The 113,582-nt window shown below is 62.2% G+C and carries 102 protein-coding genes, 2 tRNA genes and 1 other RNA gene (2 of these 105 running past the window's edge); 60 read left to right on the top strand and 45 right to left on the bottom strand.

The window, feature by feature from the left end:
• Both amn and LOY54_RS23860 read left to right on the top strand, forming a co-directional pair.
• Positions 1–670: the end of an AMP nucleosidase gene (amn, locus tag LOY54_RS23865; protein ID WP_371128634.1), read on the top strand. The gene continues 836 nt to the left of window position 1, outside the view; 670 of the gene's 1,506 nt are visible here — the last part of the coding sequence; its start codon lies beyond the left edge, outside the window; its stop codon occupies positions 668–670.
• Positions 671–676: 6 nt separating this feature from the next.
• Positions 677–1,306 carry a pseudouridine synthase gene (locus LOY54_RS23860; RefSeq protein ID WP_258608140.1) on the top strand — a complete coding sequence of 210 codons (630 nt, stop codon included), beginning with the start codon at positions 677–679 and terminating at the stop codon, positions 1,304–1,306.
• On the opposite strand, the gene LOY54_RS23855 is transcribed toward LOY54_RS23860, so the two are convergent.
• Both LOY54_RS23855 and LOY54_RS23850 read right to left on the bottom strand, forming a co-directional pair.
• Entirely contained in the window at positions 1,303–1,506 is a 204-nt protein-coding gene (locus LOY54_RS23855) for a DUF2788 domain-containing protein (RefSeq protein ID WP_010222926.1), read from the bottom strand. The genes LOY54_RS23860 and LOY54_RS23855 overlap by 4 nt on opposite strands.
• Before the next feature lie 55 nt (positions 1,507–1,561).
• Positions 1,562–2,038 carry an Lrp/AsnC family transcriptional regulator gene (locus LOY54_RS23850; protein WP_010222927.1) on the bottom strand — a complete coding sequence of 159 codons (477 nt, stop codon included), beginning with the start codon at positions 2,036–2,038 and terminating at the stop codon, positions 1,562–1,564.
• A 406-nt stretch (positions 2,039–2,444) separates the two neighbouring features.
• On the opposite strand from LOY54_RS23850, the gene LOY54_RS23845 reads away from it, so the two are divergent.
• Complete coding sequence (locus LOY54_RS23845; protein ID WP_258608138.1) at positions 2,445–3,194, top strand: DUF6515 family protein; 750 nt, start codon at positions 2,445–2,447, stop codon at positions 3,192–3,194.
• 54 nt (positions 3,195–3,248) lie between these two features.
• Here LOY54_RS23845 and LOY54_RS23840 read toward each other — a convergent pair whose 3' ends face one another.
• Both LOY54_RS23840 and LOY54_RS23835 read right to left on the bottom strand, forming a co-directional pair.
• Positions 3,249–4,121: a cation diffusion facilitator family transporter gene (locus LOY54_RS23840; RefSeq protein ID WP_093379218.1), complete on the bottom strand. Its 873-nt coding sequence runs from the start codon at positions 4,119–4,121 to the stop codon at positions 3,249–3,251.
• Between the two features lie 25 nt (positions 4,122–4,146).
• Entirely contained in the window at positions 4,147–4,566 is a 420-nt protein-coding gene (locus tag LOY54_RS23835) for a polyribonucleotide nucleotidyltransferase (RefSeq protein WP_093379221.1), read from the bottom strand.
• 118 nt (positions 4,567–4,684) lie between these two features.
• Between LOY54_RS23835 and hrpB the strand changes: the two genes are divergently transcribed.
• The gene (hrpB, locus tag LOY54_RS23830; protein WP_258608136.1) at positions 4,685–7,210 is read left to right on the top strand and encodes an ATP-dependent helicase HrpB; all 2,526 of its coding nucleotides are present in this window, start codon (positions 4,685–4,687) and stop codon (positions 7,208–7,210) included.
• Here hrpB and LOY54_RS23825 read toward each other — a convergent pair whose 3' ends face one another.
• The gene (locus tag LOY54_RS23825) at positions 7,211–8,290 is read right to left on the bottom strand and encodes an endonuclease/exonuclease/phosphatase family protein (protein WP_258608134.1); all 1,080 of its coding nucleotides are present in this window, start codon (positions 8,288–8,290) and stop codon (positions 7,211–7,213) included.
• A gap of 11 nt (positions 8,291–8,301) precedes the next feature.
• A complete protein-coding gene (locus tag LOY54_RS23820; RefSeq protein ID WP_045199812.1) occupies positions 8,302–8,970 on the bottom strand; it encodes a membrane protein in 669 nt (222 codons plus the stop codon).
• Between the two features lie 153 nt (positions 8,971–9,123).
• Between LOY54_RS23820 and LOY54_RS23815 the strand changes: the two genes are divergently transcribed.
• The 3 genes from LOY54_RS23815 (at position 9,124) to LOY54_RS23805 (ending at position 11,073) form a co-directional block, all read left to right on the top strand.
• Entirely contained in the window at positions 9,124–9,870 is a 747-nt protein-coding gene (locus tag LOY54_RS23815; RefSeq protein ID WP_258608132.1) for a DUF2076 domain-containing protein, read from the top strand.
• A gap of 101 nt (positions 9,871–9,971) precedes the next feature.
• Positions 9,972–10,451: an NYN domain-containing protein gene (locus LOY54_RS23810; RefSeq protein ID WP_036996945.1), complete on the top strand. Its 480-nt coding sequence runs from the start codon at positions 9,972–9,974 to the stop codon at positions 10,449–10,451.
• A gap of 19 nt (positions 10,452–10,470) precedes the next feature.
• Positions 10,471–11,073, top strand: coding sequence for a PolC-type DNA polymerase III (locus LOY54_RS23805; protein ID WP_045199808.1), 603 nt, complete (start codon positions 10,471–10,473; stop codon positions 11,071–11,073).
• On the opposite strand, the gene LOY54_RS23800 is transcribed toward LOY54_RS23805, so the two are convergent.
• Positions 11,070–11,528: an Lrp/AsnC family transcriptional regulator gene (locus LOY54_RS23800; RefSeq protein WP_045199806.1), complete on the bottom strand. Its 459-nt coding sequence runs from the start codon at positions 11,526–11,528 to the stop codon at positions 11,070–11,072. The two genes, LOY54_RS23805 and LOY54_RS23800, sit on opposite strands and share 4 nt — an antisense overlap.
• A 153-nt stretch (positions 11,529–11,681) precedes the next feature.
• Here LOY54_RS23800 and yedA point away from each other — a divergent pair, with 153 nt between their 5' ends.
• From yedA to LOY54_RS23785, 3 genes are all read left to right on the top strand, one after another.
• Positions 11,682–12,614, top strand: a complete 933-nt coding sequence (gene yedA, locus LOY54_RS23795; RefSeq protein ID WP_258608130.1) for a drug/metabolite exporter YedA — start codon at positions 11,682–11,684, stop codon at positions 12,612–12,614.
• Positions 12,615–12,655: 41 nt separating this feature from the next.
• Positions 12,656–13,564, top strand: a complete 909-nt coding sequence (locus tag LOY54_RS23790; RefSeq protein WP_258608128.1) for a hypothetical protein — start codon at positions 12,656–12,658, stop codon at positions 13,562–13,564.
• Between the two features lie 74 nt (positions 13,565–13,638).
• Complete coding sequence (locus LOY54_RS23785; RefSeq protein ID WP_045200051.1) at positions 13,639–14,970, top strand: DEAD/DEAH box helicase; 1,332 nt, start codon at positions 13,639–13,641, stop codon at positions 14,968–14,970.
• A gap of 11 nt (positions 14,971–14,981) precedes the next feature.
• Here LOY54_RS23785 and LOY54_RS23780 read toward each other — a convergent pair whose 3' ends face one another.
• Both LOY54_RS23780 and LOY54_RS23775 read right to left on the bottom strand, forming a co-directional pair.
• The gene (locus tag LOY54_RS23780; RefSeq protein ID WP_258608127.1) at positions 14,982–16,217 is read right to left on the bottom strand and encodes a TIGR03862 family flavoprotein; all 1,236 of its coding nucleotides are present in this window, start codon (positions 16,215–16,217) and stop codon (positions 14,982–14,984) included.
• A gap of 149 nt (positions 16,218–16,366) precedes the next feature.
• Positions 16,367–17,281 (bottom strand): histone deacetylase, encoded by a 915-nt coding sequence (locus tag LOY54_RS23775; protein WP_258608126.1) that lies wholly within the window; start codon positions 17,279–17,281, stop codon positions 16,367–16,369.
• A 98-nt stretch (positions 17,282–17,379) separates the two neighbouring features.
• Here LOY54_RS23775 and LOY54_RS23770 point away from each other — a divergent pair, with 98 nt between their 5' ends.
• Positions 17,380–17,808, top strand: coding sequence for an EamA family transporter (locus LOY54_RS23770; RefSeq protein ID WP_123565145.1), 429 nt, complete (start codon positions 17,380–17,382; stop codon positions 17,806–17,808).
• Here LOY54_RS23770 and LOY54_RS23765 read toward each other — a convergent pair.
• Positions 17,774–18,622, bottom strand: coding sequence for a phosphatase PAP2 family protein (locus tag LOY54_RS23765; protein ID WP_258608125.1), 849 nt, complete (start codon positions 18,620–18,622; stop codon positions 17,774–17,776). The genes LOY54_RS23770 and LOY54_RS23765 overlap by 35 nt on opposite strands.
• A 3-nt stretch (positions 18,623–18,625) precedes the next feature.
• Positions 18,626–19,318: a histidine phosphatase family protein gene (locus tag LOY54_RS23760; RefSeq protein WP_258608124.1), complete on the bottom strand. Its 693-nt coding sequence runs from the start codon at positions 19,316–19,318 to the stop codon at positions 18,626–18,628.
• 142 nt (positions 19,319–19,460) lie between these two features.
• Between LOY54_RS23760 and LOY54_RS23755 the strand changes: the two genes are divergently transcribed.
• The 3 genes from LOY54_RS23755 (at position 19,461) to LOY54_RS23745 (ending at position 21,567) form a co-directional block, all read left to right on the top strand.
• Complete coding sequence (locus LOY54_RS23755) at positions 19,461–20,030, top strand: GNAT family N-acetyltransferase (protein ID WP_093379253.1); 570 nt, start codon at positions 19,461–19,463, stop codon at positions 20,028–20,030.
• Between the two features lie 77 nt (positions 20,031–20,107).
• Entirely contained in the window at positions 20,108–20,977 is an 870-nt protein-coding gene (tesB, locus tag LOY54_RS23750) for an acyl-CoA thioesterase II (protein ID WP_045199789.1), read from the top strand.
• The gene (locus LOY54_RS23745) at positions 20,974–21,567 is read left to right on the top strand and encodes an HAD family hydrolase (RefSeq protein ID WP_093379258.1); all 594 of its coding nucleotides are present in this window, start codon (positions 20,974–20,976) and stop codon (positions 21,565–21,567) included. Before tesB ends, LOY54_RS23745 begins: the two co-directional genes overlap by 4 nt.
• A gap of 72 nt (positions 21,568–21,639) precedes the next feature.
• Here the strand turns inward: LOY54_RS23745 and LOY54_RS23740 are convergent, their stop codons facing one another.
• The 3 genes from LOY54_RS23740 to LOY54_RS23730 all read right to left on the bottom strand — a co-directional run bounded on the left by LOY54_RS23740 (position 21,640) and on the right by LOY54_RS23730 (position 25,667).
• Entirely contained in the window at positions 21,640–24,111 is a 2,472-nt protein-coding gene (locus LOY54_RS23740; protein ID WP_093379261.1) for a TonB-dependent siderophore receptor, read from the bottom strand.
• A 106-nt stretch (positions 24,112–24,217) separates the two neighbouring features.
• Entirely contained in the window at positions 24,218–25,165 is a 948-nt protein-coding gene (locus LOY54_RS23735) for a FecR domain-containing protein (RefSeq protein WP_258608122.1), read from the bottom strand.
• 1 nt (position 25,166) lies between these two features.
• The gene (locus LOY54_RS23730) at positions 25,167–25,667 is read right to left on the bottom strand and encodes a sigma-70 family RNA polymerase sigma factor (protein ID WP_045199783.1); all 501 of its coding nucleotides are present in this window, start codon (positions 25,665–25,667) and stop codon (positions 25,167–25,169) included.
• Positions 25,668–25,807: 140 nt separating this feature from the next.
• Between LOY54_RS23730 and LOY54_RS23725 the strand changes: the two genes are divergently transcribed.
• On the top strand, positions 25,808–26,818 hold the full coding sequence (locus LOY54_RS23725; RefSeq protein WP_045199781.1) for an NAD(P)-dependent alcohol dehydrogenase: 1,011 nt from the start codon (positions 25,808–25,810) through the stop codon (positions 26,816–26,818).
• 8 nt (positions 26,819–26,826) lie between these two features.
• On the opposite strand, the gene LOY54_RS23720 is transcribed toward LOY54_RS23725, so the two are convergent.
• Positions 26,827–27,711, bottom strand: a complete 885-nt coding sequence (locus LOY54_RS23720; protein ID WP_258608121.1) for a LysR substrate-binding domain-containing protein — start codon at positions 27,709–27,711, stop codon at positions 26,827–26,829.
• 160 nt (positions 27,712–27,871) lie between these two features.
• Between LOY54_RS23720 and LOY54_RS23715 the strand changes: the two genes are divergently transcribed.
• A complete protein-coding gene (locus tag LOY54_RS23715) occupies positions 27,872–30,892 on the top strand; it encodes an FAD-binding and (Fe-S)-binding domain-containing protein (RefSeq protein ID WP_258608119.1) in 3,021 nt (1,006 codons plus the stop codon).
• A 7-nt stretch (positions 30,893–30,899) separates the two neighbouring features.
• On the opposite strand, the gene LOY54_RS23710 is transcribed toward LOY54_RS23715, so the two are convergent.
• The 7 genes from LOY54_RS23710 to LOY54_RS23680 all read right to left on the bottom strand — a co-directional run bounded on the left by LOY54_RS23710 (position 30,900) and on the right by LOY54_RS23680 (position 38,952).
• Positions 30,900–31,310, bottom strand: a complete 411-nt coding sequence (locus tag LOY54_RS23710; RefSeq protein ID WP_052676542.1) for a DUF4952 domain-containing protein — start codon at positions 31,308–31,310, stop codon at positions 30,900–30,902.
• A gap of 26 nt (positions 31,311–31,336) precedes the next feature.
• Positions 31,337–32,116: a class I SAM-dependent methyltransferase gene (locus tag LOY54_RS23705; RefSeq protein WP_045199772.1), complete on the bottom strand. Its 780-nt coding sequence runs from the start codon at positions 32,114–32,116 to the stop codon at positions 31,337–31,339.
• A 217-nt stretch (positions 32,117–32,333) separates the two neighbouring features.
• Positions 32,334–32,725, bottom strand: a transfer-messenger RNA (tmRNA) gene (gene ssrA, locus LOY54_RS23700).
• Positions 32,726–32,829: 104 nt separating this feature from the next.
• Positions 32,830–33,108, bottom strand: a complete 279-nt coding sequence (locus LOY54_RS23695) for a hypothetical protein (protein ID WP_045199770.1) — start codon at positions 33,106–33,108, stop codon at positions 32,830–32,832.
• 74 nt (positions 33,109–33,182) lie between these two features.
• Complete coding sequence (locus tag LOY54_RS23690) at positions 33,183–35,993, bottom strand: FAD-binding and (Fe-S)-binding domain-containing protein (RefSeq protein ID WP_258608118.1); 2,811 nt, start codon at positions 35,991–35,993, stop codon at positions 33,183–33,185.
• A 78-nt stretch (positions 35,994–36,071) separates the two neighbouring features.
• On the bottom strand, positions 36,072–37,217 hold the full coding sequence (lldD, locus tag LOY54_RS23685; RefSeq protein WP_045199765.1) for an FMN-dependent L-lactate dehydrogenase LldD: 1,146 nt from the start codon (positions 37,215–37,217) through the stop codon (positions 36,072–36,074).
• Positions 37,218–37,284: 67 nt separating this feature from the next.
• A complete protein-coding gene (locus tag LOY54_RS23680; protein ID WP_093379286.1) occupies positions 37,285–38,952 on the bottom strand; it encodes a lactate permease LctP family transporter in 1,668 nt (555 codons plus the stop codon).
• Between the two features lie 254 nt (positions 38,953–39,206).
• Between LOY54_RS23680 and LOY54_RS23675 the strand changes: the two genes are divergently transcribed.
• Complete coding sequence (locus tag LOY54_RS23675) at positions 39,207–39,974, top strand: GntR family transcriptional regulator (RefSeq protein ID WP_045199761.1); 768 nt, start codon at positions 39,207–39,209, stop codon at positions 39,972–39,974.
• Positions 39,975–40,042: 68 nt separating this feature from the next.
• On the opposite strand, the gene smpB is transcribed toward LOY54_RS23675, so the two are convergent.
• Positions 40,043–40,525: an SsrA-binding protein SmpB gene (gene smpB, locus LOY54_RS23670; protein WP_028944546.1), complete on the bottom strand. Its 483-nt coding sequence runs from the start codon at positions 40,523–40,525 to the stop codon at positions 40,043–40,045.
• 160 nt (positions 40,526–40,685) lie between these two features.
• Between smpB and LOY54_RS23665 the strand changes: the two genes are divergently transcribed.
• The 3 genes from LOY54_RS23665 to LOY54_RS23655 all read left to right on the top strand — a co-directional run bounded on the left by LOY54_RS23665 (position 40,686) and on the right by LOY54_RS23655 (position 44,136).
• The gene (locus tag LOY54_RS23665; RefSeq protein ID WP_045199756.1) at positions 40,686–41,120 is read left to right on the top strand and encodes a type II toxin-antitoxin system RatA family toxin; all 435 of its coding nucleotides are present in this window, start codon (positions 40,686–40,688) and stop codon (positions 41,118–41,120) included.
• A complete protein-coding gene (locus LOY54_RS23660) occupies positions 41,113–41,430 on the top strand; it encodes an RnfH family protein (RefSeq protein WP_258608116.1) in 318 nt (105 codons plus the stop codon). Before LOY54_RS23665 ends, LOY54_RS23660 begins: the two co-directional genes overlap by 8 nt.
• Positions 41,431–41,601: 171 nt before the next feature.
• Positions 41,602–44,136: a carbohydrate binding domain-containing protein gene (locus LOY54_RS23655; protein WP_258608115.1), complete on the top strand. Its 2,535-nt coding sequence runs from the start codon at positions 41,602–41,604 to the stop codon at positions 44,134–44,136.
• 91 nt (positions 44,137–44,227) lie between these two features.
• On the opposite strand, the gene LOY54_RS23650 is transcribed toward LOY54_RS23655, so the two are convergent.
• The gene (locus LOY54_RS23650) at positions 44,228–44,752 is read right to left on the bottom strand and encodes an outer membrane protein assembly factor BamE (protein ID WP_045199752.1); all 525 of its coding nucleotides are present in this window, start codon (positions 44,750–44,752) and stop codon (positions 44,228–44,230) included.
• A gap of 97 nt (positions 44,753–44,849) precedes the next feature.
• On the opposite strand from LOY54_RS23650, the gene fur reads away from it, so the two are divergent.
• Positions 44,850–45,254, top strand: a complete 405-nt coding sequence (gene fur, locus LOY54_RS23645) for a ferric iron uptake transcriptional regulator (protein WP_045199750.1) — start codon at positions 44,850–44,852, stop codon at positions 45,252–45,254.
• Positions 45,255–45,343: 89 nt separating this feature from the next.
• On the opposite strand, the gene recN is transcribed toward fur, so the two are convergent.
• On the bottom strand, positions 45,344–47,017 hold the full coding sequence (gene recN / locus LOY54_RS23640) for a DNA repair protein RecN (RefSeq protein ID WP_258608113.1): 1,674 nt from the start codon (positions 47,015–47,017) through the stop codon (positions 45,344–45,346).
• Between the two features lie 231 nt (positions 47,018–47,248).
• Here recN and grpE point away from each other — a divergent pair, with 231 nt between their 5' ends.
• The 8 genes from grpE (at position 47,249) to LOY54_RS23600 (ending at position 57,646) form a co-directional block, all read left to right on the top strand.
• A complete protein-coding gene (grpE, locus tag LOY54_RS23635) occupies positions 47,249–47,803 on the top strand; it encodes a nucleotide exchange factor GrpE (RefSeq protein WP_045199745.1) in 555 nt (184 codons plus the stop codon).
• Between the two features lie 101 nt (positions 47,804–47,904).
• Positions 47,905–49,824, top strand: coding sequence for a molecular chaperone DnaK (gene dnaK / locus LOY54_RS23630; RefSeq protein WP_258608111.1), 1,920 nt, complete (start codon positions 47,905–47,907; stop codon positions 49,822–49,824).
• Positions 49,825–50,034: 210 nt separating this feature from the next.
• On the top strand, positions 50,035–51,159 hold the full coding sequence (dnaJ, locus tag LOY54_RS23625; RefSeq protein ID WP_045199742.1) for a molecular chaperone DnaJ: 1,125 nt from the start codon (positions 50,035–50,037) through the stop codon (positions 51,157–51,159).
• A gap of 13 nt (positions 51,160–51,172) precedes the next feature.
• On the top strand, positions 51,173–51,976 hold the full coding sequence (gene dapB / locus LOY54_RS23620) for a 4-hydroxy-tetrahydrodipicolinate reductase (RefSeq protein ID WP_038998653.1): 804 nt from the start codon (positions 51,173–51,175) through the stop codon (positions 51,974–51,976).
• A 302-nt stretch (positions 51,977–52,278) separates the two neighbouring features.
• Entirely contained in the window at positions 52,279–53,415 is a 1,137-nt protein-coding gene (carA, locus tag LOY54_RS23615) for a glutamine-hydrolyzing carbamoyl-phosphate synthase small subunit (RefSeq protein ID WP_045199740.1), read from the top strand.
• A 106-nt stretch (positions 53,416–53,521) separates the two neighbouring features.
• Complete coding sequence (gene carB, locus LOY54_RS23610; RefSeq protein ID WP_045199739.1) at positions 53,522–56,743, top strand: carbamoyl-phosphate synthase large subunit; 3,222 nt, start codon at positions 53,522–53,524, stop codon at positions 56,741–56,743.
• Complete coding sequence (greA, locus tag LOY54_RS23605; RefSeq protein WP_258608109.1) at positions 56,740–57,222, top strand: transcription elongation factor GreA; 483 nt, start codon at positions 56,740–56,742, stop codon at positions 57,220–57,222. Before carB ends, greA begins: the two co-directional genes overlap by 4 nt.
• Before the next feature lie 28 nt (positions 57,223–57,250).
• Complete coding sequence (locus LOY54_RS23600) at positions 57,251–57,646, top strand: hypothetical protein (RefSeq protein ID WP_045199737.1); 396 nt, start codon at positions 57,251–57,253, stop codon at positions 57,644–57,646.
• Between the two features lie 12 nt (positions 57,647–57,658).
• Here LOY54_RS23600 and yhbY read toward each other — a convergent pair whose 3' ends face one another.
• A complete protein-coding gene (yhbY, locus tag LOY54_RS23595) occupies positions 57,659–57,967 on the bottom strand; it encodes a ribosome assembly RNA-binding protein YhbY (protein ID WP_038606752.1) in 309 nt (102 codons plus the stop codon).
• 100 nt (positions 57,968–58,067) lie between these two features.
• Between yhbY and rlmE the strand changes: the two genes are divergently transcribed.
• The 16 genes from rlmE to LOY54_RS23515 all read left to right on the top strand — a co-directional run bounded on the left by rlmE (position 58,068) and on the right by LOY54_RS23515 (position 74,003).
• A complete protein-coding gene (gene rlmE / locus LOY54_RS23590) occupies positions 58,068–58,691 on the top strand; it encodes a 23S rRNA (uridine(2552)-2'-O)-methyltransferase RlmE (RefSeq protein WP_010222974.1) in 624 nt (207 codons plus the stop codon).
• A gap of 213 nt (positions 58,692–58,904) precedes the next feature.
• Positions 58,905–60,803: an ATP-dependent zinc metalloprotease FtsH gene (gene ftsH / locus LOY54_RS23585; protein WP_038998658.1), complete on the top strand. Its 1,899-nt coding sequence runs from the start codon at positions 58,905–58,907 to the stop codon at positions 60,801–60,803.
• An 8-nt stretch (positions 60,804–60,811) separates the two neighbouring features.
• The gene (folP, locus tag LOY54_RS23580; RefSeq protein WP_258608106.1) at positions 60,812–61,663 is read left to right on the top strand and encodes a dihydropteroate synthase; all 852 of its coding nucleotides are present in this window, start codon (positions 60,812–60,814) and stop codon (positions 61,661–61,663) included.
• A 16-nt stretch (positions 61,664–61,679) separates the two neighbouring features.
• Positions 61,680–63,020 (top strand): phosphoglucosamine mutase, encoded by a 1,341-nt coding sequence (gene glmM, locus LOY54_RS23575; protein WP_045199725.1) that lies wholly within the window; start codon positions 61,680–61,682, stop codon positions 63,018–63,020.
• Between the two features lie 66 nt (positions 63,021–63,086).
• On the top strand, positions 63,087–63,842 hold the full coding sequence (gene tpiA, locus LOY54_RS23570; protein ID WP_045199723.1) for a triose-phosphate isomerase: 756 nt from the start codon (positions 63,087–63,089) through the stop codon (positions 63,840–63,842).
• 3 nt (positions 63,843–63,845) lie between these two features.
• Complete coding sequence (gene secG / locus LOY54_RS23565) at positions 63,846–64,232, top strand: preprotein translocase subunit SecG (protein WP_038998663.1); 387 nt, start codon at positions 63,846–63,848, stop codon at positions 64,230–64,232.
• Positions 64,233–64,251: 19 nt separating this feature from the next.
• A tRNA-Leu gene (locus LOY54_RS23560) sits at positions 64,252–64,337 on the top strand.
• 97 nt (positions 64,338–64,434) lie between these two features.
• A tRNA-Met gene (locus tag LOY54_RS23555) sits at positions 64,435–64,511 on the top strand.
• A 129-nt stretch (positions 64,512–64,640) separates the two neighbouring features.
• On the top strand, positions 64,641–65,099 hold the full coding sequence (rimP, locus tag LOY54_RS23550) for a ribosome maturation factor RimP (protein WP_045200046.1): 459 nt from the start codon (positions 64,641–64,643) through the stop codon (positions 65,097–65,099).
• Between the two features lie 59 nt (positions 65,100–65,158).
• The gene (nusA, locus tag LOY54_RS23545) at positions 65,159–66,640 is read left to right on the top strand and encodes a transcription termination factor NusA (RefSeq protein ID WP_010222981.1); all 1,482 of its coding nucleotides are present in this window, start codon (positions 65,159–65,161) and stop codon (positions 66,638–66,640) included.
• A gap of 27 nt (positions 66,641–66,667) precedes the next feature.
• Positions 66,668–69,172 (top strand): translation initiation factor IF-2, encoded by a 2,505-nt coding sequence (gene infB / locus LOY54_RS23540; protein WP_093379303.1) that lies wholly within the window; start codon positions 66,668–66,670, stop codon positions 69,170–69,172.
• A 121-nt stretch (positions 69,173–69,293) separates the two neighbouring features.
• Positions 69,294–69,695, top strand: a complete 402-nt coding sequence (rbfA, locus tag LOY54_RS23535) for a 30S ribosome-binding factor RbfA (protein ID WP_045199718.1) — start codon at positions 69,294–69,296, stop codon at positions 69,693–69,695.
• Positions 69,696–69,698: 3 nt separating this feature from the next.
• Positions 69,699–70,616 carry a tRNA pseudouridine(55) synthase TruB gene (gene truB / locus LOY54_RS23530; RefSeq protein WP_093379306.1) on the top strand — a complete coding sequence of 306 codons (918 nt, stop codon included), beginning with the start codon at positions 69,699–69,701 and terminating at the stop codon, positions 70,614–70,616.
• Positions 70,617–70,769: 153 nt separating this feature from the next.
• A complete protein-coding gene (gene rpsO / locus LOY54_RS23525) occupies positions 70,770–71,039 on the top strand; it encodes a 30S ribosomal protein S15 (protein WP_010222985.1) in 270 nt (89 codons plus the stop codon).
• A gap of 162 nt (positions 71,040–71,201) precedes the next feature.
• The gene (gene pnp / locus LOY54_RS23520; RefSeq protein WP_408980606.1) at positions 71,202–73,394 is read left to right on the top strand and encodes a polyribonucleotide nucleotidyltransferase; all 2,193 of its coding nucleotides are present in this window, start codon (positions 71,202–71,204) and stop codon (positions 73,392–73,394) included.
• Positions 73,395–73,652: 258 nt separating this feature from the next.
• On the top strand, positions 73,653–74,003 hold the full coding sequence (locus LOY54_RS23515) for a BON domain-containing protein (RefSeq protein WP_045199715.1): 351 nt from the start codon (positions 73,653–73,655) through the stop codon (positions 74,001–74,003).
• A 128-nt stretch (positions 74,004–74,131) separates the two neighbouring features.
• Here the strand turns inward: LOY54_RS23515 and LOY54_RS23510 are convergent, their stop codons facing one another.
• The 15 genes from LOY54_RS23510 to dksA all read right to left on the bottom strand — a co-directional run bounded on the left by LOY54_RS23510 (position 74,132) and on the right by dksA (position 94,867).
• A complete protein-coding gene (locus tag LOY54_RS23510; protein ID WP_258608105.1) occupies positions 74,132–77,077 on the bottom strand; it encodes a DUF748 domain-containing protein in 2,946 nt (981 codons plus the stop codon).
• A gap of 91 nt (positions 77,078–77,168) precedes the next feature.
• The gene (locus LOY54_RS23505; RefSeq protein WP_258608104.1) at positions 77,169–78,185 is read right to left on the bottom strand and encodes a class I SAM-dependent rRNA methyltransferase; all 1,017 of its coding nucleotides are present in this window, start codon (positions 78,183–78,185) and stop codon (positions 77,169–77,171) included.
• 79 nt (positions 78,186–78,264) lie between these two features.
• Positions 78,265–79,443, bottom strand: coding sequence for an acetyl-CoA C-acetyltransferase (locus tag LOY54_RS23500; protein ID WP_045199710.1), 1,179 nt, complete (start codon positions 79,441–79,443; stop codon positions 78,265–78,267).
• A gap of 112 nt (positions 79,444–79,555) precedes the next feature.
• Entirely contained in the window at positions 79,556–80,425 is an 870-nt protein-coding gene (locus LOY54_RS23495; RefSeq protein ID WP_258608103.1) for an oxygenase MpaB family protein, read from the bottom strand.
• Between the two features lie 39 nt (positions 80,426–80,464).
• Positions 80,465–82,399 carry an acetate--CoA ligase gene (acs, locus tag LOY54_RS23490; protein WP_258608102.1) on the bottom strand — a complete coding sequence of 645 codons (1,935 nt, stop codon included), beginning with the start codon at positions 82,397–82,399 and terminating at the stop codon, positions 80,465–80,467.
• A 91-nt stretch (positions 82,400–82,490) separates the two neighbouring features.
• Positions 82,491–84,155 carry a glucose-6-phosphate isomerase gene (pgi, locus tag LOY54_RS23485; protein WP_045199707.1) on the bottom strand — a complete coding sequence of 555 codons (1,665 nt, stop codon included), beginning with the start codon at positions 84,153–84,155 and terminating at the stop codon, positions 82,491–82,493.
• Between the two features lie 126 nt (positions 84,156–84,281).
• On the bottom strand, positions 84,282–85,139 hold the full coding sequence (gene panC / locus LOY54_RS23480; protein WP_258608101.1) for a pantoate--beta-alanine ligase: 858 nt from the start codon (positions 85,137–85,139) through the stop codon (positions 84,282–84,284).
• Positions 85,136–85,936, bottom strand: a complete 801-nt coding sequence (panB, locus tag LOY54_RS23475; RefSeq protein ID WP_045199705.1) for a 3-methyl-2-oxobutanoate hydroxymethyltransferase — start codon at positions 85,934–85,936, stop codon at positions 85,136–85,138. The genes panC and panB overlap by 4 nt, the downstream gene beginning before the upstream one ends.
• 252 nt (positions 85,937–86,188) lie before the next feature.
• Positions 86,189–86,665 carry a 2-amino-4-hydroxy-6-hydroxymethyldihydropteridine diphosphokinase gene (gene folK / locus LOY54_RS23470; RefSeq protein ID WP_093379337.1) on the bottom strand — a complete coding sequence of 159 codons (477 nt, stop codon included), beginning with the start codon at positions 86,663–86,665 and terminating at the stop codon, positions 86,189–86,191.
• A gap of 3 nt (positions 86,666–86,668) precedes the next feature.
• Positions 86,669–88,057, bottom strand: coding sequence for a polynucleotide adenylyltransferase PcnB (locus tag LOY54_RS23465; RefSeq protein WP_045199703.1), 1,389 nt, complete (start codon positions 88,055–88,057; stop codon positions 86,669–86,671).
• 707 nt (positions 88,058–88,764) lie between these two features.
• The gene (locus LOY54_RS23460) at positions 88,765–90,201 is read right to left on the bottom strand and encodes a sigma-54 dependent transcriptional regulator (protein WP_258608100.1); all 1,437 of its coding nucleotides are present in this window, start codon (positions 90,199–90,201) and stop codon (positions 88,765–88,767) included.
• A gap of 22 nt (positions 90,202–90,223) precedes the next feature.
• Positions 90,224–93,178, bottom strand: a complete 2,955-nt coding sequence (locus LOY54_RS23455; RefSeq protein WP_176794212.1) for a sensor histidine kinase — start codon at positions 93,176–93,178, stop codon at positions 90,224–90,226.
• Entirely contained in the window at positions 93,162–93,338 is a 177-nt protein-coding gene (locus tag LOY54_RS23450; protein ID WP_003250005.1) for a hypothetical protein, read from the bottom strand. Before LOY54_RS23450 ends, LOY54_RS23455 begins: the two co-directional genes overlap by 17 nt.
• 136 nt (positions 93,339–93,474) lie before the next feature.
• Positions 93,475–94,362 carry a tRNA glutamyl-Q(34) synthetase GluQRS gene (gene gluQRS / locus LOY54_RS23445; RefSeq protein ID WP_045199699.1) on the bottom strand — a complete coding sequence of 296 codons (888 nt, stop codon included), beginning with the start codon at positions 94,360–94,362 and terminating at the stop codon, positions 93,475–93,477.
• A 61-nt stretch (positions 94,363–94,423) separates the two neighbouring features.
• Complete coding sequence (gene dksA, locus LOY54_RS23440; protein ID WP_195885061.1) at positions 94,424–94,867, bottom strand: RNA polymerase-binding protein DksA; 444 nt, start codon at positions 94,865–94,867, stop codon at positions 94,424–94,426.
• Between the two features lie 245 nt (positions 94,868–95,112).
• On the opposite strand from dksA, the gene LOY54_RS23435 reads away from it, so the two are divergent.
• Positions 95,113–96,285, top strand: coding sequence for a pyridoxal phosphate-dependent aminotransferase (locus tag LOY54_RS23435; protein ID WP_045199695.1), 1,173 nt, complete (start codon positions 95,113–95,115; stop codon positions 96,283–96,285).
• Positions 96,285–96,998, top strand: a complete 714-nt coding sequence (gene sfsA, locus LOY54_RS23430; RefSeq protein WP_233674452.1) for a DNA/RNA nuclease SfsA — start codon at positions 96,285–96,287, stop codon at positions 96,996–96,998. Before LOY54_RS23435 ends, sfsA begins: the two co-directional genes overlap by 1 nt.
• Here the strand turns inward: sfsA and LOY54_RS23425 are convergent.
• A complete protein-coding gene (locus LOY54_RS23425) occupies positions 96,988–97,305 on the bottom strand; it encodes a Rieske 2Fe-2S domain-containing protein (protein WP_258608097.1) in 318 nt (105 codons plus the stop codon). The genes sfsA and LOY54_RS23425 overlap by 11 nt on opposite strands.
• A gap of 153 nt (positions 97,306–97,458) precedes the next feature.
• Here LOY54_RS23425 and LOY54_RS23420 point away from each other — a divergent pair, with 153 nt between their 5' ends.
• Genes LOY54_RS23420 through LOY54_RS23405 form a run of 4 tightly spaced genes read left to right on the top strand, consistent with a single transcriptional unit; the run spans position 97,459 to position 101,034 of the window.
• On the top strand, positions 97,459–98,325 hold the full coding sequence (locus LOY54_RS23420; protein WP_258608095.1) for a hemin ABC transporter substrate-binding protein: 867 nt from the start codon (positions 97,459–97,461) through the stop codon (positions 98,323–98,325).
• A gap of 50 nt (positions 98,326–98,375) precedes the next feature.
• Positions 98,376–99,359, top strand: coding sequence for an iron ABC transporter permease (locus LOY54_RS23415; protein ID WP_258610746.1), 984 nt, complete (start codon positions 98,376–98,378; stop codon positions 99,357–99,359).
• Positions 99,359–100,126, top strand: coding sequence for a heme ABC transporter ATP-binding protein (locus LOY54_RS23410; RefSeq protein WP_258608093.1), 768 nt, complete (start codon positions 99,359–99,361; stop codon positions 100,124–100,126). Before LOY54_RS23415 ends, LOY54_RS23410 begins: the two co-directional genes overlap by 1 nt.
• Before the next feature lie 11 nt (positions 100,127–100,137).
• Positions 100,138–101,034, top strand: coding sequence for a ChaN family lipoprotein (locus LOY54_RS23405; protein WP_093379360.1), 897 nt, complete (start codon positions 100,138–100,140; stop codon positions 101,032–101,034).
• 169 nt (positions 101,035–101,203) lie between these two features.
• Here LOY54_RS23405 and LOY54_RS23400 read toward each other — a convergent pair whose 3' ends face one another.
• The 3 genes from LOY54_RS23400 to LOY54_RS23390 all read right to left on the bottom strand — a co-directional run bounded on the left by LOY54_RS23400 (position 101,204) and on the right by LOY54_RS23390 (position 103,666).
• Positions 101,204–101,488, bottom strand: a complete 285-nt coding sequence (locus LOY54_RS23400) for a TfoX/Sxy family protein (protein WP_045199681.1) — start codon at positions 101,486–101,488, stop codon at positions 101,204–101,206.
• A gap of 166 nt (positions 101,489–101,654) precedes the next feature.
• The gene (locus LOY54_RS23395) at positions 101,655–101,999 is read right to left on the bottom strand and encodes a pentapeptide repeat-containing protein (protein ID WP_045199678.1); all 345 of its coding nucleotides are present in this window, start codon (positions 101,997–101,999) and stop codon (positions 101,655–101,657) included.
• A 104-nt stretch (positions 102,000–102,103) separates the two neighbouring features.
• Positions 102,104–103,666, bottom strand: coding sequence for a bifunctional aminoglycoside phosphotransferase/ATP-binding protein (locus LOY54_RS23390; protein WP_045199676.1), 1,563 nt, complete (start codon positions 103,664–103,666; stop codon positions 102,104–102,106).
• Positions 103,667–103,781: 115 nt separating this feature from the next.
• Between LOY54_RS23390 and mrcB the strand changes: the two genes are divergently transcribed.
• The 9 genes from mrcB to msrQ all read left to right on the top strand — a co-directional run.
• Positions 103,782–106,103, top strand: coding sequence for a penicillin-binding protein 1B (mrcB, locus tag LOY54_RS23385; RefSeq protein ID WP_258608092.1), 2,322 nt, complete (start codon positions 103,782–103,784; stop codon positions 106,101–106,103).
• 24 nt (positions 106,104–106,127) lie between these two features.
• Positions 106,128–106,889: a hypothetical protein gene (locus LOY54_RS23380; protein ID WP_093379370.1), complete on the top strand. Its 762-nt coding sequence runs from the start codon at positions 106,128–106,130 to the stop codon at positions 106,887–106,889.
• Entirely contained in the window at positions 106,889–107,218 is a 330-nt protein-coding gene (locus LOY54_RS23375) for a YqcC family protein (RefSeq protein ID WP_045199670.1), read from the top strand. Before LOY54_RS23380 ends, LOY54_RS23375 begins: the two co-directional genes overlap by 1 nt.
• Positions 107,219–107,640: 422 nt before the next feature.
• Positions 107,641–109,365 carry an acetolactate synthase 3 large subunit gene (locus tag LOY54_RS23370; protein ID WP_045200042.1) on the top strand — a complete coding sequence of 575 codons (1,725 nt, stop codon included), beginning with the start codon at positions 107,641–107,643 and terminating at the stop codon, positions 109,363–109,365.
• 2 nt (positions 109,366–109,367) lie between these two features.
• Complete coding sequence (ilvN, locus tag LOY54_RS23365) at positions 109,368–109,859, top strand: acetolactate synthase small subunit (RefSeq protein ID WP_010223016.1); 492 nt, start codon at positions 109,368–109,370, stop codon at positions 109,857–109,859.
• A gap of 50 nt (positions 109,860–109,909) precedes the next feature.
• Positions 109,910–110,926 (top strand): ketol-acid reductoisomerase, encoded by a 1,017-nt coding sequence (gene ilvC, locus LOY54_RS23360; RefSeq protein WP_258608081.1) that lies wholly within the window; start codon positions 109,910–109,912, stop codon positions 110,924–110,926.
• A gap of 146 nt (positions 110,927–111,072) precedes the next feature.
• Positions 111,073–111,930 (top strand): CDP-diacylglycerol--serine O-phosphatidyltransferase, encoded by an 858-nt coding sequence (pssA, locus tag LOY54_RS23355; RefSeq protein WP_010223018.1) that lies wholly within the window; start codon positions 111,073–111,075, stop codon positions 111,928–111,930.
• Positions 111,931–111,993: 63 nt separating this feature from the next.
• A complete protein-coding gene (gene msrP / locus LOY54_RS23350) occupies positions 111,994–113,007 on the top strand; it encodes a protein-methionine-sulfoxide reductase catalytic subunit MsrP (RefSeq protein ID WP_195885053.1) in 1,014 nt (337 codons plus the stop codon).
• Positions 113,007–113,582 carry the 5' portion of a protein-methionine-sulfoxide reductase heme-binding subunit MsrQ gene (gene msrQ, locus LOY54_RS23345; protein WP_045199663.1) on the top strand. It continues 45 nt past the right edge of the window, so only the first 576 of its 621 coding nucleotides appear in the window; the start codon lies at positions 113,007–113,009; its stop codon lies off the right edge, out of view. Before msrP ends, msrQ begins: the two co-directional genes overlap by 1 nt.

Here is a 113,582-nt window from a genome sequence, read left to right as displayed (position 1 = left end):
CTACCACCTGATCGCCGCCGATGGCGACGGCATCACCCTGGTCAACATCGGCGTCGGCCCGTCCAACGCCAAGAACATCACCGACCACCTGGCGGTACTGCGCCCGCATTGCTGGCTGATGATCGGCCACTGTGGCGGCCTGCGCCAATCGCAGACCATCGGCGACTACGTGCTGGCCCACGCCTACATGCGCCGCGACGGGATTCTCGACCGGGTAGTGCCGCCGAACATTCCGATTCCGGCCCTGGCCGAAGTGCAACTGGCCTTGCAGGAAGCGGCGGCGCAGGTGACCGGCGAGCGTGGCGACGAGCTGAAAAAGCGCCTGCGCACCGGCACCGTGCTGACCTACGACGACCGTAACTGGGAGTTGCGCTGGGCGCAGGAACGGCCGTTGATCAACCTGTCGCGGGCGGTGGCGGTAGACATGGAAAGCGGCACCATCGCCGCCCAGGGCTATCGTCTGCGGGTACCCTACGGCACTTTGCTGTGCGTCTCCGACAAACCGCTGCACAGCGAAATTAAACTGCCGGGAGCGGCCAACGCCTTCTACAACCGGGCGGTCAGCCAGCACCTGAAGATCGGCATCGCTGCCCTCGACCTGCTGCGTACCGAGCTCAACTCGCTGCACTCGCGTAAACTGCGCAGTTTTGACGAGCCGCCGTTCCGCTGAGGCCCCATGTCGTTACCCCCACGCTCCAAGCCGCGGCGCCCCGCGGCCAAACCCGCCGGCCCGCGTCGCCACGCCAAGGCGCCGCCGGCCGAGCCGCGGTTGATCCTGTTCAACAAGCCCTTTGACGTGCTGACCCAGTTCAGCGACGGCGAAGGGCGCGCGACCCTCAAGGACTTCATCGCCATCCCCGGCATCTACCCGGCTGGGCGCCTGGACCGTGACAGCGAGGGCCTGCTGCTGTTGACCAACGACGGCCAGTTGCAGGCGCGGATCGCCGACCCCAGGCACAAGCTGGCGAAAACCTATTGGGTACAGGTAGAAGGGGAGCTGAGCGAGGAGCAACTGCAGCGTTTGCGCGATGGCGTCGAGCTCAACGACGGCCCGACTTTGCCGGCCCAGGCCCGTCAGCTCGACGAGCCCGAACTGTGGCCACGCAACCCGCCGGTACGCTTTCGCAAAAGCGTACCGACAAGCTGGCTGGAGCTGGTCATCAAGGAAGGGCGCAACCGTCAGGTGCGGCGCATGACCGCTGCCGTCGGCTTGCCGACCCTGCGCCTGGTGCGCGTGCGGATCGGCGACTGGAGCCTGGATGGCCTCGATCAGGGCCAGTGGCGGGAAGTACCGGCCAAGCTTTAGACGCCTTCGATGAAGCCGATCACCACGCTTTTGATGATGAAGGCGAGGATGCCCAGGCCCAGCACGAAAAACAGGATGAAGGTGCCGAACTTGCCGGCCTTGGATTTTTTCGCCAGGTCCCAGACGATAAAACCCATGAAACCAATCAGGATGGTGACCAGGATGGTCATCATCCATTCTTCGAACAACGCAGGATCCATCGATACTCTCCGGCAGGTTGAGGCGCGCGATTATACGCCGCCGTTGCCAGCCTGACTAACGCAGGTGCGTGAGCGGCAGTTCGGTGCTGGCCAGTACCTGGTTGAGAACAAAGCTGGAGCGCACGCTGGTCACGCCTTCGATACGGGTCAGGTGGCCGAGCAGCAACTGCTGGTAATGGTCCATGTCGGGCACCACGACTTTCAGTTGGTAGTCGGCATCCATTCCGGTCACCAGGCTGCATTCGAGCACCTGCGGCAGGCTGCGGATCGCCGCTTCGAAGGTCTCGAAGCGCTCGGGAGTGTGCCGGTCCATGCCGATCAGCACATAGGCGGTCAGGCTCAGGCCGAGCTTCTTGCGGTCGAGCAGGGCGACCTGGCGGGCAATATAACCGTCGTCTTCCAGTTGCTTGACCCGACGCGAGCAGGGCGAAGGCGACAGGCCGATGCGCTCGGCCAGTTCCTGGTTGGAGATACGCGCGTCGCGCTGCAATTCGGCAAGAATGCTCAGGTCATAACGGTCGAGCTTGCTCATGGGATTGGCCTTTTCTGTTTCGATTGCGTCGAATTATCAATCTGTAGGCAAAAATTGCGCAAGTGATATTTAAATGAGCAATCTTCGCAATCCTCTGCCGCTGCCATCGCCGTATTCTTATCACCAGAATCACTGCCCGGACATCAGTCCAGTGCGGCGGGCCGAATCAGGCCAGCTGCGGCCAGCAACCCCACCAGGTTGTGCTCGGCCCCCGGGCTACACACTGTCCACAAGACGGCGTGAGGTGAGCCGGTGTCACAAGCGCCGAGCACGGACAAAATTCTCAAAGGGAGACCCCAGGGTCTCCCTTTTTTATTACTCAAATTTCATCTGGCGGCCGATAACCCCTGGCAGACGGCCTGATAGAGTAATTACAGGCCCCTTGTTATCGGTCCGAGAGGAAAGTATGAAGTCGCGTGTCTGGGGTATGGCGGGTGTGGGTGTGCTGTGCACGAGTGTCAATCTGCCGCTGCTGGCTGAGGGCCAGGGAGCTTCACCCTTGCTGTCGCGGCCCGATGAAGTGCGCCAGACCCAGGAGCCACGCACCGGCTATTACCAGGATATCCCGCGGCGCAACGACAACCGCTATTACCACGCCGGTGGCAGTGGGCATGGGGATGGCCACGGCAATGGCTGGGGGCCGGAGCCGCAATACCGTCCGGGGCAGACCATCGAACACTTCCCCGAGCAGTACTGGAAGGTGCCCTATCGCGGGCATGACTACTTCTATTCCGGCGGCTACTGGTATCGCCCGCAAGGCCCGCGTTATGTGGTGGTGACTCCGCCCTATGGCGTGCGGGTCAACTACCTGCCCGACTATGCCCAGCAAGTGTGGATAGGCAGTGCGCTGTTCTTTCTGGCGGCAGGGACGTATTACCAGTACCTGGAAGACAGCCGCGAGTATGTGGTGGTCAACCCGCCGGCGGCCAGTACGCCGGCCCGAAGCGGCCCAGGTTATGACGTGATTGCTTATCCCGCGCAGGGCCAGAGCCCGCAGCAGCTTGATCGCGACCGCTACGAATGCCACCGCTGGGCGGTGCAGCAGACCGGTTTTGACCCGGCTGCGGCCAGCTACGCGCCGTCGGCGCAGGTGGCCGATAACTATCGGCGGGCGCAGAGTGCTTGTTTGAGCGGGCGGGGGTATAGCGTCAACTGAACCGGGTGCTGCTGCGCAGCCCCTCGCTGGCAAAGAGCAGCCTTGCCAACTGCCTCACATCACCGGATCTGCATGCACCAGCACTTCAGCCTTGGGGTACTTGCTGTTGATCGCCGCCGCTGCCTGGTCACACAAGGCATGGGCCTGGGTCAGCGGCAGGTCCCCGGGCAACTCCAGGTGCAATTGCACGAACCAGTGGCTACCCGACACCCGCGTACGCAAGTCGTGGGCGCCGCGCACCCCCGGCACACTGCAGGCCAGCGCCAGCATCTGATCGCTGATGTCGCCGGGCAGCTCCTGATCCATCAGGATCGAGCTGCTCTCGCGGGCAATCTGCAGGGCGCTCCAGAGGATGTACAGGGCAATGCCCAGGCCGAAGATTGCATCCAGCTGTGGCCAACCAAAGCGCGCCAGCACCAGGGCAACGAGAATGCTGCCGTTGAGCAGCAGGTCAGAGCGATAGTGCAGTGAATCGGCGCGCACCGCTGTCGAGCCGGTGATGCGGATCACCTTGCCCTGCAGCATCAGCAAGGCAATGGTCAGCACCAGCGACAACAGCATCACCGCAATGCCGATGCCGGTGTCACCCAGAGGCTGCGGATTCTGCAGCCGCTCAACCGCCTGCACGCCGATCAGCACCGCGCTGACACCGATGAACAGCGCCTGGGCCATGCCGGCCATGGCCTCGGCCTTGCCGTGGCCGTAACGGTGGTCGTCATCGGCCGGGCGCAGGGCGTAGTGCACCGCCAGCAGGTTGAGGAACGAGGCGACGCCATCGAGCGCCGAGTCGGTCAACCCGGCCAGCAGGCTGACCGAACCGCTGAGCCACCAGGCCAGCGCCTTGGTCAGGATCAGGATACTGGCCACCGCCAGCGATGCGCGGGTGGCCAGGCGCAGCAGGCGTTGGTGTTCAGCCGAGGGAGTCATGCCTAAAGTGGCTTCCTGTCAGAGTTCAAGCAGCGGGCTTGAGGCCGTACATGGCCAGTTGCTCGACACTGCCCTTGTGCTGGATCAGGCGCGGGTCGTTGAGCGGTAGGCGCTGGCCCAGTTCGCTTTCGAGAATAGCCTGCAGCTTGCTGTTGTCGACCTTGCCGTCGGCGCTGATGGCTTCATTGAGTTTTTCAGGCGCGACCTGGGCAGTGGTGCCGCCGGGCAGGTAGATGGCGCCGGTGGCGAAGTCGATGCCGAAAGCGATCAGGCCCGGGATCACATAGAAAAGAATGCCGATGGCGTCGAGGGCAGCGACCACCGGGTCGATCTTGCCTTCGATCTGGCCGCGCCGGTCGGGGAAGAACAGGGTGCCGCAGGCGGTCAGTTGGCTGAGCAGGGTGGCGATCACGACGCCGCCAATGACACGGGAGGGAATACGCATGGAAGTCTCCGGAATGAAGGCGACAAAGATACAGGCAAAGAGCCTGTATCTACAGCTAAGACCATGATAAGGCAGGCTCGGTTCGCCGTTATACTCGGCGGATTGTTTGAGGGCCACCATGAAATCATTACCGATCGATGCCGTACTGCCAGCCTTGCGCGCTGCCTTGAGCCAGCGCCACGAAGCGGTGCTCGAAGCGCCCCCCGGCGCCGGCAAGACCACCCGCGTACCGCTGGCGCTGCTCGATGAGCCGTGGCTGGCCGGGCAGCGCATCCTCATGCTCGAACCACGGCGCCTGGCGGCGCGGGCGGCGGCCGAACGGCTGGCCAGCGAGTTGGGTGAGCAGGTCGGGCAAACGGTTGGTTACCGCATTCGCCTGGACAGCAAGGTCGGGCCGAACACGCGCATCGAGGTGGTCACCGAAGGGATTCTCACCCGCCGCCTGCAGGCCGATCCGGCGCTGGACGGAGTGGGCCTGCTGATCTTCGACGAATTCCACGAGCGCAGCCTCGATGCTGACCTGGCCCTGGCCCTGAGCCTCAATGGTCGCGAATTGTTGCGTGACGACCCGCCGCTGAAAATCCTGCTGATGTCGGCGACCCTTGAGGGCGAGCGCCTGTCGAGCCTGCTCGACGATGCTCCGGTGGTCAGTAGCGAAGGGCGCATGTACCCGGTGGATATTCGCTGGAGCCGGCCGTTTCAGGCGGGCGAGTTCATTGAGCCGCGGGTGGTCGATACGGTGCTGCAGGCCATCAGCGACGAGTCGGGCAGCGTGCTGGTGTTCCTGCCGGGGCAGGCGGAGATTCGCCGCGTGCATCAGTCACTGCAGGAGGCCCTGGGCGAGCGCCGCGATATCCTCCTGTGCCCGCTGCATGGTGAGCTCGACCTCAATGCCCAGCGCGCCGCCATCGACACCCCAGCCGCCGGCTTGCGCAAGGTGGTGCTGGCGACCAACATCGCCGAGACCAGCCTGACCATCGACGGCGTGCGCGTGGTGGTCGATGCGGGCCTGGCGCGGGTGCCGCGCTTTGATCCTGGCAGCGGCATGACCCGCCTGGACACCCAGCGCATCTCCCGCGCCAGCGCCACCCAGCGTGCTGGCCGCGCTGGGCGCCTGGAGCCCGGCGTGTGTTATCGCTTGTGGTCCGAAGCCCAGCACGAGCAACTGGCGGCCTATGGCGCGGCCGAAATTCTCCAGGCTGACCTGGCTGGATTGGCCCTGCAACTGTCGCGCTGGGGCGTTACCCCCGAACAACTGCGCTGGCTCGATCAGCCACCTGCGGCCGCCTATGGCCAGGCGCTGGAGCTGTTGCAGCGCCTGGGTGCGTTCAAGGCCGACAGCCCGGACAGCCTCAGCGCCCACGGCCAGGCCATGGCCGAACTGCCGGCGCATCCGCGCATCGCCCACCTGCTGTTGCGCGGCCAGGACCTGGGCCTGGCCGACATGGCCTGCAACGTCGCCGCCTTGCTCGGTGAACGCGACATTCTGCGCGGCGGCGGTGCCGACCTGCATAGCCGCCTGGCCCTGCTCAGCGGCGAAGCCCGCGCGGCCAAAGGCGCGCAGGGCGGTGTGCAGCGCGCCCGGCAACTGGCCCGCCAGTACCGCGGTTACCTGCGCGGCAAAGCCACTGCAGCCGTCGCCGACCCCGAGCATTCGCGCTGGCTCGGCGCCCTGCTGGCGCTGGCCTATCCCGACCGCGTTGCGCAGCAGCGGCGTGCCGGCGGTGCGGAATATCGCCTGGCCAACGGTCGCGCTGCGTTGTTTGGCGAAGCCGATGCCTTGATGAAACATTCGTGGCTGGTGATCGCCGATCTGGGCAGCCGTCAGGGCCAGCGCGAGGAGCGCATTTACCTGGCCGCCGATTTCGACCCGGCGCTGTTCGACGGGGTGCTGGCCGAACAGGTGCGCAGCCTGGATATCCTCGACTGGGACGAACGCGAGAACGTTTTGCGTGCCGAGCGTCAGCGCAAGGTCGGCGAGCTGGTGCTCAGCCGCGAGCCTTTGACCGGCCTGGATGAAGACGCCCGCGCCAAGGCACTGCTGGAACTGGTGCGGCGCAAGGGTCTGGAGTTGCTGTCGTGGACGCCCGAGCTGCGCCAGTGGCAGGCACGGGTGGCGCTGTTGCGCCAGCTCGACCTGGCAAGCCGTGGTGAAAGCGAGTGGCCGGACCTGGGGGATGCCGCGCTGCTGGCGAACCTGTCCGAGTGGTTGCAACCCTACCTGGGCAAGGTCACCCGCCTGAGCCATTTTGCCCAGCTCGACCTCGCGTCGATCTTGCGCAACCTGCTGCCCTGGCCGCTGCCCCAGCGCCTGGATGAGCAGGCGCCGGTGCACCTGAGTGTGCCCTCGGGTTCGAACATTCGCCTGGACTACAGCGAAACCCCGCCGATTCTCGCCGTGCGTCTGCAGGAGCTGTTCGGCCTGGCCGAAACTCCGCGCATCGCCCAGGGCCGTCAGCAAGTCCTGCTGCATTTGCTGTCGCCCGCGCGCAGGCCGGTACAGGTGACTCAGGACCTGGCCAACTTCTGGCGCAGTACCTATGCCGAAGTGAAGAAAGACCTCAAAGGGCGCTACCCCAAGCACTATTGGCCGGATGACCCGTTGGTGGCCGAAGCCACGGCGCGGGCCAAGCCGCGCAAGTAGTCACGGCTGCGCCGGCAACAGCAGGCGCGCCGTCACTGGCAGGTGATCGGAAATCTCCAGGGTGTCCTGCTGAATTACCCGTGCCCCCAGACGCTGCAGTTTGGGGCTGTGGAACAGGTAGTCGAGGGTGCGGTCCGGGCCTTGCAGGTTGCGGTCGTTGGGGTAGTGGGTCAGCCAGGCCGCGCGGTCGGCGCCGCTGGCTTCGGCGTTGCTGGGGATCATCGGGTATTTGTCCCAGAGCAGATGCAGGTCGCTGTCGGCACCGTACTGGCCGCGCAGTTCGGCCGGCAGGCGGCGGTACTGGCCGAGCGGCAGCAGGTTGAAGTCGCCGCCGATCAACCACGGTGTGCCTTGGCTTTCCAGCTTGTCGAGCAGGTGCGTCACCTGTTGCACCTGCTGGCGCTGGATATCGCTGCCGGCTTCGAAGGTCGCCAGGTGGGTGTTGAGCACCGCCAGCTGGCCGCCATCGCGCAGCGGCAGGTAGCTGGCAACAATCGCTTGCTGAGGTTGCAGCAAGCGCCGCCAGGCATTGCTGGCGTCGACTGGCAGTTGCAGGCGCTCGGCCTGTTTGATCGGGTAGCGGCTCAGGGTCGCCAGGCTGCGGCCGCCGCTGCCGAAGATGTGCCAGTCGGGGACAAAATCGGCTTTCCAGTCGTAGGCCTGCACCGCGCAGGGGTAAATATCCACCAGCCGTTCGCGCAGCAGTGCCAGTTGGTCTTGGTAGCCGCTGGCCTTGGCGTTGTTGTCCAGTTCCTGGAGCAGGACGATGTCCGGCTGCTCGGCGCGGATTACCCGCGCCACTTCATCAAGGTTGAAGGCGAGGTCTTCAGGGGTAGGGCGGGTATCGTCGCCGCGGCCCTGGTCGTACCAGAATACGTAGCGCTTGCCGGCCAGGTACTGCACGTTCCAGGTCATCACCTTGAGCACCTGGCCGGGTACCAGCGCCGCCGTGCTGGCCCGGCAACTGACCGCCAGGCTCTCGCGCGGTTCAGGTTGCCAGCTCAGCTGGCTGGCCAGCAGCCACAGCAGGGCGATCACAACAAGCAGGGTCAGCAGGGCGTTGCGCAGTAGTCGGGTCATCGGCTAACCAGTCAGGACAGCGGTGGCTCTGTCGCCGGTTCGCTGACCAGCATGTACAGGCGGAACATCACTACGGTGCTGAACAGCTGCAAAAAGCCGTTGCCGCTATCCAGAGCCAGTTGCGCCAGCGGCGACGGCTCGGGCACCAGCATCATGCTCAGGCCGTCGATCAGCCACAGCACTGCCATTACCCCGAGGACGCAACTGAAGATGCGCCAGAAGTTGCCGGTGGTCATCTGGAAACTGGTACGCATGGCTTCGATCGGTGGCTGGCCGCGCAATACCAGGGCGTATTCGGCAAACACCAGGTGGATCATCACCCAGATACCAGGAATGATGAACAGCGCGGCGCCGGCCATGATCAGCAACGAGCTGAGCATCACCATCAGCGCAAACGACGGCCACAGGCGCAAGGCCATGGCCAGCAGGTTGCGCTTGAGCGGGGCGTAGCCGTTGCTGCGGCTGTCGAGGTAGAGGATCAGCGCGGCGCTGTACAGCGGGTAGAACAGCAGGCTGACCAGCATGCCGTAGCCTGGCGAGGCGTCCTTGCCCAGTTGCTGGTACAGCAATTGGGCGCACAGGGCTTCGAGCACCACCAGCGGCAGGCACAACTGGGCAATGCTCAGCAGGTGACGGCGGAAGAAATACAGGGAGTCGCGCAGAACACTAAGCGGATTCATCGGTCGATATCGCATTGAATAAAAGCAGGGCGTCACTTTAGCCCAGGCGCTGGCCAACCTGAAGAAAGTTTAATCCCGGCTTGTGTTGAATCTGGCGCCTCGGCACCCCATTTTACCGGTACCCGTTTTTCCGCTTTTGCAGTGAGGTTGCCCATGAACAGTGAAGAACAAACCCTGATCGACGGCCTGTTCGGTCGGCTCAAGCAGGCCGAAGATCCGGCCGTGCCGCGTGATGCCCAGGCCCAGGCGCGCATTGGCGAGCACCTGCAGCAGCAACCGGCGGCGCCTTACTACATGGCCCAGGCGATCCTGGTGCAGGAAGCGGCGCTCAAGCGCCTGGATGAACAGAACAAGCAACTGCAGGCCGAGCTCAAACAGGCCAAGGCCCAGGTGGCCGCTACCGCGCCGAGCAGCAGTGGCGGCTTCTTGTCGAGCATCTTCGGCAGCGGCACCCGCGACCCGCAGCCGGTGCAAAACCAGGCGGCGGCCAGCGCTCCTGCCAGTGGTGGCGGCTGGCGCGAACCTTCGCGCCCCTCGTTCAACCCGCCGGCCCAGCAGCAGGGCTTCAACGCAGCTCCCGCCCAGGCCCCGGCCCGCGGCGGTGCCAGCAGCTTCCTTGGTGGCGCGCTGCAAACTGCTGCAGGCGTGGCCGGCGGGGTGATGCTGGCCCAGGGCATCAGCAGCCTGTTCAACCATCACTCGCAGCCTGAAGAGGTGGTCGAAGTGATGAAGGAAGAACCAGCACCCGCCAGCGATAGCGGCGGCTGGGGCAGCAACGACGAGCAGCGCCTGACCGCTGACAACGGCGGCTATGGCAACGACCAGGGCGGCTTCATCGACACCGACTACGGCAGCGATGATGGCGGCTTCTTCGGCGGCGACGACGACAGCTTCGTCTGACCGCGCTTACCCGCATGGCCCACGGGCTGGCATACTGGGCGCCGAAACGGCCCCGGTGTGCGGCGGCCGGCAACAGCGCCGTGGCGCCATGAGGAAAAGCGGTGAAGAAGATCGCGGTATTCGCCGATGTGCAAAACCTCTACTACACCGTGCGCCAGGCCTACGGTTGCCACTTCAACTACGCGGCGCTGTGGGCCGATATCAGCCAGCACGGGCAGATCGTCGAGGCGGTGGCTTACGCCATCGACCGCGGCGACAGCAAGCAGCAGCAGTTTCAACAGATCCTGCGCAACCTCGGTTTCACGGTCAAACTCAAACCCTACATCCAGCGCAGCGACGGCTCGGCCAAGGGCGACTGGGACGTGGGCATCACCCTCGATGTGATCGATGCCGCCGCGCGGGTCGATGAGGTGGTGCTGGCCTCCGGCGACGGCGATTTCGACCTGCTGCTGGAACGGGTCATCAGCCGTCACGGCATTCAGGCCGTTGCCTATGGCGTGCCGGGGCTGACCGCCAATTCACTGATTCGCGCTGCTAGCCGATATGTGCCCATCGAGGGCAGCCTGCTGCTCAAGCATTAAGATTTTTGAGGTTGTCGTTTTGGAACGTATCGCTGTCATCGACTTTGAAACCACTGGCATTTCACCCGGCGCCGGTTGCCGCGCCACCGAAGTGGCGGTGGTCATGCTGGAACGCGGGCGCATCGTCGAGCGCTACCAAAGCCTGATGAATGCCGGGGTACCGGTACCGGCGTTTGTCGCCGGCCTGACCGGTATCACCACCGCCATGCTGCGCAGCGCGCCGCCAATTGCCCGGGTGATGAACGAAGTAGCCGAGTTCGTTGGCGATACGCCGATGCTCGCCCACAACGCCTCGTTCGACCAGAAGTTCTGGGACTACGAACTGGCGCAGATCGGCCGTAGCCGCAGCCAGCGTTTCGCCTGTTCGATGTTGCTGGCGCGGCGCCTGATGCCCTCGGCGCCAAACCACAAGCTGGGCACCCTGACCCGCTGGGCCGGCCTGCCTGACACCGGCACCGCGCACCGGGCCATGGCCGATGCCGAAATGGCCGCCAACCTCGCCCAGCACCTGGCCGGACAATTGCGTCAGCAGGGCGTCAACGGCGTTTCCCACCAATTGTTCTGCAGCCTGCAGAAAGTCCCTGCGGCGAAGATCGGCGAAGCGCTGAAAACCTATCGCTAGGCCTTCTTGCCGTTGTGCTCCAGGTGGCCCAGCGGCAAACGCCGCTCCACGGCGCTGGAGAGAATGATCGAGGTCTTGCTGAAGCCGAACCGGGCGACCCGGTTGATCAGCTCTTCGAGTTCCGGCATCGAACCCACTGCCGCTTGCATGATCACGCAGGGGTCGCCGGTCACCCGGTGGCACTCGGTCAGTTGCGGAATCTGCGTGAGTTCTTCGTAGGTTTGCTGGTTGCCATGGCTGGCCAGGCGCAGTTCGATCACGCACTGGATCGGCAGGCCGATCTTCTCCAGGTCGACCTTGGCCTGGTAGCCGGTAATCACCCCGCTGGCCTCAAGCTTGGCCACCCGTTCGGCCACCGCCGGAGCGGAGAGATTGACCTTGCGCGCGAGCTCGGCGAAGGAGGCGCGGCCGTTGTCCAGCAGGGCGCTGAGGAGCATGCGATCGTATTTGTCCATGGGTTTCCAGGGGCGGGTTGTTGATTCCAAGGCGCAAGGCCAAAAGATCCGTTGTTTCAAAAGTGTACGGTTCGTTTAAACAGGTTTTGTAACTTATGTTTACTGCGCTGCCTTTCTAAACTAACTGCCCGACACCCATAATTCGAGCCCCCCATGCCTGCCTCCCGTCGCTTCCCGTTAGTCTTGATCGGCGCCTTTCTCGCCTTGTACCTGGTCTGGGGCTCGACTTACCTGGTGATTCGCATCGGCGTCGAATCCTGGCCGCCGTTGCTGATGGCCGGGGTGCGTTTCGTCATTGCCGGTTCTTTGCTCTATGGCTTTTTGCGTTGGCGCGGCGTGCCGGCCCCAACCTGGCCGCAATGGCGGGCGGCGGGCGTCATCGGTGTATTGCTGCTCAGCTGCGGCAACGGCGGCGTGACTCTGGCCGAGCACGCGGGCGTGGCCTCGGGCGTGGCAGCGCTGGCGGTGGCCACAGTGCCGCTGTTCACCTTGATGTTCGGCCTGCTCTGGGGCCATCGCAACACCCGTCTGGAATGGGCCGGGATTGTCCTCGGCCTGGTCGGCATCGCCTTGCTCAACCTCGGCTCCAACCTGCAGGCCAGCCCGGTCGGCGCTGCGCTGATCCTGTTTGCCGCCGCCTCCTGGGCCTTCGGTTCGGTCTGGAGCAAAAGCCTGCCGCTGCCCGCCGGGCCGATGGCCAGCGCCGCAGAAATGCTTGTCGGTGGCGTGGTCTTGCTGCTCGGCAGCGCCCTGAGTGGCGAACGCATGACCCAGATGCCTACCGCCGCTGGCTGGGGGGCGCTGGCCTATCTGGTGTTCTTCGGTTCGATCCTGGCCTTCAGCGCCTACATGTACCTGCTCAAGCATGTGCGCCCGGCCGCGGCCACCAGTTATGCCTACGTCAACCCGGCGGTGGCGGTGTTGCTGGGGATTGTTTTTGCCGGCGAGCAAATTGGTTTCGAGGAATGCGTGGCAATGGCGGTTATCATTGGCGCCGTTGTGCTGATCGGTGTGCCGCAGTGGCGCCGGCCGGCAGTGGAAAAAGCCAAAACTGTTGGCGAAGTGGAAGGTGAACTGTGTAAATGAAAGGACGTTTTGCCAGGAAGGCAGTGAAGATTTTTGCTTGTGTGGCCTTGCTCGTAATGGGCGTGGTCATGCTGTATGACGGTAAGCAAACCTTCATGACCCTGTATTTCCAGGAACCCATCTCTCTGGAAAACAGTTTCGAAATCGAGGCCGCCTATTTGCAGGCCGTGCGCCAAGCCATGGCCCCTTGGCAGATTCCGGCAGGCAAGCTCGAACTGCGCCTTGAGCCCGGCAACCGGCAAGCGCTGCAGGTGCGTTTTGCCAAGGATGCCCTGGACGCCGGGCAGCGTCAGCAACTGCGGGTGCTGTTCGAGTCATTCGAGCCTGCGCGGGAAGAGGTTCGGCCCACAGGCCGGCTGCTGGTCGACATGCGTCAGGCGCGTCAGGTGGGCCTGGGTGTTTACGATTTTGGCCCGGCGCCCGCTGAAGTCGTCGCGCTTGGCGAGATGTCGCTGGCGCTGCATTTCAGCTTTCCTTCGCAAATCGATGTGCAACTGCGGCGCAACGAGCAGGCGACTGCGCAAAAGCCGCAGGCCGATATGATCTGCGAGGCCGGCGCCAGGCTGAATGGCGCCTTACCCTTCGAGGTGACCGAGTTCGATGTCAGTGGCGCCGACCTGCGCGGCGAGATGAAACTGCGCATGCCCAGCGGTTTACAGCTGCGGGCGCCGGCGCAATTGTCGTTCGATGAACAGCGATTGCTCGAACGCCTGGAAATGGGCGACATGCGGGTGCGGATCCAGCGCCCGGAGACTGTCGACCGGTTGGTGTTCGAGTTCGGCAAAATTGGCACTGTCAGGGATCAGCCTTACCTGTTTTTCATCCGCAGCGATCCCGAAGCATTCGCGGCATGTCGTGCGATTGCCTACCAGAGCGGCAGGCCGTTTTCGTTCTACCTGGGTGAAGGGCTCGATCGCCTGCTCAAGGTACGCTTTGCACCGCAAGGCTGATAGCGATGGCGGCACGCGCCGGGCCTGAACAAGGTAAACTGCCGCCATTGCTGAATTCCCCTGACGGTATTGCCATGACTTTCGCCAAACTCGGCCTGATCGAACCCTTGCTGCGCGCGCTCGAGCGCCTGGACTACAACACCCCGACGCCGGTCCAGGCCCAGGCCATTCCTGCCGTACTGGCCGGCCGCGACCTGATGGCCGCCGCCCAGACCGGCACCGGCAAGACCGCAGGTTTTGCCTTGCCGCTGCTGCAGCGCCTGACCCTGGAAGGGGCCAAGGTCGCCAGCAACTCGGTGCGCGCCCTGGTGCTGGTGCCGACCCGTGAACTGGCCGAACAGGTTCACGCCAACATTCGTGAGTACGCCGAGCACCTGCCGCTGAGCACCTATGCGGTGTACGGCGGGGTCAGCATCAACCCGCAGATGATGAAGCTGCGCAAGGGCATCGACTTGCTGGTGGCCACCCCGGGCCGGCTGCTCGACCTGTTCCGCCAGAACGCAGTCAAGTTCAACCAGTTGCAGGCGCTGGTGCTCGATGAAGCAGACCGCATGCTCGACCTGGGTTTTGCCGAAGAGCTGCGCGCGGTGTACGCCGCCCTGCCGGCACGCCGGCAAACCCTGCTGTTCTCGGCGACGTTCTCTGACGAGATCCGCCAACTGGCCGCGCAGACCCTCAATGACCCGCTGAGCATCGAAGTCAGCCCGCGCAATGTCACCGCCAGTACGGTCAAACAGTGGATCGTGCCGGTGGACAAGAAGCGCAAGCCGGAGCTGTTCAGCCACCTGATGCGCAAGCAGCGCTGGAAGCAGGTGCTGGTGTTCGCCAAGACCCGCAATGGCGTTGACCAGTTGGTCGAGCGCCTGCGTGGCCAGGGCGTCAATGCCGACGGCATTCATGGCGACAAGCCCCAGGCAACCCGCCAGCGTGCCCTGGACAGCTTCAAGGCCCGCGAGATCCAGATCCTGGTCGCCACCGATGTGGCGGCGCGCGGGCTGGATATCGACGACCTGCCGCTGGTGGTCAACTTCGACCTGCCGATCGTCGCCGAGGACTACATTCACCGCATCGGTCGTACCGGGCGCAAAGGCAATAGCGGTGAGGCGATATCGCTGGTGTGCGCTGACGAAGTGCAGCTGCTGTCGGCGATTGAAACCCTGACCCGCAAGACCTTGCCACGCCACGAAGAGCCGGATTTCATTCCGGACCACAAGGTGCCGATGACCGATGCCAGCGGCCAGGTGCTGAAGAAGCCGAAAAAGCCGAAGAAGCCCAAGGAAAGCAGCAGCAAGCGCAGCCTCGGGCGCTGGATGGACAGCGCTGAAGCGCCAGCGGCAGCGCCGCAGGCCAAGCCGGTACGCAAGGTGCCGGCCTTCAATACCGGGCCGCGCAAGCGCAAGCCTTGACCCGCGATTATTCAGCCGTTAAGCCACTCCAGCAGCCCCAACCCGGCCTTGCGCCCACTGGCAAAACAGGCAGTCAACAGATAGCCGCCGGTTGGCGCTTCCCAGTCGAGCATTTCACCGGCACAGAACACGCCGGGCACCTGCTTGAGCATCAAGCGCTGATCCAGTGCTTCGAAGGTTACTCCGCCGGCGCTGCTGATCGCTTCGTCCAGCGGGCGAGGGCGCACCAGGGTGATCGGCAAGGCCTTGATCGCCCGCGCCAGCAAGGCCGGGTCAGCAAAGGTCGGTTGATCGGTCTGCTCTCGCAACAACGCCGCCTTGACCCCGTCCAGCCCCAGTTGACTGTGCAGGTGCTTGGCCATTGAGCGCGAACCCCGCGGCTTGGCCAGGGCCTGCTGGATTTTATCCACAGGCCGGTTGGGCAGCAGGTCAACCAGCACCCTGGCGCTGCCATCGCGGTTGATCGCTTCGCGGATCTGCGCCGACCAGGCGTACACCAGGCTGCCTTCCAGGCCTTGGGCAGTGAGCACGCATTCGCCCAGGCGCGGCGCCTGGCCGGCAAGGCTCAGGGCGATGTTCTTCAGCGGCGCGCCGGCAAACTTGTCCTTGAGCAGCGCGCTCCAGCCTTCGACCTCGAAGCCGCTGTTGGCCGCCTGCAATGGCGCGATCTGCACGCCTTGCGCTTGCAGCCAGGGCAGCCAGGCCGCATCGGAGCCCAGGCGTGCCCAGCTGCCGCCGCCCAGCGCCAGCACGGTGGCGGTCGGCTTGAGTGTCAGCTCGCCCTGTGGATAAGCGATTCGCAAACTGCCATCGGCATTCCAGCCCAACCAGCGATGGCGGGTGTGGATAACGACCCCGGCATCGCGCAGGCGCTTGAGCCAGGCGCGCAAAAGTGGCGCAGCTTTCATGTCGCGGGGGAACACCCGGCCGGAACTGCCGACGAAGGTTTCGATGCCCAGGTCGTGAATCCACTGGCGCAGCACATCGGCATCGAAGCCTTCGAGCAGGCGGGCAACGTCTTGCGTGCGCTCGGCATAACGGGCGATGAATGCCGGGTAAGGCTCGGAGTGGGTGATGTTCATGCCACCGACCCCGGCCAGGAGAAACTTGCGCCCCACCGAGGGCATGGCGTCGTACAGCTCGACGGCGACCCCGGCCTGGCTCAGCACTTCGGCGGCCATCAACCCGGCCGGCCCGCCTCCGATAATGGCAACGTGTGGGCGGTCGGTGGTGCGAGTGTCGGTCATGGTCGGCTGCAAGCTGGAAAAAAGAGCCGGCATTCTACCTTAGCGCGGCGCCCGGAATCACTGATCAAAAAACGTACAGTGGCCTCAAGGCCCTGTGGTTAAAGGCCTTGAGGGGCTTTCCCGCAGGTTATCCACAGGCGGTTCCACAGTCATTGTGAGTAACCCAGCACACGGCTGGCGCTGTGGTGCAGTATGCCGTGGCGGCGGGCCAGGGCCTCGCGGTCCTTGCTGTAGCCACCGCCAATCACCCCAACCACCGGAATGTCCCGGCCCAGGCAGTGGCGCAGCACGCTTTGGTCACGGGCGGCGACGCCTTCATCGGTCAGTTGCAGATAACCCAGGGCGTCGTCCTTGTGCACATCGACCCCGGCGTCGTACAGCACCAGGTCCGGGCGGTACAGCGGCAACAGGTAGTTGAGCGCGTCATCGACCACCTTCAGGTACGCCTGGTCGCCCATGCCGCGCGGTAGAGGGATGTCCCAGTCGCTTTCGGCCTTGCGCGCGGGGAAGTTCTGCTCGCAATGCAGCGATACGGTGATCGCGTCCGGGGTGTCATGGAGGATGCGCGCGGTACCGTCGCCCTGGTGCACGTCGCAATCGAAGATCAGCACCTTGTGCACCCGCCCGGCGGCGAGCAGGTAATGGCTGATCACCGCCAGGTCATTGAAGATGCAAAAGCCGGCCGGGTGATCGTAATGGGCGTGATGGGTGCCACCGGCCAGGTGACAGGCGATGCCATGCTCCAGCGCTTGCTCGGCTGCCAGCAGCGAGCCGCCGACCGCGCGCACGGTGCGCCGCGCCAGGGCTTCGCTCCAGGGCAAGCCAAGGCGGCGCTGGTCTTCGCGCGACAGCTCGCCGTTCATGTAGCGCTCGATATAGGTGCGGTCATGGGCCAGGGCGAGGATGTCTTTGGGGCAAACCTCGGGGCGTAGCAACGCCGCGTCGGTGGTCAGGCCGCTGGCGACCAGGTGATCGCGCAACAGGCGGAACTTGTCCATCGGAAAGCGGTGCTCGGCGGGAAACTCCGGGCTGTAGTCGTCGTGGTAGATCAGCGGCAGCGGCATGGCAGGGTCTTGAGCGAGACAGAAGCTGATCTTGCCAGTTACCAAGGCCGTTACGCCAGCTTCTACAATGAGTAGCAATCCCTTGCACAGGCGTACTTATGGTGTTGGCTTCATGGACTTTCTGGGCGGTGTTATCCGCCGTGTTCGCCGCGTTGACCGCGATCTTCGCCAAGGTCGGCATCAGCGGCATCAACTCCGACTTCGCCACCTTGCTGCGTACGGTGGTGGTGCTGATCAGCCTGGCGCTGATTCTGTATGCCACCGGCCAGTACCAGTCGCTGAGTTCGATCCCGGCCCGCAGCTATCTGTTTCTGGTGTTGTCGGGGCTGGCCACCGGCGCCTCGTGGATCTGTTACTTCCGAGCCCTGCAGCTGGGCCAGGCGTCACAGGTGGCGCCTGTGGATAAACTTAGCGTGGTGCTGGTGGCGGTACTTGGCGTAACCCTGTTGGGCGAGCGGCTTGACTTGCGCCAGTGGGCCGGCATCAGCCTGGTCACTCTGGGCGTAGTGATGCTGGCGTGGCGTTGATCAACGCCGGCGTGCGTGCCCTGGTCGCCACCCGCGCGGGAGCCTGTAATGCCAGCCGGCCGTAAAAGAACAGTGCTGTCAGCCAGGCCGTCAGCCAGACGAAAATCCCTGCCCAGAAGGTGTGCGACATATAGTGCCAGCCCTGCAGCACGCGGGTGGTGCCAAACACCAGCCCGAGCAACAACACCGCCACCAGCAGTTTGCGCGCATGCGCCCAGCGATGGCGTCGGGCAACGAAGTACAGCGCCAGCAAGGTAAAGCCGCTGGAGGCGTGGCCACCCGGCCAGCAACGCCCGGCACCGGCCTTGTCCAGCCAGCTGAAGTTCTCGAACCATTCCTGGCGCAGCTCGCTGCCACCGTACAGGGTGGTCTCCACCGGGCAGTACACGCTGGTGTGGCTTTTCAGGTAATGGATGACCGTGGTGCTCAGGGCAAAGGCCACCACCACGAACAGCAAGTCGCGTCGGTAGCGGGTGGTCAAGCGCAGCACCGCAGCGATACGCCAGGTGTTCAACATGCGGCTGGCAGTGGACTGTGGATAAGCGGCAAAGCGTGGCCAGATAAACGACAACAGCGAGCCGATGACTGCCAGCTCGCCGGTCCAGTTCGGCAAGATGCGCGGCCACTTGTGGGTCGCTTTCTCGAACCATTGGTTGTGCAGCAGCGGGAACTGGCCGCTGGCCGGGTCGAGCAGCAGGTTGCTGATCAGCCGGTCGAGGCTGGTGAGGTCGAACAGCAAAAAAACCACGGCAGCCAGCAGCAGCGGCAAACCCAGGTTGGTCAGATAGAAGTCGCGGCGAGAGGGGCCCGGCATGCTTTACATTCCTGCGCTGGCGACAAGTTTGCGCCATTCATTGGCGTTCATCTGCCCGAGAATCCGCGCCTTGCCGTTGCTGCCCATGGACACGAACAAGGCACTGGCATAGGCGCTGGAGCGTTCACCACCGGGCACATTCAACTGCCGCTCAAGATGATCGATGCAACCACTGTGGGTGACCAGCACCAGGTTATGGTCGGCGCGCTTGTGCTTGAAGGCGGCATCGGCAAAACCCTTGTCGCATTGCTTGAGCCAGTCCTCGCTGGCGATCGCCTTGCCGAACATGAAGTGCGCAGTTTGCTGGGTGCGCACCTCCGGGCTGCTCAGCACCTGAGCGTTGTTCAGGCCCAGGCGCTGGATGCCGTTACCGACGTCGCTGGCCGCCTGGCTACCTTCGAGGGTAATGCCGCTGGGGTCGCCCAGGCAGCGGTTGTGCGAACGGTCGCAACGTTCGGCATGGCGGATCAGGACGATGACCGCGCCCTTGGCCCATTCGCTGTAAACACCACTGTTGTGCATCTGATTGTCGCTGCCCAGGTCCACGATCGGTGTCCTCGATGTCCACCACAGTGCAAGGATGACCAGGGCGAGCAGGAGGCCCAGCCCGGTCAGCGGTTGGCGCCAGGGAGCGCCGCGTCGTCGCTGGGTGGCAGTGCTGGCGTTAAGCGCAGGCGTCAGGTGGGAAGATGACATAGGACCACTTCAGGCAGGTTCAAGAGTGAACGCACTGTAGAAACGGTCAGGTTCAGAACCAGTGAAAGGGATGTGAAAAATAGCTTGGAGCCGAGGTAGTTACCTACGCTATAAACAGCAGGCTGTGGATAAGGAGCCGAGCATGACCCCGATATTGCAACTGGAAAGCGCACGGTTGCTGTTGCGCCAATGGCAGGATGACGACCTCAGGGAGTTCGCCGCGATGTGCGCCGACCCGCAGGTCATGCGTTACTTTCCTGCACCCTTGACCCGGGTCGAGAGCGCTGCACTGATCGGCCGGATTCGCGGCCACTTCAATGAATACGGCTTTGGCCTGTGGGCCCTGGAGCGCAAGGACACCGGCGCCTTTATCGGCATGACCGGCCTGCTCAACGTGAGTTTTGCCGCCGATTTTACCCCGGCGGTGGAGATCGGCTGGCGCCTGGCCCGGCGCCACTGGGGGCTGGGTTTTGCCAGTGAAGCGGCCTGGACCAGCCTGCGCTGCGCCTTCGCTCAACTGGGCCTGGAGCAGGTGGTGTCGTTCACCACCGAGAGCAACCTGCCATCGCAAAAAGTCATGCAGGCCATCGGCATGCAGCAGGACCTGGCCGGCAGCTTCGAACACCCCAGGCTAGAGCCTGGCGACCCTTTGCGAGCGCACGTGTTGTACCGCATCGACCGTGCCCAGTGGCAGGCCACCCTGCGCGGCTGAATTGCACAACATACGGGCCGGCAATGACAAACCCTGTATTATTTGCCGCAGTTGCGCATTGCCTTGGAGAATCTTGAATGAGCCACGTGTTGGACGATCTGGTTGACCTGTTGAGCCTGGAATCGATCGAGGAAAACCTGTTCCGCGGGCGAAGCCAGGACCTGGGCTTTCGTCAGTTGTACGGTGGGCAGGTACTGGGCCAGTCGCTGTCGGCGGCCAGCCAGACGGTCGAGGAGGCGCGCCACGTGCACTCGCTGCACGGCTACTTCCTGCGCCCGGGCGACGCCAGCATGCCGGTGGTCTATTCGGTCGACCGCGTACGCGATGGTGGCAGTTTCAGCACCCGGCGGGTGACGGCGATCCAGAAGGGCAAGACCATCTTCACCTGCAGCGCCTCGTTCCAGTACGACGAGGAAGGCTTCGAGCACCAGAGCCAGATGCCCAAGGTGGTCGGCCCGGAGAACCTGCCGTCGGAAGTCGAGCTGGCCAAGCGCATGGCCGATCGCCTGCCTGAAGCCATTCGCGACAAGATGCTCTGCGCCAAGCCGATCGAAATGCGTCCGGTAACTGCCGAGGATCCGTTCAACCCCAAGCCCGGCGAGCCGGTCAAGTACGTCTGGTTCCGTGCTGACGGCAACCTGCCGGACGTGCCGGCGCTGCACAAGTACATGCTCGCTTATGCCTCGGATTTTGGCCTGTTGACCACCTCGCTGCTGCCCCATGGCAAATCGGTGTGGCACAAGGACATGCAGATCGCCAGCCTCGACCACGCGCTGTGGTTCCACGGCAACCTGCGCGCCGACCAGTGGCTGCTGTACGCCATGGACAGCCCGTGGGCCGGCAATGCCCGTGGTTTTGCCCGCGGCAACATCTACAACCAGGCCGGGCAACTGGTGGCTTCGTCGTGCCAGGAAGGCCTGATTCGTCATCGCCAGGACTGGCAATGAGCCTGCAGCAGATTCGCCACTGGGTGTTCGACATGGACGGCACCCTGACCGTTGCCGTGCATGATTTTGCCGCGATCAAGGTGGCGCTGGAGATTCCCCAGACCCACGACATCCTCACCCACCTGGCAGCCCTGCCGGCCGATGAAGCCGCAGCCAAGCACGCCTGGTTGCTGGAGCATGAACGTGAGCTGGCGATTGGTTCACGCCCGGCTACCGGTGCCGTGGAGCTGGTCCGCGAGCTGGCGGCGCGCGGTTGCCAGCTGGGTATCCTTACCCGCAATGCCCGGGAGCTTGCGCATATCACCCTTGAGGCAATCGGCCTGGCCGACTGCTTTGCCGTCGAGCACGTGGTCGGGCGTGATGAAGCACCGCCCAAGCCACACCCTGGCGGCTTGCTGAAGCTGGCCGACGCCTGGGCGGTGGCGCCGAGCGAGATGGTCATGGTCGGCGACTACCGCTTTGACCTGGACTGCGGCCGGGCGGCGGGGGCGCGGACGATTCTGGTGAACCTGCCGGATAACCCCTGGCCAGAGCTGGCCGACTGGCATGCAGCGGATTGCCGGGCGTTGCAGGTGATGCTCGACAATTGAGTTGAATTCATCGCGGGTCCAGCCCGCTCCTGCATTCGGTGTGCAGGAGCGGGCTTGCCCCGCGATGGGGCCTCAGAACTCCCAGCGCGTGGTCAGCATCACATTGCGCGGATCACCGTAGTAGGTGGTGTCGAAGTTGCCCAGCCCGGTCAGGTAGCGCTTGTCGAACACGTTGTTGGCATTGACCGTGAAGCTCAGCTGCTCGTTGTATTGGTAACGGGTCATCAGATCGACCAGGGTATAGCCGCCTTGCTTGATGAAGCTGTAATCCTCGATCGAGCGGTTGTAGATCTTGCCGTAGAACGCGCTCTGCCAGTTGATTCCACCCCCCACTGTCACCTTGTCCAGCACCCCCGGCAGGCGGTAGGTGGTGAACAGCCGCACCAGGTGTTCAGGTTTGCTGGTGCTCATCGGGAAGCCATAGATACGCTGCTCGTCGGCATCGCGTGAACGCGCGTAGGTATAGCCGGCCGAGAGGTTCCAGCCTTCCTGCAGCTCACCAGCCACTTCCAGCTCGATGCCCTGTGTGGTGGCGCCACTGGTCGCCTTGTAGATGCCCTCATTGGTCGCAGGGTTGGTGCCGATCGACTCGGCAACGTTGTCCTGCTCGATGCGAAACAGCGCCAGGCTGGCGTTGAGCTTGCCGTCGAAGTAGGCCGCTTTCAGGCCGGTTTCGTAGCTGTCGCCTTCGACCGGGTCGAGGGTGGCACCGTTGCTGTCTTTGTTGCTCTGTGGCTGGTAGATCGAGGTGTAGCTGGCGTACACCGAGTAGGTGTCGTTCAGGTCATAGACCACTCCGGCGTAGGGCGTGACCACGCCGTGTTGCTTGTAGCTGGCCTGGCTGTCGGCAAAGTTTGGGTTCAGGCCGTCGTAGTCGTAATTGTCGCTGTACTTGAAGGTGCTGACCCGGGTGCCGAGGATGACTGAAAAGTCATCGGTCGGGTGCAGGCGGGTGGCGATGTAGGCGCCGTTCTGGCTCTTCTTCTGTTCGTACTTGCCGTTTTTCGGGAAGTCCGGCACGCCGATGTGACCGTCCCAGTCAAAGATGCTGCCGGGCACCGTGCCAAATTCGCCGGTGTCCCAGGTGGCGCCGGTCTGGCGCGAATGGTTGGTGTCAAGGCCGACGACCAGGTCGTGCTGGCGGCCGAACAGGGTGAACGGGCCGGAGATATTCAGGTCGGCACTGTTCTGCACCCGGTGGCCTTCCCAGCGGCCCCAGAAAAAGTACATGCCGTCACCATTGCGATCCGGCGCGCCACCGCTGGCCGAGGCCAGGCGGGTGTCGTGATCGCTCTGCAACTGGTTGACGCTGAGCTTGAGCGACCAGTCGTTGGCCAGCGCCTGTTCCAGCGAGGCGAAGTAGGTGCGGTTCTGGAAGTCGCGGCGGCTCCAGTCGGCGCCCGGGTTGAACGAGCGGGAGAAGTCAGTGCGACCGCCGTCGGTGTAGTACACCGGGTTGCCGGTCCAGGAGCTGCCGCGCGGGGTGGTGGTCTGCTGATCGATACCGACGGTCAGCAGGGTATCCGGGGTGATGTCGGCCTCGAGGATGCCGTAGTACACCTCTTTGTTCTGCTGGTAATGGTCCTGGTAGCCCTTCTTGTCCTGCTGGGCGCTGACGAAACGCCCACGCACGCTACCGCTGCTGTTGATCGGGCCTGAGACATCGACTTCGCCGCGGTAGTTGTCCCAGCTGCCGGCACTGCCGGTGAGCGAGCCCTGGAACTGCGCGGTCGGTTTCTTGCGGATCAGGTTGACCGTGGCCGACGGGTCGCCGGAGCCGGTCATCAGGCCGGTGGCGCCCTTGAGCACCTCCACACGGTCATAGATCGACATGTCGACATGCGCGGTACCTTCGCCGTACACCCCGTCATACACGGTGTTGACGCCGTCGTACTGGTAGTTGGTGATCACCAGGCCGCGGCTGGTGAACTCGGTGCGGTCGCTGTCATAGGTTTGCGCCGAGACGCCGGGGGTATTGCGCAGCACATCGGAAATACTCTGGGCGCCCTGATCGTCCATCTGCTGGCGGGTAACCACGGTGATGGTTTGTGGCGTCTCGCGGATCGACAACGGCAGCTTGGTCGCAGTGCGGGTCGCTGCGGTAGTGTAGGAATGCGTACCCTCGGTGGTTTCACCCAGGCCTTGAGCATTGATGCTGGTGGCGCCCAGTTCCATCGCCGCGCCAGTATTGGCGGGCACCAGCACGTAGCCGCCGTTGGACTGACGCTGGGCCTGCAGGCCGGTGCCGCTGAGCAGGCGCGCCAGGCCTTCCTCGACCGAGTAGGTGCCGTGCAGGCCGGCCGACTGCTGGCCTTGAGTCTGGCGCGCATCGAACGACAGGGTGATGTTGGCGCGGGTGGCGAACAGGCTCAGGGTAGTGCCCAGCGGGCCCGGGGCGATCTGGAACTGGGTGCTGGCGCTTTGCGCCATAGCCTGGGCCGGCAGCAGCGCGAGCAGCGGCAACGGTGCCAGGGTCAGGCCGAACAGCGCCAGGTGGACAGCGCGAACCAGCGGGCGAGGGGCGCGCGGACAAGTCGGGGTCATGCAGGATTTCCTTCGATTGGCTGGGCAGAGGGGCGGTCGAAATTTGCCGCTTTAACTGCGTAGCCGAATGAGAATGAAAATCGGCAACCCTTTGTACGAAATTTCTTCAGACAGCTTCGATGCTGACCCAGTAGCGAGTCATGTAACGCACCCTGACCGGCAACGACACGCCGAGGTTTTCCAGAATCGTGTCGGTGTCGTCGATGCGAAACGCACCTGACAGGCGCAGGTCAGCGATGCCCTCGGCGCAGCGCAGCACGCCGGGGCGGTAGCGGCGCAGTTCGCTGATGAAATCGGCCAGGCGCCATTCGATCACGGTCAGCATGCCCTGGGTCCAGGCGCCGGTGCCGGGCAGGGCGGTGCTGGCGGCAGCAATCTGCGTGCGGTTGAAGCTGACGCTTTGCCCGGCCTCCAGGCGCAGCATCAGCAGCGGCTGGTCGAGCGGGCGCACCTGCACCGCATGTTCGAGCACGCTGACCCGGCTCAGGCCATTGTCACTACGCACGTTGAAGCGCGTGCCGAGGGCGCGCACCTGGCCTTCGGCGGTTTCGACCATGAACGGGCGCGCCGCGCTGTCAGGGGCGGTTTGCACCATGATCTCACCACTGTACAGGCGCAGCAGGCGTTGCTGGCTGTCGTAGCGGATATCCACGGCACTGTCGGTGTTCAGTTCAAGCTGGCTGCCATCGTCCAGGCGCACCTGGCGGCGCTGGCCCTTGCCGGTGCGCAGTTCGGCCATCCACGCCTGGCCCGGTGTACTTTGCTGTACCGCCCAGCCGGTTGCGCCAACGGCCATGAGCAGCGCCAGGGTCTTGAGCACGGCGCGGCGCCGGGCGCGCACGCCGGCAAGCGTCGGCAGGGCGACATCAGCGGGCAGCCGGCCCAGTTGGCGCTGCAGCTTTTCGACCCGCGCCCAGGCCTGGGCATGGGCCTGGTTCTTGCCCAACCAGTCTTGCCAGGCCTGCAACTGCGCAGCGCTGGGCGGCGCGGCGTTGAGCTGCACGTACCAGGTGGCGGCAGCTTCGAGGGTGCGATAGTCCAGCGGCTGGGCCATGTCAGTCGTCCGTGAGCAGCAGGCAGTGGGTCATGGCGCGGATCAGGTGTTTTTTCACCGTGGTCACCGATATCCCCAGGCGTTCGGCGGTAGCCACATAGCTCAGGCCTTCGAGTTGCACGGCCAGGAAGATAGAGCGCGTGCGCTCGCCCAGGCCATCGAGCATCTGGTCCACCGCCAGCAGGGTTTCGAGGATCAGCAAGCGGCTTTCCGGTGATTCGGCGACCCGCTCCGGGCGCAGCGCCAGTTCGTCCAGATAGGCCTGTTCAAGCGCCTTGCGGCGAAACTTGTCGATCATCAGCGCATGGGCGATGGCGCCCAGGTAGCTGCGCGGCTCGCGAATGGTGTCTGCATTGCGTGCATTCAATACCCGGATAAAGGTGTCCTGGGCAAGGTCGGCGGCATCGGCGGCATTGCCCAGGCGGGTACGCAGCCAGTTTTTCAACCAACCGTTATGTTCGCTGTAGAGCGCGTGCAGGGCAGCATGATCGGGAGCGGGCATGGCGGGGCAATATCGAGTAATTGATAATTAGTCGCATTATTGTGGTTTGCTGGCGCACTATGCAAGCGCTCGTGCTTGACCTGGGGCAGGGTCGGGCGAAGACTGGTCAGCTATTTGCCGAATCGACTCAGGAGGTTTCCATGACCAGCAGGGCCATTATCGTCCAGACCGGCGGTGGTTACGACAAGGTGCAGGTAGGCACCCGCGAGGCAGCCGCCCCGCAAGCCGGCGAAATCAGCGTGCGCCTGCATGCCAACTCGCTCAACTATCACGACTTTGCCGTGGTCAGCGGTATGTGGGGGCCGACTGCGCCGCGTATTCCCATGGCCGATGGCGCTGGCGTGGTGACCGCAGTGGGCACTGGCGTCAACGAGTTCGCTGTCGGTGATTCGGTGGTCAGTACGTTTTTCCCGGACTGGCTGGACGGCCAACCGTTGGTCGAAGGTTTCGCCAGCGTTCCGGGCGACGGCATCGATGGTTACGCCCGCGAACAGGTCACCGCTCGCGCGACGTCCTTTACTCATGCGCCCAAGGGCTACAGCCACGCGCAAGCGGCGACCCTGACTACCGCCGGCCTGACTGCCTGGCGTGCGCTGATGGCCGACGACTCGCTCAAGCCGGGCGATACCGTGCTGGTGCAAGGCACCGGTGGCGTGTCGATTTTCGCCCTGCAGTTCGCCAAGCTGGCGGGCGCCACGGTGATCGCCACGTCCTCCAGCGACGACAAGCTCGAACGCCTCAAGGCCCTGGGCGCCGACCACCTGATCAACTACCGCAAAACCCCGGCTTGGGGCGAGAAAGTACGCCAGCTCACCGCCAACCGCGGTGTCGATCACGTGATCGAGGTCGGTGGCCCGGCGACCCTGGAGCAGTCGATGATCGCCGCGCGTATCGGCGGGCATGTGTCGCTGATCGGCATTCTTACCGGCGTGGCGGGCAACCTGCCGCTGGTCCAGGCGCTGGTGCGGCAGATCCGCCTGCAGGGTGTGCTGGTTGGCAGCCGCGCCCAGCAGCAGGCGATGGTCCGCGCCATCGATGCCAATGGCCTGCGCCCGGTGATCGACAAGACCTTCGAGCTGGAACAGATCGTCGAGGCCTTCCGTTACCAGGAAAGCAACCAGCACTTCGGCAAGATCTGCCTGAGCATCTGAGCCCGGCGTCAGATCTGCCCCAGCAACCAGCCGCGAAATGCCGCCAATGACGGCAGCGACTGGTTGCGCGGCGGGTAGATCAGGTAATAGCTGCGCTGGCTGGCAAACGGCGCGCCGATGCTGACCAGCTCCCCGCTGGCCAGCTCGTCGGCCACCAGGATGCGCGGCACCAGGCCGATGCCGATGCCGGCGCGCACCGCCTGGATCAGGTGCGAGGTCAGCTCGAAGCTTGGCCCCAGGCGCATGCTGCGGTGCGCCAGGCCATGATGGGAAAACCACTCGCCCCAGGCGTTGGGGTTGTTGGCCACGTTGAGCAGTAATTGCTCAGGCAGGCGCGGCGGCGACCAGTCGGCCTGGCTGGCGGCAGTCTCCGGCGACAGAATCACCAGCAACTCTTCGGCATGCAGGCGATGACAGACCAGCCCGGGCACATCGGCATTGCCGACGACGATGGCGGCGTCGATGCCGCTGGTTTCGAAATCGATGGCTTCGATGCGCGAATTGATGTGCACCAGCATGCCCGGGTGCAATTTGTAGAATTCATGCAGGCGCGGCAGTAGCCACTTGGAACCGAAGGTCGGCAGGGTGGCCAGGCGCAGGCTGCCTTCGCCGGACTGATAGGCCATGGCCTGCAAGGTGGCGCTGCGAATGCGCCCAAGGGCTTCGCTCATCTCCCGTTGATACAGCCGGCCGACATCGGTCAGGCGCACCTGGCGGCCTTCGCGGCGGAACAGGGTCAGGCCCAGTTGCTGCTCCAGCGCCTGCACCTGGCGGCTCACCGCGCTTTGGGTCAGCGACAGCTCGGTGGCGGCGCGGGTATAGCTTTCATGCCGGGCGGCGGCTTCGAACGCCAGCAGCAATGACATGGACGGTGTGAGATGGCGGTAATTCATTCGTAAAAGTCATCGATAGCGGCAGAAATATCCAGTTGTCCGCAGCGTCGCGCTCCGGGATCATTGGCATATCAAGTGTCTTGAGGCTGACCTAATTATGCTCAGCCAGCAAGTGTTCCGATATTCCCGTGATTAGCCAAATTAAAGAGGCCATCCTTTGATGATCGCCCAGTTGCCGACCAGCGCCCCCGCTGGCGACTATGCCGATTTTCTCGCCGCCCTGCGCGCCAGCGGTTTCCGTGGCCAGTTCAGCGCCGACTACGCTACCCGTACGGTGCTCGCCACCGACAACTCGATCTACCAGCGCCTGCCGCAAGCGGCGGTGTTTCCGCTGGATGCCGAGGACGTCGCCCGCGTTGCTACGCTGATGGCCGAACCGCGCTTTCGCCAGATCAAGCTCACCCCGCGCGGCGGTGGCACCGGCACCAACGGCCAGTCGCTGACCGACGGCATCGTCGTCGACCTGTCGCGGCACATGAACAACATTCTCGAGATCAACGTCGAGGAGCGTTGGGTGCGGGTGCAGGCCGGGGTGGTCAAGGACCAGCTCAACGCAGCGCTCAAGCCCCACGGGCTGTTCTTCGCCCCGGAGCTGTCGACCTCCAACCGCGCCACCGTCGGCGGCATGATCAACACCGATGCCAGCGGCCAGGGCAGTTGCACCTACGGCAAGACCCGCGACCACGTGCTCGAACTGCACAGTGTGCTGCTCGGCGGCGAGCGCCTGCACAGCCTGCCGATTGATGATCAGGCGCTGGAGCAGGCTTGTGCACAAGAAGGCCGCAGCGGTGAGGTGTACCGCATGGCCCGGCAGATTCAGGAAACCCAGGCCGAACTGATCGAGACCATCTTCCCCAAGCTCAACCGCTGCCTGACCGGCTACGACCTCGCGCACCTGCGCGACGAGCAGGGCCGCTTCAACCTCAACAGCGTGCTGTGCGGTGCCGAAGGCTCGCTGGGTTACCTGGTCGAGGCCAAGCTCAATGTGCTGCCGATTCCGAAATACGCCGTGCTGGTCAACGTACGCTACAGCAGCTTCATGGATGCCCTGCGCGATGCCAATGCGCTGATGGCGCACAAGCCACTGTCGATCGAGACGGTGGACTCCAAGGTGCTGATGCTGGCGATGAAGGACATCGTCTGGCACAGCGTCGCCGAGTACTTCCCTGCCGAAGCCGAGCGCCCGACCCTGGGCATCAACCTGGTGGAGTTCTGTGGTGATGATCCGGCCGAAGTGAACGCGCGGGTGCAAGCTTTCGTCGCCCACCTGCAGGCCGATACCGGCGTCGAGCGCCTGGGTCACACCCTGGCTGAAGGCGCCGAAGCGGTGACCCGCGTCTACACCATGCGCAAGCGCTCGGTGGGCCTGCTTGGCAACGTTGAAGGCGAAGTGCGCCCGCAGCCGTTCGTGGAAGACACCGCCGTACCGCCCGAGCAACTGGCCGACTACATTGCCGATTTCCGTGCCTTGCTCGACAGCTACGGCCTGGCCTACGGCATGTTCGGCCACGTCGATGCCGGCGTGCTCCACGTGCGCCCGGCGCTGGACATGAAAGATCCGGCCCAGGCGGCGCTGGTCAAGCCGATTTCCGATGCCGTGGCGGCGCTGACCCATCGCTACGGCGGCCTGCTCTGGGGCGAACATGGCAAGGGCCTGCGTTCGGAATACGTGCCGGATTTCTTCGGTGCCCTGTACCCGGCGCTGCAATCGCTCAAGGGCGCCTTCGACCCCTACAATCAGCTCAACCCCGGCAAGATCTGCACCCCGCCGGACAGCGAACAGGGTCTGATAAAGGTCAACGAAGCACCGATGCGCGGCGACTTTGACCGGCAGATTGATGAGCGGGTGTGGCAGAGCTTTGGCAGCGCCGTGCACTGCAACGGCAACGGCGCCTGCTACAACTTCGACCCCAACGACGCCATGTGCCCATCGTGGAAAGCCACCCGCGAACGCCAGCATTCGCCCAAGGGCCGTGCCTCGCTGATCCGCGAATGGTTGCGCCTGCAGGGTGCGGCCAGCATCGATGTGCTGGCGGCGGCAAAGAACAAGACCTCCTGGCTCAAGGAGCTGCCCCAGCGCCTGCGCAACAACCAGGCCCGCTCCCGTGGCGAGGCTGACTTTTCCCACGAAGTCTACGAAGCCATGGCCGGCTGCCTGGCGTGCAAATCCTGCGCGGGGCAGTGTCCGATCAAGGTCAACGTGCCGGAGTTTCGTTCACGCTTTCTGGAGCTGTACCACGGCCGCTATCAGCGTCCGCTGCGTGACTACCTGATCGGTTCGCTGGAGTTCAGCATCCCTTACATGGCTTATGCGCCAGGCTTGTACAACGCGGTGATGGGTTCGAAGTGGGTCAGCCGCCTGCTTAAGCGCCATGTCGGCATGCTCGACAGCCCGCTGATCAGCCGCTACAACCTGCAGAACACCCTGACCCGCTGCAACGTGCGTACAGCCAGCGTGCCGGCGCTGCGCGAACTGACCCCGGCCCAGCGCGAGCGCAGCATCGTACTGGTTCAGGATGCCTTCACCCGCTACTTCGAAACACCGTTGCTGGCGTCGTTCATCGAACTGGCCCACCGTCTGGGTCACAAGGTGTTCCTCGCGCCTTACAGTGCCAACGGCAAACCCTTGCATGTCCAGGGCTTCCTCGCAGCCTTTGGCAAAGCGGCGATTCGTAACGCCACCCAGCTCAAGGCCCTGGCCGATTGCGGTGTGCCGCTGGTCGGCCTCGATCCGGCCATGACCCTGGTGTACCGCCAGGAGTACCAGAAGGTCGAAGGTCTGAGCGATTGCCCGAAGGTGCTGCTGCCGCAGGAATGGTTGATCGACGTGCTGCCTGAACAGGCTGCGGGCGCCAGCGAAACCTTCCGCCTGCTGGCCCACTGCACCGAAAAAACCAACGTGCCGGCCAGCACCCGTCAGTGGGAACAGGTATTCGCCCGCCTGGGGCTGAAGCTCGTTACTGAGGCTACCGGCTGCTGCGGCATGTCGGGTACCTATGGCCACGAAGCGCGCAATCAGGGCACCTCGCGGACCATCTTCGAGCAATCCTGGGCCGGCAAGCTGGATAAACCGGGGGAAGCATTGGCCACCGGTTATTCCTGCCGCAGCCAGGTCAAGCGCATGGCTGAGCGCCAGTTGCGTCATCCGCTGGAGGTGCTGCTGCAGTACGCCAAGGGCTGATGGCCGCTCAGGGCTCGAGGGTATCGACGCTGACGGTGATGTAGAAGAACTCGATCTGTGCCCACTGCGAGCGCTGGTTGGCCAGCGTCTCTTCGGAGGCCATGAGGACTTGGTAATTGATGCCGCTGTGTGGGTCGCGGTGGAAGTGGCGCAGCGAGTCCCACATGCAGCAGAAAAACTGCAGGCGGCCCATGCCATAAGTTTGCTGCAGGTGGGCCTCGGCCACCGCTGCTTCGGCGCCCCTGACCTTGTAGGTCGCGATCAAGGGCGCCGTCTGCCCTTCGATGTCCTGATGGCAGCCCTGGTACTGGATGCCCTTGGGGTACGCGCCCAATGTGCCGAGGAAGTCCTCGCACTTAGGTGCGGCCTGCAGCGACCCGCACAGCAGGAGCAGGGTCAGGATAATCAATGGGCGCAATGGTTTCGTCCTTGAAGTACGCCGGATCAGGCAAAGCTGATGTTGGTGCGCTGCTTGCCGTAAACAACCCGGGCGGCGGACATCAGTTGATGCGGGATTTCGACGAACGGGATATCCGAGTTGGTGATGGCGATGTCCACAAGTTGCAGCATCATCGAGTTCTTTTTGACCAGGATGACATCCGACCAGTCAGTGTTGGTCACGGCCACAGGCACGAAGTCGGAACGCTTGAGGAAGCTGCTGAGGGCTTCCAGTACACCCAGGTTCTGCTTGGTGCCTTGCAGGCTATGGCAGCAATCGTTGAGAAGCATGAAGCCATCATCGGCCAGCAGGTCCTGGTAGTACATCATGTCGCGCAGGATGTACTCGTATTGATGGTTGGCATCAATGTAGATCAGGTCGAATTTCTCGATACCGGTTCTTGGCTGGATCTCAGGAATGGCGTCGATCGTCTCGGCGCGAATGAGGGTGACGTTGGGCTTGTCGGCGAATTTGCCCTGGCATTCTTCATACAGGTTGTCCCAGGTGGCCATGTCATAAAGCGAGCCGCCATAGTAGTAATCATAGCTATCTACAGGGTCAACCCAAGGTGGCAGCTGGTCGAACGGGCTGTAGGCTTCGGTGGCCGAGGGGCTCCAGCTGTCGATCAAGACCATCTGTTCAGGGCTGAGGGCGTTATAGAGGTTCAGCGCATTTTGCCCGCGCAGGACGCCAAGCTCGGCGATGACCGGCTTTTTATTGCAGGCGTCAAACACTGCCTTGAGAACGTGGTAGAAGGTCTCGCGGTGGGTCATACAGACTTTCATGCCTGCTCCTGTTCTGTGGTGGTTGCGGCCCCCCGGAGTCGACAAGGATACGAGACGGGGCGGTCCTTCCAGGTGTTTATCGACCGCTGCGCCAATAGGATGAGCACGGTTTTGTCCGCAGCGTGTCGATGGCCGACAGGCGGGTTCAGTCAGGGTTCTGCGGGCAACAAAAAAGGCATCGGCGCAAGCGCCAGATGCCTTTTTCGTTTTGCGTATTTGGTGGAACCGGGGGGATTTGAACCCCCGTCCGCCAGTGATCCGCTGTCGGTACTACATGCTTAGCCGTGTCTATTGAGTTAATCCGCAGCCGCCCGACGGGCAGGGTGCTTTGGACGAGTTGTGTAAGTTTTAGCCGCTTCGTCCACAACGTACTGCACGGCGATCCTGTTCTGTATGACAATCACTTCGGGTTTACAGGCATCCCCTAGTGATTGCTGGAGCCGAAGCTACCAGGAGAGCGGGCTCGGCTGCTTACGCAGCGAGAGCGTAACCCTCGTAGTTTTCGTCATTGGCAACTATAGAAAGTTGCAACAGTGGATTTACGAGTTCTGTTACCAACTCGGCATGCACCTAGAGTTTCACTACCGGCGTCGAATCCTAATCGGCCCCATGTGTTGCGCTCTAGCTGTAAGCGTTTTTCAACGCTCGAGGTTCAGTATACGCCATCGGTCGGGCGACGTCGACTGCTGGTCTGACATCGCCCGGCAGACGGGTTATTGGCCGTTGCTGCCTTTCTCGGTTTTCTCCAGGCGCTCCAGAGTCTTGCTGGTAATAGCAATGCAGTCTTTCGTGTTACCCGCTGCCTGGGCAGCCTTGGCGTCCTTGACATGCTCGGCCACGGCGTTGTCCATACCTTCGGAGGTAGCTCCGGCGGTAGCCGTGGCATCTTCAATCTTCTGCAGGTTTAGGGCGCACAGGTCTTCTTCCGCAAACACAGGGGAGGCAAGCAGTGCGGCGGCAATGAACAGTCCGGAAATCGCAGTACGCTTCATGTGAATCTCCTTGGCTGGGAAGGCCTCGGGAAAGGGGGGCCTAATTTGATGGACTGCGCCGCTCTCACAAAGGTTCAGATAGCCCGTGCCCGGGTTACCCGGTCCACCAGGTACACCAGCCCGTGATAATCGATCCCGCCATGGTTCGACAGGCCGATCTCGCAGGTGCGGCTGGTGGAGATGCCTTCGCTGCAGTACTGCACCGCCTCCTTGAGGCTGCGCAGCGAATGGGCATTGAGCTGCGGGGTGGTAAAGCCCTTGTCACCGGCAAAACCGCAGCAATGGATGCCTTCGGGAATCACCACCTGCTTGCTGCAACGCCGCGCCAGGTCGATCAGCGCCTGGCTTTCACCCAGGTGCTGGGTGCTGCAGGTCACGTGTACGGCGATCGGCTCGTCCTGGGGGGTGAACTCCAGCTTGTCGACCAGGTGGGTGCGGATGAAGCGCACCGGGTCATACAGGTCCAGGCGCGTTTCGGCGAGGTCCTGGACCAGGCGCAAGGTGCACGGGCTGGTATCGCAGTAGATCGGGTCAAGGCCGCCGCGGCTGGCGTGCAGCAGGGCGTTGATCAGCTCCTGGCGCTTGTGCTCGGCCTGCTCGGCATAGCCCTTGGAAGCAAACGGCTGGCCACAGCACAGGTTGTCCTGGTTGTCCGGGAATACCACTTGATAGCCGGCCTTTTCCAGCAGGGCGCGGGTCTTGTCCAGCAACGAGGTTTGCTCGCGATCCGCCGCCGCCGGACCCATCACCCTTGAAACGCAGGCGGCCAGGTAGACGACTCGGGGCCGCGCATCGTTGCTGGCCGGGCTGAGTTGCACCGCTTTTAGCGGTTGTGGCATGGCCGGCGTCCACTGTGGTACTCGGCCGTGGCTGAGCTTACTGAGGCTGGCGCTCAGGCGACTCAGGCGCGGCGCGCCAAGCAGGCGACGGGCGCCGTTGGCGGCTTGCAAGGTAAGGCGCGCGCCACTGAGGGCGGTATGGAAATTGTCAGCCAGCCAATCGGCAGTCTTCACGTGTTCGGCAGCCTGGCCGCGCAGCTTTTTCACCAGCTCACCGGTATTGATACCCACCGGGCAGCGTTGGGCGCACAGGCCGGTGGCGGCGCAGGTGTCGATGCCTTGGTACTGGTAGTTGCGTTCCAGCTCGCGGGTATCGCTGCCAGCGCGTTTTTTCGCCTGGATATCGCGCCACATGACGATGCGCTGGCGCGGGCTCAGGGTCAGCCCCTTGGACGGGCAGACCGGCTCGCAGAAGCCGCATTCGATGCACTTGTCGACGATCTCGTCAGCCGCCGGTAGCGGCTTGAGGTTTTTCAGATGGATTTGCGGGTCTTCGCTGAGCACCACGTCCGGGTTGAGAATGCCATTGGGGTCGAGCAGGCGCTTGAGCTGCCACATCAACTGGTAGGCATCGCTGCCCCATTCCAGCTCGACAAAGGGCGCCATGTTGCGCCCGGTGCCGTGTTCGGCCTTGAGCGAGCCGCCGAATTCGACCGCCACCAGTTGCGCCACGTCGTCCATGAAGGCCTGGTAACGCGCGACCTCTTCGGCGCTGTTGAAGCCCTGGGTGAAGACGAAGTGCAGGTTGCCTTCCAGGGCATGGCCGAACAGGATCGCCTCGTCATAGTGATGTTTGTCGAACAGCGCAATCAGGCGATTGACGCCGATGGCCAGTTGCTCGACCGGGAAGGTCACGTCTTCGATGATCACCGTGGTGCCGGTCTTGCGCACCGCGCCAACGGCGGGGAAGGTGTCCTTGCGGATGGCCCAGAGCTTGGCGTTCTCCTTGGCGTCTTCGGTAAAGTCGACCTGCTTTTCCACCGGGAAGCTGGCCAGCGAGGCCATGATCTGCGCCAGTTGCTCGTGCAGCAGCGCCTGGGTTGCTGCGCGGGATTCGATCAAAAGTGCGCAGGCGCCATCGGACAGTTGCTGGACGAAGGCCGGCATCCCGGGCTTGTCCTGCACCGAGCGCAGGCTGCGTCGGTCGAGCAGTTCCACCGCCGATACCGGTTGGCTTTTGAGTACGGTAACGGCGTTGCAGCAGGTTTCTACATCCGGGAAGACGATCAGTGCCGAGGCTTTGTTCGGGTGATCGATCACCGTGTCGTAGGTCACGGCACTGATAAAGCCCAGGGTGCCCTCGGAGCCGACCAGCAGGTGGCTGAGGATATCCAGCGGCTGGTCATAGTCGATCAGGGCATTGAGCGACAGGCCGGTGGTGTTCTTCAGGCGGTACTTGTGGCGAATTCTGGCGGCTAGCTCAGTGTTGGCGCGGGTGTCCCGGGCCAGGCGCGCGAGCTTATCGAGCAGGTCGGCGTGGCTCTGTTCGAAGGCGGCGACGCTGGCCGGGTCTTCGCTGTCCAGGCGCGTGCCGTCGGCCAGCACCAGGCGCATGCCGGCCAGGGTGTGATAGGTGTTCTGCGCGGTGCCGCAGCACATGCCGCTGGCATTGTTGGCGACGATACCGCCAATCTTGCAGGCGTTGATCGAGGCAGGGTCCGGGCCGATCTTGCGCCCGAACGGGGCCAGCCAGGCATTGGCCTGGGCGCCGATCACGCCCGGTTGCAGACGGATCTGCTGGCCCTGGTGGCGAATCTCGCGGCCGTTCCAGTTATCGCCGAGCACGATCAGCACCGAATCGCTGATGGCCTGGCCGGACAGGCTGGTGCCGGCGGCGCGGAAGGTGACCGGCACGCGCTCGCGCTGGGCCAGCTTGAGCAGGGCGACCACTTCATCTTCGGATTCGACCCGTATCACCAGTTTGGGAATCAGCCGGTAGAAGCTGGCATCGGTGCCGAAAGCCAGGGTCGACAGCGGATCGTCGAAACGGCGCTCGGCGGGTATCAGGCGTGCTACCGAGTCGAGAAACGCGGCGGGCAGACTCATGCAATCTCCTCGCGGGGCCGTGGCGTCTGGTGCGCCGCGTACCCCGGTCAATCAGGCGGTGATTCGAAGGCGCGGCTATCAGGCACCCAGTTCGCGGACCAGCGAGTCGCGGGTGATTTCGCTGATCGATTTGGCGCCTGTCAGCACCATGGCCACGCGCATTTCTTTTTCGAACAGCTCCAGCAGGTTCTTCACCCCGGCTTCACCGGCGGTGGCCAGGGCGTAGAGGAATGCGCGGCCGATCAACACGGTGTCAGCGCCCAGGGCGATCATGCGCACCACGTCCAGGCCGCTGCGGATGCCGGAGTCGGCGAGAATCTTCAGATCGCCTTTGACCGCGTCGGCAATCGCCGGCAGGGCGCGGGCACTCGACAGCACGCCATCGAGCTGGCGGCCGCCGTGGTTGGAGACGACGATGCCGTCGGCGCCGAACTTCACGGCGTCCTTGGCATCTTGCGGGTCGAGGATGCCCTTGATCACCATCGGGCCTTCCCAGAATTCGCGGATCCACTCAAGGTCTTTCCAGGAAATCGACGGGTCGAAATTGGCGCCCAGCCAGCCGATGTAATCGGCCAGCCCCGTGGGGCTGCCGCGGTAGGCGGAGATGTTGCCCAAGTCATGGGGTTTGCCCAGCAGGCCGACATCCACGGCCCACTGCGGGTGGGTCATGGCCTGCCAGACGCGGCGCAGCGGCGCGTTCGGGCCGCTCATGCCGGAGTGCGCATCGCGGTAGCGGGCGCCGGGCACCGGCATGTCCACGGTGAACACCAGGGTGGTAACGCCAGCGGCCTTGGCGCGCTCCAGGGCGTTGCGCATGAAGCCGCGATCCTTGAGCACGTAGAGCTGGAACCACATCGGCCGGTCAATGGCCGGCGCCACTTCTTCGATCGGGCACACCGACACCGTCGACAGGGTGAACGGAATGCCTTTGGCCGCTGCCGCCCGCGCCGCCTGGACTTCGCCGCGGCGTGCGTACATGCCGGTCAGGCCGACCGGGGCCAGGGCCACCGGCATGCTCAGGGTTTCGTTGAACAGCTGGGTCTCGAGGCTCAGCTCGGACATGTTCTTCAATACGCGCTGGCGCAGGGCGATGCCGGCCAGGTCTTCGACGTTGTGGCGCAGCGTGTGCTCGGCGTAGGCACCGCCGTCGGCGTAGTGGAACAGGAATGGCGGCAGCTTGCGTTGGGCTGCTGCGCGGTAATCGGTAGCGGCAGAAATGATCATGGGGTCTCGCAGCGTTGGGTGAAGGGGAGCTGCCGGGCGCACCACAACGCGCCCGGCCCCTGACACTTTAGTGAACCAGCATGCCGGTCAGCCAATAAGCCTGGATCAAGGTGATCAGGCCAACGATAGTGGCGAAGAACAAGCTGTGCTTGAGTGTGAAGCGGAACAGGTCCGACTCTTTGCCGACCAGGCCGGTAGCGGCGCAGGCCACGGCGATCGACTGCGGCGAAATCATTTTGCCGGTCACGCCGCCGCTGGTGTTGGCGGCCACCAGCAGGGTGTCGTTGACCCCGATCTGGTGCGCGGTGGTGGCCTGCAGCGAGCTGAACAGGGCGTTCGACGAAGTATCGGAACCGGTCAGGAACACGCCCAGCCAGCCGAGGAACGGCGAGAAGAACGGGAACGCCGCGCCAGTGCCGGCCAGTACCAGGGCCATGGTCGACGACATGCCCGAGTAGTTGGTGACGAAGGCAAAGGCCAGGACCATGCCGATCGACAGGATCGGCCAGCGCAGTTCGAAGAAGGTCTCTTTCAAAGTGGTCAGACCAGTTTTGAAATTGATCTTCAGCACCAGCATCGAGATCAGCGCCGAGAAGAAAATCGCGGTACCGGTGGCAGAAATCGGGTCGAGCTTGAACACCGCCGGGATCGCCGTCGGGGTGGCGACGATCGGTGCGGTCTTGATCACCAGTTGGTCAAGGTGCGGGATGGCGAAGTTGAATACCCAGCTGTACATCGAGCCACCGGCGGCGAAAGCGGCCTTGAACGGCTTGAGGGTCCAGATGGTGACCAGCACGGTGAGGATCAGGAACGGCGACCAGGCTTTGAAGATCTCGCCGAAGCTGTACGGCGAAGGCTGGCTGCCACCGCTCTGTACCACAGCGGCGCCAACACTACCGGGGGCGGCGGCGAACGAACGCTTGGGCTGCCAGACCTTGAGGAACAGGGTCAGGGAAATCAGGCTGGCCAGGGCCGAGGTGATGTCCGGCAGTTCCGGGCCAATGAAGTTCGAAGTGAAGTACTGGGTCACGGCAAAGCTCAGGCCGGCCACCAGGGCGGCTGGCCAGGTCTCTTTGACGCCGCGCAGGCCGTCCATCATGAACACCAGCCAGAACGGTACAAACAGCGACAGCAAGGGCAGCTGGCGGCCGGTCATGGCGCCGATCTTGAACGCATCGATACCGGTGACCTGGCCGGCCACGATGATCGGGATGCCCAGGGCGCCGAAGGCCACAGGCGCGGTGTTGGCGATCAGGCACAGGCCGGCGGCGTACAGCGGGTTGAAGCCCAGGCCCACGAGCAGGGCGGCGGTGATCGCCACCGGGGCGCCGAAGCCTGCCGCACCTTCAAGGAAGGCGCCGAAGCAGAAACCGATCAACAGCACCTGCAGGCGCTGGTCGTCGGTAATCGACAGCACCGAGCTGCGGATCACTTCGAACTGGCCGCTCTTGACCGTCAGCTTGTACAGGAACACTGCGGCGACAATGATCCAGGCAATCGGCCACAGGCCATAGGCAAAGCCGTATCCGGCGGCGGCAAGGGCCATGTCGGCAGGCATCTGGAAAGCAAAGATCGCCACCAGGATCGACAGGCCCAGCGTGATGCTGCCAGCCACGTGACCCTTGAGGCGGAACACCGCCAGCGCGAGGAAAAAGAACACGATCGGGATGACTGCCGCGAGCGCGGACAGGCCAAGACTACCAAGCGGACTGTAAAGCTGTTGCCAGGTTTGCATATGGGGTGGCCCCTAATTGTTGTTGGTCAGGCACTGGCATTGGATAATTGGTAAGACCAATTTACAATGTCGAGGCGCTAGGTTAAAAGCCTCGAAGTGGCTGTGTCAATTTGTCCCAGGAAACTTTTCTTGGGATGGTTGAAGGGGAGCGGGCCTGAACGGCAGGGAAATTTGCTAACTGATTAGTGTCGGCGGGTCGCGGATGCGCCAGAATAGACAGCCCCGAACGCACTCGGGATTGTGGAGAGCATGTGATGGTTTTTGATCAGGTCCGCCAACGCCGTTTGTCCGACGATATCGTCGAACGGCTGGAAGGGATGATTCTTGAGGGCACCTTGACGGCCGGTCAGCGCCTGCCCGCCGAGCGTGCGCTGGCCGAGCAGTTCGGCGTGTCACGACCGTCGTTGCGCGAAGCGATCCAGAAGCTGGTGGCCAAGGGCTTGTTGGTCAGCCGCCAGGGCGGTGGTAACTATGTGGCCGAATCGCTCGGCTCGACCTTCAGTGACCCGCTGCTGCAGTTGCTCGAAAGCAACCCTGAAGCGCAGCGCGACTTGCTGGAATTCCGGCATACTCTGGAGGCATCCTGTGCCTATTATGCAGCGATCCGTGCCACTGAGCCTGACCGCCTGCGGCTCAAGGCAGCCTTCGACACCTTGCAGGATTGCTACGCCCGCGCTGATGAAGTTGACCGGGCCGAAGAGGGCGCGGCCGATGCGCGTTTTCATCTGGCAATCGCCGAAGCCAGTCATAACGCGGTGTTGTTGCACACCATTCGCGGCCTGTTCGACCTGCTCAAGCGCAACGTGGTGACCAACATCGGCGGCATGTACAAACAGCGCAGCGAAACCCGCGACATGCTCATCAGCCAGCACCGCGAGCTGTACCTGGCGATTGTCGAAGGGCGTGCCGAAGATGCACGCGAAGTCTCTAGCCGGCACATCACCTATGTGCAGGAAGTGCTCGATGAAGTGCGCCAGGAGGTTCAGCGGGTGGCACGGGCGGAGCGGCGCAGCGGGCGCTAGCAATCGTGGGGCAAACTCGCCCCTGTAGGAGCGGGCTTGCCCCGCGATGAGGGCGCTTCAGGCTGGAATCAGTCTTCTTTGCCCTTGTTGCGCACCGCGCGCTGCAACTCGCGGTCGGAATCGCGCTCGCGCTGGGTATCGCGCTTGTCGTATTCCTTCTTGCCCTTGCCCAGTGCGATTTCGCACTTGATCAAGTGCTTGCTCCAATAGATCGACAAGGCCACGCAGGTGTAGCCCTTCTGCTGGACAGCCGCATGCAGGCGTTCCAGCTCTCGACGGTTGAGCAGCAGTTTGCGGGTACGTGTCGGGTCGGCGATGACGTGAGTACTGGCGGCTGTCAGCGGCGTGATGTGGCTGCCCATCAGCCAGGCCTCACCATCCTTGAGCACCACGTAACTGTCGGTCAGGTGCGCCTTGCCGGCACGCAGACTTTTTACTTCCCAACCGGACAGGACCAATCCGGCCTCGAACTTGTGCTCGATGAAGTAATCGTGACGCGCCTTTTTATTCTGCGCGATAGTCCCTGTCGGATGTTTCTTTTGTTTAGCCATAGGGGCGGCATTATAGGCAGTCGCCGCGCTGTCGGCTATGGGTAGCGGTGCGCTTGAGCCATTGCCGTGAATCCCGGACAATGCGCGCACTTGATGCGCTCAATGGCGCCCATCGGCATTCGGGTTGCGTTTGCCGCTCAGCTTTGGAATCGACCCCTGGATGACTACCCATATTCAACGTTCGGCCCTGCTGCCATATCCCGCCCAGGCCCTGTACGACCTGGTCAATGATGTCGCGCGCTACCCGGAGTTCCTGCCCTGGTGTTCGTCCAGCACCGTGATCGAAGAAAGCGACACGCACATGCGCGCACGCCTTGAGGTAGCCAAGGGCGGGATGAGCCAGCAGTTTGTAACCAGCAATGTGCTGGTGCCGGGCCAGTCCATCGAAATGAACCTTGAAGAAGGGCCATTTTCCCAGCTGCATGGTGTCTGGGTGTTCAAGCCGTTGGGCGAGAAAGCCTGCAAGATCAGCCTCGACCTGTCGTTCGATTACGCCGGGCCATTGGTGCGTGCCACCTTGGGGCCGTTGTTCAACCAGGCCGCCAACACTCTTGTCGATGCTTTCTGCCAGCGTGCCAAGCAGCTCCATGTCTGAAGCCTTGCTGACCGTCGAGGTGGTGTATGCCGTGGCTGAGCGGCAGGTGCTGCTCAGTGTTGAGGTGCCGGCGGGTGCGACTATCAATGAAGCAGTAAAACTGTCGGGGATCGCCGCGTATTTTCCCGAGGCCGATATTCAGGCCTGCCCGGTCGGGGTCTTTGGCCGGGTGATCGCCAATCCTGAAGCGCACAAGGTTGAGGCGGGTGATCGCATTGAGCTTTATCGGCCCTTGCTGGCGGACCCGAAAGAGGTGCGCAAGCAGCGCGCAGCCAAGGTTGCTCGGGTATTCAAGAAGGCCAAGCGTTAAGCAATCCTGCGCTAAAGTATTTCGACTGGGTGTTCAGTTTACGCCCTTCTGAGGTCGAGTTGACCTAGCATTTTTACCAGTAGTCGGTGATTTCTTATTGAGGTTAGCTGTGACGTGAAAGGCTGAAGGTATGGCCTTGAGTAGTCACATACACTTGAATGGGACTTCACCATGGCCGCATCAATAAAGCTTGAACCAGTCATCGAACTTGTCGGGGCTGAAGGTACAACCTATTACCCGATGAAGTATCAGCAGGGTAATGCCGCGACGGTCAAAGTCTGTTATGACGGATTTGAAGTAAGTGACACAATCAATGTGTATTGGCAAACCGTTGAGGATGAGTACGAGCGAATCGAGCCTTGGGTGGAGCATGAGAGCTGCGCCTTGTTCCAGGTATCCTATGATCTTCTTGCGTTGCGCATTACCGGCAAGGTGCGTATTTATTGTGAAGTCGTTCGCGAAGAAGAGCGCTTCACTTCGCCGGTGGTCGAGTACCGACTTGAGTTGCGCCGTGAAGATTATCCCCCGACCACAGTACTGGAAATGACCGCAGACGGGAGGCTCGACCTGTCGCGGTTGTGTGGTAAAAATCCGCATGTTTACATCGCGCCATGGCCTTATATCAAAGAAGGTCAGGAGGTGGTCGCGCTGACGCTGCTGGGGGCCAATGCACGCTTCAGCTGGTTTGAGGGAGATCTGATTACTACAGCTGATGTGAGTAATGGCTGGCGGCGCGAGTTGCCGTTGGATAAGTTGCAGCAGTTTGGTCATGATCGGCCGGTACACATGGACTTTATCATTCGACTTAATCCAGACTTGTCGGGCGCTCAGCATTTTCCATTTGTAAACTTTACTGTGTTGACTGAGCCGCACTTGACGCTGTTACCGCCTGCTGTGCCAGAGTCGACGGACTGCGGCTCCGGGCATTATGTTCTTAATCCGGTTAATGCCGTACAGGGTGCAAGTCTGCAGGTAACCTATGAAAACATGTGCTGCAATGACCGGGTGTGCGCCACCTGGCAGGGGACGCCGGGGGCGGGGACACCAGAGCTAGAGTGCCAGATTGTCGGTGATTCGCAGGTTGTCAATTTTCGGATTCCCCCTCAAGCAATAAGCGCAAACTTCAACGGTAAGGTCTTCGCTGGCTACACAGTCTGGCGTGAAGGTGGAGCTTGGGAGGCGCCGCCGCTGGAGGTCCGGGTACTCGATATTGATGTTTTGCCGACCCCGCGCGTGGAGCAGGCTACGGAGCAGCGGCTGGACCTGAATACGTTCTCCGGCGATGCAGATGTAGTCGTTGAGCTCTGGGACTTTGCCGAGGTTGGCCAGGCCTGCTGGTTGACTGTGACGGGACAGCTTGAGAATGGCGATGAATCTATCTCCGAAGTGCTGGAGGGTGTGCCATTGACGGCGGAATGGCTAGCGAATGGCGTCGGTACACTACTGACGCGAGATAAGCTTGAGCAACTGGCGGATCACAGTGATTTACAGCTGCACTTCGCGGTCAATTTTGATGGAAAAGTCGACAGGTCCACTGCCAGGGAATTTCCTCTGCTGTCACTGCAAGTTGTACAGGCCGATTTGCAGCTACCTGCGCCGCAGATTGTGCAAGCGGTTGACAACACTCTGACGGTGTACAACGGTCGGGATGGCGTGACGTTGCGGGTTCGCTACGAGCGGATGAGCTCGCATCACAGTATCCAGCCGTGCTGGCGGCGCGGGGACGGAAGTTGTTTGCCGATCACTGCCAAGCTTGGCAATCCTGGATCGGGTTACGTCGACTTTTTTGTGCCGCGTGAAGCGGTGATCATGGCCAGCGGTAAGACGGTGAAGATTAACTATACGGTCACTTATCGTGGCGGCCAAAAGACGCAAGTTTCCTCAGCTTTCAATTTGATTGTTACAGAGCCTGTGCTCCTTCCAAGGCCATTTGTACCGCAGGCGACGCTAGGTACTCTGGATTTGCGTAATTTCTCGGGTAATGCTGATATCTCGGTCGAGAAGTGGTGGTTTATTTTGCCTGGGCAACGAGTCTGGTTGCACGGCCACGGTACGCGTTTGGACGGTAGTGCTTATAGTTTTAGTGTTTTTCAAGCACACTCAGTAACTACTGGCGAGGTCAGTCAAGGGCTTAAGGCTCTGCTGCGACGAGAAAATCTGATTGTGTTGAAGCATGGCAGCACTCTGACATTTACCTGTAAAGTCACTACTGATGGAAGTGCGCAGGAGAGCGCAGCGATAGCGTTTCCATTGCTTGTATTGTCAGTGCGTATGCCATTTGATGAGGTGACGGACTTTGAAAATGGAAACTGGAATGGCTGGGAATGGGGAGGTGCTGGAGATCGGAGTGATCTGAGCGTCCAATATGTCGGTGGCAGCCGGGCACTGGTGAATATCACTACTACCGAACAATCGGCTGGAGTCTTTTTAGCGAAAACATTTAACGGCTTGGAAGTGGGTAGACGATATACTTTTAGTATGGATGCTTATCAATATAACAGTCTAGATCCAGCTCCGCAGCTTTCGGCTGCTGTAAACGGGGTAAGTGTGATTCCGAGAACTGTTATTATGGGTCAGCATTGGCGAAAATTGTCGGGAAGCTTCACTGCGACTCAATCAGCAATGCGCATTGGCCTTTACTGTCATCTGGCACAACGTCACGCAAACGATTTCGCGGTGGATAACTTGCGCTTATCCAGTCTTTAGTAGTTTTGGGTGGCGGTGCGGCCTAAATGTCATCAAAGTAAGCATCACGAGAGAGCTGATCGCGGTGCCATCAGCTCTCTCGATACCGTCATCACTGCGGCGAAGTATCCAGCGGCTCGGGCACCGGCACCGGGATAACCTCGATGGTATCGACGTCTTTCTGGATGGTGTCTTCCAGCGAGCCTGGCTTGGCAGGTTTTTCCTGCGCAGCGGGTTCGGTGCTGCCGGTCGGGCTGACAGTCGTATCGCCGCTGCCACCGAGGATTTCCTGGTCGCGGCTGACACCTGGCATGAAGTCGCCGGACAGGCTGCTGAGCTGATCGTTCTCGTTGAAGAAGATGCTCATGCGCTCCTGTTGGCGCTCACCGCCGCCAGGCTGCAGGCTGTACAGGTAATCCCAGCGATTGGTGTGGAACGTATCCTGGATCAGCGGGTTGCCCATGATAAACCGTACTTGCCGACGGGTCATTCCGGGGCGCAATTGGTCTATCATGTCTTGCGTGACGACATTGCCCTGCTGGATGTCGATTTTGTAAACCCCGGGGAACGAGCAACCGGCGAGTGCGAGCAGTCCCACGAAGGTGAGGCTGGTTAGCAAGAGCTTGGTGTTTTGCATCGGTGGGCGACTTCCACTATCTTGGCTGGACAACGTAAACCCCGATCATACCCGTATTCAGAGAAGCTGCGAAGCAGCATCGGCGAGAAAGCTGACCATGGTTGAAAATAGCGAACTGCGCAAAGCCGGTCTCAAGGTGACACTGCCTCGAGTGAAAATTCTACAGATGCTCGACTCTACCGAGCAGCGTCACATGAGTGCTGAGGATGTCTACAAAGCGCTGATGGAGGCAGGCGAGGACGTCGGTCTGGCCACGGTTTACCGTGTTCTGACCCAGTTCGAAGCCGCAGGCCTGGTCGTGCGCCACAACTTCGATGGCGGCCACGCCGTGTTCGAGCTGGCTGACGGTGGTCACCACGATCACATGGTCAACGTCGATTCCGGCGAAGTCATCGAGTTCTTCGACAGTGAAATCGAGAAGCGCCAGAAGCAAATCGTGGAAGAGCACGGTTTCGAGCTGGTGGACCACAATCTGGTCCTGTACGTACGCAAGAAAAAGTAAGCAATTATTACATTGCTGCATATGTACTGAAGGCGACCCTGGGGTCGCCTTCGTGCTTTCTGGCTGGCAGCTTTTTATAGCTGCGCGTTTCAGGCCTTGCTGGTGACCACCATCTTGCGGGCGTGGGCCAGGGATTCCTTGGTCAGGTCGATGCCGCCGAGCATGCGTGCAACCTCTTCAACGCGCTCGCGCTTGCCCAGGTTGGCCACTGCGGTGTGGGTGGCATCGCTGTCGCGCACCTTGTGCACGAACAGGTGATGATGGCCCTGGGCAGCCACTTGCGGCAAGTGAGTGACGGTCAGCACCTGGCCGCGCTCGCCCAGGCGGCGCAGCAGCTGGCCGACGATCTCTGCCGTTGGCCCGCCGATGCCGACGTCGACTTCGTCGAACACCAGGGTCGGGATGCGCGAGGTCTGTGCAGTAATCACCTGGATCGCCAGGCTGATCCGCGACAGCTCGCCACCGGAAGCCACCTTGGCCAGGGCCTTGAGCGGCTGCCCGGGGTTGGCGCTGACCAGCAGCTCGACCTGCTCCAGGCCCTGGGGTTGCAGTTCGTCGCTGCTGTTGGGCCGCAGCTCGATGCTGAAACGCCCGCCTGGCATGCCCAGGCGCTGGATTTCCTGCTCCACCGCACGGGCCAGCTGGCTGGCGGCTTGCTGGCGCAGGGCGCTCAGTTCGCCGGCCTTGTCCTGGTAGTGGCGGGCATAGGCGGCCAGTTCTTCACTCAGGCGCTCGATCGATTCGTCGTTGGCGTTGAGGTTCTCCAGCTCCTCCATCAGGCGCAGTTGCAGGCCAGCCAGCTCGGTGGGGTGCACCCGGTGTTTGCGGGCGAGGGTATAGATGGTGTCGAGGCGCTCTTCGAGCTGCTGCAGGCGCGCCGGGTCGGCGTCGAAGTTGTCGAGGAAGCGGTTCAGCTCGCCAACTGCTTCTTCTACCTGGATCTGCGCACTGGCAATCATGCTGGCCGCCTCGCCCAGGGCCTTGGGCGCGTTGTGCACGGCGGTCAGGCGGTTGAGGCTGGCGGTCAGGGCATTGAGCACGTTGCCCGAGTCGTTCTCGCTGCAGTGGTCGATGACCTGGCGGCAGATGCCGAACAGTGCTTCGGCGTTGGTCAGGTTCTTGTGTTCCTGCTCCAGCAGTTCCAGCTCGTTCTCGCCCAGGCCAAGGTTGTCGAGTTCTTCGAGCTGATAGCTGAGCAGCTGGTGCTGCGCGCGCTGCTCATCGCCGGAATTGGACAGCCGCTCCAGCTCCTGGCGGGTCTGGCGCCAGCGCTGGGCGGCAAGCTGGACCTGGCGGGCGAGGTCGGTGGCACCGGCGTATTCATCGAGCAGGCGCCGATGCGTGTCGGTTTTCAGCAGTGACTGGTGTTCGTGCTGGCTGTGGATGTCGATCAGCAGCTCGCCCAGGGCCTTGAGGTCGCCGAGCGGGCAGGGCGTGCCGTTGATATAGCCACGGCTACGGCCTTCGGCGGTGATCACCCGGCGCAGGATGCAAGGGCCGTCGCTGTCGAGGTCGCGTTCGGCGAGCCAAATGCGCGCCTCGGGGATGTCGACCAGGTCGAAGGTGGCAAGGATGTCGGCCTTGTCGGCCCCTGGGCGCACCACGCCACTGTCGGCGCGATCGCCCAGGGTCAGGCCCAGGGCGTCGAGCATGATCGATTTGCCGGCCCCGGTTTCACCGGTGATGACGCTCATCCCGCGGGCGAGCTCGAGGTCCAGGTGTTCGACGATGGCGTAGTTGTGTACGGACAGGTGCACCAGCATTGGGGCGGCTCCCAGGCGTTAGGTCTGGTTATTTATACAGTGTTTTTAAATCCACTGACAATGCTGATGTTTAGTTCAATTTGGTAATCGCGGCGCGGTTCTGATTGCGCTGGGTTATGAGCGAATGTGTACAAGCTGTGTTGCCGGCCCTTGAACCTGGGTTTTGCGACCCCATATAGCCGGCAGACGCGCGAGTAATGCTCGCAGACCTTATTCGAGAGGAGAGATTTTATGGCTGACGAACAGCTGGATGAACAGAATCTGAACGCCGAAGCGACTGGCGACCAAGAGCTGAGCGCCCGCGTGCAGGTGCTCGAAGAGCAGCTGGCGGCGGCCCAGGATCAATCCCTGCGCACCGCCGCCGACCTGCAGAACGTGCGCCGCCGCGCCGAGCAGGACGTAGAAAAGGCGCACAAGTTCGCCCTGGAAAAATTCGCCGGTGACCTGCTGCCGGTCATCGACAGCCTCGAGCGCGGCCTGGAACTGTCCAGCCCCGACGACGAGAGCATTCGCCCGATGCGCGAAGGTATCGAGCTGACCCTGAAGATGTTCCACGACACCCTCAAGCGCTACAACCTCGAGGCCATCGACCCGCACGGCGAACCGTTCAATGCCGAGCACCATCAGGCGATGGCCATGCAGGAAAGCGCCGAGGTCGAGCCCAACAGCGTGCTCAAGGTGTTCCAGAAGGGCTACCAGCTCAACGGTCGCCTGCTGCGCCCGGCCATGGTCGTGGTCAGCAAGGCCCCGGCAGCGGTTTCGCCGTCGATTGACGAGCAGGCTTGAAATCGTTTTCGGCGCCCCCATCTAGGTGTCAAGCATTCAAGTATTACCGCAGTTAGCCACCACTGCTGCGGCAACCAAATTCAAGTTTCGGGAGAGTTAACATGGGTAAAATCATCGGTATCGACCTGGGGACCACCAACTCCTGTGTCTCCATTCTGGAAAACGGCAACGTCAAGGTCATCGAGAACGCCGAAGGCGCTCGTACCACGCCGTCGATCATCGCCTACGCCAACGACGGCGAAATCCTGGTTGGCCAGTCGGCCAAGCGCCAGGCGGTCACCAACCCGCACAACACCCTGTACGCGGTAAAACGTCTGATCGGTCGTCGCTTCGAAGAAGAAGTGGTGCAGAAAGACATCCAGATGGTTCCGTACAAAATTGTCAAAGCTGACAACAACGACGCCTGGGTTGAAGTGAACGGCCAGAAAATGGCGCCGCCACAAATCTCGGCTGAAATCCTGAAAAAAATGAAGAAGACCGCCGAAGACTACCTCGGCGAGCCAGTGACCGAAGCGGTGATCACCGTTCCGGCCTACTTCAACGACAGCCAGCGCCAGGCCACCAAAGACGCCGGCCGTATCGCCGGTCTGGACGTCAAGCGGATCATCAACGAGCCGACCGCGGCTGCGCTGGCCTATGGCATGGACAAGGCCAAGGGCGATCACACCGTGATCGTTTATGACCTGGGTGGCGGTACCTTCGACGTTTCGGTAATCGAAATCGCCGAAGTCGATGGCGAGCACCAGTTCGAAGTTCTGGCCACCAACGGCGACACTTTCCTCGGTGGTGAAGACTTCGACATCCGCCTGATCGACTACCTCGTCGACGAGTTCAAGAAAGAAAGCGGCATGAACCTCAAGGGTGACCCGCTGGCCATGCAGCGTCTGAAAGAAGCCGCTGAAAAGGCCAAGATCGAGCTGTCTTCGAGCCAGATGACCGACGTCAACCTGCCGTACATCACTGCAGACGCCACCGGTCCTAAGCACCTGAACGTGAAGATCTCCCGCGCCAAGCTGGAATCGCTGGTAGAAGACCTGGTTCAGCGCACCATCGAGCCATGCCGCATCGCCATGAAAGACGCCGGTATCGACGTCAGCAAGATCGACGACGTGATCCTGGTCGGCGGTCAGACCCGTATGCCGCTGGTGCAAAAAGCGGTTACCGACTTCTTCGGCAAAGAAGCGCGTAAAGACGTCAACCCGGACGAAGCGGTTGCCATGGGTGCTGCCATCCAGGGTGCGGTACTGGCCGGTGACGTCAAGGACGTATTGCTGCTGGACGTCAGCCCGCTGACCCTGGGTATCGAAACCATGGGCGGCGTGATGACCGCGCTGATCGAGAAGAACACCACTATTCCGACCAAGAAGTCGCAAGTGTTCTCGACTGCCGATGACAACCAGGGCGCCGTGACCATTCACGTGCTGCAAGGTGAGCGTAAGCAGGCTGCACAGAACAAGTCCCTGGGCAAGTTCGACCTGGCCGACATTCCACCTGCTCCACGTGGTGTGCCACAAATCGAAGTGACCTTCGACATCGACGCCAACGGCATCCTGCACGTCGGCGCCAAAGACAAGGCCACTGGCAAGACCCAGTCGATCGTGATCAAGGCCAACTCCGGTCTGTCTGATGAAGAAATTCAGCAGATGATCCGCGACGCTGAAGCGAACTCGGAAGAAGACCGCAAGTTCGAAGAGCTGGCCGCTGCCCGTAACCAGGGTGATGCACTGGTTCACTCGACTCGCAAGATGGTCGTTGACGCTGGTGACAAGGTCACTGCCGACGAGAAAACCGCGATCGAAGCGGCTGTGGTTGCCCTGGAAGCCGCCATCAAGGGCGACGACAAGGCTGCCATCGACGCTAAAGTCGAAGAGCTGTCGAAGGTCTCGGCTCCGGTTGCCCAGAAGATGTACGCCGAGCAGTCGGCTGAACAGCCTCAGGGTGGCGCTCAGCAAGCTGAGGCGGAAGCCAAGCACGACGACGTCGTCGATGCCGAGTTTGAAGAAGTCAAAGACAACAAGTAATTGCTACAGGTTGTCGGCCAGTTGACTGTTTATTGATGGTTGGCTGGTAGGATGTCGCCGCGCGGGGGCTTGCTCCCGCGTTGGCGTGTCTGCAATACCCGAATTTTTACAGCATCTGTCAGCTGCCCGTGGGGCAGGTAAGGCGGGTGCTGGCGGCACAGCGCGGAATGCGCAGAGGTTTGCCGAGCGTCCTCAAGAGTGCAAAGACTTATGGCAAAGCGTGACTATTACGAAGTTCTGGGAGTTGAGCGCGGCTCCAGTGAAGCGGACTTGAAGAAGGCCTATCGCCGCCTGGCGATGAAGCATCACCCGGACCGTAATCCTGATGACAAGGACTCGGAAGAGAAATTCAAGGAAGCCAACGAGGCTTACGAAGTGCTCTCCGATGCCAGCAAGCGTGCGGCCTATGACCAGTATGGTCATGCCGGCGTGGATCCGAGCATGGGTGGCGGCGGTGCCGGTTTCGGCGGCGCGAACTTCTCGGATATCTTCGGCGATGTGTTCAGCGATTTCTTCGGCGGTGGCCGTGGTGGTTCGCGCGGTGGCGCCCAGCGTGGCAGCGACCTGCGCTACACCCTGGAACTGAACCTGGAAGAAGCCGTGCGCGGCACCACGGTCAATATCCGTGTGCCGACGCTGGTCAACTGCAAGCCGTGCGACGGTTCCGGGGCCAAGAAAGGCTCGTCGCCGTCGACCTGCCCGACCTGTGGCGGTATCGGCCAGGTGCGCATGCAGCAGGGCTTCTTCTCGGTCCAGCAGACCTGCCCGCGCTGCCACGGCCAGGGCAAGATCATCACCGATCCGTGCGATTCGTGCCACGGCGAAGGGCGCATCGAAGAGTACAAGACGCTGTCGGTCAAGGTCCCGGCTGGCGTTGATACCGGCGACCGTATTCGTCTGTCCGGTGAAGGTGAAGCCGGTTCGCACGGCGGCCCGACTGGCGACCTGTACGTTGTCATCAACGTGCGTGAGCACCCGATTTTCCAGCGCGACGGCAAGCACCTGTACTGTGAAGTGCCGATCAGCTACACCGACGCTGCCCTGGGTGGCGAGCTGGAAGTGCCGACCCTCGATGGCCGGGTCAAGCTGAAGATCCCGGAAGGCACCCAGACCGGCAAGCAGTTCCGTCTGCGCGGCAAAGGTGTGGCACCGGTTCGCGGTGGTGGTGCCGGTGACCTGATGTGCCGGGTTGCGGTGGAAACCCCGGTCAACCTCAGCCGTCGCCAGCGTGAGCTGCTCGAAGAGCTGCGTGATTCGCTGGAAGGCGACAGTTCCCACTCGCCGAAAGCCAATGGCTGGTTCGAAGGCGTGAAACGCTTCTTCGGCGATCTGTAAGAAGGAATAGGGCATGCGACGTATAGCGGTAATGGGCGCTGCAGGGCGCATGGGCAAGACCCTGATCGAAGCGGTGCAGCAAACCCCGGGTGCCGGGCTGACCGCAGCGATCGATCGCCCGGACAGTTCGCTGGTCGGCGCTGATGCCGGTGAACTGGCGGCGCTGGGCCGAATCGGTGTGTTGCTGTCGGACGACCTGGCCAAGGTTGCCGACGAGTTCGACGTGCTGATCGACTTCACTCACCCCTCGGTGACCCTGAAGAACCTGGCGTTCTGCCGCAAGGCAGGCAAGGCGATGATCATCGGCACCACCGGTTTCTCGGTCGAAGAAAAGCAACTGCTGGCCGAGGCGGGCAAGGACATTCCTATCGTCTTCGCCGCCAACTTCAGCGTTGGCGTCAACCTCAGCCTCAAGTTGCTGGACATGGCGGCGCGGGTGCTGGGCGATGACGTCGATATCGAGATCATCGAGGCGCACCACCGGCACAAGGTCGATGCGCCGTCGGGTACCGCGCTGCGCATGGGTGAAGTGGTTGCCAATGCCCTGGGCCGTGACCTGCAGGAAGTGGCGGTGTATGGCCGTGAAGGCCAGACCGGCGCCCGTGATCGCAAGACCATCGGTTTTGCCACTGTGCGCGCTGGCGATGTGGTTGGTGACCACACCGTGCTGTTCGCTGCCGAAGGTGAGCGCCTGGAGATCACCCACAAGGCCTCCAGTCGCATGACCTTCGCCAAGGGTGCGGTACGTGCCGCGCTGTGGCTGGACGGGCGCGAGCCTGGCTTGTACGACATGCAGGACGTGCTCGACCTGCGTTGACCTGCGCTGTATCCCCTGTGGGAGCGGGCTTGACCCGCGATTGCGGTTTGTCTGTCACGCCGCAATCGCGGGTCAAGCCCGCTCCCACAAGACCCTCCCAGTGCGCCCTGTCGCATTCCTGCGCCTTTCAGGCACATCAGTGGTAGACCAAAAAAGCGTTTTTCTGTAAGCTACAGCTTTAGTGTGTCCACTAAAAGCGCGCAGATAATTCGACGAAGAAAGCGGGGTGACGTGTCTATACGTCATTCCGCTTTTTTGCAACCTGCGATCGCCCCTTCAGGCTTGATTTACGGGAGGTCTTCTTGACTAAGCCAGCCATACTCGCCCTTGCCGATGGCAGCATTTTTCGCGGTGAAGCCATTGGAGCCGACGGACAAACCGTTGGTGAGGTGGTGTTTAACACCGCAATGACCGGCTATCAGGAAATCCTGACTGACCCTTCCTATGCGCAGCAAATCGTTACCCTGACTTACCCGCACATCGGCAACACCGGCACCACGCCGGAAGACGCCGAGTCCGACCGCGTCTGGTCGGCGGGCCTGGTGATTCGCGACCTGCCTCTGATCGCGAGCAACTGGCGCAACAAGCAATCCCTGCCTGATTACCTCAAGGCCAACAACGTAGTGGCGATTGCAGGTATCGACACCCGTCGCCTGACCCGCATCCTGCGTGAGAAGGGCGCGCAGAACGGCTGCATCCTCGCCGGCGACAACATCAGCGAAGAGGCTGCAATCGCCGCCGCTCGCGGTTTTCCGGGCCTGAAGGGCATGGACCTGGCGAAAGTCGTCAGCACCAAGAGCAGCTACGAATGGCGCTCCAGCGTCTGGGAGCTGAAGACCGACAGCCACGCCACAATCGAGGCGTCCGAGCTGCCTTACCACGTGGTTGCCTACGACTTCGGCGTCAAGCTGAACATCCTGCGCATGCTGGTTGCCCGCGGTTGCCGCCTGACCGTAGTGCCGGCGCAAACCCCGGCCAGCGAAGTTCTGGCACTCAACCCTGATGGCGTGTTCCTGTCCAACGGCCCTGGCGATCCGGAGCCTTGCGACTACGCGATCCAGGCGATCAAGGACATCCTCGAAACCGAGATCCCGGTATTCGGCATCTGCCTGGGCCACCAGTTGCTGGCCCTGGCCTCCGGTGCCAAGACCGTGAAAATGGGTCATGGTCACCACGGCGCCAACCACCCGGTCCAGGACCTGGACACCGGCGTGGTCATGATCACCAGCCAGAACCACGGCTTTGCGGTTGACGAAGCGACCCTGCCGGGCAACGTGCGCGCCATCCACAAGTCGCTGTTCGACGGTACCCTGCAGGGTATCGAGCGCACCGACAAGAGCGCGTTCAGCTTCCAGGGCCACCCTGAAGCCAGCCCGGGCCCGACCGACGTCGCGCCACTGTTCGACCGTTTCATCGATGCCATGGCCAAGCGCCGCTGAGCATCTGGCGAGAAGGCCCTGGACCGGTGCAAGCCGCGTTCAGGTGCCGCCCCCAAGATTGTTCAATGCGGCTTGCCGACTGACCTGCGGAATTGAGTGACAACCCATGCCAAAACGTACAGACATCAAAAGCATCCTGATTCTCGGCGCTGGCCCGATCGTGATCGGCCAGGCCTGCGAATTCGACTACTCCGGCGCCCAGGCTTGTAAAGCCCTGCGCGAAGAGGGTTACCGCGTCATCCTGGTGAACTCCAACCCGGCCACCATCATGACCGACCCGGCCATGGCCGACGCCACCTACATCGAGCCGATCAAGTGGCAGACCGTTGCCAAGATCATCGAGAAGGAGCGTCCTGACGCGCTGCTGCCGACCATGGGTGGCCAGACTGCCCTGAACTGCGCCCTGGACCTGGAGCGCGAAGGCGTTCTGGAAAAGTTCGGCGTAGAGATGATCGGCGCCAACGCCGACACCATCGACAAGGCTGAAGACCGTTCGCGCTTCGACACCGCCATGAAGGCCATTGGCCTTGAGTGCCCGCGCTCCGGCATCGCCCACAGCATGGAAGAGGCCAACGCGGTGCTCGAGAAGCTCGGCTTCCCGTGCATCATCCGTCCGTCCTTCACCATGGGCGGCACCGGTGGCGGCATCGCCTACAACCGTGAAGAATTCGAAGAAATCTGCGCCCGTGGTCTGGACCTGTCGCCAACCAAAGAGCTGCTGATCGACGAATCGCTGATCGGCTGGAAAGAGTACGAGATGGAAGTGGTCCGCGACAAAAAGGACAACTGCATCATCGTCTGCTCGATCGAGAACTTCGACCCGATGGGCGTGCACACCGGTGACTCGATCACCGTGGCGCCAGCACAGACCCTGACCGACAAGGAATACCAGATCATGCGCAACGCCTCGCTGGCGGTGCTGCGTGAAATCGGTGTCGAGACCGGCGGTTCCAACGTGCAGTTCGGTATCTGCCCGGACACCGGCCGCATGGTCGTGATCGAGATGAACCCGCGGGTTTCCCGTTCCTCGGCGCTGGCCTCGAAAGCCACCGGCTTCCCGATCGCCAAGATCGCCGCCAAGCTGGCCGTCGGTTACACCCTCGACGAGCTGCAGAACGACATCACCGGCGGCCGTACCCCGGCGTCCTTCGAGCCGTCGATCGACTACGTCGTCACCAAGCTGCCGCGTTTCGCCTTCGAGAAATTCCCGAAAGCCGACGCCCGCCTGACCACCCAGATGAAATCCGTGGGTGAAGTCATGGCCATCGGCCGGACCTTCCAGGAATCGCTGCAGAAAGCCCTGCGCGGCCTGGAAGTTGGCGTTTGCGGCCTGGACCCGAAAGTCGACCTGGCCAGCCCTGACGCTGCCAGCATCCTCAAGCGCGAGCTGACCGTGCCGGGCGCCGAGCGCATCTGGTACGTCGCCGACGCCATGCGTTCGGGCATGACCTGCGACGAAATCTTCGCCCTGACCGGTATCGATCACTGGTTCCTGGTGCAGATGGAAGACCTGATCAAGGAAGAAGAGAAGGTCAAGACCCTGGCCCTGTCGGCGATCGACAAGGACCTGATGCTGCGTCTGAAGCGAAAGGGCTTCTCTGACCAGCGTCTGGCCAAGCTGCTGGGTATCACCGACAAGAACCTGCGTCGTCACCGCCACAAGCTGGAAGTGTTCCCGGTCTACAAACGCGTCGACACCTGCGCCGCCGAGTTCGCCACCGACACCGCCTACCTGTACTCGACCTATGAGGAAGAGTGCGAGGCCAAGCCGTCGACCCGTGACAAGATCATGATCCTCGGTGGCGGTCCTAACCGTATCGGCCAGGGTATCGAGTTCGACTACTGCTGCGTGCACGCGGCACTGGCCCTGCGTGAAGACGGTTACGAGACCATCATGGTCAACTGCAACCCGGAAACCGTCTCCACCGACTACGACACTTCCGACCGCCTGTACTTCGAGCCGCTGACCCTGGAAGACGTGCTGGAAGTGGTTCGCGTCGAGAAGCCCAAAGGCGTGATCGTCCATTACGGCGGCCAGACCCCGCTGAAACTGGCCCGCGCCCTGGAAGAAGCCGGCGTGCCGATCATCGGTACCAGCCCGGACGCCATCGACCGCGCCGAAGACCGCGAGCGTTTCCAGCAGATGGTTCAGCGCCTGAACCTGCTGCAGCCGCCAAACGCCACCGTGCGCAGCGAAGACGAAGCGATTCGTGCTGCCGGCGTGATCGGTTACCCGCTGGTGGTTCGCCCGTCCTACGTACTGGGCGGCCGCGCCATGGAGATCGTCTACGAGCTGGACGAGCTCAAGCGCTACCTGCGTGAAGCGGTGCAGGTGTCCAACGACAGCCCGGTGCTGCTCGACCACTTCCTCAACTGCGCCATCGAGATGGACGTGGATGCGGTCTGCGACGGCACCGATGTGGTGATCGGCGCGATCATGCAGCACATCGAACAAGCCGGCGTTCACTCCGGTGACTCGGCGTGCTCGCTGCCACCGTACTCGCTGCCGGCCCATGTGCAGGACGAAGTCCGCGAACAGGTCAAGAAAATGGCCCTGGAGCTGGGCGTTGTCGGCCTGATGAACGTGCAGCTGGCCCTGCAGGGCGACAAGATCTACGTGATCGAAGTCAACCCGCGCGCCTCGCGTACCGTACCGTTCGTCTCCAAGTGCATCGGCACCTCGCTGGCGATGATTGCCGCGCGCGTCATGGCTGGTAAATCGCTGAAGGAAATCGGCTTCACCAAGGAAATCATTCCTAACTTCTACAGCGTCAAGGAAGCGGTGTTCCCGTTCGCCAAGTTCCCGGGTGTTGACCCGATCCTCGGCCCTGAGATGAAATCCACCGGTGAAGTCATGGGTGTCGGCGACAGCTTCGGTGAAGCCTTCGCCAAGGCCCAGATGGGTGCCAGCGAAGTGCTGCCGACTGGCGGTACCGCGTTCATCAGCGTGCGTGACGACGACAAGCCACAAGTGGCCGGCGTTGCCCGCGACCTGATCGCCCTGGGCTTCGAAGTGGTTGCCACCGTCGGTACCGCCAAGGTCATCGAAGCGGCTGGCCTGAAAGTGCGTCGCGTGAACAAGGTGACCGAAGGTCGTCCGCACGTGGTCGACATGATCAAGAACGACGAAGTGTCGCTGATCATCAACACCACCGAAGGTCGTCAGTCGATCGCCGACTCCTACTCGATTCGTCGCAATGCGTTGCAGCACAAGATCTACTGCACCACCACCATTGCGGCCGGTGAAGCCATCTGCGAAGCGCTGAAATTTGGTCCGGAAAAGACCGTTCGCCGCTTGCAGGATCTGCATGCAGGACTCAAAGCATGAGCATTACCAAGTACCCGATGACCGTCCAGGGCGCTCGCGCCCTGGAGGAAGAGCACCTGTTCCTGAGCAAGACCGAGCGTCCGCGCCTGAGCCAGGCCATTGGTGAGGCCCGTGAGCTGGGCGACCTCAAGGAAAACGCCGAGTACCACGCTGCCCGTGAAGAGCAGGGTATGGTCGAGGCGCGTATCCGCGATATCGAAGGCCGTCTGCAGAACTCGGTGGTGATCGACGTCACCACCATTGCCCATACCGGCAAAGTGATTTTCGGCACCACCGTAGTGTTGGCCAACACCGAAACCGACGAAGAGGTGAGCTACCAGATCGTTGGCGAGGACGAGGCGGACGTCAAGAACGGCAAGCTCTCGGTCGGTGCGCCGATCGCCCGCGCCATCATCGGCAAGGAAGAGGGCGATACCGTGGTGATCAAGACGCCAAGCGGTACGGTCGAGTACGAGATTGTCGAAGTCAAACACATCTGACCGACGCCGCGGCTTTGCCGCGGCCGCGGTGATCTGGCAACTGACCCAGGTGTTCTGGGTTGGCGGCCTGTGGATGTTGCATTTCGGTTTGCTGCCGGCGTTGGGCAAGATTGGCCTGGCGCCGCTGCTGATCGAGGATATCGGCAGCCTGATGGCATCGTTGCTGGTCGCGTTTGCGGCGTTTTGCGCAGGCGTGCAGGCATTGGTGCTGATGCAGGCGCAGGGCCTGGCCAGTCTGTGGCGGGATATGCGGGGGCAATTGCTGTCGATGGCGATGCTGGCGTGCGTGGTGTATTTCGCCTTGCGCGTGGGCATGCCGGAGGAGTTGCGCTGGCAGCTGTTCTGCTACCTGGTGCTGGGCCTGACCGGCTTGTTGCTGGTCATGCAGCCCGTGCCGGGCAGGGCGCGCAAGGCGCGCCACTGACCGCGGCGAACATCACTTGTAACGGTGGATGTTCGACAGCTGTTTGTTCGGCTGTGGATTGCGGCGATAGATCAGCGCCTTCTTGCCGATGGTCTGTACCAGTTCGGCGCGGCCGGCCTTGCACAGCGCGGCGATTGCGGCGGCACGTTCTTCGCGGTCTTCGGAGCGAATTTCGACCTTGATCAGCTCGTGATCGGCCAGGGCGCGTTCGAGTTCGGCGATAACCCCTTCAGTCAGCCCATTGCCTGCCACAATCAGAACTGGTTTCAGATCGTGGCCAATGGATTTGTACTGTTTCTTCTGCTCGTTATTGAGCGGCATAATCTGACCCTTTGTCTGATTCTGTAAAAATGGCGGCCATTTTACCCGAGGGCCCGTGGATCCGCCCAGTTAATCACGACCCTTATCATCGAGGTGCCCAATGGCGCGTTCCAAGACAAGCCTTGGCTGGCTGAAAGAACACTTCAACGATCCTTACGTTAAAAAAGCGCAAAAGGATGGTTATCGCTCGCGTGCGAGCTATAAATTGCTGGAAATCCAGGAAAAGTACCGGATTATCCGCCCCGGCATGAGTGTCGTCGACCTCGGCGCGGCGCCCGGTGGCTGGTCGCAGGTGACCAGTCGTCTGATCGGTGGTCAGGGCCGTTTGATCGCCTCCGATATCCTCGAAATGGACAGCATTCCCGACGTTACCTTCATCCAGGGCGACTTTACCCAGGATGAAGTGCTGGCGCAGATTCTCGAAGCAGTGGGTAATTCACACGTAGACCTTGTGATTTCCGATATGGCCCCCAATATGAGTGGTACGCCTGCCGTGGATATTCCCAAGGCCATGTTTCTCTGTGAGCTGGCCCTTGATCTGGCGACCCGGGTACTCAAACCGGGTGGTGATTTTTTGATCAAAATTTTCCAGGGCGAAGGGTTTGACGTATACCTCAAGGACGCTCGTCAGAAATTCGACAAGGTCCAGATGCTCAAGCCTGATTCTTCGCGGGACCGCTCCCGCGAGCAGTACTTGCTGGCGCGGGGGTATCGCGGCGAGTAGGGGCGTCAGGCCGGCGGCTTCCAGGGTGTCCGATAGTTTTTTCCAATCGGCTCTCCTGCCTGACCTGGATGTACTTCGTGTAGTCTAGGTTTCACAAAGGGTTACAGACGGCGCCTGCAGATGTGTAGGTTATGTAGTAAGTTAAGCCGGTGAATATCATGCGAGGCACGGCTGCGCCGTCAGCCGGCTTCAGAGGGTAGCTAATTGAACGATATGGCAAAGAACTTGATCCTGTGGTTGATCATCGCGGCTGTCCTGGTGACGGTGATGAACAACTTCTCCAGCCCGAATGAGCCGCAGACCCTCAACTATTCCGACTTCATTCAGCAGGTCAAGGATGGCAAGGTCGAGCGCGTTGCGGTCGACGGCTACGTCATTACCGGTAAACGCACCGATGGCGACAGCTTCAAGACCATCCGTCCGGCCATTCAGGACAACGGCCTGATCGGTGATCTGGTCGACAACCACGTCGTGGTTGAAGGCAAGCAGCCAGAGCAACAGAGCATCTGGACCCAGCTGCTGGTCGCCAGCTTCCCGATCCTGGTCATCATTGCCGTATTCATGTTCTTCATGCGCCAGATGCAGGGCGGCGCCGGTGGCAAGGGCGGGCCGATGAGCTTCGGCAAGAGCAAGGCGCGCCTGCTCTCCGAAGACCAGGTAAAAACTACCCTGGCCGACGTTGCCGGTTGCGACGAAGCTAAAGAAGAAGTCGGCGAGCTGGTTGAGTTCCTGCGCGATCCGGGCAAATTCCAGCGCCTGGGCGGTCGTATTCCGCGCGGCGTGCTGATGGTCGGCCCGCCAGGTACCGGTAAAACCCTGCTGGCCAAGGCCATTGCCGGCGAAGCCAAGGTGCCGTTCTTCACCATCTCCGGTTCCGACTTCGTCGAGATGTTCGTCGGTGTCGGTGCCAGCCGTGTTCGCGACATGTTCGAGCAGGCCAAGAAACACGCACCGTGCATCATCTTCATCGACGAAATCGACGCCGTCGGTCGCCATCGTGGCGCCGGCATGGGTGGCGGTCACGACGAACGCGAGCAGACCCTCAACCAGTTGCTGGTAGAGATGGACGGCTTCGAAATGAACGACGGCATCATCGTCATCGCCGCGACCAACCGTCCAGACGTACTCGACCCGGCGCTGCTGCGTCCAGGCCGTTTCGACCGTCAGGTTGTCGTTGGCCTGCCGGATATCCGCGGTCGTGAGCAGATCCTCAAGGTGCACATGCGCAAGGTGCCGATTGGTGACAACGTCAATCCAGCCGTTATTGCCCGTGGTACCCCGGGCTTCTCCGGTGCCGACCTCGCCAACCTGGTCAACGAAGCCTCGTTGTTCGCTGCCCGTGGCGGCAAGCGCGTGGTCGAGATGAAAGAGTTCGAGCTGGCCAAAGACAAGATCATGATGGGCGCCGAGCGCAAGACCATGGTCATGTCCGAGAAAGAGAAGCAGAACACTGCTTATCACGAAGCTGGCCATGCCATTGTCGGTCGCGTCGTACCCGAGCACGATCCGGTCTATAAGGTGTCGATCATCCCTCGCGGCCGGGCACTGGGTGTAACCATGTTCCTGCCTGAGGAAGACCGTTACAGCCTGTCCAAGCGCGCGCTGATCAGCCAGATCTGCTCGCTGTACGGCGGCCGTATCGCCGAAGAAATGACCCTGGGCTTCGATGGCGTCACCACCGGTGCCTCCAACGACATCATGCGGGCCAGCCAGATTGCCCGCAACATGGTCACCAAGTGGGGGCTGTCGGAAAAACTGGGTCCTTTGATGTATGCCGAAGAAGAGGGCGAGGTGTTCCTCGGTCGCAGCGCCGGTTCCCAGCACGCCAGCGTCTCCGGTGAAACCGCCAAGCTGATCGACTCCGAAGTACGCAGCATCATTGACCAGTGCTATGCCACGGCCAAGCAGATCCTCACCGAGAACCGCGACAAGCTCGACGCCATGGCCGACGCGCTGATGAAGTACGAGACCATCGATGCCGATCAGATCGACGACATCATGGCCGGTCGCGAGCCACGCGAGCCGCGTGACTGGGAAGGTGGATCAGGCACTCCAGATGCCTCGGCTCCACGCCCAGAGTCGCCGATCGGCGGTCCAGCGGCGCAAGTCTAAGGGCATATATGACCTCACAGCAGTACCCGACCCGGTTGCCTTGCGGCAACCGGGTTCTTGATTTGTCCCGTACCCATGTCATGGGTATCCTCAATATCACCCCCGATTCCTTCTCCGATGGCGGTCGCTTCACCCAGCGTGATGCGGCCTTGCGCCACGCCGAGGCGATGGTGGCTGCCGGCGCAACCCTGGTTGATGTCGGTGGTGAGTCCACTCGCCCAGGCGCTCGCGCGGTGTCGGCACTGGAAGAGCTGGAGCGTGTCGCGCCTATCGTCGAAGCGATCAATCGCGAACTCGATGTGATCATCTCGGTCGATACCTCGACGCCAGCCGTAATCCGCGAGTCGGCCAGGCTTGGTGCCGGGTTGATCAACGATGTGCGCTCGCTCAGTCGTGATGGCGCCCTGGATGCTGCGGCAGCCACTGGTTTGCCGGTGTGCCTGATGCACATGCGCGGTGAGCCCGGCGACATGCAGGACGATCCTCAATACCAGGATGTCACCGCCGAGGTGGCGAGCTATCTTGAAGAGCGAATGGCTGCGTGTGCGGCCGTGGGCATCGAGGCCGAACGGATCATCCTTGATCCGGGTTTCGGCTTTGCCAAGACCCTCGAGCACAACCTCAGCCTGTTCAAGCACATGGACGCGCTCTACCGCTTGGGGCGTCCGTTGCTGGTGGGCGTTTCACGCAAGAGCATGATCGGCCTGGCCCTGGGCCGTCCGGTCGGTGAGCGGCTCTATGGCAGCCTGGCCCTGGCTGCGCTGGCGATGACCAAGGGTGCGAGCATACTGCGCGTTCACGATGTCGCCGAAACCGCCGATGTAGTGCGGATGATTGCTGCGGTGCAAGCCGCCGAATAAGAGTGATGGAGCATCTATGAGCAGAAAATATTTTGGTACCGACGGTATTCGTGGCCGTGTCGGCGAATACCCCATCACCCCTGACTTCATGCTCAAGCTCGGTTGGGCGGCAGGCATGGCCTTTCGCAAGCAGGGTGCCTGCCGGGTGCTGGTGGGTAAAGACACGCGCATTTCCGGCTACATGTTCGAGTCGGCTCTGGAAGCAGGCCTTTCCGCCGCCGGCGCCGATGTGATGCTGCTGGGGCCGATGCCGACCCCGGCCATCGCCTACCTGACCCGCACCTTCCATGCCGAAGCGGGCATCGTCATCAGTGCCTCGCACAACCCCCATGACGACAACGGCATCAAGTTCTTCTCCGGCCAAGGCACCAAGCTGCCGGATGAAGTCGAGCTGATGATCGAAGAGTTGCTCGACCAGCCGATGACCGTGGTCGAATCGAGCAAGCTGGGCAAGGTCTCGCGCATCAACGATGCGGCCGGTCGCTACATCGAGTTCTGCAAGAGCAGCGTGCCGAGCAGCACCGATTTCGCCGGCCTCAAGCTGGTGGTCGACTGCGCCCACGGCGCTACCTACAAGGTTGCGCCCAGCGTGTTCCGCGAGCTGGGTGCCGATGTCACCGTGCTATCGGCGCAGCCTGACGGCCTGAACATCAACGAGAACTGCGGCTCGACGCATATCGAGTCGCTGCAGGCGGCGGTGCTGGTTGGTCATGCCGATCTGGGTATTGCCTTCGATGGCGACGGCGATCGGGTGCTGATGGTGGACCACACGGGCACCATCGTCGATGGTGACGAACTGCTGTTCATCATCGCCCGTGACCTGCACGAGCGCGGCAAGCTGCAGGGCGGGGTGGTGGGTACCCTGATGAGTAATCTGGGCCTGGAACTGGCCCTGAAGGACCTGGATATCCCGTTCGTGCGCGCCAAGGTCGGTGACCGCTACGTGATGGCCGAGCTGCTGGAGCGCGATTGGGTGATCGGTGGCGAGAACTCCGGGCACGTGGTGTGCTGCAACCACACCACCACCGGTGATGCGATCATCGCCGCGCTGCAGGTGCTGATGGCCCTCAAACGCCGTGAGGAAACCCTCGCCCAGGCTCGCCAGGCCCTGCGCAAATGCCCGCAGGTGCTGATCAATGTGCGCTTCGGTGCGAGCAAGGTCGACCCGCTTGAGCATCCGGCCGTTCAGGAAGCCAGTGCCAAGGTTACCGAGGCCCTGGCCGGTCGTGGCCGTGTGCTGCTGCGCAAGTCCGGGACAGAGCCTTTGGTGCGGGTAATGGTCGAAGGCGAGGACGAAAGTCAGGTGCGCGGCCACGCCGAAGCCCTGGCAAAACTGGTAAGTGAAGTTTGCGTTTGAAATAGGCTTGCCAGAGGTGATCGGGTTGGGTAACATCTGCGCCCTCTTTGACCGACGAGGTACAGCATGCGTCGCCCTATGGTAGCTGGTAACTGGAAGATGCACGGTACCCGCGCCAGCGTCGCTGAGCTGATCAAGGGCTTGAGTAATCTCGCCCTGCCGAGCGGTGTCGAGGTCGCGGTGTTTCCCCCCGCCCTGTACATCAATCAGGTAATTGATGGCGTACAAGGCAAGGCGATCGCCGTCGGCGCTCAGAATTCTGCGGTACAGCCTGAGCAAGGCGCACTGACCGGTGAGATTGCACCGAGTCAACTGGCCGAGGCAGGTTGCGAGCTGGTACTGATTGGGCACTCCGAACGCCGCCAGATCATTGGCGAGAACGACGAAGTCCTTAATCGCAAGTTCGCTGCGGCACAGGCTTGCGGTTTGAAGCCGGTGCTCTGTGTAGGGGAAACCCTCGAAGAGCGCGAAGCGGGTAAAACGCTTGAGATTGTCGGGCGTCAGCTGGACAGCGTCATCGAAGCGTTCGGTGTCGAAGTCTTCGCCAGTGCGGTGATTGCCTATGAGCCTGTATGGGCCATCGGTACAGGGCTGACGGCCTCGCCACAGCAGGCTCAGGATGTGCATAAAGCCATTCGCGAGCAGCTGGCGGCAAAGAACCCGGAAGTCGCGGCGAATGTGCGGCTTCTATACGGCGGCAGCGTGAAGGCGGCCAATGCGGCTGAACTGTTCGGCATGCCGGATATCGATGGGGGCCTGATTGGTGGGGCTTCCCTGAACGCAGACGAATTCGGTGCAATTTGTCGCGCCGCAGGAAACTGAAAAATGCTGGAAACAGTGATCGTTGTTTTGCATCTGTTGGGCGCGCTGGGTTTGGTAGTGCTGGTGTTGCTGCAACAGGGTAAAGGTGCGGAAGCGGGTGCATCTTTCGGCGCAGGTGCTTCAAATACTGTGTTCGGAAGCCAAGGTTCTGCTACCTTTCTGAGTAAGTTTACTGCTATACTAGCTGCCTCTTTCTTCTTAACTGCTCTTGGGTTAGGATACTTTGCTAAGGAGAAAGCTCACGAGCTGACTCAAGTAGGGTTGCCAGATCCAGCAGTCTTGGAAGTGAAGCAGCAAAAGCCGGCAACAGATGATGTACCGGTGCTCCAGGAGCAGAAGAGCGAAGCCACTAACACTGGCGATGTTCCTCCCGCTCAAGAGCAGAAGTAACGGGTTTCAAAGTAGTATTGCCGAGGTGGTGGAATTGGTAGACACGCAACCTTGAGGTGGTTGTGCCCATAGGGTGTAGGGGTTCGAGTCCCCTTCTCGGTACCAATTGAAACAAGACAGCCCGCTACAGCGGGCTTTCTTGTAGGTGGAGGTTAGATTGACCCTGTCGGGGTTCGGTCGTATACTTTCGCCCCAGCTTTGTCGCGGGGTGGAGCAGTCTGGTAGCTCGTCGGGCTCATAACCCGAAGGTCGTTGGTTCAAATCCAGCCCCCGCAACCAGTTTCAGCGGAGCCCCTTTTGCAGGGGCTTTTTCTTGGCTGAACAGTCATAACGCCGGTATTCAACGGCGTATCAGGGATGGGCGCTTTGCCCATTTTTTATTTGCATAGCATGCACGAGGGGGTTCAGGTGTCGAGCAAGCTAGAACAGTTGCAGGCCTTGTTGGCCCCGGTGGTCGAGGCTCTTGGCTATCAATGCTGGGGGATCGAATTCATCTCTCAAGGCAAACATTCGGTACTGCGTATCTATATCGATAAAGAGGATGGAATCCTGGTTGATGACTGCGCGATTGTCAGTCGTCAAATCAGCGGTGTTCTCGATGTCGAAGATCCGATCAGTTCCGAGTACACCCTTGAAGTGTCCTCTCCTGGCATGGAACGCCCACTGTTCACCTTGGAACAGTTCGCTTCGCATGCCGGTGAACAAGTGAAGATCAAGCTGCGTACGCCCTTTGAAGGTCGTCGTAACTTTCAGGGCCTTCTCCGTGGCGTGGAGGAGCAGGATGTTGTGGTCCAGGTGGATAACAACGAATTCCTGTTGCCGATCGACTCGATCGACAAGGCCAACATTATTCCCAGTTTTGACTGAGACGTGCCGGATCCCGCGGACCGCGCGGATCCAATGGCTTGCGAAAGGCGAGGCGTACGATGAGCAAAGAAGTACTGCTGGTTGTTGAGTCGGTATCCAACGAAAAGGGCGTACCGGCCGGCGTAATTTTTGAAGCGCTGGAAGTGGCCCTGGCCACTGCAACCAAAAAACGTTTTGACGACGAAGTCGACCTGCGTGTGGAAATCAACCGCCACACCGGTAGCTACGAAACCTTCCGTCGCTGGACTGTCGTCGAAGAAAAGGATCTGGACGATCCGGCGATCGAAGTGTGGCCAGCGAAGATTCAGGACACCCATCCTGAAGCCAAGGTCGGTGACGTGATCGAAGAGAAGATCGAGTCGATCGAGTTCGGCCGCATTGCCGCCCAGACCGCCAAGCAAGTCATCGTCCAGAAGGTCCGTGAAGCCGAGCGCGCTCAAGTGGTAGATGCCTACCGCGAGCGTCTGGGCGAGATCATCTCCGGCACCGTCAAGAAGGTCACCCGTGACAACGTCATCGTTGACCTGGGCAACAACGCCGAAGCGTTGCTGGCCCGTGAAGACATCATCTCCCGCGAGACTTTCCGTGTCGGTGTGCGCCTGCGTGCACTGCTCAAGGAAATCCGCACCGAGAACCGCGGCCCGCAGTTGATCCTGTCGCGTACCGCGCCACAGATGCTGATCGAACTGTTCCGCATCGAAGTGCCGGAAATCGCCGAGGGCCTGATCGAAGTCATGGCCGCGTCCCGTGATCCGGGTTCGCGCGCCAAGATCGCCGTGCGCTCCAAGGACAAACGCATCGACCCGCAAGGTGCCTGTATCGGCATGCGCGGTTCGCGTGTCCAGGCGGTGTCCGGTGAACTGGGTGGCGAGCGTGTGGACATCGTCCTCTGGGACGACAACCCTGCACAGTTCGTCATCAACGCCATGTCGCCGGCTGAAGTCGCGGCGATCATCGTCGATGAAGACGCCCACGCCATGGACATCGCCGTGGGTGCCGACAACCTGGCCCAGGCGATTGGCCGTGGTGGCCAGAACGTGCGCCTGGCCAGTCAGTTGACCGGCTGGACCCTGAACGTGATGACCGAATCGGACATCCAGGCCAAGCAGCAAGCTGAAACCGGTGACATCCTGCGCAACTTCATCGACGAGCTGGAAGTCGACGAAGAGCTGGCACAGGTGCTGGTCGATGAAGGCTTCACCAGCCTGGAAGAGATTGCCTACGTACCGCTGGAAGAAATGCTCAACATCGACGGCTTTGACGAAGACATCGTCAACGAGCTTCGTGCTCGCGCCAAGGATCGCCTGTTGACCAAAGCCATCGCTACTGAGGAAAAGCTGGCAGACGCCCATCCGGCCGAAGACCTGCTCTCGCTTGAGGGTATGGACAAGGATTTGGCGATGGAACTGGCGGTGCGCGGCGTAGTTACCCGCGAAGACCTGGCCGAGCAGTCGATTGATGACCTGCTCGACATCGACGGCATCGACCAAGAGCGTGCCGGCAAGTTGATCATGGCCGCCCGAGCCCACTGGTTCGAGTAATTAGGCGCGGCCTGAGGAGAGAAGTGCATGACGCAAGTCACGGTGAAAGAATTGGCCCAAGAGGTCGCTGCACCGGTAGAGCGCCTGCTGCAGCAGATGCGTGAGGCAGGTCTGCCGCACACCGACGCCGGTCAGGTAGTGACCGACAATGAGAAGCAGGCATTGCTGGCTCATTTGAAGAGCAGCCACAAGGCAAAAGTGGAAGAGCCGCGCAAGATCACCTTGCAGCGCAAAACCACCAGCACCCTGCGTGTCGCCGGTAGCAAGAGCATCAGCGTAGAAGTACGCAAGAAGAAAGTATTCGTTCAGCGCAGCCCGGAAGAAATCCAGGCCGAGCAGAAGCGCGAGCTGGAAGAGCGCCGTGCAGCGGAAAACGCTGCCCGCGAAAAGGCCGATGCCGACGCACGTCAGCGTGCCGAGGAAGAGTCCCGTCGCCAGCCAGCCGCTGCCAACGCCGCACCGGCTGCTGCCGCTGCGCCGGCTCCAGCGCCTGTAATCGAAGCCGCAGCCGCCGATGCTCCGGCACCGGTTGCCGAGCGCAAGAAAGACGACGTGCGTCGCAGCGACAAGTCGCGTGACGACGAGCGTCGTGGCGGCGAGCGCCGTAACGAAGCGCCGCGTGTTTCGGTCAAGGTCAAGGAAAAGGAAAAGGCGCCTACCCCGCGTGCCGCTCCGCGTACCACCGACGAAGAAAGCGATGGCTTCCGTCGTGGTGGCCGTGGCAAGGGCAAGCCGAAGAAGCGCAACGCCCACGGTTTCCAGAACCCGACCGGTCCGGTTATCCGCGACGTGCAGATCGGCGAGACCATCACGGTTTCCGACCTGGCCAACCAGATGTCCGTCAAGGGCGCTGAAGTGGTCAAGTTCATGTTCAAACTGGGCACTCCGGTGACCATCAACCAGGTGCTCGACCAGGAGACAGCTCAGCTGATCGCCGAAGAGCTGGGCCACAAGGTCACCCTGGTCAGCGATACCGCCCTGGAAGATTCCCTGGCCGAGTCGTTGAAGTTCGAAGGCGAGACCTTCTCCCGTGCACCAGTCGTGACCGTAATGGGCCACGTTGACCACGGTAAGACCTCGCTGCTCGACTACATCCGTCGTGCCAAGGTTGCTGCTGGCGAAGCCGGTGGTATTACCCAGCACATCGGTGCGTACCACGTGGAAACCGACCGCGGCATGGTCACCTTCCTCGACACCCCTGGCCACGCCGCGTTTACCGCCATGCGTGCCCGTGGTGCCAAGGCGACCGACATCGTGATCCTGGTGGTTGCGGCGGACGACGGCGTGATGCCGCAAACCCGTGAAGCGGTCCAGCACGCCAAGGCTGCCGGTGTTCCGCTGGTGGTTGCGGTGAACAAGATCGACAAGCCAGGTGCCGACCTCGATCGTATCCGTAACGAACTGGCCGTCGAAGGCGTCACTTCCGAGGACTGGGGTGGAGATACCCCGTTCGTCAAGGTGTCGGCGAAGATGGGTACCGGTGTCGACGAACTGCTCGAAGCGGTCCTGCTGCAAGCCGAGATCCTCGAACTCAAGGCCACTCCATCGGCCCCGGGTCGTGGTGTGGTGGTTGAATCGCGTCTGGACAAGGGCCGCGGCCCGGTGGCTACCGTGCTGGTTCAGGACGGTACCCTGCGTCAGGGCGACATGGTCCTGTGCGGTTCGAACTACGGTCGCGTACGGGCTATGCTCGACGAGAACGGCAAGCCTGTTAAGGAAGCCGGCCCGTCGATCCCGGTCGAGATCCTCGGCCTGGATGGCACCCCGGACGCCGGTGACGAGCTGTCGGTAGTGGCTGACGAGAAGAAAGCCCGTGAAGTTGCCCTGTTCCGTCAAGGCAAGTTCCGCGAGGTCAAACTGGCTCGCGCTCACGCCGGCAAACTCGAGAACATCTTCGAGAACATGGGCCAGGAAGAGAAGAAGACCCTCAACATCGTGCTCAAGTCCGATGTTCGTGGTTCTCTCGAGGCCCTGCAGGGCTCCCTGAGCGGCCTGGGCAACGACGAAGTACAGGTTCGCGTGATTGGCGGCGGTGTCGGTGGTATCACCGAGAGCGATGCCAACCTGGCCCTGGCGTCCAATGCAGTACTGTTCGGCTTCAACGTGCGTGCCGATGCCGGCGCGCGCAAGATCGTCGAGCAGGAAGGTCTGGATATGCGTTACTACAACGTGATCTACGACATCATTGAAGACGTCAAGAAAGCCCTGACCGGCATGCTCGGCAGCGATGTTCGCGAGAACATCCTGGGTATCGCCGAAGTGCGTGACGTGTTCCGTTCGCCGAAGTTCGGCGCCATCGCCGGCTGCATGGTCGTCGAGGGTGTGGTCTACCGCAACCGTCCGATCCGCGTACTGCGCGAGGACGTGGTGATCTTCGAAGGCGAGTTGGAATCGCTGCGTCGCTTCAAGGACGATGCGTCCGAAGTACGTGCCGGCATGGAATGCGGTATCGGCGTCAAGAGCTACAACGACGTCAAGGTCGGCGACAAGATCGAAGTCTTCGAGAAAGTCCAAGTGGCTCGTACGCTCTAAGCCGCGAGCATGGGAACCGCCAATCGCCCGCCCCAGGGCGCCGCTTGGCGGCTCTGAACGCAACGCCCGGTCCGGCTCTAGCCTGGCCGGGCGTTTGCCGCTTTAGTTACAGGTAGCAAAAATGGCAAAAGAATATAGCCGTACCCAACGCATCGGCGATCAGATCCAGCGCGAGCTGGCCCAGTTGATCCGTCGTGAAGTCAAGGACCCGCGCGTCGGCGTGGTCACCATTACCGCTGTGGATGTCAGCCGCGATGTCGGCCATGCCAAGGTGTTCATCACCTCCATGGGCCAGGAAGGGGCGGAAGACATCAAGCAGACCCTCAAGGTGCTCAACGGCGCGGCCAGTTTCCTGCGCGTGCACCTGGGCAAGGAAATGCAACTGCGCAGCGTGCCGCAACTGCATTTCCACTATGACGAAAGCATCAGTCGCGGTGCCCACCTGTCGGCGCTGATCGAGCGTGCCGTCGCCGAAGACAAGCTGCACCAGGCTGCCGACACGCCCCTGGACACCAAGGAGTAAGCGGTGGCTCAGGTCAAGCGTATCCGTCGTAACGTCAGCGGCATCATCCTGCTCGACAAGCCGTTGGGGTTCACCTCCAACGCTGCCCTGCAGAAGGTCCGCTGGCTGCTCAATGCCGAAAAGGCCGGGCACACCGGCAGCCTCGATCCACTGGCCAGCGGCGTGCTGCCGCTGTGCTTCGGTGAGGCGACCAAGTTCTCGCAATACCTGCTCGATTCCGACAAGGGCTACGAGACGGTCATGCAACTGGGTCAGACCACCACCACGGGCGACGCCGAAGGTGAAGTGCTGAAAACCCGTGAGGTGACCGTTGGTCGCGCCGATATCGAAGCGGTTTTGCCACAATTTCGTGGTCAAATCAGTCAGATACCGCCGATGTACTCGGCCCTCAAGCGTGACGGCCAGCCGCTGTACAAGCTTGCCCGTGCAGGTGAAGTAGTGGAGCGCGAGGCGCGTTCTGTTACTATTAACCGCTTGGAATTGCTCGAGTGCGAAGGCACCCGTGTCCGGTTGTCGGTCGGCTGCAGCAAAGGCACCTACATCCGCACCCTGGTCGAGGACATCGGCGAGGTGCTCGGTTGCGGCGCCTATGTCGCTGAACTGCGCCGTACGCACGCCGGTCCTTTCGAGCTGGCCCAGACCGTGACCCTCGAAGAACTCGAAGCGGTCCACGCCGAAGGTGGCAACGAAGCGGTCGATCGTTTCCTGATGCCATCGGACAGCGGTCTGCTGGACTGGCCACTGTTGCAGTTCTCCGAGCACAGTGCGTTCTACTGGCTCAATGGTCAGCCGGTCAGAGCCCCCGACGCGCCGAAGTTCGGCATGGTCCGGGTACAGGATCACAACGGTCGCTTCATCGGCATCGGTGAAGTGAGCGAAGACGGGCGCATCGCGCCGCGTCGCTTGATTCGGTCAGAATGATCGAAACCTTCAGTGTCAGGCTAAAGCCTGGCACTGGTGGTAAAGAGGATGGCTGTTAATAGGCACGGTCACGCCTCACTTTATGAATACAGGGAGCAGTCCCTGGCCTATTGGAAGCCGTTTGTTCGGTTTCCCTTGATTTGGAGAAGCCAGATGGCACTCAGCGTTGAAGAAAAAGCAAAGATCGTTGGCGAATACCAGCAAGCCGCCGGTGACACCGGTAGCCCGGAAGTACAGGTTGCTCTGCTGACCGCCAACATCAACAAGCTGCAAGGCCACTTCAAGGCCAACGGCAAAGACCACCACTCCCGTCGTGGTCTGATCCGCATGGTTAACCAGCGTCGCAAGCTGCTGGACTACCTGAAAGGCAAGGACACCACCCGTTACAGCGCCCTGATCGGTCGTCTGGGTCTGCGTCGCTAATAGCGGCCTGGCCAGTGGTGTGCACGGCGTGCTGCAGTCACCGCACGGAGCCTTTGGCCCCCGTGTCGGTGAGCACGCCTTGCCTATCTATGAGGTTGGCTGTCTGTCTCGCCTGAGCGGTTTACCGCGAGGGCAGGGCAGGCTCCCAACCTCTAGTTTTATCTGGACTGCCAACAGGGCCGATTCCCTGTTCTGCCCAAGAATTCGCAAGAACCCGTTCCCCCAGAGCCACTGAAAAAGGTAGGAAACCGTGAACCCGGTAATCAAGAAATTCCAGTTCGGTCAATCGACCGTTACCCTCGAGACGGGCCGTATTGCTCGTCAAGCGTCCGGCGCCGTATTGGTCACCGTCGACAACGATGTCACCGTACTGGTGACCGTGGTCGGTGCCAAACAGGCCGATCCAGGCAAAGGCTTCTTCCCCTGTCCGTTCACTATCAGGAAAAGACCTACGCCGCCGGCAAGATCCCTGGTGGTTTCTTCAAGCGTGAAGGCCGTCCTTCCGAGAAAGAGACCCTGACCTCGCGTCTGATCGACCGTCCGATCCGTCCGCTGTTCCCGGAAGGCTTCATGAACGAAGTGCAGGTTGTCTGCACCGTCGTTTCCACCAGCAAGAAGACCGATCCGGACATCGCTGCGATGATCGGTACCTCGGCGGCCCTGGCCATCTCCGGCATTCCGTTTGAAGGCCCGATCGGCGCCGCTCGCGTTGCTTTCCACGAAAGCACCGGCTACCTGCTGAACCCGACCTACGAGCAACTGGCTGCCTCGAGCCTGGACATGGTCGTTGCCGGTACCTCCGACGCCGTACTGATGGTTGAATCGGAAGCCAAAGAGCTGACCGAAGACCAGATGCTGGGCGCCGTACTGTTCGCCCACGACGAATTCCAGGCTGTGATCCAGGCTGTCAAAGAGCTGGCCGCCGAAGCTGCCAAGCCGACCTGGGACTGGACTGCCAAGGCCGAGAACACCCCTCTGCTGAGCGCCATCCGTGGCGAATTCGGTGCTGCGGTTTCCGACGCCTACACCATCACCGTCAAGGCTGACCGTTACGCTCGCCTGGGCGAACTGCGCGAGCAAGTGATCGCCAAGTTCTCCGGTGAAGAAGGCCAACCTTCGGCTTCCGAAGTCAAAGAAATCTTCGGCGAAATCGAATACCGCACCGTTCGCGAAAACATCGTCAACGGCAAGCCACGTATCGACGGCCGCGACACCAAGACCGTACGTCCGCTGAACATCGAAGTCGGCGTACTGCCAAAGACCCACGGTTCGGCGCTGTTCACCCGTGGCGAAACCCAGGCCCTGGTCGTTGCGACCCTGGGTACTGCCCGTGACGCCCAGCTGCTGGATACCCTCGAAGGCGAGAAGAAAGACCCCTTCATGCTGCACTACAACTTCCCGCCGTTCTCGGTCGGCGAGTGTGGTCGCATGGGCGGTGCTGGCCGTCGCGAAATCGGTCACGGCCGTCTGGCTCGCCGTTCGGTCCAGGCCATGCTGCCTGCTGCCGACGTGTTCCCGTACACCATCCGCGTTGTTTCGGAAATCACCGAATCCAACGGTTCCAGCTCGATGGCTTCGGTCTGTGGTGCATCCCTGGCACTGATGGACGCTGGTGTGCCGATGAAGGCGCCGGTTGCCGGTATCGCCATGGGCCTGGTTAAAGAAGGCGAGAAATTCGCCATTCTGACCGACATCCTCGGTGACGAAGACCACCTGGGCGACATGGACTTCAAAGTGGCCGGTACCGCCAAAGGTGTTACCGCGCTGCAGATGGACATCAAGATCAACGGCATCACCGAAGAGATCATGGAAATCGCCCTGGGCCAGGCCCTGGAAGCGCGCCTGAACATCCTCGGCCAGATGAACCAGATCATTGGTCAGTCCCGTAGCGAACTGTCGGAAAACGCTCCGACCATGATCGCCATGAAGATCGACACCGACAAGATCCGTGACGTCATCGGTAAAGGCGGCGCGACCATCCGTGCCATCTGCGAAGAAACCAAGGCTTCGATCGACATCGAAGACGACGGTTCGATCAAGATCTTCGGTGAGACCAAAGACGCCGCTGAAGCTGCTCGCCAGCGCGTTCTGAGCATCACTGCCGAGGCCGAGATCGGCAAGATCTACGTCGGTAAGGTTGAGCGCATCGTCGACTTCGGTGCCTTCGTCAACATCCTGCCTGGCAAGGACGGTCTGGTTCACATCTCGATGCTGAGCGATGCTCGCGTCGAGAAAGTGACCGACATCCTCAAAGAAGGCCAGGAAGTTGAAGTACTGGTACTGGACGTGGACAACCGCGGCCGTATCAAGCTGTCGATCAAGGACGTTGCCGCTGCCAAGGCATCGGGCGTCTAAGACCGCCGCTTAAGAAAAAGGACCCTTCGGGGTCCTTTTTTTATGCCTGCAGAAATTGTCTTGCGGACTTGCATCTTGCATGCAGGATTTTGCCACTGCTTGCAAAATGCACGATCCAGTTTTTTGCATTATTAGATAAGTTGCTGTTTTATAAGGATAAAATTATTCACAAAAGCTGGCACAGGCCCTGCAATAGTATTCATACCCCTGCTGCCAGGACTTACGGCGCAGACTTTTCGAAAAACAGGAGTGTCTCGTATGAAGAAGTTCGCTATTGCTGCCGCTACTGCCACCGCCCTGACCCTGACCCTGGCTAACGCGGCGTTTGCCCAACAGCCTTCCCAGGCTCCGCTGACCGTTGCTGCTGGTGAAGTTACCAAAGCAAAAGAAGCGACCTCCGACACCTGGATCACCACCAAGGTCAAAGCTGACCTGATGACCGAGAAAGGCATTCCGGGTACCGACATCAAGGTCGAAACCAACAAAGGCGTGGTCTCCCTGTCTTCCGAGGTTGCCGTGACCGATTCGCAGAAAGACATGGCGGTCGCTATCGCCAAAAAGATCAAAGGCGTTCAAGCCGTCTCGGCTGATGGCCTGAAAAGCAACTAAGGCGTTTGTCCCGACTCGCTGACCCTTACAGGTTCATGCGAAAGACCAAAAGGACTTGGTCACTCAAAGCCCCGGCACTGGTTGCCGGGGCTTCTTTTTTGGGGGAAAGGAGGGGGAGGAGGTGGTGGTTATTCCGCGTCCAGATGCAGCGGCGAGATCACTCGGCCATCCGCCTCGGCCTGGCCCAGGCTGGCATCGACGAAGTACACCCGGTCATCCGCCAGCTGGCCTTTATCTACCAGGTAGTCCTTGATACTGCTGGCCCGGGCCTGACCCAACTGACGCAGCAGCAGGGCGCTTTCGCCCCAGGACTTGAGCACGGCATCGCGCAACTGGGTGGTGCGCTGTTCGCGATCGAGTTGTTCCCACTCCGCTGGAGGCTGTTTCTTCATGCGGGTACGGTAGATGCCTTCAAGCATCGCCGGCTTGTCGCCATCCGGCACCTTCAGCTCGGAGGCCTGGGCTGGCACCTTGTCGCCGCGGCGCTGGAGGATCTTGTAGTAGGTATTCTGGTACTCACGCTCCAGGCGCTGCTGGGCAATCAACGGTCCGTCGCTGCTCTGGGCGCTGGTGCCTTCGATCTCCAGGCGCAAGGCAGGGCGCTCTTTGAGCGCTGTCGCCAGCTTGTCCAGGGCGCTTTGCGCATCCGGGCCCAGGTCGCTGGAGCCAGCGGCAAAGGCGACGTTGCCCAGGTCCTGGGAATCGCCGCCGCTGACCAGCCCGCCGATGAACTTGAAGGGCGCCTGGGCCGCGCGCAGCACCAGGTTGCGCAGGGTCTGCCAGACAATCGGCATGACGCTGAACTGCGGGTCATTGAGGTCGCCAGTCACCGGTAGCTCGATGGAGATCTTGCCGTCGGTGTCCTTGAGCAAGGCCACTGCCAGGCGAATCGGCAGGTCCACCGCATCCGGGCTGTCGACCTTCTCACCCAGCTGCAGTTGCTCGACCACGACCTTGTTCTCGGCCTTGAGCTTGCCTTGGGTGATCACGTAGTGCAGGTCGATGTTCAGCCGGCCCTTGCGGATGCGAAAGCCGGCGAACTTGCCCGAGTAAGGCGTCAGCGTGGTCAGCTCGACGCGTTTGAAGCTGGTGGCGATGTCCAGGGCGGCCATCGGGTCGAAGGGGTTCAGCGAGCCTTTGATGGTCACCGGTGCATAGCGATCGACCTTGCCCTTGATATCGACCTTGGCCGGTTTTGGCTGACGGTTGTCGATGGTGCCGATCTGGCCGTTGAGCTGCTGGATGGCGGTGGCGAAGTTCGGGGTCAGGCTGAAGTCGGCAAAGTTGGCCGAACCGTCATTGATATCGATTTCACCGATACGGATGCCCAGTGGTTTTTCCGCAGGCGCCTTGGCTTTGGCCGGCGCCTTGGACTGCGCGGTAGCCGGTTGCGGGATCAGCAGGTCATCGACGTTGGTGGTGCGGTCTTCGTTGATCATGAAGCGCGCGTAGGGCTGCTTGAGGGTCACTTTGCCGATGCTCAGGGCGTCACCGTGGCGGTACGACAGACCGTCGAGGTTCAGCTGCTGCCATTTGACGAAGTCGCGATCCTTGATGGTGTCCAGAGTGTGCAGCTGGTTGACCTGAGCCTTGCCGTCAATGCTGAAGGCCAGCGGCTCGGTGCTCTTGAGGTCGACGTTGAGGTCGCTGCCGAGCATGCCGCTGCGCAGTTCCAGGCGGATGTACGGGCTGATGTAGGCCTGGGCGACACGCAGGTCGATGTCCTGGGTGTTGACCTTGAGCTTGGCGCTCACCGGCGCCAGGTTGACCTCACCGGCCGCCTGCAGCTTGCCTTGCTTGCCGACACCGGTGTCGAGCTTGAGGGTGAAGGGCGACTGGTTGAGGCTGTCGAAATTCTGCAGGTCGAGGTTCAGCGGGCCGACCTCGAGGGCGACCGGTTGTTTCTGCGAGCGGTCGGCCAGGTGTACCTGGTAATTGCGCAGTTGCACGTCTTTGAGCAGCACTTGCCATGGCTTGCCCGGTGCCTCGGCGGCGGCCTTTTCCTTGGCATCCGGCTCGGCGGCGGCAGGTTCGGCTTTCTCTTTGGCCGTGGCTTTGGCCGGCTGGCTGGCGAACAGCTTCTGCCAGTCGAGCTGGCCATCGGACTCTACCGCCGCCCAGGTTTCGAGCTTTTCGCTGCGGATCTTGCCAACGGTGACCAGTTGCTTGGCCAGGTCAATCGAGGTTTCGCTGACATCCAGGCGCGCCAGGCGCGCCAGGCGTGCCAGCGGGCGGCCATCCGGTGCCTTGATGGCAAAGGGGGCAATGCTCACCGAGGTGTTGTCCAGCAGCAGCTCGGTTTCTTTGGACAGATTCAGCTTGTAGTGGGTATCGAGGCTGACCACACCTTCTTCCAGCACCAGCGGCACGGCATCGCGCACATAAGGCCAGAAGGCTTTCATCTTGCCGTCGGTGACCTTCAGGGTGCCTTCGGAGGCGATTGGTACCAGGCTGAAGTTACCGGCCCAGTCGATGCGCCCGCCTGCCGGGCCATTGGCGACCAGGGTCATTTCGGTACTGTCTTCAGGCAGGGTGCTGAGGTTCTTCAGTTCCAGGTTCATCGAGTCGTAGAGAAACTCGATCGGCTCGCTCGGGCGCAGGTCCTGGAAGTGCAGGTAGCCTTCGCTGAGTTTGATACTGCCGATGCGCAGCGGGAACGGATCGCCGGCAGGTTCTTGCGGTTTGGGCTCGCTCGGCGGCAGCTTGAACAGTTGCGTCAGGTTGAGGCTGCCGTCCTTGGCGAACAGCAGCTCGGTACGCGCCTTGTCCAGCTCGACACTGTCCAGGTGCAGGGCACCGCTCCACAGGCTGTTGATTTGCAGGTTGGCGTACAGGCGTTCGAAGCCGACCTGCTCTTTGCCCGGCTCGCCAATCTGCAGGCCCCAGAGGGTCAGTTCGAGGCTGAACGGGTTGAGCTCGATCCGCTGCAGGTGCGCCGGCACCGTGGCGTAACTGGCCAGTTGCTGGTTGGCGATACGCAGGGCAACCCCTGGGAGAATCAGAAAGCCTAGCAGGCTGTACAAGGCCACTGCGGCCAGCATGGCGCCGAGGGCGCGTTTCAATCCTTTGGGCATGTGTGGCGTCGTCTGTCTCGAACGGGAGTGCTTGGAGTATGGCACGTAAAAACGGTTCCGAAGCTACTCCGAAAATTAACGAAATTTTGTTTCAGAGCTGAAGAATCAAGGTCTTCAGTGGCGGCTGGCCATCCTGCGACGGAAAGTCGCCGGCAGGTTTGAGCACTTGCCAGTCGCGTACCGGGCGCCCGGCTTTCTCGGCGCAGCGCAGCACTTGCTCGCGCCAGTCGTCGAGGCTGACCTTGGCCAGGTTGTTACAGCAAATCAGTACGCCATCGTCGGCGGTGCTCAACAGGGCCGGCTTGAGCAGGCTCTGGTAGTCGCGCAGCAGGTCGACGGTGCCGAAGGCGCTCTTGGCCCAGGCCGGCGGGTCGAGGAACACCAGGTCGAACTGGCGCTGCTCCAGGCGCAGATACGGCGGCAGCTTGTGGCCGCGACGCTGGCTGACCGGCAAGCCGGCGAACTGGCGGATCGCCGGAAAGTAATCGGACTGGATAAAGCTCATCGGCAACAGTTGCGGGTTGAGTGCGCCGTTCTCCTTGCCGACCGCCAGGTTGCCTTCGGCGAAGTCCAGGTTGCACACCTCGCGCGCGCCGCCCGCTGCGGCGCTGAGGCCGACGCCGCAGGTATAGGCAAAGAGGTTGAGCACGCTTTTGCCGGCACTGTGCTGCTTGACCCAGCCACGGGCATTGCGCAGGTCGAGGAACAGTAGCGGATCCTGCCCGGCATGGCGGCCACGTACCCGGTAGTTCAGGCCCCATTCGTGACCGACATGATCGGCCAGCGCCGCTTCACTGGCCTGGTACACCGGGTCGCGACGGTCGATGCGGCTATTGCCCTGGGAACGGTCGTTGTAGACCAACAGCAGTTCCAGGCCCAGGTGCGCCTGCACCGCCGCGTGCAGCTCCAGCAAGGCGCCGGTCTCAAGGCTTTGGTGGAAGCTTTGCACCAGCAACTGCGGGCCGTAGCGGTCGATGGTCAGGCCGCTGGCGCCTTCCTGGCTGCCGTGGAACAGGCGATAGCAGTCGGTGCCCTGGGCATGCAGTTCGGCGAGAAGGCCCTGGCGGGCGTCGAGGGCGGCGCGCAGCGCCTGATTCAAGAGGGACATGCACGTGGCCTTGGTTTGCGGACGTGCAGTTTATCAGTTCAGGCCAGGGGAGGGGCCGTTGCAGCCCCTCCCGCAGTGATCAGCGCTCGATCGCCAGGGCCACGCCCTGACCACCGCCGATGCACAGGGTCGCCAGGCCTTTGCTGACGTCACGCTTGATCATTTCGTGCAGCAAAGTTACCAGCACCCGGCAACCCGAGGCGCCAATCGGGTGCCCCAGGGCAATCGCGCCGCCATTGACGTTGACCTTGCTGGCGTCCCAGCCCAGCTCCTTGCCTACCGACAGGGCCTGGGCGGCAAAGGCTTCGTTGGCCTCGATCAGATCAAGGTCGCTCAACTGCCAGCCGGCCTTGTCCAGGCAGCGGCGGGTGGCGCTGACCGGGCCGATGCCCATGATCGCCGGATCAACCCCGGCGTTGGCGTAGGCCTTGATCCGCGCCAGGATCGGCAGGCCCAGCTGTTGCGCCTTGGCCGCACTCATCAGCAGTACCGCTGCCGCACCGTCGTTGAGCGACGAGGCGTTACCGGCTGTTACCGTGCCGTCTTTCTTGAACGCCGGCTTGAGCTTGCCCAGCGACTCGGCGGTAGTGCCGGCGCGGGGTTGCTCGTCGGTGGCGAAGGCCACCGGCTCGCCCTTGCGCTGCGGAATCAGGATCGGGGTGATTTCGTCGACGAAGCGCCGGGCTTCGATGGCAGCGGCGGCTTTTTGCTGCGAGGCGGCGGCGAAGGCGTCCTGTTCTTCCCGGCTGATGCCGTATTTTTCCACCAGGTTCTCGGCGGTGATGCCCATGTGGTAGTCGTTGAACGCATCCCACAGGCCATCGCTGATCATGCTGTCGATCAGTGTGCTGTGGCCCATGCGCAGGCCGGTACGGGCACCCGGCATGACGTAGTTGGCCAGGCTCATGTTCTCCTGGCCGCCGGCGATGATCACCTCGGCATCGCCGCAGCGAATTGCCTGGGCTGCCAGGTGCAGGGCCTTGAGGCCCGAGCCGCAGACCTTGTTCAGGGTCATGGCCGGTACCGCGTGGGGCAGGCCGGCCTTGATCGCGGCCTGACGCGCCGGGTTCTGCCCGGCACCGGCGGTCAGTACCTGGCCGAGGATGACTTCATCGACCAGTTCGGCATCGATGCCGGTCTGGGTCAACAACTGGCGGATCACCGCAGCGCCGAGGTCGACGGCAGGAATGTTGGCCAGCGCCCCCTGGTAGCTCCCGACAGCAGTACGGGTGGCGGCAACGATTACGACATCTTGCATGGCGCGGGTCCTCACTCTTATTGGATTTGGCGTCAGAACGGTTCAGGCCCCAGGGCCTGGATAGACCGGCATGGTGGCATAGATGAGCGGGCGAGGGCTATTGGCGTACCGCTCAGGCGATTCCCATACGCCGCCGGGCGCGATGGGCCGAGCCGTCGCGCATGGCCCAGCGCAGCACCGGAGCAGTGCTGTGGATGCCCAGGCGAATCAATCGGCGTTGCAGCGGGTTCTGGCCCAGCTCGAGCATCGCGCTGGCCCATTCCGGCAGCAGGTCGATACCGGCGCGCAGCATCAAGGCGCCGACCGGTTGCGCCAGGCGGCTGGGCGCCGGCGCGTCGAGCAGCACCTGCACCACTTCATGGCTGCGCGCGTCGCACAGCAGTTGCGGGCGCATGGCCTGCAGGTAGTCGGCAATTTGCTGGCGTGAGCGCGGCACGTTGCGCGCGCCCAGGCGCTCGGCGATCAGGGCGATCTCGGCGTAGTAGGCGTCCTGTTCGGTGACCGGCATCTGCGGGTTGCGGTAGCGCATGTGGGCGGCAAGAAAGCGGCTGACCTCGGCCACATGCACCCAGGTCAGCAGGTCCGGGTCGCTGGCGGCATAGGGCCGGCCATCGGCAGCGCTGCCGACCACCTGCAGGTGAATGGTGCGCACTTTTTCGATCAGCCAGTTGGCATCCCGGCTCGAACCAAAGGTGGTGCCGGAGATGAACTGGCTGGTGCGGCGCAAGCGGCCGAGCAGGTCCTGGCGAAAGTTGGAATGATCCCATACGCCAGCCAGCGCCAGCGGGTGCAGCAACTGCAGGAGCAGGGCACTGATGCCGCCGATCAGCATGCTCGGGAAGTCGCCGTGCACACGCCAGCTGAGGCTGTCCGGGCCGAACAGGCCGGGGTCGCCCTTGGGGTTTTCCAGGTCGAGCTGACCCAGGGACAAGCCGGTCAGGCTCATCACCTGGGTTTCGATACGGCGGCGAATCGCTTCCATGGTTACCTTGTGTTCAAGGCAGCCGATCAGCGCTGCCGCTTAAGTGTTCAGGCGTTTGTCGATCAGGCCCTGGACCACGCTCGGGTCGGCCAGGGTCGAGGTATCGCCGAGGCTGTCGAGCTCGTTGCAGGCGATCTTGCGCAGGATGCGCCGCATGATCTTGCCCGAACGGGTCTTGGGCAGTGCCGGCGCCCACTGGATCAGCTCGGGTTTGGCGAAGCTGCCAATCTCTTTGCTGACCAGGGCCAGCAGCTGCTGCTTGAGGCTGTCGTCCGGGGTCACACCGTTCATGGGCGTGACAAAGGCATAGATACCTTGGCCCTTGAGATCGTGAGGGTACCCGACAACGGCCGCTTCGGCGATGCTGTCGTGCAGTACCAGGGCGCTTTCCACCTCGGCGGTGCCGATCCGGTGCCCGGAGACGTTGATCACGTCATCGATGCGCCCGGTTATCCACAGGTCGCCGTCTGCGTCGCGGCGCGCACCGTCGCCGGTGAAGTAATAGCCCGGCAGCGGCTTGAAGTAGGTATCGATCATCCGCTGCGGATCGCCGTACACGCCGCGGATCTGCCCAGGCCAGCTGGCCTTGATCGCCAGCATGCCGCTGCCGGGGCCTTCGATCAGCTTGCCTTTTTCGTCCAGCAACACCGGTTGCACGCCGAACAGCGGCTGGGTGGCGCACCCGGGCTTGATTCGCCGGGTGCCCACCAGCGGGCTGATCATGATGCCGCCGGTTTCGGTCTGCCACCAGGTGTCGACGATCGGGCAGCGTTTTTCGCCTACGGCCTCGAAGTACCATTCCCAGGCTTCCGGGTTGATTGGCTCTCCGACGCTGCCGAGCAGGCGCAGGCTCTTGCGCGAGGTGCCCGCCAACGGGCCCTGGCCTTCGCGCATCAGCGCGCGCAGGGCGGTGGGCGCGGTGTAGAAGATATTGACCTGGTGCTTGTCGACCACCTGCCAGAAGCGCGAGGCATCGGGGTAGTTGGGCACGCCTTCGAACATCAGGGTAATTGCACCGTTGGCCAGCGGCCCGTAGACGATATAGCTGTGGCCGGTCACCCAGCCGACATCGGCGGTGCACCAGAACACCTCGCCCTCGCGGTAATCGAACACGGTCTTGAAGGTCAGCGCCGCCTGCAGCAGGTAGCCGGCGGTGGTGTGCAGTACGCCCTTGGGTTTGCCAGTGCTGCCGGAGGTATAGAGAATGAACAGCGGGTCTTCGGCGTCCATCGGCTCGGGTGGGCAGTCATCACTGACCTGCTTGATCGCTTCGTGGTACCAGAGATCGCGGCCTTCGCGCCAGTCGATCTTGCCGCCAGTACGCTTGATCACCACCACCGTACTGACATCCGGGCAACTGAGCAGGGCCTTGTCGACGTTGTGCTTCAGCGCCACGCTCTTGCCGCCGCGCACGCCTTCATCGGCGGTGATCAGCGTGCGACAGTCGGCGTCGAGAATCCGGTCACGCAGGGCATCCGGCGAGAAGCCACCGAACACCACCGAGTGAATGGCGCCAATGCGGCTGCAGGCGAGCATGGCGTAGGCCGCCTCCGGGACCATGGGCATGTAGATGCACACCCGGTCGCCTTTTTTCACCCCGCGCTGCTTGAGTACGTTGGCCAGGCGGCAGACCTGTTGGTGCAGTTCGCGGTAGGTGATGACGCTGGAGTCGGCAGGGTTGTCGCCTTCGCGAATGATCGCCGGTCGATCGCCCCGGGTGGCCAGGTGACGATCGATGCAGTTGTAGCTGACATTGAGTTGCGCGCCCTTGAACCAGGCGGCCTGGCCGGTCTTCATGTCGCTCTGCTGGACCTGGCTCCAGGGCTTGATCCAGTCCAGGGCCTTGGCCTGTTCGCACCAGAAGGTATCCGGGTCGTCGATGGACTGGCGGTACAGGCGCTGGTAGTCGGCCTGGCTCAGTTGCGCCGCTCTGCTGACGGCATCGGCTTGGGGAAAGTCGCTGATATCGAACATGGCGGGGTCCTGTTCTGACGGATTGTTTTTGTCAGGACAGTGTAGCCGCTGCCCCCGGCCGTGTTCGTTCGGCCAGGGGCAGCGCGGGCGGTCAACCGCGGTGACGGCTGCGGAAGAAGTTGATCAGGCCCTGGGTCGAGGCATCTTCGGCAGGCTCTTCAATGCCGCCGGTCAGGCGCTGGTAGACGCCCTTGCCGAGCTCCTTGCCCAGCTCCACGCCCCACTGGTCGAAGGCGTTGATACCCCAGATGACGCTTTGCACGAATACCTTGTGCTCGTACATCGCCACCAGTGCGCCAAGACGCCGTGGGCTGATGCGCTCGACCACCAGGGTATTGCTCGGGCGGTTGCCCGGAATCACCTTGTGCGGTGCCAGCTTCTGGATCTCGGCTTCGGCCATGCCTTTGTCACGCAGCTCGGCTTCGGCTTCGCTGCGGGTCTTGCCCAGCATCAGTGCCTGGCTCTGCGACAGGCAGTTGGCGTACAGCCACTGGTGATGGTCGGCGACCGGGTTGAAGCTGACCACCGGGACGATGAAGTCGGCCGGAATCAGCTGGGTGCCCTGGTGCAGCAACTGGTGGTAGGCATGCTGGCCGTTGCAACCCACGCCGCCCCAGATGACCGGGCCGGTGTCGTGGTTGACCGGCGTGCCGTCCTGGCGGACGCTCTTGCCGTTGGATTCCATGTCCAGTTGTTGCAGGTGCTTGGTGATGTTACGCAGGTAGTGGTCGTACGGCAGGATCGCGTGGCTTTGCGCGCCCCAGAAGTTGCCGTACCACACGCCGAGCAAGGCCAGCAGCACCGGCATGTTCTGTTCGAACGGCGCGTTCTGGAAGTGCTGGTCCATGGTGTAGGCACCGGACAGCAGTTCCTTGAAGTTGGCGGTACCGATGGCCAGCGCAATCGGCAAGCCGATGGCTGACCACAGCGAGTAACGCCCGCCGACCCAGTCCCACATCGGGAAAATGTTTTCTTCACGGATGCCGAAGGCCACGGCGGCGGCCTTGTTGCTGGAAACAGCGATGAAATGCTTATACAGCTCGGCTTCCGAGCCCCCCTGGGCCAGGTACCAGGCGCGGGCGGCCTGGGCGTTCTTCAGGGTTTCGAGGGTGTTGAACGACTTGGACGAAACGATGAACAGCGTGGTTTCGGCGCGCAGCTTGGCCGACAGCTCGTGGAACTCGCTGCCGTCGATGTTCGCCAGGTAATGGCAGCGCACGCCGCGCTGGGCGTAAGGCAGCAGGGCTTCGGAGACCAGCTCGGGGCCGAGGAACGAGCCACCGATGCCGATGTTGACCACGTCGGTGATCGGCTTCTCGCTGTAGCCGCGCCACAGGCCATCATGGATGCGGCCAACCAGCTCGGTCACCTGGTTGAGGACCTTGTGCACCTCGGGCATCACGTTGACGCCGTTGACGCTCAGCTTGTCGCCCACCGGGCGGCGCAGGGCGGTATGCAGGGCCGGGCGGCCTTCGGAGGCGTTAAGGATTTCGCCGGCGAACAGGCCCTTGATGGCCTCTTGCAGACCGACCTCGTTGGCCAGGCCCACCAGCAGCTCGCGGGTCTGGGCGTTGATCAGGTTTTTCGAGTAGTCGAGGAACAGCCCGCAGGTGCTCAGGGAGAATTCTTCGAAGCGCTTTGGCTCGGCAGTGAATGCGTCGCGCATGCTGAAGTCCTGCATGGCTTCGCGGTGTTGCTGGAGCGCCTGCCAGGCGGGCAGGGCGGTAACATCATGAGGGGTGCGGTAATACGCCATCGCTGCAGGTTTCCTTATTGCGTGAACTGCCTTGGACACTGAAAACAGCGCCCCGTTTGCAGGCTGATGCCAATTATAGGCATGCAGCCTGCGTTACAGGGAGAGGCAGCTCAGCGGGCGACCGGGTTACTTGTCGTCAAGGTTCAGGTGCAGGTTGTCGATCAGGCGGGTAGCGCCGAGGAAGGCGGCTACCAGGATCACCAGATCGCGGTCTTCAGGCGTCGCCGGGCGCAGGCTCAGGGCCTGGCGGACTTCCAGGTAGTCCGGGCGAAAGCCTGCTGCAGCCAGTTGCTGCTGGCCGTTGGCGATAAGCGCCGGGTAGTCCCGTTCGCCTTGCTCGATGGCGGCGGCCATCTGGCTCAGCAGGCGATACAGCGCTGGCGCCGTGGCGCGCTGCTCGTCGCTCAGGTAACCGTTGCGCGACGACAGCGCCAGGCCGTCTTCGGCGCGCACGGTCGGCTCGCCGATGATCTGGATCGGCATGTTCAGGTCGCGCACCAGCGCGCGGATTACCGCCAGTTGCTGGAAGTCTTTCTGGCCAAATACCGCCAGGTCCGGCTGGACCATGTTGAACAGCTTGCTGACCACCGTCGCCACGCCTTCAAAGTGGCCCGGACGGCTGGCACCACAGAGCCCGTCTGACAGCTGCGGGACGCTGACCCGGGTCTGCCCGGCCATGCCGTCGGGGTACATTTCTTCGACAGTGGGGGCGAACAGCAGGTGGCAGCCGGCCTGGAGCAGTTTCTCCTGGTCGGCGGCGAGGGTCCGCGGGTACTTGTCGAGGTCTTCGCTGGGGCCGAACTGCAGCGGGTTGACGAAGATGCTGGCGACGACGAAATCGACCCGTTGCGCGGCCTTGGTCACCAGCGCGGCATGGCCGCTGTGCAGGTTGCCCATGGTCGGCACGAAGCCGATGCGTTTGCCCTCACTGCGCGCCCGCGCCACGGCGGCGCGCAGTTCGAGGACGGTCTTGACTGTATTCATGCACTGAACCCGTGTTCGCTGGCGGGGAAGCTGACTTCCTTGACGGCGGTTACATAAGCCTTGAGCGCACCTTGAATGTCGCTCTGGCCGGCCATGAAGTTCTTCACGAACTTCGGTACCCGGCCGGTCAGCGACAAGCCGAGCATGTCGTGCAGCACCAGGACCTGGCCGTCGGTGGCGCTACCGGCACCAATACCGATGACCGGAATGCTCACCGCCTGGGTGATTTCGGCGGCAAGTTCGGTCGGCACGCACTCGAGCAGCAACATGGCCGCGCCGGCTTGCTCCAGGGCGATGGCGTCGGCACGCATCTGCCGGGCCTGGTTTTCCTGGCGGCCCTGGACCTTGTAGCCACCGAGGATGTTCACGGTTTGCGGGGTCAGGCCCATGTGCGCGCACACCGGCACGCCACGTTCGGCCAGCAGGCGGATGGTCTCCGCCAGCCAGGCGGCGCCTTCGACCTTGACCATGTGCGCGCCGGCTTGCATCAGCGCGCCGCTGTTGGCGAACGCCTGCTCGGTGGTGGCGCAGGCCATGAACGGCAGGTCGGCAAGAATCAGCGCACCTTCGTTGCCGCGTTTGACGCAGGCAGTGTGATAGGCCATCTCGGCATTGGTTACTGGCAAGGTGCTGTCATGGCCCTGGAGGACCATGCCCAGGGAGTCACCCACCAGCAATACTTCCACGCCGGCACGGCTGGCGGCCTGGGCAAAGGTCGCGTCGTAGCAGGTCAGCATGGTTATTTTCTCACCCTTGGCCTTAAGGCTCTGCAGGGTGGTCAGGGTTACTTCTGGCATGAAAAGGAATCCTCGTTCAGGCGCTGTGAAAAACGACTGCGTACAACGCGTGTATTCATCTTCTGGAACAGCACATCATCGATCGTGGTGTTTGAATTACGACCTGTTCCAGGCCTATATACGCCTTTTTGCGACGCTCGGGGCGCCACGGGACGCCTATAGTCGTGAGCGAGGGGGCTGAAGTCAATTACCCTGTTACCGCATTGTTACTAATGCGCTGTTACGGGCGTTACCGGCTGGGGGAGCGCCCGGCTACAGGCGCTCGAGGCCGACGAACGGGCAATCTGCCAGTAATTGGGACAGGGGCCTTTGATCGGCCAGGCAGAAGTCTTCGGGTACCAGCTCGGCCAGCGGGTAGAGGACGAACGGTCGCGCCTGCATGTGGTAATGCGGCACTTTCAGGCGTGGCACATCGATGACCTGGTCGCCGTACAGCAGGATATCCAGGTCGAGGGTGCGTGGGCCCCAGCGCTCTTTGCGCTCGCGGCCCTGATCGGCCTCGATGGCCTGCAGCGCATCGAGCAGCTCAAGCGGCGCGAGGGCGGTATCCAGCGCTGCCACGGCGTTGGTGTAGCGCGGCTGCCCGGGCGATAGCGATTCGCTGCTGTAGAAAGCCGAAACCCCGGCCAGGGCGCTTTCATGCAACTGCCCCAGCGCCTCGACGGCGCTGCGCAATTGCTGCTCGGGATCGGCCAGGTTGCTGCCCAGGCCAATGAAGGCGCGGACCATCGGTTACTCGCCTGCAGCGCCGTCGGCGCGCTTGCGCTTGCTCGGGCTGCGCTTGCGTTTGCGCGGGCCGGCACCGGCGCCTTCGTCACGGCTGCCGAGCTCACGAATCATGTCGCGGCGCTCGCTGTCGTTGCAGTCCTGGTAGTCGGTCCACCATTGGCCGAGGCCATCGGTTTCTTCGCCCGCGCTTTCACGCAGCAGCAGGAAGTCGTAACCGGCGCGGAAACGCGGGTTGTCGAGCAACAGGTCGGCACGCTTGCCGCTGCGCCGTGGCAGGCGCTCCTGCATGTCCCAGATCTCGCGGATCGGCATGGTGAAGCGCTTGGGGATCGCAATGCGCTGGCATTGTTCGGCGATCAGCTCGTGGGCGGCTTCGTTCATCGCCGGGATCGGTGGCATGCCACGGCTCTGCAGGCGCAGGGCGCGACCCGGCAGGGCTGGCCAGAGCATCGCGGCGAACAGGAAGGCCGGAGTCACCGGCTTGCCCTGCTTGACGCGCAGGTCGGTGTTGATCAAAGCCTGGCTGATCAGGGTGTGGGTGTAGGTCGGGTGTTCTTCGAGCGCTTCGGCACTGGCCGGGAACAGCGGGTTGAACAACTCCAGGTCGACGAGCATTTCAAAGGTGTCGGCAGCCTGCCCGGAGAGGAACAGCTTGAGCGATTCTTCGAACAGGCGCGCCGCCGGGATCTCGCGCAGCATCGGTGCCAGTTGGCGAATCGGCTGCACGGTGTGCTTCTCGATACCGAAGTTGAGCTTGGCGGCGAAACGCACAGCACGCAGCATGCGCACCGGGTCTTCCTGGTAGCGCTGGGTCGGGTCGCCGATCAGGCGAATCAGGCGGTTGCGGATGTCGTGTACGCCGTTGGCGTAGTCGAGGATGCGCTCGCTGACCGGATCGTAATACAGGGCGTTGATGGTGAAGTCGCGGCGTTGGGCGTCTTCTTCCAGGGTGCCGTAGACGTTGTCGCGCAAAATTCGCCCACTCTCGTTACGCGACGAGGTGTGGCTGTTCTCTTCTTCGCTTTCCGGGTGGTTGGCGCGGAAGGTGGCGACTTCGATGATTTCACGGCCGAAATGGATGTGAACCAGCTTGAAACGGCGACCAATGATACGGGCGTTACGAAATTCGCCGCGGACCTGTTCAGGGGTGGCGCTGGTGGCGACGTCGAAGTCCTTGGGGGTGATGCCCAGGAGCTGGTCGCGTACGCAGCCACCCACCAGGTAGGCCTGGTAGCCAGCGTTTTGCAGGCGCTCGACGATGTTCACCGCGTGGCGGCTGAACTGGCCACGTTGCAGCGAATGTTGACCACTATTGATCACTTCGGGCGTGGTGCGGATATGGTGCTGGCCACGCACGGTAGGACGGAATGACTGGAACAGCTTCTTCAGCATGGGATGCACTGTTTGAAGGAATGTTCGGCCAAAAACGAAGAATGGCCGCATGATGGGCGGGGATTCTAGCATTTACTCGGTGGATGGTGTAGGCGGTCGCGTCGGACGACGCGCGGGCAGGCTGGGGCGGCAGAAACTACAAGGGGAGCCGAAGCTCCCCAAGAAGTAGTTGCGTGCTCTTATTGTTTTTTTGCCGGGCTTCTTGTTTTTGTTGAGTGCCCTGCCCACAAAAAAAGCTTGTGGGCGGTCTCCCTAACCGGGATCAAGAGCAAACGGATTGCTTTGGTCGCTGAGGTTGCAATGATCATGCGATCCAACCAGTTCAGGCCCTGCTTGAGTGCAGTTTTTATTGTTCTCTGCCTGGTTGTGGGGCAAGCCCCAAATACAACTCCTCTCCAAAAGAATCAGTTAGCTGCGCCTCCGCCGTCTTGTTCTTATTGTGCGTGAGCCGATTCGTCTTATTTTTATTGTCTTTTGCAGTGCTTGTTATTGTTCTTGTACCAAACATATAGCAGGTGCCGTGCCAACTTTTGCAAAGCCCAGTAAAACAAGGGCTTGGAGCGGTTTTGCGGGGTTCGCGGGGCGAAAAAAAACCGGGGCTTCGTTACCGTAAGCCCCGGTTTTTGTTACGACTTCGTGCTGCGGTAACAGTTTGTCGCAAGGTGACAGTGTTACCGCCGCCCACCGTCGAAAACTGCTGAAACGCCTCAGCCTTCGCTGGTGGCCCCGCTCTTGCGCCGCGGGATACCCAGGCGCTGACGACGTTCCCACAGGCACTTGCGACTGACTCCGAGTTTGCGTGCAAGCTCGGTCTCGGTCATGTGGTCCTGGTGCTCGAGGACGAAATGCTGGAAGTAGTCCTCCAGCGACAGGTCTTCAGTCGGCTCGTGGCTGGTGTTGCTGGCATTGCTGCCGGTACCCGGCAGGCCGGCAAACGGATCGTCGTCTTCCAGGTCGCTCAGTTCGATGTCGATGCCCAGCAGGTCGGCGGAAATTTCCGGGCTCTCGCAGAGGATTACCGCACGCTCCACGGCGTTTTCCAGCTCGCGCACGTTACCTGGCCAGGAGTAATGCCGGATCGCCTGCTCGGCGTCGTGGCCAAAGCGCAGGTCGTTACGCCCCACGCGCGCACTCTGGCGGGCGAGGAAGGCATTGGCGATCTCGTTGACGTCGGCGCCCCGCTCGCGCAGGGCGGGCAACTTGAGGGCGATGACGTGCAGGCGGTAGTAAAGGTCTTCGCGGAACTGGCCGACCTTGGCCAGGTTCTTGAGGTCGCGGTGGGTCGCGGCAATCAGGCGCACATCGACCTTTTGCGATTGCACCGAGCCGACCCGGCGAATCTCGCCTTCCTGCAGCACGCGCAACAGGCGGGCCTGGGCTTCGAGCGGCAGTTCGCCGATTTCGTCGAGGAACAGCGTACCGCCATCGGCGGCTTCGACCAGGCCGGCACGACCGGCGCTGGCACCGGTAAAGGCGCCTTTCTCGTGGCCGAACAGTTCCGATTCGATCAGGGTCTCGGGAATCGCCGCGCAGTTCACCGAGATCATCGGCGCCTTGGCGCGCCGCGAGAGGTTGTGCAGGGCGCGGGCCACCAGCTCTTTACCGGTACCCGACTCGCCCTGGATCAATACATTGGAATCGGTTGGCGCAACCTTGCGGATCTTGCCGTACAGGTCCTGCATCGGCGGGCAGGAACCGATGATGCCGATCTCGCCGTTGGCTGCAGTACTGGCCGCCTTGTCGCCGGGCACCGCCTTGCCGTTGCCGCGCTCGGCCGGGGCGGCCGGCGCGTTCTGCCGGTCACGCAGGATGCGCGCCACGGCCTGGAGCATTTCGTCGTGATCGAACGGCTTGGCGATGTAGTCCACCGCGCCCATTTTCATCGAGTCGACGGCAGAGCGCAGGCTGGCGTAGCTGGTCATGATCAGCACCGGCGTGCCCTGGCCGAGCTTGATCAGTTCGGTGCCCGGTGCGCCGGGCAGGCGCAGGTCGCTGACAATCAGGTCGAAGGTCGCAATGCTGAAGCGTTCCTGGGCTTCCTGCACCGAGCCGGCCTCGCTGACCTGGTACTGGTTGCGCTCGAGCAATCGGCGCAACGCCGAGCGGATGATGGTTTCGTCTTCGACGATCAGAATATGCGGCATTGATTCAATTCTCTCGACGGTCTCAGTTCACAGCGGACGTCGCTACGACATGGCGCGGCAGGGTCACTCGGATCCGGGTGCCGCGTTGGCTCTGGCTATCGGCCGGGCTGTCGATGGTGATTTGTCCATAATGCTCTTCCACGATGGAATAGACCAGAGCAAGCCCCAGTCCGGTGCCTTCGCCCGGGTCCTTGGTGGTGAAGAAGGGTTCGAACAGACGATCCATGATGTTTTTCGGGATGCCGCTGCCTTCGTCCTCGACGATCAGGTCGACGGTATGCTCGCTGGCTTCGCTCTTGACCCGCACGGCACTGCCGGGCGGGGAGGCGTCGCGGGCGTTGGACAGCAGGTTGATCAGCACCTGGGCCAGGCGTTGCGGGTCGCCCTCGACCCAGTGGTCCGGGTCGCACAGGTTGAAGAACTGTACTTCGAAATTGCGCCGGTTCAAGGCCAGCAGACCGATGGCGTCCTGGGCCACTTCGGCCAGGCACACCGGCTCGTCGCTGTGCTGGTGGCTGCCGGCATGGGCAAAGCTCATCAGCGACTGGACGATGCGCGAGATGCGTTTGGTCTGCTCCAGGATCTGGCTGCTCAGCTCGGTGATCTCGCCGTCCTCTTCGCGCTCTTCGCGCAGGTTCTGCGCAAGGCAGGCGATACCGGTGACCGGGTTGCCGATCTCGTGGGCCACCCCGGCAGCCAGGCGGCCGATGCTGGCCAGGCGCTCGGAGTGCACCAGCTTGTCTTCCAGGGCCTGGGTCTCGGTGAGGTCTTCAACCAGCAGCACCAGGCCGCTGTTACCCGGTGCCAGTGGCTCGTCGATGGCCGCCTTGTGCAGGTTCAGCCAGCGGGTCTGGCCATCGAGGCCCAGGCGTTGTTTGTGCAAGTGTTCGTCGGGCACGTTGATGAAGCCCAAAAGCAGGCCGCGCCAGGGGTCGGCAATGGTGGTCAGGCGCGAGCCGACCACGCGCTTGGCGGGGATGCCGGTGAGCTCTTCCATGGCCTTGTTCCACATCAGGATCTCCTGGTCCTTGGCCAGCGAGCAGACGCCCATCGGCAACTCCTGCAGGGTCTGGCGGTGGTAACGGCGCAGGGCATCGAGCTCGGCGGCAAGGCCGGTCAGGCGCGAGTGGTAGTCTTCCAGGCGGCTTTCGATGAAGTGGATGTCTTCGGTCACGTAGTTTTCGTTACCGGACTTGTAGGGCAGGAAGGTCTCGACCATGTCCTGGGCCACACTCGGGCCCATCAGCCCCGACAGGTTGGCCTCGATGCGGTCGCGCAGGCGGCGCAGGGCATACGGGCGGCGCTCGTCGAACGGCAGGTAGAGGTCGCGCAGGGCTTGTTCCACTTCCTTCTGCGCAGCCTTGGCACCTAGCGGCTTGGCCAGTTGCGTGGCGAATTCCTGCGGCGAGGCGGCGTGCAGCTCACGGCGCTGCGGGCGGCGCACGTTATCCACCGCGCAGGCCTCGGCGGCGCTGACTTCTTCACTGCTGGCATTGGTGAACAGCGAGATCAGGGTAAACAGCAGTACGTTGGCGGCCAGCGAGGCGATCGCAGCCATGTGCCAGCTGGTGTCGTCGAGCACATAGATCATGTTCAGCAGCGGGATGTAGAAGCCTTGCAGGTTGCCCACCAGCGGCAACAGCATGGTCACCATCCACACCAGGATCCCCGCCAGCAGGCCGGCAATGAAGCCGCGGCGGTTGGCGGTCGGCCAGTACAGCACCGAGAGCACGCCCGGCAGGAACTGCAAGGTGGCGACGAAGGCGACGATGCCGAGGTTGGCCAGGTCCTGCTGGCTGCCCAGGGTCAGGTAGAAGCCGAAACCGGCGGCGATGATGGCGACGATCAGCGCCCGCCGGGTCCATTTCAGCCAGCGGTAGATGTTGCCCTCGGCCGGTGGCTGGTACAGCGGCAGCACCAGGTGGTTGAGGGCCATGCCCGAAAGCGCCAGGGTGGTGACGATGATCAGCCCGCTGGAGGCCGAGAGCCCACCGATATAGGCCAATAGCGCCAGTGCCTGGTTGTTGGCGGCGATGCCCAGGCCCAGGGTGAAGTATTCCGGGCTGGTGCTGGCGCCCATTTTCAGGCCGGCCCAGAGAATCAATGGCACCGCCAGGCTCATCAGCAGCAGGAACAGCGGCAGGCCCCAACTGGCGCTGACCAGCGAGCGTGGGTTGAGGTTTTCGGTAAAGGCCATGTGGTACATGTGCGGCATGACGATGGCCGAGGCGAAGAACACCAGCAGCAGGGTGCGCCATGGGCCTTCCTGCAAGGGGGTGTGCAGGGCGGCGAGGGCGGTCTGGTTCTGCAGCAGCCAGACTTCCAGCTCATGCGGGCCGCCAAACACGCCGTACAGCGCATACAGGCCAATGCCGCCGAGGGCCAGCAGCTTGATCACCGATTCGAAGGCAATGGCGAACACCAGGCCCTCGTGTTTCTCCCGGGTAGCGATGTGCCGCGAACCGAAGAAAATGGTGAACAGGGTGATCAATGCGCAAAAGGCAAAGGCGACCCGCGCCTTGACCGGTTCGCCGGTCAGAATGCTGATCGAGTCGGCCACCGCCTGGATCTGCAGGGCCAGCAGCGGCAGCACGCCGATCAACATGAAGATGGTGGTCAGCGCCCCGGCCCAGGTACTGCGAAAGCGGAAGGCGATCAGGTCGGCCAGCGACGACAATTGGTAAGTACGGGTGATCTTCAGGATCGGGTACAGCAGCACCGGTGCCAGCAGAAAGGCCCCGGACACCCCCAGGTAACAGGCGAGAAAGCCGTAGCCGTATTGGTAGGCCAGGCCCACCGAGCCATAAAAGGCCCAGGCACTGGCATAGACGCCCAGCGACAGGGTGTAGGTCAGCGGGTGGCGGATGATCGAGCGCGGGATCATCCCGCGTTCGCTGACCCAGGCCACGCCGAACAGCACCAGCAGGTAGGCGGCGCTGATCAGGATCATCTGGGTCAGGCTAAAGCTCATCGGCATCACGTTGGCTCTGCAGGATAAAGGTCACGACGATCAGGATCAGCCAGAGCAGGTAAGGGCGATACCAGGCTCCGGTTGGCTCGATCCACCAGTCCATGATGGCCGGGGAGAACAGGTAGATCCCCACGACCAGAAGCAGGACCAAACGATAGATATACATGCTGGCCTCAAAGGTTAGGGCGCTGCGGCTTGGACTTATTATTGGCGCAAATGGCTGCGGCGATGGTAACGGGCTTGTGGGTTTTTGCCAAAGAATTGAATTTACTGGGCTTTCTGTGGGGTCGGGCCCACAGGGATCAGTGCAGGTCGGCCTCGGGCACGCTCAGGCGCCGGGGCAGGGCGTCAGGGTTCCAGTGCAATGCGGCATGCGCCAGCACTTCGCCCGGGGTACCGTACTCCATGCCTGCTTCGGTCTTTTGCCCCAGTGCGCGCAGGGCGCGCAGCAGCAGGGGCGTGGCCTGGTCGGCGGCCAGTGGTGGCGAGCGGTAGGACTTGCCCAGCTTGTGCCCGTCAGGCTGCACGATCAGTGGCACGTGCAGGTAACGCGGCTGCGACAGGCCCAGCAGTTCCTGCAGGTACAGCTGGCGCGGGGTGTTATCCAGCAGGTCGGCGCCGCGCACGATATCGGTCACACCCTGCCAGGCATCATCAAGCACCACCGCCAGTTGATAAGCGTACAGGCCATCGCGGCGGCGAATGACAAAGTCACCCACCTCACGGCCCAGGTGCTGTTCGAAACGGCCCTGCACGCGGTCATCGAAATGGTAGGCCAGCTCCGGCACCCGCACGCGGATGGCGGCGCCTTCGCAGGCATGCCCGGCATTGCGGCACAGGCCCGGGTAAACGCCGTTGTAGCCTTCGAGTTGCTTGCGCGAGCAGGTGCAGGCGTAGGCCAGGCCCTGGCGGAACAGGCGCTCGAGCACTTCGGCATAGGCCGCGTGGCGCTGGCTTTGGTAGACCACCTCGCCGTCCCATTCCAGGCCGTAGCTTTCCAGGGTTTGCAGAATGGCGGCCTGGGCGCCGGGAGCTTCGCGGGGCGGGTCGATGTCTTCCATGCGCACCAGCCAGGTGCCGCCGACTGCCCGGGCATCCAGCCACGAGGCCAGGGCCGCGACCAGCGAACCAAAGTGCAGAAATCCACTGGGCGTGGGGGCGAAGCGTCCGATGTAGCGGGAGTCGTTCATGGCGAGCAGGTATGAAAATGAAACGGGGCGCCTGATGCGCCCCGTTCGGATGGGAGAAGGATCAGCCTTTGCCGACCGTTTTTTCTTTCTTCTCCGCGATTTCCTTGCAGTCAAAACACAGGTCCGCGGTAGGGCGGGCTTCCAGTCGGCGAAGACCGATTTCAACGCCGCAGGCGTCGCACCAGCCGTATTCTTCGTCCTGGATCTTCTGCAGGGTCTTGTCGATTTTCTTGATCAGCTTGCGCTCGCGATCGCGGTTGCGCAGTTCAAGGGCAAATTCTTCTTCCTGGCTGGCGCGGTCGGCGGGGTCCGGGAAATTGGCCGCCTCGTCCTTCATGTGGTCCACAGTCCGGTCCACACTGGTCATCAGCTCCTGCTTCCAGGCACCCAGCAGTTTGATGAAGTGCTTGCGCATGGGATCGCCCATGTACTCTTCACCCTTGGTTACCTGATAGGGCTCGACACCGTACATGGTCTGAGTTTTTTGCTTTTCTAGGGTGGACATGAATAGACCGCCTCTCACTTTTCTAATCCATTGCGCAGGCTGCTCCATCTCCGGCGCCCGCCGGCCCTGCGACTGCGAGCCGCCGAACTTACCAGATCGAATCGGGGTGCGCTACTCCCGGTTGTCAAGGCCAGGGCAACGCTACCTGGCCTTGATGATCTTTGCAGTGGACCGCAGCTTTTGCCACACGTTCGACCCCGCGCGTGGGTAGAATCATTATTCTAGACCCTTTTGAGAGAAGGCTAATGGCCCAGCCCTACAGTGCGCGCAGCCGCGCCATCGAACCTTTCCACGTGATGGCCCTGCTGGCCCGCGCCAACGAGCTGCAAGCGAGCGGCTGCGACGTGATCCACCTGGAAATCGGCGAACCGGATTTCACCACCGCCGCGCCGATCATCGAGGCCGGCCAGGCCGCACTGGCCCAGGGGCATACCCGTTATACCGCTGCCCGCGGGCTGCCGGCGCTGCGCGAAGCGATTGCCGGGTTCTACCAGCAGCGCTACGGGCTGAGCATCGACCCGCAGCGCATCCTCATCACCCCGGGCGGTTCCGGCGCCTTGCTGTTGGCCGCCAGCCTGTTGGTCGACCCGGGCAAGCACTGGCTGCTGGCCGACCCCGGCTACCCGTGCAACCGGCATTTTTTGCGCCTGGTCGAAGGCGCCGCACAACTGGTGCCGGTCGGCCCCGAGGCCAATTACCAACTCACCGCCGACCTGGTCGAGCGCTACTGGGACCAGGACACCGTCGGCGCCCTGGTGGCGTCACCTGCCAACCCCACCGGCACGGTGCTCGATCGCGATGAGCTGGCAAGCCTCTCGGCTGCCACCCGCGCGCGTAACGGCCATTTGGTGGTGGACGAGATCTACCACGGCCTGACCTACGGTATGGATGCACCGAGCGTGCTGGAAGTCGACGACGAAGCCTTCGTCCTGAATAGTTTTTCCAAGTATTTCGGCATGACCGGCTGGCGCCTGGGCTGGCTGGTGGCGCCACCGGCTGCGGTGGCTGACCTCGAAAAGCTGGCGCAGAACCTCTACATCAGTGCCCCGAGCATGGCCCAGCATGCCGCCCTGGCGTGTTTCCAGCCTGGCACCCTGGCGATTCTCGAAGAACGTCGGGCCGAGTTCGCCCGCCGCCGCGATTTCCTCTTGCCGGCCTTGCGTGAGCTGGGCTTCAAGATAGCCGTAGAGCCACAGGGTGCCTTTTATCTGTACGCCGACATCAGCGCCTTTGGCGGCGATGCCTTTGCCTTCTGCCGGCACTTCCTCGAAACCGAGCACGTGGCCTTCACCCCGGGCCTGGACTTCGGTCGCCACCAGGCCGGGCACCATGTGCGCTTTGCCTACACCCAGAGCTTGCCGCGCCTGCAGGAGGCGGTCGAGCGGATTGCCCGAGGACTACGGAGCTGGCAAGGCTGATGCGCTTTTCTCCACCCCTTGAAACCGCACGTTTGCTGCGCCGCTACAAGCGCTTCCTGGCTGACATCGAGCTGGCCAGCGGCGAGCAAATGACCATCCATTGCCCCAATACCGGCTCGATGTTCAATTGCATGGTCGAGGGCGGCCAGGTCTGGTTCAGCCGCTCCAACGACCCTAAGCGCAAGCTGCCCGGCACCTGGGAAATCAGTGAAACCCCGCAGGGGCGCCTGGCCTGTGTCAACACCGGGCGCGCCAACGCGCTGGTGGAAGAAGCCTTGCGTGCTGGCGTCATCAGCGAACTGGCCGGGTTTACCGGGCTCAAGCGCGAAGTGGCTTACGGCGAGGAGAGCAGCCGGGTGGATTTTCGCCTGGAGTTTGCCGAAGGGCCGGCCTATGTCGAGGTCAAGAGCGTCACCCTGGGCTTTGACGACTCGGCAGTCGCCGCCTTCCCTGACGCCGTCACCCAGCGCGGTGCCAAGCACCTGCGCGAGCTGGCGACCCTGGCCCGCCAGGGTGTGCGCGCGGTGCAGCTATATTGTGTGAACCTCAGCGGGGTCGAAGCCGTACGCCCTGCCGACGAGATCGACAGCGCCTATGCCGATGCCCTGCGCATAGCGGTGGCCGATGGCGTCGAAGTGCTTGCCTACGGCACGCGGATCGATGGCGAACAGGTTTATATCGATCGGCCTTTGCCGGTGTTGCTCAGTCGATAAACCAGATGCCCTGGCTGTCTTCGCGGCAGTTCAGGGCCGTCAGTTGCTCGCCCTCGCAAGGGCCGGCCACGCATTCGCCGGACTCGATCAGAAACAGCGCGCCGTGGCGCCCGCAGGCGATCAGGCTGGCGCTGCTGTCGAGAAAAGCGTCAGGTTCCCAATTCAGGGGGATGCCACGATGAGGGCAGTGATTGCGGTACAGGTAGACTGTGCCCGCACGGCGGACCGCGAAAATCCCCAGGTCATTGACACTGAAGCCTCGGCTCTGGCCTTCGCCCAGGTGCTCGGAATGACAAAGAAAATGCATGGTGAGGGTTACTCGAAGTCACAGTGACGGCTTGACGTGCAAATGCAAATAATTATCAAATTGCCTGCATCAGCCGTATCGGACGCTTTATACCGTGCGTCCCCGGCATTATCCACCCGGATTGCCGCTCCTCCTCATTCAAGGAAGCCTGTTATGCGCCCACGTGCCCGCCTGATCGCCCTGTGTGCCGGTCTTGTGTTCAACACCCTGGCCCAGGCCGACACCTTGCCGCAGCGCTGGGTCAGCGCCGGTGGGGCACTGAGCGAGTGGGTGGCGGCGCTGGGCGGCGAGCAGAAGCTGGTCGGGGTCGATACCACCAGCCAGCATCCGCAATCGCTCAAGGCCTTGCCAAGTATCGGGTATCAGCGCCAGCTGTCGGCCGAAGGAGTGCTGAGCCTGCGTCCGGATGTGCTGGTGGGCACCGAAGAAATGGGCCCGCCGCCGGTGCTCGCGCAAATCCGCGGCGCCGGGGTCAAGGTCGAACTGCTGTCGAGCAAGGCCGACCTGGGTGCGGTGGACAGCAACCTGCAGCAACTGGGGCGCTTGCTCGGCAATGAGCAACAAGCCCGGCAACTGTTCGCCGACTACCGCCAGCAACTCGATGAGCTGCAGGGCAAGATCAAGCAACTGCAAACCACCCAGGCCGCTCCCGGAGTGATTCTGCTGGTCGGTCATGCCGGCTCCAAACCGATGATCGCCGGCAAAGGCACCGCTGGCGACTGGTTGCTCAAACAGGCCGGTGCGCGCAACCTGGCAGATAACGAAGGCTACAAGAACTTCTCTGTCGAGGCCTTGGCAGCCCTTGACCCGGATGTGCTGGTGTTCGCCGACCGCAGCCTCAGCGGTGAGCAGGCCTTGCAGGCGCTGCTCAAGGAAAACCCGGCCCTGAATGCTTCGCGCGCCGCCCGTAACAAACGCCTGATCGAACTGGACCCGACCTTGCTGGTGGGGGGGCTCGGCCCGCGTCTGCCGGTTACCTTGCAGAACCTTTCCCACGCCTTTTACCCGACCGCGCAATGAACCGGCTGGTCAAGCCGCGCACGCTGTTCGTCACCCTGACGCTGCTGTGCCTGTTGGCGATCTGGTTGTCGCTGGCGCTGGGGCCGGTCAGCCTGCCGTTGTTCGATACTCTGCGCGCCGGAGCCCGGTTGATCGGGCTGCCCGTGGCCGGCGACGGGCTGGAGCAGGCCGAGCTGATCCTCGGCCAGATCCGCTTGCCACGGACCCTGCTGGGGTTGGCCGTGGGTGCCGTGCTGGCGCTGTCCGGGGTGGCGATGCAGGGGCTGTTTCGCAACCCGCTGGCCGACCCCGGCCTGGTCGGGGTGTCTGCGGGGGCCGCGCTCGGTGCGGCAGTGGCGATTGTCGGCGGCTCGTGGATGGGCGGTATTCCCGAGGCCTTCGGCCCTTATCTGTTATCGCTGTGTGCATTTCTTGGTGGCCTGGGGGTGACGGCGCTGGTGTATCGCCTGGGCCGGCGCGATGGCCAGACCAATGTGGCGACCATGCTCCTTGCCGGCATCGCCTTGACCGCCCTGGCCGGCGCAGCGGTAGGGCTGTTCACTTACCTGGCCGATGACGCCACCTTGCGCACCCTGACGTTCTGGAACCTGGGCAGCCTCAATGGCGCCAGTTACCAGCGCCTGTGGCCGCTGGTGTTGGTGACCGTGGGGGTCTCGCTGTGGCTGCCACGCCGGGCCCAGGCCTTGAATGTTTTGTTGCTGGGCGAGTCTGAAGCCCGCCACCTGGGCATCGAGGTCGAGAAGCTCAAGCGCGAACTGGTGTTCTGCACGGCGCTGGGGGTGGGCGCGGCAGTGGCGGCGGCGGGGCTGATCGGCTTTATTGGCCTGGTGGTGCCGCACCTGGTGCGTTTGCTGGCCGGGCCGGACCACCGCGTATTGCTGCCGGCATCTTTGTTGGCCGGGGCCTCGCTGTTGCTGTTCGCCGACCTGATCGCGCGCTTGGCGCTGGCACCTGCGGAACTGCCGATCGGTATCGTTACCGCGTTCATCGGTGCGCCGTTCTTCCTCTATCTGCTGTTGCGGGGGCGTGCCTGATGCTGTGTGTCGAAAACCTGTCGCTGCGCCGTGGCGAAAACCAGGTCCTCAGCGATATCAGCCTGGCCCTGCAGCCCGGCCAGGTACTGGGCGTGCTGGGCCCCAACGGTGCCGGTAAAAGCAGCCTGCTCGGGGTGATGTGCGGTGAGTTGAATCCCAGCCACGGACGGGTGAGCCTGGATGACCGCGGGCTGTGCGACTGGCCCGGGCAGCAGCGGGCCCAGCGCCTGGCGGTGCTGCCGCAGGTGTCCAGCCTGGGCTTTGCCTTCAAGGTCGAAGAAGTGGTCGGCATGGGTCGCTTGCCGCATAAAACCGGGCTTGAGCGCGACCAGCAGATCATCGACGCGGCCCTACAGGCGGCCGGTGCCGGCCACCTGCTCGGGCGCAGCTATCTGGCGCTCTCTGGTGGCGAGCGTCAGCGCGTGCACCTGGCGCGGGTACTGGCGCAGCTGTGGCCAGGCGAAGACGGGCGCATCCTGCTGCTCGACGAGCCGACCTCGATGCTCGACCCGCTGCACCAGCACACCACCTTGCAAGCGGTGCGCGAATTCGCCGATCGCGGCGCCGCGGTGATGGTCATCCTTCATGACCTGAACCTGGCGGCACGCTACTGTGATCGTATCCTCTTGCTCGAACAGGGTCGCAGCCATGCCCTGGATACCCCGCAGCAGGTATTGCGCCCCGATTCGCTCAAGGCGGTGTTCGGCATCGATGTGCTGGTCCAGCCTCACCCCGAGCGGGGGCACCCGCTGATCATCGCCCGTTAGGAGTACCGCCCATGCGTTGTCCCCGCTTGCCCGCATTGTTGCTGTTGCTGGTCTGGGGGCTCGCCGGCTGCCAGTCCCGGGCCGAAGTACCGCCATTGCCCGCCTGGCAAAGCCCCGAAGGCCGCGAGCATGCCGAGCTTGGGCAGATTCGTGAGCTGAGCAGCGGGCGCCTGTTGACGCCCGCGCAACTGCTGGAGCGGCTGGCGCAGGCGCCGCGGCTGCTGGTAGGCGAGAAACACGACAACCCCGACCACCATGCCCTGCAGTTGTGGCTGCTGCGCGCCCTGCAGGGGCAACGGCCGCAGGGCAGCCTGCTGCTGGAGATGCTGCAGCCGGTGCAGCAAGCCAAGGTCGATGCGCTGAAGCAGCAGGCCTTGCCGGCCGATCTGCCGCTGGCGCTTGGCTGGCAGCAAGGCTGGGATTGGGCCCTGTACGGACCGATCGTCCGCGAGGCCCTGGGCCAGCCTTACCCGTTGCTGGCCGCCAACCTCGACACCGAGGAGGTGCGCAGCCTCTATCGCCAGCCGCCACCATTGAAAGGTGAGCGCTCGACCGCCGCCAAGGTCCGGGCCGTGCTGCTGGAGCAAGTCCGGGAGTCCCATTGCGGCCTGCTGCCCGAAAGCCAGTTGCCGGCGATGCTGGCGGTTCAGCAACAGCGCGACCGGCGTATGGCCGAGCGCCTGCTGGCCGCGCCACAGCCAGCGTTGCTGTTAGCCGGTGGCTATCACGTGCGCAAGGACATCGGCGTGCCCTTGCATTTGGCCGACCTGGGCGCCGAAGCCGGCACGCAGGTGTTGATGCTCGCCGAAGTGGGGCAGGGGGTTGATGCGCAGATGGCTGATTATGTCTGGTACACCCCGGCTTTGCCGGAGCAGGACTACTGCGCGCAGATGCGTAAGGGCGAGTAAAAAGCCCAGGCAAAAAAAGACCCGGCAAAGTGCCGGGTCAATAACCGTGATTAGCCTGATGAGGAGATAATCTGAGAGTCCGAACCAGGGGCTTTCAGGTTACCCAACCAGTCTCGCGACCAGTTGTGATAATCATAACGATTCTCATTTCGTAGTCAAGCGTCGTGATTCAAAATTCCCGATTATTTTTCTGTACGGCAATTTTGCCGTCGAGTTGCTGGTTCAGGGCTTCCTTGCGTTCAGCCGGAATATCGTTCCAGTGCACATCAAGCAAGGCGCCTTCAATCGCGTACAGCAGCACCTTCGAGGCCCGGAAACCCCGGGTACGGACGGCCTTGTAGGCGTTGACCGCACCCAGCCGGCGTAGATCCGAAGCACTGTGGATGCCGACCGCATGCAGCCACTGCGCAGAAGTCTTGCCAAGGTTTTTCAGATGCTGGAGTTCATCGTTCATCAAGCCTCCTTGCGACGGCTGAACGGGTCTTGATTTAGTAATCGCGGCAGGTCAATGAGCAGTGTAGCGGCACTTGGGAAATACGCGGCGTTTTGCCATCCATGTGCCGACGGGTAGCCGAAAGCCCCCGCCAGGCCACGGCCGGCGGGGGTTTCGAAGGTTGCTGTCAGCGTGTGCGGTAGCGCAGGCGGGTGCCGAAGTTGACCGACATGAGAATCTCGTCGGCGCTCAGTTCGCTGGGAAAGTAGGTGCCGGAAATCTGTGCATGGGCCAGGCTTGCGCCTTCCAGGCCGTTGTGACGCAGGTCCAGGCCGCGCAGGTCGGAGGCGCGAAAGTAAGCATCGGTGAAGTCGATGCCGGTGGTGTCCAGCTCGCGCAGGTCGAGCCCGCGAAAATCGCCGCCACGAAAGTCGACGGTGCCATCCTTGGGTTTCTCGCGATTGAAACTGGCGATCTGTTCGTCATGCACCAGCGCATACAGCGCGCTGTCCAGTTGCCGTGGCTGATTCATGAGGCGCCTCCTTGTTTGCACTTGTGGTGACACTATAGTGCCATCATCAAGGGGGCGCCTGGAATCAGGCGTGAACTGTCGACTGCTTCACGTCCTGGGTGGTATCAGAGCCCGGGCAGGCGCTGGCGGATCTGCTTGACCAACAGGTCGAGGCTGCCACTTTCGTTGGTTTCCACGCGCTTGCTTTGCAGCAGCTCTTCGGCGCTGAGCGGATCACGGCTGGCCTGTTGCGCCTTGACCACGTCCAGGGTGGCATCCGACGGATCGTTCTGATCGGCCTGACGCTGGGCCAGCCAGCTGGCGATCACCGCATCCGGGGCGTTGCAGTCGAGGATCAGGAACGGCACGCCGGTTTCGCTGGCAACGCCGGCGGCGGCCTGGCGCTGCTCGTGCTTGAGGTAGGTGGCGTCGATAACTACCGGGAAGCCAGCACGCAGGATGGTTTCGGCCAGCTGGTGCAGACGCTGGTAGGTGGCCTGGCTGGCGTCTTCGCTATAGATGCCGGCTTGCAACTGACCGGCATTGGCGCTGGCTTGCTCACCGAACATGCGCTTGCGCTCGACGTCAGAACGCAGGCGAATGGCGCCCAGGGCGTCGACCAGGCGCATGGCCACGTGGCTCTTGCCGACTGCAGACACACCATGGGTGATGGCCAAAAAGCGCGAAGGGATGGCGCTGTAGCTTTCCGCCAGGTTGGCATAGTTGCGGTAGGTGCGCAGGGTAGTGGCGCGCTGCACCGCATCGGCGTTGGCCGGCATGCTGAACAGGGCGACCTTGGCCCGGACCAGGGCGCGGTAGGCCTTGTAGAAGTTCAGCAGTTCCAGGCCGGCGTAGTCACCGGTGAGTTCCAGGTACTGGCTGACGAAGCGGCGCGACAGCGATTTCAGCCCGCGGTCTTCGAGGTCCATGGCCAGGAACGCGGCATCGGCGTAGACGTCGGTCAGGCGGAACGGCTCGTTGAATTCAATGCAGTCGAAAATCACCACCTTGCCATCGATCAGGGTGGCGTTGCCCAGATGGATGTCACCGTGGCATTCGCGAATGAAACCTTCGGCCTTGCGCTGCTCGAGCAGGCCATGCAGGCGCTTGAAGCTGTCCTGGGCCCAGGCTTGCAGGGCATCGAGCTGCTGCAGGTCGGCCTTGTCGGAAAGGAACGGGCGAATCTGCTCGAAGTTCTGCTCGACCGGGGCCATGACGCTGTCCGGCGTGCCCAGCGGATGCTCGACGGCAACTTTTGGCGCGGCCAGGTGGAAGCGGGCGATCTGCTCGGCCATCTGGTCGATGTGCGCGGCGGTCAGTTCGCTGTTGGCCTGCAGGGTGCTGAGCATCTGGCTCTGGGGGAACTGGCGCATTTTCAGCGCGTATTCGATCGGCTCGCCTTCGCCGCCCAGTTGGGGCGCTTCGGCGCTGCCGGTGATCGGCAGTACTTCCAGGTACAGGTCGTCGGTCAGGCGCTGGTTCAGGCGCAGTTCTTCGGCGCAGAAGTGTGCCCGCTGGGAGAGCTCGGTAAAATCGAGGAAACCGAAGTTCATCGGCTTCTTGATCTTGTAGGCATAGTCACCGGTGAGCAGCACCCAGGAGATATGCGTCTCGATGACCTGAAATGCCTTCACCGGGTGAGGGAACAGGGCGGGATTCTGCAGGGCTGTGATCAAGGCTTGGCTCACGGGCGATCCTTCTGGGTCGGAGATTCGAATCGGCCATTATGGCCGCAAGCGGGGCTGGTGCAAACCGCCGGAGGGCGCCTGTCGATGATTGATAAAGTGCGTATAATCCGCCGCCATGACTCGATCCCGATCCCCCCGTACCGCTAAAAAACGCCCGTCTGGCCGCTCGCGTGCCTGGCTGGGCTGGGCCTTGAAGCTCAGCCTGGTCGGCCTTGTGCTGGTGGCGGGCTATGCCATTTACCTCGATGCTGTGGTCCAGGAGAAATTCTCCGGCAAGCGCTGGACCATCCCGGCCAAGGTGTATGCCCGGCCGCTGGAGCTGTTCGTCGGCCAGAAGCTGAGCAAGGCCGACTTCCTCATCGAGCTCGATGCCCTCGGCTATCGCCGTGAAAGCGTCGCCAATGGCCCGGGTGCGGCGGCGGTCAACGGCAATACCGTCGATCTCAATACCCGTGGCTTTCAGTTCTATGAAGGCATGGAAAGCGCACAAGCGGTGCGCGTGCGCTTCTCTGGCGACTATGTTGCCGGGCTCAGTGGCGCCAACGGCTCGAAACTCGACGTGGTGCGCCTTGAGCCGCTGCTGATCGGCGGCCTGTACCCGAAAAACCTCGAAGACCGCATCCTGATCAAGATCGACCAGGTGCCGCCGTACCTGCTGGAAACCCTGGTGGCCGTGGAAGACCGCGACTTCTATCACCACTTCGGCGTGTCGCCCAAGTCCATTGCCCGGGCAGTGTGGGTCAACACCTCGTCCGGCGCCATGCGCCAGGGCGGCAGTACCCTGACCCAGCAGTTGGTGAAGAACTTCTACCTGACCAACGAACGCAGCCTCAGCCGCAAGCTCAATGAAGCGATGATGGCCCTGCTGCTTGAGCTGCATTACGACAAGCGCGAAATCCTCGAGGCCTACCTCAACGAAGTGTTCGTCGGCCAGGACGGCCAGCGTGCGGTGCACGGCTTCGGCCTGGCCAGCCAGTTCTTCTTCAGCCAGCCGCTGTCGGAGCTCAAACTGCACCAGATCGCCTTGCTGGTCGGCATGGTCAAGGGCCCTTCCTATTACAACCCGCGGCGCTACCCGGAGCGGGCGACGGTGCGGCGTAACCTGGTGCTCGACCTGCTGGCCGAACAGGGCGTGGCCACCCCGGAAGCGGTGGAAGCAGCGAAGAAAATGCCACTGAGTGTGACCAAGCGCGGCAGCCTGGCCGACAGCTCCTACCCGGGCTTCCTCGACCTGGTCAAACGCCAGCTGCGCCAGGACTATCGTGACGAAGACTTGACCGAAGAAGGCCTGCGCATCTTCACCAGCTTCGATCCGATCCTGCAGATGAAATCCGAAGCGGCCATGGGCGAGACCTTCAAGCGTCTGGCCGGGCGCAAGGGCGCCGATGAAGTCGAAGCGGCGATGGTTGTAACCAACCCGGAGACCGGCGAAGTCCAGGCCCTGATCGGTAGCCGCCAGGCAGGTTTTGCCGGCTTCAACCGCGCGATCGACGCGGTACGGCCGATCGGCTCGCTGGTCAAGCCGGCGGTGTACCTGACCGCCCTGGAAAAACCGAGCAAATACACCCTGACCACGTGGGTGCAGGACGAGCCGTTCTCGGTCAAAGGCGCCGATGGCCAGGTGTGGAAGCCGCAGAACTACGATCGTCGTTCCCACGGCACCATTTATCTGTATCAGGGCCTGGCCAACTCCTACAACCTGTCGACCGCCAAGCTCGGCCTGGAACTGGGCGTGCCGAACGTACTGAAAACCATCGGCCGGCTGGGCGTCAACGTCGACTGGCCGGCGTTCCCGTCGATGATGCTCGGCGCCGGCGGCATGTCGCCGATGCAAGTCGCAACCATGTACCAGACCCTGGCCAATGGCGGCTTCAACACGCCGATGCGCGGTATTCGCAGCGTGCTGACTGCCGAAGGCGAGCCGCTTAAGCGCTATCCGTTCCAGATCCAGCAAACCTTCGATCCGGGCGCCATTTATCTGGTGCAGAACGCCATGCAGCGGGTCATGCGCGAAGGTACCGGGCGTTCGGTCTACAGTGTGCTGCCAAGCTCGTTGAACCTGGCAGGCAAGACCGGTACCAGTAACGATTCCCGTGACAGCTGGTTCGCAGGCTTCAGCCAGGATTTGCTGGCAGTGGTGTGGCTGGGGCGTGACGACAACGGTAAAACGCCATTTACCGGAGCCACCGGTGCGCTGCAGGTCTGGACCAGTTTCATGCGCAAGGCCGACCCGCTGCCACTGGACATGCCGCTGCCCGACAACGTGGTGCAGGCCTGGATCGATCCGCATAGCGGCCAGGGCTCGGACGCCAGTTGCCCAGGCGCCGTGCAGATGCCGTATATTCGCGGAAGTGAACCGCCGGCCGGAGCCGCCTGTGATGGTGAGCCGGATCCTGCCGAGTCCGTCATGGACTGGGTCAAGGGTTGGATGAATTAAGCATTAGCCTAGAGAGGGTGTGCAGTGAACAAGTGGTGGTTTCCAGCCTTGACGGCGCTGGCTTTGCTCAATGGCTGCGCCAGCAATCCGCGCGGCTCCATTCCCGTGGTCGACTCCAGTACCCGGGTCTCCAACAGCGAGCGGGTTACGGCCAACCGTGGCGCGCCGGCGCAGGTCAATAACGGTACGCGCCAGGCGCAAGCCGTGCCCCAAGACTCCGGGGTGATGGTCATGGTCCCGCAGGGTTCCGGCGCCGCACCGATCCAGACTTTCCCGGCGGCCACCGGCGCCGCGCCGATCAGCACCGGTCCCATTACTCCGGGCCCGAGCAGTTCGACGCCGTTCGACAGCAGCTCGACCAACGCCGGCAGCTACACCATGCCGAGCACCAGCGCGCCGAGTGCACCGAGCGGCATTCCGCGCTCCAGCGCTGCCAGCGGTGGCCTGTCGGCTGACGAACAGCTCGACGGCCCGGTGCTGGCGCTGCTGACCACCGCCCAGCAACAGCAGAGCGGCGGCGACTACAACGGCGCTTCGTCGAGCCTGGAGCGTGCCCAGCGCATTGCCCCGCGTGAGCCGCAGGTGCTTTACCGTCTGGCCCAGGTACGCCTGGCCCAGGGCGATGCTGCGCAGTCCGAGCAACTGGCGCGCCGCGCGCTGACCTACGCCAACGGTCGCCCCGACCTGCAGGCCGGGCTGTGGAACATCATTGCCCAGTCGCGCGAGAAGCAGGGTGACTCGGCCGGTGCAGCGCTGGCCCGGCAGAAAGCCCAGGTCAACCTGTAATGGATCAACGCATCCTCGATATCGCCGATCACCTGCTGTTGATCGAGCGCGAGCTGCACGTCCAGGGCTGGTGGAGCGAGCAGCCGCCAAGCCCCGAGGCGCTGGCGAGCACAGTGCCCTTTGCGGTCGACAGCATGAACTTCGATCAGTGGCTGCAGTGGATTTTTCTGCCAAGAATGAAAGTGATTCTCGAGAACGGACTGGCGCTGCCAAATGCCTCCGGGATCCTGGTCATGGCTGAAACGGTATACGTCGACCGCCCGGAGCAAAGCCGCGAGCTACGCAGGCTGCTAGCAGAGTTTGACCAATTGATCAGTCCTTCTGCCTGAATTTCCCTCTTTTCACCCTTGGAGCCACAGATTGTGGCTCTTTTTGTTTGTATTGTTAGTATTTCTGCTGCTGTCACTGGTATTAGTGGTGGCTGTAGATAGTCCTTGGGCGAAATTGGCAATAATTTTTCTTGACTTGCGCGCGCCGAAAAAGAAGAATCCAGATTCCGCTGTAGAGGGACTGCCAGAAGCAGACCCGCTAAGCAGATCATGAGGCGCACACCCGCGCCGACCTGTTACACCCCGCAACGCGTTACCTCGCGCTGGGTGGGAAAACCCCGCAACACTTTGGGGCGCTCCCAATACTTGCTCAGTCAGTGCTGACGTAGTCGGCGATTTCGTCGCTCATGCTCTGCTTGGCAGTAAACCTATTAAGACCCGTCCACCGTGGACGGTATTCTGGCGTTTTAGAGGTGAACAACGTGGAGCTTTTATCTGGCGCTGAGATGGTCGTCCGCTTTTTGCGTGACGAAGGCGTTAAGCACATCTACGGGTACCCTGGTGGTGCTCTCCTTCATGTTTACGATGCCCTGTTCAAAGAACCGGAAGTAAGCCACATCCTGGTTCGTCACGAGCAGGCCGCAACCCATATGGCGGACGGTTACGCCCGTGCCACCGGCAAGGCCGGCGTGGTACTGGTGACCTCGGGCCCTGGCGCGACCAATGCCATCACCGGTATTGCCACCGCGTACATGGACTCCATTCCGATGGTCATCCTCTCCGGTCAGGTGCCAAGCACCATGGTCGGTACCGATGCCTTCCAGGAAACCGACATGATCGGTATTTCCCGGCCGATCGTGAAGCACAGCTTCATGATCAAACACGCCTCGGAAATCCCTGAAGTCCTGAAAAAAGCTTTCTATCTGGCGCAATCCGGTCGCCCGGGCCCGGTCGTGGTCGATATCCCCAAAGACATGACCAACCCTGCGGAAAAGTTCGAATACGTCTACCCCAAAAAGGTCAAGATGCGTTCCTACAGCCCGGCTGTGCGTGGCCACTCGGGGCAGATCCGCAAGGCTGCCGAGATGTTGCTGGCTGCCAAGCGTCCAGTGGTCTATGCCGGTGGCGGCGTGATCCTCGGCGGCGGCTCTGCAGCCCTGACCGAAGTTGCGCAGATGCTCAACCTGCCGGTCACCAATACCTTGATGGGCCTGGGCGGCTATCCGGGTACCGATCGCCAGTTCCTCGGCATGCTCGGCATGCACGGCAGCTACACCGCCAACCTGGCCATGCACCACGCTGACGTGATTTTCGCTGTCGGTGCGCGCTTCGACGACCGCGTGGTCAATGGCCCGGCCAAGTTCTGCCCGAACGCCAAGGTTATCCACATCGACATCGACCCGGCGTCGATCTCCAAGACCATCAAGGCCGACGTGCCGATTGTTGGCCCGGTCGAGAGCGTGCTGAGCGAAATGGTCGCGACCTTGCGCGAAATCGGCGAGCAGCCAGACAAAGCCGCCATGGACGCCTGGTGGAAGCAGATCGAAGAATGGCGTGGCGATCGCGACATGTTCCCTTACGACAAGGGCGACGGCAGCGTGATCAAGCCGCAGACCGTGATCGAGACCCTCTGCGAAGTGACCAAGGGCGATGCCTTTGTTACCTCCGACGTGGGTCAGCACCAGATGTTCGCGGCGCAGTACTACCGCTTCAACAAACCCAATCGCTGGATCAACTCCGGCGGCCTGGGCACCATGGGCTTCGGTTTCCCGGCGGCCATGGGCGTGAAGTTGAACTTCCCGGACCAGGACGTTGCCTGCGTTACCGGCGAGGGCAGCATCCAGATGAACATCCAGGAGCTGTCGACCTGCCTGCAGTACGACCTGCCGGTGAAGATCGTCAACCTGAACAACGGCGTCTTGGGCATGGTCCGCCAATGGCAGGACATGGCCTACAACAGCCGTCACTCGCACTCCTACATGGAATCGCTGCCTGACTTCGTCAAGCTGGCCGAGGCCTATGGTCACGTGGGTATCCGCATCACCAGCCTGAAAGACCTCAAGCCCAAGCTCGAGGAAGCGTTCGCCATGAAAGACCGCCTGGTGTTCATCGATATCCAGGTCGACAACAGCGAGCACGTCTACCCGATGCAGATCAAAGACGGCTCCATGCGCGACATGTGGCTGAGCAAGACGGAGCGTACCTAATCATGCGGCACATTATTTCCCTGCTGTTGGAAAACGAACCCGGTGCCTTGTCTCGCGTGGTCGGTCTGTTCTCGCAGCGTAACTACAACATCGAAAGCCTGACGGTGGCGCCAACCGAAGACCCGACCCTGTCGCGTCTGACGTTGACCACGGTCGGTCATGATGAGGTGATCGAGCAGATCACCAAAAACCTGAACAAGCTGGTTGAAGTCGTCAAGCTGGTCGACCTCTCGGAAAGCGCGCACATCGAACGTGAACTGATGCTGGTCAAGATCAAGGCCACGGGCGCCCAGCGCGCGGAGATCAAACGCACCACCGATATCTATCGTGGGCAGATCGTCGACGTCAGCAGCAGCGTCTATACCGTTCAGCTGACTGGCGCCAGCGACAAGCTTGACAGCTTCATTCAGGCCATCGGTACCGCGTCCATTCTCGAAACAGTGCGCAGCGGCGTTACCGGCATTGCCCGTGGCGACAAAGTGCTCAGCATCTAACTCAAAAAATTAGCGATGGCCCTATGGGCCGAGATAACAGGGGTATTTTCATGAAAGTTTTTTACGACAAAGACTGTGACCTTTCCATCATCCAGGGCAAGAAAGTTGCCATCATCGGTTACGGCTCCCAGGGCCACGCTCAGGCGTGCAACCTGAAGGACTCCGGTGTGGACGTCACTGTCGGTCTGCGTAAAGGTTCGAACACCGTTGCCAAAGCCGAAGCTCACGGCCTGAAAGTTGCCGATGTAGCGACCGCTGTTGCCGGTGCCGACCTGGTCATGATCCTGACCCCGGACGAGTTCCAGTCCCAGCTGTACAAGAACGAAGTCGAGCCGAACATCAAGAAAGGCGCCACCCTGGCCTTCTCCCACGGTTTCGCCATCCACTACAACCAGGTCGTTCCACGCGCCGACCTGGACGTGATCATGATCGCGCCAAAAGCGCCAGGTCACACTGTACGTTCCGAGTTCGTCAAAGGCGGCGGCATCCCTGACCTGATCGCGATCTACCAGGACGCTTCCGGCAATGCCAAAAACGTTGCCCTGTCGTACGCCGCTGGCGTCGGCGGCGGCCGTACCGGCATCATCGAAACCACCTTCAAGGACGAGACTGAAACCGACCTGTTCGGTGAACAAGCCGTTCTCTGCGGCGGTACCGTCGAGCTGGTCAAAGCGGGCTTCGAAACCCTGGTTGAAGCCGGCTACGCGCCAGAAATGGCCTACTTCGAGTGCCTGCACGAACTGAAGCTGATCGTTGACCTCATGTACGAAGGCGGTATCGCCAACATGAACTACTCGATCTCCAACAACGCCGAGTACGGCGAGTACGTGACCGGCCCAGAAGTCATCAACGCCGAATCCCGCCAGGCCATGCGCAACGCTCTGAAGCGCATCCAGGACGGCGAATACGCCAAGATGTTCATCAGCGAAGGCGCCACCGGCTACCCTTCGATGACCGCCAAGCGTCGTAACAACGCTGCCCACGGCATCGAAGTCATCGGCGAGCAACTGCGCTCGATGATGCCTTGGATCGCAGCGAACAAAATCGTCGACAAGGCCAAGAACTGATCTTGTCCTGATGCGATGAAAACGCGGCTTCGGCCGCGTTTTTTCGTTTAGGCGGTCAGCTTCTGGTATAAAGCTTCATCGTTTGTCGGCGAACCCTCGTCGCAGACGTCTGTCGAAACTTTCCACACCGTTGCAAGGTAATGTCCATGAGCGAACGTCCCGAAGAGCCGAACAAGGCCTCTGACGCCGAAAGCCTGCTACCGATCGATGAGCATGTTGAAGAAGGGCATGACGCCGAAGGACGCAAGGTTCGGCATCGCGGCATCTATCTGCTGCCCAATCTGTTCACCACTGCGAACCTGTTCGCCGGTTTCTATTCGATCATCAACTCCATGAGTGCCCAGGCGGCCCTTAGTGCGGGTGATCCACGCGAGGCGAGCAAGTATTTCGCCTTCGCCGCCATCGCCATTTTTGTCGCCATGGTCCTTGATGGCCTGGACGGCCGCGTGGCACGCATGACCAACACCCAGAGCGCCTTCGGTGCCGAGTACGACTCGCTGTCGGACATGGTTGCCTTCGGTGTCGCCCCGGCATTGCTGGCCTTCGGCTGGGCCCTGGGTGACATGGGCAAGGTCGGCTGGATGGTCGCCTTCATCTATGTCGCTGGTGCCGCGCTGCGTCTGGCGCGCTTCAACACCCAGGTCGGCAAGGCCGACAAGCGTTACTTCATCGGCCTGGCCAGCCCGGCGGCAGCCGGCGTGGTGGCTGGTACCGTCTGGGCTTTCAGCGACTACGGCATCCAGGGCTCGAAGCTGTCGTTCCTGGTGGCGCTGCTGGTGGCGGCGGCCGGTATGCTGATGGTCAGCAACATCAAGTACAACAGCTTCAAGGAGCTGGACCTCAAGGGGCGCGTGCCGTTCGTAGCGATCCTCGCCGTGGTGCTGGTGTTCGCGGTAGTCTTCAGTGACCCGCCGCGCATCCTGCTGCTGGTGTTCCTCGGCTATGCGGCCTCCGGTCCTGTGCAATACCTGTTGCGCATGCGTCGGCGGAAAAACATCGAGTGATGTAATTTCGCTAGGGCTCCGTAGTCTACTGGTGCATCAGTCCTCCAGTTCTACGGAGCCATCATGCTCATCAAGCTGCCCAAAGCCTCCGATTGCAAAGAATCGGACGTCACCCCCGAATCTCTCTATGTCTCTCGCCGCGCCATGCTTGGTGGGTCGCTGGCTGCCCTGGCGGCAACCGCGCTGCCGCGCTGGGCCAGTGCTGCCGATCCATCGCGCTATGCCGATGTCGAGGCGGGCAGGGCGCCAGGCTGGTTCAACGACAAGCTCGCCGCTACTCAGTGGCAAGCCGTAACCGCGCCGGGGGAGGCGACCACGCCATTCAAGGACGCCACCCACTACAACAATTTCTATGAGTTCGGTACCGACAAGGGTGATCCGGCGGCCAATGCCGGCAGTCTGAAAACCGAACCCTGGACCGTGGTGGTGGATGGCGAGGTCGGCAAGCCCGGGCGTTATGCCCTCGAAGACTTCATGAAGCCCTACCAGCTGGAGGAGCGCATCTATCGTCTGCGCTGCGTGGAGGCCTGGTCGATGGTCATCCCCTGGTTGGGCTTTCCGATTTCGGCACTGCTCAAGCAGGTCGAGCCAACCTCCAAGGCCCGCTACATTCGCTTCGAAACGTTGCAGGACCCGAAGACCATGCCTGGTCAGCGCTCAAGCTTTGCCCTGATCGACTGGCCTTATATAGAAGGCTTGCGCCTGGATGAGGCGATGAACCCGCTGGCCATTCTCGCCGTCGGCATGTACGGGCGTGAACTGCCCAACCAGAACGGCGCGCCGTTGCGTTTGGTGGTGCCATGGAAGTATGGGTTCAAGAGCATCAAGTCGATCGTGCGCATCAGCCTGGTCGAAGAACAGCCACGTACCACCTGGCAGGCGATTGCCCCGGATGAATATGGCTTCTATGCCAACGTCAACCCCGAGGTCGATCACCCGCGCTGGACCCAGGCACGTGAGCGGCGCCTGCCCAGCGGCCTGTTCAGCCCCAATGTGCGGCCCACGCAGATGTTCAATGGCTATGCCGAAGAAGTGGCAGGGCTTTACAGTGGCCTCGACCTGCGGAAGAACTACTGATGCGCTATCCACTGTTCAGGCTTGGCATCTTTATCCTGGCCAGTATCTGGCCGCTGTGGTGGTTATATGAAGCGGCCATGGAGGCCCTTGGGCCGGACCCGGGCAAGATCCTCGTTGATCGCCTGGGGCTAGGGGCTTTGATCTTCCTGTTGATAACCCTGAGCATGACGCCCTTGCAGCGCCTTACCGGGTGGTCGGGCTGGATCGTCTCGCGGCGGCAGCTGGGGTTGTGGTGCTTTGCTTATATAGTGCTGCACCTGAGTGCCTACATGTTCTTCGTGCTTGGCCTGGACTGGGGGCAGTTGGGCGTAGAGCTGAGCAAGCGTCCCTACATTATTGTCGGCATGCTGGGATTTGTCGGTTTGCTGATATTGGCGGTGACATCCAACCGCTACAGCCAGCGTCGCCTGGGTGCTCGCTGGAAGAAGTTGCACAAGCTGGTGTATGTCATCCTCGGGTTGGGCTTGCTGCACTTTCTCTGGGTGGTGCGCGCTGATCTTAAAGAGTGGTCCATATACGCCGTTATTGGTTTGTTCCTGCTGGCCCTGCGCATTCCCGCGCTTGAGCGGCGAATT

This window comes from Pseudomonas sp. B21-032, from assembly GCF_024748965.1.
Lineage (GTDB): Bacteria > Pseudomonadota > Gammaproteobacteria > Pseudomonadales > Pseudomonadaceae > Aquipseudomonas.
This window is presented reverse-complemented; position numbering and strand designations above follow the sequence as displayed.

Excerpts from the sequence above, each read along its gene's own strand:
- LOY54_RS23400 (WP_045199681.1), bottom strand. The coding sequence starts at position 101,488 with ATGAACGATGAACTCCAGCATCTGAAAAACCTTGGCAAGACTTCTGCG.
- folP (WP_258608106.1), top strand. The coding sequence starts at position 60,812 with ATGACCTCACAGCAGTACCCGACCCGGTTGCCTTGCGGCAACCGGGTT.
- yedA (WP_258608130.1), top strand. The coding sequence starts at position 11,682 with ATGCCTGCCTCCCGTCGCTTCCCGTTAGTCTTGATCGGCGCCTTTCTC.
- LOY54_RS23735 (WP_258608122.1), bottom strand. The coding sequence starts at position 25,165 with ATGGCCCAGCCGCTGGACTATCGCACCCTCGAAGCTGCCGCCACCTGG.
- LOY54_RS23455 (WP_176794212.1), bottom strand. The coding sequence starts at position 93,178 with ATGCCGATGAGCTTTAGCCTGACCCAGATGATCCTGATCAGCGCCGCC.
- LOY54_RS23760 (WP_258608124.1), bottom strand. The coding sequence starts at position 19,318 with ATGTCATCTTCCCACCTGACGCCTGCGCTTAACGCCAGCACTGCCACC.
- LOY54_RS23665 (WP_045199756.1), top strand. The coding sequence starts at position 40,686 with ATGACTACCCATATTCAACGTTCGGCCCTGCTGCCATATCCCGCCCAG.
- LOY54_RS23785 (WP_045200051.1), top strand. The coding sequence starts at position 13,639 with ATGACTTTCGCCAAACTCGGCCTGATCGAACCCTTGCTGCGCGCGCTC.
- LOY54_RS23715 (WP_258608119.1), top strand. The coding sequence starts at position 27,872 with ATGATCGCCCAGTTGCCGACCAGCGCCCCCGCTGGCGACTATGCCGAT.
- LOY54_RS23680 (WP_093379286.1), bottom strand. The coding sequence starts at position 38,952 with ATGCAAACCTGGCAACAGCTTTACAGTCCGCTTGGTAGTCTTGGCCTG.
- LOY54_RS23770 (WP_123565145.1), top strand. The coding sequence starts at position 17,380 with ATGGTGTTGGCTTCATGGACTTTCTGGGCGGTGTTATCCGCCGTGTTC.
- ilvC (WP_258608081.1), top strand. The coding sequence starts at position 109,910 with ATGAAAGTTTTTTACGACAAAGACTGTGACCTTTCCATCATCCAGGGC.
- LOY54_RS23425 (WP_258608097.1), bottom strand. The coding sequence starts at position 97,305 with ATGCATTTTCTTTGTCATTCCGAGCACCTGGGCGAAGGCCAGAGCCGA.
- ilvN (WP_010223016.1), top strand. The coding sequence starts at position 109,368 with ATGCGGCACATTATTTCCCTGCTGTTGGAAAACGAACCCGGTGCCTTG.
- LOY54_RS23510 (WP_258608105.1), bottom strand. The coding sequence starts at position 77,077 with ATGCCCAAAGGATTGAAACGCGCCCTCGGCGCCATGCTGGCCGCAGTG.
- carB (WP_045199739.1), top strand. The coding sequence starts at position 53,522 with ATGCCAAAACGTACAGACATCAAAAGCATCCTGATTCTCGGCGCTGGC.
- LOY54_RS23705 (WP_045199772.1), bottom strand. The coding sequence starts at position 32,116 with ATGAAAGTCTGTATGACCCACCGCGAGACCTTCTACCACGTTCTCAAG.
- LOY54_RS23690 (WP_258608118.1), bottom strand. The coding sequence starts at position 35,993 with ATGAGTCTGCCCGCCGCGTTTCTCGACTCGGTAGCACGCCTGATACCC.
- panC (WP_258608101.1), bottom strand. The coding sequence starts at position 85,139 with ATGAATACAGTCAAGACCGTCCTCGAACTGCGCGCCGCCGTGGCGCGG.
- lldD (WP_045199765.1), bottom strand. The coding sequence starts at position 37,217 with ATGATCATTTCTGCCGCTACCGATTACCGCGCAGCAGCCCAACGCAAG.
- LOY54_RS23745 (WP_093379258.1), top strand. The coding sequence starts at position 20,974 with ATGAGCCTGCAGCAGATTCGCCACTGGGTGTTCGACATGGACGGCACC.
- LOY54_RS23495 (WP_258608103.1), bottom strand. The coding sequence starts at position 80,425 with ATGGAAGCGATTCGCCGCCGTATCGAAACCCAGGTGATGAGCCTGACC.
- LOY54_RS23765 (WP_258608125.1), bottom strand. The coding sequence starts at position 18,622 with ATGCCGGGCCCCTCTCGCCGCGACTTCTATCTGACCAACCTGGGTTTG.
- dnaJ (WP_045199742.1), top strand. The coding sequence starts at position 50,035 with ATGGCAAAGCGTGACTATTACGAAGTTCTGGGAGTTGAGCGCGGCTCC.
- LOY54_RS23815 (WP_258608132.1), top strand. The coding sequence starts at position 9,124 with ATGAACAGTGAAGAACAAACCCTGATCGACGGCCTGTTCGGTCGGCTC.
- LOY54_RS23375 (WP_045199670.1), top strand. The coding sequence starts at position 106,889 with ATGGATCAACGCATCCTCGATATCGCCGATCACCTGCTGTTGATCGAG.
- LOY54_RS23860 (WP_258608140.1), top strand. The coding sequence starts at position 677 with ATGTCGTTACCCCCACGCTCCAAGCCGCGGCGCCCCGCGGCCAAACCC.
- hrpB (WP_258608136.1), top strand. The coding sequence starts at position 4,685 with ATGAAATCATTACCGATCGATGCCGTACTGCCAGCCTTGCGCGCTGCC.
- gluQRS (WP_045199699.1), bottom strand. The coding sequence starts at position 94,362 with ATGAACGACTCCCGCTACATCGGACGCTTCGCCCCCACGCCCAGTGGA.
- rlmE (WP_010222974.1), top strand. The coding sequence starts at position 58,068 with ATGGCGCGTTCCAAGACAAGCCTTGGCTGGCTGAAAGAACACTTCAAC.
- panB (WP_045199705.1), bottom strand. The coding sequence starts at position 85,936 with ATGCCAGAAGTAACCCTGACCACCCTGCAGAGCCTTAAGGCCAAGGGT.
- ftsH (WP_038998658.1), top strand. The coding sequence starts at position 58,905 with ATGGCAAAGAACTTGATCCTGTGGTTGATCATCGCGGCTGTCCTGGTG.
- rbfA (WP_045199718.1), top strand. The coding sequence starts at position 69,294 with ATGGCAAAAGAATATAGCCGTACCCAACGCATCGGCGATCAGATCCAG.
- LOY54_RS23725 (WP_045199781.1), top strand. The coding sequence starts at position 25,808 with ATGACCAGCAGGGCCATTATCGTCCAGACCGGCGGTGGTTACGACAAG.
- dapB (WP_038998653.1), top strand. The coding sequence starts at position 51,173 with ATGCGACGTATAGCGGTAATGGGCGCTGCAGGGCGCATGGGCAAGACC.
- LOY54_RS23695 (WP_045199770.1), bottom strand. The coding sequence starts at position 33,108 with ATGAAGCGTACTGCGATTTCCGGACTGTTCATTGCCGCCGCACTGCTT.
- LOY54_RS23405 (WP_093379360.1), top strand. The coding sequence starts at position 100,138 with ATGCGTTGTCCCCGCTTGCCCGCATTGTTGCTGTTGCTGGTCTGGGGG.
- LOY54_RS23845 (WP_258608138.1), top strand. The coding sequence starts at position 2,445 with ATGAAGTCGCGTGTCTGGGGTATGGCGGGTGTGGGTGTGCTGTGCACG.
- acs (WP_258608102.1), bottom strand. The coding sequence starts at position 82,399 with ATGTTCGATATCAGCGACTTTCCCCAAGCCGATGCCGTCAGCAGAGCG.
- LOY54_RS23505 (WP_258608104.1), bottom strand. The coding sequence starts at position 78,185 with ATGTCCCTCTTGAATCAGGCGCTGCGCGCCGCCCTCGACGCCCGCCAG.
- LOY54_RS23780 (WP_258608127.1), bottom strand. The coding sequence starts at position 16,217 with ATGACCGACACTCGCACCACCGACCGCCCACACGTTGCCATTATCGGA.
- LOY54_RS23800 (WP_045199806.1), bottom strand. The coding sequence starts at position 11,528 with ATGGACAAATACGATCGCATGCTCCTCAGCGCCCTGCTGGACAACGGC.
- LOY54_RS23420 (WP_258608095.1), top strand. The coding sequence starts at position 97,459 with ATGCGCCCACGTGCCCGCCTGATCGCCCTGTGTGCCGGTCTTGTGTTC.
- folK (WP_093379337.1), bottom strand. The coding sequence starts at position 86,665 with ATGGTCCGCGCCTTCATTGGCCTGGGCAGCAACCTGGCCGATCCCGAG.
- mrcB (WP_258608092.1), top strand. The coding sequence starts at position 103,782 with ATGACTCGATCCCGATCCCCCCGTACCGCTAAAAAACGCCCGTCTGGC.
- recN (WP_258608113.1), bottom strand. The coding sequence starts at position 47,017 with ATGCTGGTGCACCTGTCCGTACACAACTACGCCATCGTCGAACACCTG.
- rpsO (WP_010222985.1), top strand. The coding sequence starts at position 70,770 with ATGGCACTCAGCGTTGAAGAAAAAGCAAAGATCGTTGGCGAATACCAG.
- msrP (WP_195885053.1), top strand. The coding sequence starts at position 111,994 with ATGCTCATCAAGCTGCCCAAAGCCTCCGATTGCAAAGAATCGGACGTC.
- LOY54_RS23835 (WP_093379221.1), bottom strand. The coding sequence starts at position 4,566 with ATGCGTATTCCCTCCCGTGTCATTGGCGGCGTCGTGATCGCCACCCTG.
- LOY54_RS23500 (WP_045199710.1), bottom strand. The coding sequence starts at position 79,443 with ATGCAAGATGTCGTAATCGTTGCCGCCACCCGTACTGCTGTCGGGAGC.
- smpB (WP_028944546.1), bottom strand. The coding sequence starts at position 40,525 with ATGGCTAAACAAAAGAAACATCCGACAGGGACTATCGCGCAGAATAAA.
- pgi (WP_045199707.1), bottom strand. The coding sequence starts at position 84,155 with ATGGCGTATTACCGCACCCCTCATGATGTTACCGCCCTGCCCGCCTGG.
- LOY54_RS23410 (WP_258608093.1), top strand. The coding sequence starts at position 99,359 with ATGCTGTGTGTCGAAAACCTGTCGCTGCGCCGTGGCGAAAACCAGGTC.
- fur (WP_045199750.1), top strand. The coding sequence starts at position 44,850 with ATGGTTGAAAATAGCGAACTGCGCAAAGCCGGTCTCAAGGTGACACTG.
- LOY54_RS23850 (WP_010222927.1), bottom strand. The coding sequence starts at position 2,038 with ATGAGCAAGCTCGACCGTTATGACCTGAGCATTCTTGCCGAATTGCAG.
- LOY54_RS23450 (WP_003250005.1), bottom strand. The coding sequence starts at position 93,338 with ATGTATATCTATCGTTTGGTCCTGCTTCTGGTCGTGGGGATCTACCTG.
- LOY54_RS23650 (WP_045199752.1), bottom strand. The coding sequence starts at position 44,752 with ATGCAAAACACCAAGCTCTTGCTAACCAGCCTCACCTTCGTGGGACTG.
- LOY54_RS23660 (WP_258608116.1), top strand. The coding sequence starts at position 41,113 with ATGTCTGAAGCCTTGCTGACCGTCGAGGTGGTGTATGCCGTGGCTGAG.
- LOY54_RS23395 (WP_045199678.1), bottom strand. The coding sequence starts at position 101,999 with ATGAATCAGCCACGGCAACTGGACAGCGCGCTGTATGCGCTGGTGCAT.
- LOY54_RS23740 (WP_093379261.1), bottom strand. The coding sequence starts at position 24,111 with ATGACCCCGACTTGTCCGCGCGCCCCTCGCCCGCTGGTTCGCGCTGTC.
- glmM (WP_045199725.1), top strand. The coding sequence starts at position 61,680 with ATGAGCAGAAAATATTTTGGTACCGACGGTATTCGTGGCCGTGTCGGC.
- LOY54_RS23755 (WP_093379253.1), top strand. The coding sequence starts at position 19,461 with ATGACCCCGATATTGCAACTGGAAAGCGCACGGTTGCTGTTGCGCCAA.
- secG (WP_038998663.1), top strand. The coding sequence starts at position 63,846 with ATGCTGGAAACAGTGATCGTTGTTTTGCATCTGTTGGGCGCGCTGGGT.
- LOY54_RS23435 (WP_045199695.1), top strand. The coding sequence starts at position 95,113 with ATGGCCCAGCCCTACAGTGCGCGCAGCCGCGCCATCGAACCTTTCCAC.
- LOY54_RS23840 (WP_093379218.1), bottom strand. The coding sequence starts at position 4,121 with ATGACTCCCTCGGCTGAACACCAACGCCTGCTGCGCCTGGCCACCCGC.
- LOY54_RS23460 (WP_258608100.1), bottom strand. The coding sequence starts at position 90,201 with ATGCCGCATATTCTGATCGTCGAAGACGAAACCATCATCCGCTCGGCG.
- dnaK (WP_258608111.1), top strand. The coding sequence starts at position 47,905 with ATGGGTAAAATCATCGGTATCGACCTGGGGACCACCAACTCCTGTGTC.
- infB (WP_093379303.1), top strand. The coding sequence starts at position 66,668 with ATGACGCAAGTCACGGTGAAAGAATTGGCCCAAGAGGTCGCTGCACCG.
- LOY54_RS23730 (WP_045199783.1), bottom strand. The coding sequence starts at position 25,667 with ATGCCCGCTCCCGATCATGCTGCCCTGCACGCGCTCTACAGCGAACAT.
- LOY54_RS23775 (WP_258608126.1), bottom strand. The coding sequence starts at position 17,281 with ATGCCGCTGCCGCTGATCTACCACGACGACTACAGCCCGGAGTTTCCC.
- LOY54_RS23515 (WP_045199715.1), top strand. The coding sequence starts at position 73,653 with ATGAAGAAGTTCGCTATTGCTGCCGCTACTGCCACCGCCCTGACCCTG.
- grpE (WP_045199745.1), top strand. The coding sequence starts at position 47,249 with ATGGCTGACGAACAGCTGGATGAACAGAATCTGAACGCCGAAGCGACT.
- LOY54_RS23675 (WP_045199761.1), top strand. The coding sequence starts at position 39,207 with ATGGTTTTTGATCAGGTCCGCCAACGCCGTTTGTCCGACGATATCGTC.
- LOY54_RS23820 (WP_045199812.1), bottom strand. The coding sequence starts at position 8,970 with ATGAATCCGCTTAGTGTTCTGCGCGACTCCCTGTATTTCTTCCGCCGT.
- LOY54_RS23855 (WP_010222926.1), bottom strand. The coding sequence starts at position 1,506 with ATGGATCCTGCGTTGTTCGAAGAATGGATGATGACCATCCTGGTCACC.
- greA (WP_258608109.1), top strand. The coding sequence starts at position 56,740 with ATGAGCATTACCAAGTACCCGATGACCGTCCAGGGCGCTCGCGCCCTG.
- LOY54_RS23825 (WP_258608134.1), bottom strand. The coding sequence starts at position 8,290 with ATGACCCGACTACTGCGCAACGCCCTGCTGACCCTGCTTGTTGTGATC.
- dksA (WP_195885061.1), bottom strand. The coding sequence starts at position 94,867 with ATGTCCACCCTAGAAAAGCAAAAAACTCAGACCATGTACGGTGTCGAG.
- nusA (WP_010222981.1), top strand. The coding sequence starts at position 65,159 with ATGAGCAAAGAAGTACTGCTGGTTGTTGAGTCGGTATCCAACGAAAAG.
- pssA (WP_010223018.1), top strand. The coding sequence starts at position 111,073 with ATGAGCGAACGTCCCGAAGAGCCGAACAAGGCCTCTGACGCCGAAAGC.
- LOY54_RS23720 (WP_258608121.1), bottom strand. The coding sequence starts at position 27,711 with ATGAATTACCGCCATCTCACACCGTCCATGTCATTGCTGCTGGCGTTC.
- tpiA (WP_045199723.1), top strand. The coding sequence starts at position 63,087 with ATGCGTCGCCCTATGGTAGCTGGTAACTGGAAGATGCACGGTACCCGC.
- LOY54_RS23465 (WP_045199703.1), bottom strand. The coding sequence starts at position 88,057 with ATGCTGAAGAAGCTGTTCCAGTCATTCCGTCCTACCGTGCGTGGCCAG.
- yhbY (WP_038606752.1), bottom strand. The coding sequence starts at position 57,967 with ATGCCGCTCAATAACGAGCAGAAGAAACAGTACAAATCCATTGGCCAC.
- sfsA (WP_233674452.1), top strand. The coding sequence starts at position 96,285 with ATGCGCTTTTCTCCACCCCTTGAAACCGCACGTTTGCTGCGCCGCTAC.
- tesB (WP_045199789.1), top strand. The coding sequence starts at position 20,108 with ATGAGCCACGTGTTGGACGATCTGGTTGACCTGTTGAGCCTGGAATCG.
- LOY54_RS23655 (WP_258608115.1), top strand. The coding sequence starts at position 41,602 with ATGGCCGCATCAATAAAGCTTGAACCAGTCATCGAACTTGTCGGGGCT.